Origin of the sequence: Vibrio sp. A1-1, from assembly GCF_021728175.1 — a bacterium.
Classification (GTDB): Bacteria; Pseudomonadota; Gammaproteobacteria; order Enterobacterales; family Vibrionaceae; genus Vibrio; species Vibrio diabolicus.
In genome coordinates, this window is sequence record NZ_JAKKCL010000008.1 from 1 (window position 1) to 115,343 (window position 115,343).

96 protein-coding genes and 2 other annotated features (1 of these 98 running past the window's edge) are annotated in these 115,343 nt (G+C 44.9%); of the genes, 40 read left to right on the forward strand and 56 right to left on the reverse strand.

What is annotated here, in order from left to right:
* Window positions 1–565 precede the first annotated feature (565 nt).
* From clpB to rluD, 3 genes are all read right to left on the reverse strand, one after another.
* A complete protein-coding gene (gene clpB / locus L3V30_RS12785; RefSeq protein WP_005397478.1) occupies window positions 566–3,139 on the reverse strand; it encodes an ATP-dependent chaperone ClpB in 2,574 nt (857 codons plus the stop codon).
* Between the two features lie 144 nt (window positions 3,140–3,283).
* Window positions 3,284–4,012, reverse strand: coding sequence for a peptidoglycan editing factor PgeF (pgeF, locus tag L3V30_RS12790; protein ID WP_053808618.1), 729 nt, complete (start codon window positions 4,010–4,012; stop codon window positions 3,284–3,286).
* 1 nt (window position 4,013) lies between these two features.
* Window positions 4,014–4,991: a 23S rRNA pseudouridine(1911/1915/1917) synthase RluD gene (gene rluD / locus L3V30_RS12795; protein WP_005385913.1), complete on the reverse strand. Its 978-nt coding sequence runs from the start codon at window positions 4,989–4,991 to the stop codon at window positions 4,014–4,016.
* 136 nt (window positions 4,992–5,127) lie between these two features.
* Here rluD and L3V30_RS12800 point away from each other — a divergent pair, with 136 nt between their 5' ends.
* From L3V30_RS12800 to yjjX, 5 genes are all read left to right on the forward strand, one after another.
* Complete coding sequence (locus tag L3V30_RS12800) at window positions 5,128–5,856, forward strand: outer membrane protein assembly factor BamD (RefSeq protein ID WP_006743118.1); 729 nt, start codon at window positions 5,128–5,130, stop codon at window positions 5,854–5,856.
* A gap of 144 nt (window positions 5,857–6,000) precedes the next feature.
* The gene (locus L3V30_RS12805; RefSeq protein WP_346014789.1) at window positions 6,001–7,482 is read left to right on the forward strand and encodes a lytic transglycosylase F; all 1,482 of its coding nucleotides are present in this window, start codon (window positions 6,001–6,003) and stop codon (window positions 7,480–7,482) included.
* Between the two features lie 325 nt (window positions 7,483–7,807).
* Window positions 7,808–8,134, forward strand: coding sequence for a ribosome-associated translation inhibitor RaiA (raiA, locus tag L3V30_RS12810; protein WP_005397484.1), 327 nt, complete (start codon window positions 7,808–7,810; stop codon window positions 8,132–8,134).
* Between the two features lie 108 nt (window positions 8,135–8,242).
* Window positions 8,243–8,364, forward strand: a sequence feature (Phe leader region).
* A gap of 12 nt (window positions 8,365–8,376) precedes the next feature.
* Entirely contained in the window at window positions 8,377–9,555 is a 1,179-nt protein-coding gene (gene pheA, locus L3V30_RS12815; protein WP_176319048.1) for a prephenate dehydratase, read from the forward strand.
* A 24-nt stretch (window positions 9,556–9,579) separates the two neighbouring features.
* Window positions 9,580–10,113, forward strand: a complete 534-nt coding sequence (gene yjjX, locus L3V30_RS12820) for an inosine/xanthosine triphosphatase (protein ID WP_053808615.1) — start codon at window positions 9,580–9,582, stop codon at window positions 10,111–10,113.
* 110 nt (window positions 10,114–10,223) lie between these two features.
* Here yjjX and trpR read toward each other — a convergent pair whose 3' ends face one another.
* Window positions 10,224–10,532, reverse strand: coding sequence for a trp operon repressor (gene trpR / locus L3V30_RS12825; protein WP_012842123.1), 309 nt, complete (start codon window positions 10,530–10,532; stop codon window positions 10,224–10,226).
* Window positions 10,533–10,545: 13 nt separating this feature from the next.
* Window positions 10,546–12,483: a murein transglycosylase gene (sltY, locus tag L3V30_RS12830; protein WP_237309055.1), complete on the reverse strand. Its 1,938-nt coding sequence runs from the start codon at window positions 12,481–12,483 to the stop codon at window positions 10,546–10,548.
* A 373-nt stretch (window positions 12,484–12,856) separates the two neighbouring features.
* Here sltY and ettA point away from each other — a divergent pair, with 373 nt between their 5' ends.
* From ettA to L3V30_RS12845, 3 genes are all read left to right on the forward strand, one after another.
* Window positions 12,857–14,524 (forward strand): energy-dependent translational throttle protein EttA, encoded by a 1,668-nt coding sequence (gene ettA, locus L3V30_RS12835; protein ID WP_005381894.1) that lies wholly within the window; start codon window positions 12,857–12,859, stop codon window positions 14,522–14,524.
* A gap of 231 nt (window positions 14,525–14,755) precedes the next feature.
* A complete protein-coding gene (locus L3V30_RS12840; protein WP_237309056.1) occupies window positions 14,756–15,124 on the forward strand; it encodes a PilZ domain-containing protein in 369 nt (122 codons plus the stop codon).
* 28 nt (window positions 15,125–15,152) lie between these two features.
* Window positions 15,153–16,154, forward strand: a complete 1,002-nt coding sequence (locus L3V30_RS12845; RefSeq protein ID WP_005397491.1) for a M23 family metallopeptidase — start codon at window positions 15,153–15,155, stop codon at window positions 16,152–16,154.
* A gap of 77 nt (window positions 16,155–16,231) precedes the next feature.
* Here the strand turns inward: L3V30_RS12845 and tyrA are convergent, their stop codons facing one another.
* The 3 genes from tyrA to nagZ form a co-directional block, all read right to left on the reverse strand.
* On the reverse strand, window positions 16,232–17,359 hold the full coding sequence (gene tyrA, locus L3V30_RS12850; protein WP_006743113.1) for a bifunctional chorismate mutase/prephenate dehydrogenase: 1,128 nt from the start codon (window positions 17,357–17,359) through the stop codon (window positions 16,232–16,234).
* Window positions 17,360–17,380: 21 nt separating this feature from the next.
* The gene (locus tag L3V30_RS12855) at window positions 17,381–18,457 is read right to left on the reverse strand and encodes a 3-deoxy-7-phosphoheptulonate synthase (protein WP_005397501.1); all 1,077 of its coding nucleotides are present in this window, start codon (window positions 18,455–18,457) and stop codon (window positions 17,381–17,383) included.
* A 207-nt stretch (window positions 18,458–18,664) separates the two neighbouring features.
* Window positions 18,665–19,648 (reverse strand): beta-N-acetylhexosaminidase, encoded by a 984-nt coding sequence (gene nagZ, locus L3V30_RS12860; protein ID WP_237309057.1) that lies wholly within the window; start codon window positions 19,646–19,648, stop codon window positions 18,665–18,667.
* Window positions 19,649–19,747: 99 nt separating this feature from the next.
* On the opposite strand from nagZ, the gene L3V30_RS12865 reads away from it, so the two are divergent.
* Together L3V30_RS12865 and murQ are read left to right on the forward strand one after the other, a co-directional pair.
* Complete coding sequence (locus L3V30_RS12865; RefSeq protein ID WP_226421588.1) at window positions 19,748–20,860, forward strand: anhydro-N-acetylmuramic acid kinase; 1,113 nt, start codon at window positions 19,748–19,750, stop codon at window positions 20,858–20,860.
* A 20-nt stretch (window positions 20,861–20,880) separates the two neighbouring features.
* The gene (gene murQ / locus L3V30_RS12870; protein WP_237309058.1) at window positions 20,881–21,810 is read left to right on the forward strand and encodes an N-acetylmuramic acid 6-phosphate etherase; all 930 of its coding nucleotides are present in this window, start codon (window positions 20,881–20,883) and stop codon (window positions 21,808–21,810) included.
* A 51-nt stretch (window positions 21,811–21,861) separates the two neighbouring features.
* On the opposite strand, the gene L3V30_RS12875 is transcribed toward murQ, so the two are convergent.
* A complete protein-coding gene (locus tag L3V30_RS12875; RefSeq protein ID WP_012842127.1) occupies window positions 21,862–22,134 on the reverse strand; it encodes a hypothetical protein in 273 nt (90 codons plus the stop codon).
* 113 nt (window positions 22,135–22,247) lie between these two features.
* Window positions 22,248–22,589 (reverse strand): DUF2799 domain-containing protein, encoded by a 342-nt coding sequence (locus L3V30_RS12880; protein WP_012842128.1) that lies wholly within the window; start codon window positions 22,587–22,589, stop codon window positions 22,248–22,250.
* 280 nt (window positions 22,590–22,869) lie between these two features.
* Here L3V30_RS12880 and L3V30_RS12885 point away from each other — a divergent pair, with 280 nt between their 5' ends.
* From L3V30_RS12885 to L3V30_RS12900, 4 genes are all read left to right on the forward strand, one after another.
* A complete protein-coding gene (locus tag L3V30_RS12885; RefSeq protein WP_005381914.1) occupies window positions 22,870–24,354 on the forward strand; it encodes a carbon starvation protein A in 1,485 nt (494 codons plus the stop codon).
* Between the two features lie 193 nt (window positions 24,355–24,547).
* The gene (locus L3V30_RS12890; protein ID WP_046873944.1) at window positions 24,548–26,218 is read left to right on the forward strand and encodes a sensor histidine kinase; all 1,671 of its coding nucleotides are present in this window, start codon (window positions 24,548–24,550) and stop codon (window positions 26,216–26,218) included.
* Window positions 26,219–26,249: 31 nt separating this feature from the next.
* Window positions 26,250–26,978 (forward strand): two-component system response regulator BtsR, encoded by a 729-nt coding sequence (gene btsR, locus L3V30_RS12895; RefSeq protein ID WP_006743107.1) that lies wholly within the window; start codon window positions 26,250–26,252, stop codon window positions 26,976–26,978.
* A gap of 71 nt (window positions 26,979–27,049) precedes the next feature.
* On the forward strand, window positions 27,050–27,523 hold the full coding sequence (locus L3V30_RS12900) for a low molecular weight phosphatase family protein (RefSeq protein ID WP_124009012.1): 474 nt from the start codon (window positions 27,050–27,052) through the stop codon (window positions 27,521–27,523).
* Window positions 27,524–27,569: 46 nt separating this feature from the next.
* On the opposite strand, the gene ispH is transcribed toward L3V30_RS12900, so the two are convergent.
* From ispH to murJ, 6 genes are all read right to left on the reverse strand, one after another.
* Window positions 27,570–28,535 carry a 4-hydroxy-3-methylbut-2-enyl diphosphate reductase gene (ispH, locus tag L3V30_RS12905; RefSeq protein ID WP_047009110.1) on the reverse strand — a complete coding sequence of 322 codons (966 nt, stop codon included), beginning with the start codon at window positions 28,533–28,535 and terminating at the stop codon, window positions 27,570–27,572.
* Between the two features lie 23 nt (window positions 28,536–28,558).
* A complete protein-coding gene (gene fkpB, locus L3V30_RS12910) occupies window positions 28,559–28,990 on the reverse strand; it encodes an FKBP-type peptidyl-prolyl cis-trans isomerase (RefSeq protein ID WP_012842130.1) in 432 nt (143 codons plus the stop codon).
* A 156-nt stretch (window positions 28,991–29,146) separates the two neighbouring features.
* Complete coding sequence (gene lspA, locus L3V30_RS12915; RefSeq protein WP_237309059.1) at window positions 29,147–29,656, reverse strand: signal peptidase II; 510 nt, start codon at window positions 29,654–29,656, stop codon at window positions 29,147–29,149.
* Window positions 29,657–29,729: 73 nt separating this feature from the next.
* The gene (gene ileS / locus L3V30_RS12920; RefSeq protein ID WP_237309060.1) at window positions 29,730–32,558 is read right to left on the reverse strand and encodes an isoleucine--tRNA ligase; all 2,829 of its coding nucleotides are present in this window, start codon (window positions 32,556–32,558) and stop codon (window positions 29,730–29,732) included.
* A gap of 64 nt (window positions 32,559–32,622) precedes the next feature.
* Window positions 32,623–33,558 carry a bifunctional riboflavin kinase/FAD synthetase gene (ribF, locus tag L3V30_RS12925; protein ID WP_046873948.1) on the reverse strand — a complete coding sequence of 312 codons (936 nt, stop codon included), beginning with the start codon at window positions 33,556–33,558 and terminating at the stop codon, window positions 32,623–32,625.
* 70 nt (window positions 33,559–33,628) lie between these two features.
* A complete protein-coding gene (murJ, locus tag L3V30_RS12930) occupies window positions 33,629–35,191 on the reverse strand; it encodes a murein biosynthesis integral membrane protein MurJ (protein WP_046873949.1) in 1,563 nt (520 codons plus the stop codon).
* 305 nt (window positions 35,192–35,496) lie between these two features.
* Between murJ and rpsT the strand changes: the two genes are divergently transcribed.
* Window positions 35,497–35,757, forward strand: coding sequence for a 30S ribosomal protein S20 (gene rpsT, locus L3V30_RS12935; protein WP_005381938.1), 261 nt, complete (start codon window positions 35,497–35,499; stop codon window positions 35,755–35,757).
* A gap of 306 nt (window positions 35,758–36,063) precedes the next feature.
* Here the strand turns inward: rpsT and L3V30_RS12940 are convergent, their stop codons facing one another.
* A complete protein-coding gene (locus L3V30_RS12940; protein WP_005397309.1) occupies window positions 36,064–36,366 on the reverse strand; it encodes a metalloregulator ArsR/SmtB family transcription factor in 303 nt (100 codons plus the stop codon).
* Between the two features lie 289 nt (window positions 36,367–36,655).
* The gene (nhaR, locus tag L3V30_RS12945; protein ID WP_005381942.1) at window positions 36,656–37,546 is read right to left on the reverse strand and encodes a transcriptional activator NhaR; all 891 of its coding nucleotides are present in this window, start codon (window positions 37,544–37,546) and stop codon (window positions 36,656–36,658) included.
* A gap of 386 nt (window positions 37,547–37,932) precedes the next feature.
* Here nhaR and L3V30_RS12950 point away from each other — a divergent pair, with 386 nt between their 5' ends.
* Together L3V30_RS12950 and L3V30_RS12955 are read left to right on the forward strand one after the other, a co-directional pair.
* Window positions 37,933–39,078, forward strand: a complete 1,146-nt coding sequence (locus tag L3V30_RS12950) for a Na/Pi symporter (RefSeq protein ID WP_046874175.1) — start codon at window positions 37,933–37,935, stop codon at window positions 39,076–39,078.
* 148 nt (window positions 39,079–39,226) lie between these two features.
* On the forward strand, window positions 39,227–40,369 hold the full coding sequence (locus L3V30_RS12955) for a flavohemoglobin expression-modulating QEGLA motif protein (RefSeq protein WP_237309061.1): 1,143 nt from the start codon (window positions 39,227–39,229) through the stop codon (window positions 40,367–40,369).
* A gap of 71 nt (window positions 40,370–40,440) precedes the next feature.
* Here L3V30_RS12955 and L3V30_RS12960 read toward each other — a convergent pair whose 3' ends face one another.
* The 5 genes from L3V30_RS12960 to rppH all read right to left on the reverse strand — a co-directional run bounded on the left by L3V30_RS12960 (window position 40,441) and on the right by rppH (window position 45,779).
* Window positions 40,441–41,292, reverse strand: coding sequence for a thymidylate synthase (locus L3V30_RS12960; RefSeq protein WP_237309062.1), 852 nt, complete (start codon window positions 41,290–41,292; stop codon window positions 40,441–40,443).
* 9 nt (window positions 41,293–41,301) lie between these two features.
* Window positions 41,302–42,123: a prolipoprotein diacylglyceryl transferase gene (gene lgt / locus L3V30_RS12965; protein ID WP_005381948.1), complete on the reverse strand. Its 822-nt coding sequence runs from the start codon at window positions 42,121–42,123 to the stop codon at window positions 41,302–41,304.
* Window positions 42,124–42,210: 87 nt separating this feature from the next.
* The gene (locus tag L3V30_RS12970) at window positions 42,211–43,002 is read right to left on the reverse strand and encodes a sulfite exporter TauE/SafE family protein (protein WP_006743341.1); all 792 of its coding nucleotides are present in this window, start codon (window positions 43,000–43,002) and stop codon (window positions 42,211–42,213) included.
* A 6-nt stretch (window positions 43,003–43,008) separates the two neighbouring features.
* Window positions 43,009–45,255 (reverse strand): phosphoenolpyruvate--protein phosphotransferase, encoded by a 2,247-nt coding sequence (gene ptsP / locus L3V30_RS12975; protein ID WP_237309063.1) that lies wholly within the window; start codon window positions 45,253–45,255, stop codon window positions 43,009–43,011.
* Between the two features lie 2 nt (window positions 45,256–45,257).
* Window positions 45,258–45,779, reverse strand: coding sequence for an RNA pyrophosphohydrolase (gene rppH / locus L3V30_RS12980; protein WP_005381953.1), 522 nt, complete (start codon window positions 45,777–45,779; stop codon window positions 45,258–45,260).
* Window positions 45,780–46,398: 619 nt separating this feature from the next.
* Here rppH and mutH point away from each other — a divergent pair.
* On the forward strand, window positions 46,399–47,079 hold the full coding sequence (gene mutH / locus L3V30_RS12985; protein WP_237309064.1) for a DNA mismatch repair endonuclease MutH: 681 nt from the start codon (window positions 46,399–46,401) through the stop codon (window positions 47,077–47,079).
* Between the two features lie 15 nt (window positions 47,080–47,094).
* Here the strand turns inward: mutH and L3V30_RS12990 are convergent, their stop codons facing one another.
* Complete coding sequence (locus L3V30_RS12990) at window positions 47,095–47,406, reverse strand: DUF6482 family protein (RefSeq protein WP_005397320.1); 312 nt, start codon at window positions 47,404–47,406, stop codon at window positions 47,095–47,097.
* 154 nt (window positions 47,407–47,560) lie between these two features.
* Between L3V30_RS12990 and L3V30_RS12995 the strand changes: the two genes are divergently transcribed.
* Window positions 47,561–48,595, forward strand: a complete 1,035-nt coding sequence (locus L3V30_RS12995; RefSeq protein ID WP_237309065.1) for an NADP(H)-dependent aldo-keto reductase — start codon at window positions 47,561–47,563, stop codon at window positions 48,593–48,595.
* Between the two features lie 134 nt (window positions 48,596–48,729).
* On the opposite strand, the gene L3V30_RS13000 is transcribed toward L3V30_RS12995, so the two are convergent.
* From L3V30_RS13000 to xerD, 7 genes are all read right to left on the reverse strand, one after another.
* The gene (locus L3V30_RS13000) at window positions 48,730–48,981 is read right to left on the reverse strand and encodes a hypothetical protein (RefSeq protein WP_005397324.1); all 252 of its coding nucleotides are present in this window, start codon (window positions 48,979–48,981) and stop codon (window positions 48,730–48,732) included.
* 529 nt (window positions 48,982–49,510) lie between these two features.
* Window positions 49,511–50,845, reverse strand: a complete 1,335-nt coding sequence (gene vpsR, locus L3V30_RS13005; RefSeq protein WP_104974479.1) for a cyclic-di-GMP-binding transcriptional regulator VpsR — start codon at window positions 50,843–50,845, stop codon at window positions 49,511–49,513.
* A 244-nt stretch (window positions 50,846–51,089) separates the two neighbouring features.
* A complete protein-coding gene (gene lysS, locus L3V30_RS13010; RefSeq protein ID WP_005397328.1) occupies window positions 51,090–52,607 on the reverse strand; it encodes a lysine--tRNA ligase in 1,518 nt (505 codons plus the stop codon).
* 34 nt (window positions 52,608–52,641) lie between these two features.
* Window positions 52,642–53,740, reverse strand: a protein-coding gene (prfB, locus tag L3V30_RS13015) for a peptide chain release factor 2 (RefSeq protein ID WP_100068604.1) whose coding sequence is annotated in 2 segments (ribosomal slippage) — window positions 52,642–53,664 and window positions 53,666–53,740 — 1,098 coding nt in all. Because the reading frame shifts where the segments join, the coding sequence is not laid out codon by codon here.
* A 173-nt stretch (window positions 53,741–53,913) separates the two neighbouring features.
* Window positions 53,914–55,653, reverse strand: a complete 1,740-nt coding sequence (gene recJ, locus L3V30_RS13020; RefSeq protein ID WP_006742673.1) for a single-stranded-DNA-specific exonuclease RecJ — start codon at window positions 55,651–55,653, stop codon at window positions 53,914–53,916.
* Between the two features lie 44 nt (window positions 55,654–55,697).
* The gene (dsbC, locus tag L3V30_RS13025) at window positions 55,698–56,486 is read right to left on the reverse strand and encodes a bifunctional protein-disulfide isomerase/oxidoreductase DsbC (protein WP_012842135.1); all 789 of its coding nucleotides are present in this window, start codon (window positions 56,484–56,486) and stop codon (window positions 55,698–55,700) included.
* 59 nt (window positions 56,487–56,545) lie between these two features.
* A complete protein-coding gene (xerD, locus tag L3V30_RS13030; RefSeq protein ID WP_005397336.1) occupies window positions 56,546–57,463 on the reverse strand; it encodes a site-specific tyrosine recombinase XerD in 918 nt (305 codons plus the stop codon).
* Between the two features lie 158 nt (window positions 57,464–57,621).
* On the opposite strand from xerD, the gene fldB reads away from it, so the two are divergent.
* Window positions 57,622–58,140, forward strand: coding sequence for a flavodoxin FldB (fldB, locus tag L3V30_RS13035; protein WP_005397338.1), 519 nt, complete (start codon window positions 57,622–57,624; stop codon window positions 58,138–58,140).
* Between the two features lie 85 nt (window positions 58,141–58,225).
* Here the strand turns inward: fldB and brnQ are convergent, their stop codons facing one another.
* A complete protein-coding gene (gene brnQ, locus L3V30_RS13040) occupies window positions 58,226–59,536 on the reverse strand; it encodes a branched-chain amino acid transport system II carrier protein (protein ID WP_006742676.1) in 1,311 nt (436 codons plus the stop codon).
* Between the two features lie 330 nt (window positions 59,537–59,866).
* Here brnQ and L3V30_RS13045 point away from each other — a divergent pair, with 330 nt between their 5' ends.
* The gene (locus L3V30_RS13045; protein ID WP_237309066.1) at window positions 59,867–60,586 is read left to right on the forward strand and encodes a tRNA1(Val) (adenine(37)-N6)-methyltransferase; all 720 of its coding nucleotides are present in this window, start codon (window positions 59,867–59,869) and stop codon (window positions 60,584–60,586) included.
* A gap of 107 nt (window positions 60,587–60,693) precedes the next feature.
* Complete coding sequence (gene srmB / locus L3V30_RS13050; RefSeq protein WP_005396291.1) at window positions 60,694–61,917, forward strand: ATP-dependent RNA helicase SrmB; 1,224 nt, start codon at window positions 60,694–60,696, stop codon at window positions 61,915–61,917.
* Window positions 61,918–62,026: 109 nt separating this feature from the next.
* Here the strand turns inward: srmB and yaaA are convergent, their stop codons facing one another.
* Both yaaA and L3V30_RS13060 read right to left on the reverse strand, forming a co-directional pair.
* The gene (gene yaaA / locus L3V30_RS13055; protein WP_047009102.1) at window positions 62,027–62,803 is read right to left on the reverse strand and encodes a peroxide stress protein YaaA; all 777 of its coding nucleotides are present in this window, start codon (window positions 62,801–62,803) and stop codon (window positions 62,027–62,029) included.
* Window positions 62,804–62,914: 111 nt separating this feature from the next.
* Window positions 62,915–64,348 carry a sodium:alanine symporter family protein gene (locus L3V30_RS13060; RefSeq protein ID WP_005396293.1) on the reverse strand — a complete coding sequence of 478 codons (1,434 nt, stop codon included), beginning with the start codon at window positions 64,346–64,348 and terminating at the stop codon, window positions 62,915–62,917.
* 721 nt (window positions 64,349–65,069) lie between these two features.
* On the opposite strand from L3V30_RS13060, the gene L3V30_RS13065 reads away from it, so the two are divergent.
* The gene (locus L3V30_RS13065; RefSeq protein WP_005396294.1) at window positions 65,070–65,255 is read left to right on the forward strand and encodes a DUF3545 family protein; all 186 of its coding nucleotides are present in this window, start codon (window positions 65,070–65,072) and stop codon (window positions 65,253–65,255) included.
* Between the two features lie 234 nt (window positions 65,256–65,489).
* Here L3V30_RS13065 and L3V30_RS13070 read toward each other — a convergent pair whose 3' ends face one another.
* The 3 genes from L3V30_RS13070 to nfo form a co-directional block, all read right to left on the reverse strand.
* A complete protein-coding gene (locus tag L3V30_RS13070) occupies window positions 65,490–66,041 on the reverse strand; it encodes a hemerythrin domain-containing protein (protein WP_005396296.1) in 552 nt (183 codons plus the stop codon).
* 112 nt (window positions 66,042–66,153) lie between these two features.
* Window positions 66,154–66,834, reverse strand: coding sequence for a uracil-DNA glycosylase (gene ung, locus L3V30_RS13075; RefSeq protein ID WP_005396298.1), 681 nt, complete (start codon window positions 66,832–66,834; stop codon window positions 66,154–66,156).
* 283 nt (window positions 66,835–67,117) lie between these two features.
* Window positions 67,118–68,005: a deoxyribonuclease IV gene (nfo, locus tag L3V30_RS13080; RefSeq protein ID WP_046873969.1), complete on the reverse strand. Its 888-nt coding sequence runs from the start codon at window positions 68,003–68,005 to the stop codon at window positions 67,118–67,120.
* A gap of 326 nt (window positions 68,006–68,331) precedes the next feature.
* Between nfo and grcA the strand changes: the two genes are divergently transcribed.
* Window positions 68,332–68,709, forward strand: a complete 378-nt coding sequence (gene grcA / locus L3V30_RS13085; RefSeq protein WP_005381814.1) for an autonomous glycyl radical cofactor GrcA — start codon at window positions 68,332–68,334, stop codon at window positions 68,707–68,709.
* 92 nt (window positions 68,710–68,801) lie between these two features.
* Here the strand turns inward: grcA and L3V30_RS13090 are convergent, their stop codons facing one another.
* From L3V30_RS13090 to thrL, 5 genes are all read right to left on the reverse strand, one after another.
* A complete protein-coding gene (locus L3V30_RS13090; protein WP_046873970.1) occupies window positions 68,802–69,461 on the reverse strand; it encodes an NAD(P)H-dependent oxidoreductase in 660 nt (219 codons plus the stop codon).
* A 115-nt stretch (window positions 69,462–69,576) separates the two neighbouring features.
* Window positions 69,577–70,857: a threonine synthase gene (gene thrC, locus L3V30_RS13095; RefSeq protein ID WP_006742682.1), complete on the reverse strand. Its 1,281-nt coding sequence runs from the start codon at window positions 70,855–70,857 to the stop codon at window positions 69,577–69,579.
* Window positions 70,854–71,810, reverse strand: a complete 957-nt coding sequence (thrB, locus tag L3V30_RS13100) for a homoserine kinase (protein ID WP_237309110.1) — start codon at window positions 71,808–71,810, stop codon at window positions 70,854–70,856. The genes thrC and thrB overlap by 4 nt, the downstream gene beginning before the upstream one ends.
* A 20-nt stretch (window positions 71,811–71,830) precedes the next feature.
* A complete protein-coding gene (thrA, locus tag L3V30_RS13105; protein WP_006742684.1) occupies window positions 71,831–74,290 on the reverse strand; it encodes a bifunctional aspartate kinase/homoserine dehydrogenase I in 2,460 nt (819 codons plus the stop codon).
* Window positions 74,291–74,343: 53 nt separating this feature from the next.
* Window positions 74,344–74,463 (reverse strand) — a sequence feature (Thr leader region).
* Window positions 74,399–74,476, reverse strand: coding sequence for a thr operon leader peptide (gene thrL / locus L3V30_RS13110; protein ID WP_074192076.1), 78 nt, complete (start codon window positions 74,474–74,476; stop codon window positions 74,399–74,401). (Overlaps the previous feature by 65 nt.)
* Before the next feature lie 425 nt (window positions 74,477–74,901).
* On the opposite strand from thrL, the gene L3V30_RS13115 reads away from it, so the two are divergent.
* Complete coding sequence (locus L3V30_RS13115; protein ID WP_065645163.1) at window positions 74,902–75,372, forward strand: ribonuclease regulator; 471 nt, start codon at window positions 74,902–74,904, stop codon at window positions 75,370–75,372.
* On the opposite strand, the gene L3V30_RS13120 is transcribed toward L3V30_RS13115, so the two are convergent.
* Entirely contained in the window at window positions 75,369–75,851 is a 483-nt protein-coding gene (locus L3V30_RS13120; protein WP_005396309.1) for a putative 4-hydroxy-4-methyl-2-oxoglutarate aldolase, read from the reverse strand. The two genes, L3V30_RS13115 and L3V30_RS13120, sit on opposite strands and share 4 nt — an antisense overlap.
* Before the next feature lie 55 nt (window positions 75,852–75,906).
* A complete protein-coding gene (locus L3V30_RS13125) occupies window positions 75,907–76,314 on the reverse strand; it encodes a DUF3293 domain-containing protein (protein WP_031780532.1) in 408 nt (135 codons plus the stop codon).
* A 361-nt stretch (window positions 76,315–76,675) separates the two neighbouring features.
* Here L3V30_RS13125 and arcA point away from each other — a divergent pair, with 361 nt between their 5' ends.
* The gene (gene arcA / locus L3V30_RS13130; RefSeq protein WP_005381824.1) at window positions 76,676–77,392 is read left to right on the forward strand and encodes a two-component system response regulator ArcA; all 717 of its coding nucleotides are present in this window, start codon (window positions 76,676–76,678) and stop codon (window positions 77,390–77,392) included.
* Window positions 77,393–77,475: 83 nt separating this feature from the next.
* Here the strand turns inward: arcA and L3V30_RS13135 are convergent, their stop codons facing one another.
* The 4 genes from L3V30_RS13135 to L3V30_RS13150 all read right to left on the reverse strand — a co-directional run bounded on the left by L3V30_RS13135 (window position 77,476) and on the right by L3V30_RS13150 (window position 83,266).
* Window positions 77,476–77,925 carry a hypothetical protein gene (locus L3V30_RS13135; protein WP_104971276.1) on the reverse strand — a complete coding sequence of 150 codons (450 nt, stop codon included), beginning with the start codon at window positions 77,923–77,925 and terminating at the stop codon, window positions 77,476–77,478.
* A gap of 1 nt (window position 77,926) precedes the next feature.
* Window positions 77,927–80,281: an aerobic respiration two-component sensor histidine kinase ArcB gene (gene arcB / locus L3V30_RS13140; protein WP_046873978.1), complete on the reverse strand. Its 2,355-nt coding sequence runs from the start codon at window positions 80,279–80,281 to the stop codon at window positions 77,927–77,929.
* A 241-nt stretch (window positions 80,282–80,522) separates the two neighbouring features.
* Window positions 80,523–82,271: a sensor domain-containing diguanylate cyclase gene (locus tag L3V30_RS13145; protein ID WP_048626644.1), complete on the reverse strand. Its 1,749-nt coding sequence runs from the start codon at window positions 82,269–82,271 to the stop codon at window positions 80,523–80,525.
* A 35-nt stretch (window positions 82,272–82,306) separates the two neighbouring features.
* Entirely contained in the window at window positions 82,307–83,266 is a 960-nt protein-coding gene (locus L3V30_RS13150; protein WP_046873980.1) for a TIGR01212 family radical SAM protein, read from the reverse strand.
* Between the two features lie 552 nt (window positions 83,267–83,818).
* Here L3V30_RS13150 and gltB (L3V30_RS13155) point away from each other — a divergent pair.
* The 10 genes from gltB (L3V30_RS13155) (at window position 83,819) to L3V30_RS13200 (ending at window position 100,918) form a co-directional block, all read left to right on the forward strand.
* A complete protein-coding gene (gltB, locus tag L3V30_RS13155; RefSeq protein ID WP_237309067.1) occupies window positions 83,819–88,369 on the forward strand; it encodes a glutamate synthase large subunit in 4,551 nt (1,516 codons plus the stop codon).
* The gene (locus L3V30_RS13160) at window positions 88,369–89,838 is read left to right on the forward strand and encodes a glutamate synthase subunit beta (protein ID WP_085343971.1); all 1,470 of its coding nucleotides are present in this window, start codon (window positions 88,369–88,371) and stop codon (window positions 89,836–89,838) included. The genes gltB (L3V30_RS13155) and L3V30_RS13160 overlap by 1 nt, the downstream gene beginning before the upstream one ends.
* Before the next feature lie 450 nt (window positions 89,839–90,288).
* On the forward strand, window positions 90,289–94,752 hold the full coding sequence (gltB, locus tag L3V30_RS13165) for a glutamate synthase large subunit (RefSeq protein WP_237309068.1): 4,464 nt from the start codon (window positions 90,289–90,291) through the stop codon (window positions 94,750–94,752).
* 20 nt (window positions 94,753–94,772) lie between these two features.
* The gene (locus L3V30_RS13170) at window positions 94,773–96,185 is read left to right on the forward strand and encodes an FAD-dependent oxidoreductase (RefSeq protein WP_237309069.1); all 1,413 of its coding nucleotides are present in this window, start codon (window positions 94,773–94,775) and stop codon (window positions 96,183–96,185) included.
* Between the two features lie 91 nt (window positions 96,186–96,276).
* On the forward strand, window positions 96,277–96,705 hold the full coding sequence (locus L3V30_RS13175) for a DUF1499 domain-containing protein (protein ID WP_237309070.1): 429 nt from the start codon (window positions 96,277–96,279) through the stop codon (window positions 96,703–96,705).
* Between the two features lie 63 nt (window positions 96,706–96,768).
* Window positions 96,769–97,464, forward strand: coding sequence for a 5'-methylthioadenosine/S-adenosylhomocysteine nucleosidase (mtnN, locus tag L3V30_RS13180; RefSeq protein WP_005396324.1), 696 nt, complete (start codon window positions 96,769–96,771; stop codon window positions 97,462–97,464).
* 11 nt (window positions 97,465–97,475) lie between these two features.
* The gene (locus L3V30_RS13185) at window positions 97,476–98,429 is read left to right on the forward strand and encodes a cobalamin biosynthesis family protein (protein WP_193447648.1); all 954 of its coding nucleotides are present in this window, start codon (window positions 97,476–97,478) and stop codon (window positions 98,427–98,429) included.
* Window positions 98,429–99,253 carry a vitamin B12 ABC transporter substrate-binding protein BtuF gene (gene btuF / locus L3V30_RS13190; protein WP_012842144.1) on the forward strand — a complete coding sequence of 275 codons (825 nt, stop codon included), beginning with the start codon at window positions 98,429–98,431 and terminating at the stop codon, window positions 99,251–99,253. The genes L3V30_RS13185 and btuF overlap by 1 nt, the downstream gene beginning before the upstream one ends.
* Window positions 99,254–99,322: 69 nt before the next feature.
* Window positions 99,323–99,943, forward strand: coding sequence for a TRIC cation channel family protein (locus tag L3V30_RS13195; RefSeq protein WP_054867265.1), 621 nt, complete (start codon window positions 99,323–99,325; stop codon window positions 99,941–99,943).
* Between the two features lie 129 nt (window positions 99,944–100,072).
* The gene (locus L3V30_RS13200; RefSeq protein WP_237309071.1) at window positions 100,073–100,918 is read left to right on the forward strand and encodes a LysR family transcriptional regulator; all 846 of its coding nucleotides are present in this window, start codon (window positions 100,073–100,075) and stop codon (window positions 100,916–100,918) included.
* On the opposite strand, the gene L3V30_RS13205 is transcribed toward L3V30_RS13200, so the two are convergent.
* Window positions 100,869–101,648, reverse strand: a complete 780-nt coding sequence (locus L3V30_RS13205; RefSeq protein ID WP_005396424.1) for a TSUP family transporter — start codon at window positions 101,646–101,648, stop codon at window positions 100,869–100,871. The two genes, L3V30_RS13200 and L3V30_RS13205, sit on opposite strands and share 50 nt — an antisense overlap.
* A 237-nt stretch (window positions 101,649–101,885) precedes the next feature.
* Here L3V30_RS13205 and L3V30_RS13210 point away from each other — a divergent pair, with 237 nt between their 5' ends.
* Window positions 101,886–102,677: a hypothetical protein gene (locus tag L3V30_RS13210; RefSeq protein ID WP_237309072.1), complete on the forward strand. Its 792-nt coding sequence runs from the start codon at window positions 101,886–101,888 to the stop codon at window positions 102,675–102,677.
* The gene (locus tag L3V30_RS13215) at window positions 102,674–103,096 is read left to right on the forward strand and encodes a hypothetical protein (protein WP_074192040.1); all 423 of its coding nucleotides are present in this window, start codon (window positions 102,674–102,676) and stop codon (window positions 103,094–103,096) included. Before L3V30_RS13210 ends, L3V30_RS13215 begins: the two co-directional genes overlap by 4 nt.
* A gap of 529 nt (window positions 103,097–103,625) precedes the next feature.
* On the opposite strand, the gene carB is transcribed toward L3V30_RS13215, so the two are convergent.
* Complete coding sequence (gene carB / locus L3V30_RS13220; protein ID WP_047009081.1) at window positions 103,626–106,859, reverse strand: carbamoyl-phosphate synthase large subunit; 3,234 nt, start codon at window positions 106,857–106,859, stop codon at window positions 103,626–103,628.
* A gap of 16 nt (window positions 106,860–106,875) precedes the next feature.
* Window positions 106,876–108,015 carry a glutamine-hydrolyzing carbamoyl-phosphate synthase small subunit gene (gene carA, locus L3V30_RS13225; RefSeq protein WP_046873990.1) on the reverse strand — a complete coding sequence of 380 codons (1,140 nt, stop codon included), beginning with the start codon at window positions 108,013–108,015 and terminating at the stop codon, window positions 106,876–106,878.
* A 245-nt stretch (window positions 108,016–108,260) separates the two neighbouring features.
* Between carA and L3V30_RS13230 the strand changes: the two genes are divergently transcribed.
* Entirely contained in the window at window positions 108,261–108,488 is a 228-nt protein-coding gene (locus L3V30_RS13230; protein WP_167394135.1) for a hypothetical protein, read from the forward strand.
* 8 nt (window positions 108,489–108,496) lie between these two features.
* On the opposite strand, the gene dapB is transcribed toward L3V30_RS13230, so the two are convergent.
* The 3 genes from dapB to secA form a co-directional block, all read right to left on the reverse strand.
* On the reverse strand, window positions 108,497–109,306 hold the full coding sequence (gene dapB, locus L3V30_RS13235; RefSeq protein ID WP_006742699.1) for a 4-hydroxy-tetrahydrodipicolinate reductase: 810 nt from the start codon (window positions 109,304–109,306) through the stop codon (window positions 108,497–108,499).
* A gap of 110 nt (window positions 109,307–109,416) precedes the next feature.
* On the reverse strand, window positions 109,417–109,815 hold the full coding sequence (gene mutT / locus L3V30_RS13240; RefSeq protein WP_005396433.1) for an 8-oxo-dGTP diphosphatase MutT: 399 nt from the start codon (window positions 109,813–109,815) through the stop codon (window positions 109,417–109,419).
* Between the two features lie 166 nt (window positions 109,816–109,981).
* Window positions 109,982–112,711: a preprotein translocase subunit SecA gene (secA, locus tag L3V30_RS13245; RefSeq protein ID WP_237309073.1), complete on the reverse strand. Its 2,730-nt coding sequence runs from the start codon at window positions 112,709–112,711 to the stop codon at window positions 109,982–109,984.
* Between the two features lie 408 nt (window positions 112,712–113,119).
* On the opposite strand from secA, the gene L3V30_RS13250 reads away from it, so the two are divergent.
* Window positions 113,120–113,578, forward strand: coding sequence for a DciA family protein (locus L3V30_RS13250; protein ID WP_012842148.1), 459 nt, complete (start codon window positions 113,120–113,122; stop codon window positions 113,576–113,578).
* Between the two features lie 114 nt (window positions 113,579–113,692).
* On the opposite strand, the gene lpxC is transcribed toward L3V30_RS13250, so the two are convergent.
* Window positions 113,693–114,610, reverse strand: coding sequence for a UDP-3-O-acyl-N-acetylglucosamine deacetylase (lpxC, locus tag L3V30_RS13255; protein WP_237309074.1), 918 nt, complete (start codon window positions 114,608–114,610; stop codon window positions 113,693–113,695).
* Window positions 114,611–114,711: 101 nt separating this feature from the next.
* A protein-coding gene (gene ftsZ / locus L3V30_RS13260; RefSeq protein WP_012842149.1) for a cell division protein FtsZ crosses the window boundary here: on the reverse strand, window positions 114,712–115,343 show its 3' portion. It continues 607 nt past the right edge of the window; the window shows 632 of its 1,239 coding nt (coding positions 608–1,239); its start codon lies beyond the right edge, outside the window; its stop codon occupies window positions 114,712–114,714.

Genomic DNA, 115,343 nt, shown 5'->3' on the forward strand with positions numbered 1-115,343 from the left:
GCATGTGTTAGGCCTGCCGCCAGCGTTCAATCTGAGCCATGATCAAACTCTTCAATTTAAGATTTTGTTCGGCTCAATGAATACTGAACATTACATAAAGTAATGTTTGAATTGACTGTGCTGAATCCGAAGATTCAATGGTCACTTCGTTTCATTGAAACCTAATTTGATACCGAGGTATCGAATTGGATTATCATCAACGAGTGCCCACACAGATTGATAGGTCTATATTTTTAAAGAGCACACTTTGAACTTCTCTTCAAAGCGGACGGCCATTTTAGCTAGATAACTTATCGTGTCAAACACTTTTTTAAGTTATTTATCTGCGAGTTAATTCTTAACTCACTGACCTTGTTGTCTAGGCTTCGCTTAACTTGCTTTCCCTTGACAACGGAGGCGCATTATAGGGCGTTCATTAAGGAACACAAGTGCATTTTTAAAAAAAACTCACCTTTTTAGTTCATTCGTATAGAAAATAGGCAAAGGGTTCTAAAACATTATAGAAAAGGGGCCAAATGGCCCCTTGAATGTGATTTTTATCTCATTTCTTATTGTATCTGTGCAATTACTGATGGGCACGAATTTGGTCATTAGTAACGATTAGCTGCACTTTCTTGTCTGGAACAATTTCACCAGAAAGAATCGATTTGGCTAATGGGTTCTCGACATTCTGTTGAATTGCGCGTTTTAAAGGACGCGCACCGTATACAGGGTCGAAACCAACTTGAGCGATCAAATCAAGTGCTTTGTCAGAAACCTCTAGTTGATATCCTTTTTCTTCTAGTCGTTTCGCCAAACGTTCCAATTGAATAGAAGCGATGGACTTGATGTGTTCTTGACCAAGTGGATGGAACACCACGATTTCGTCAACACGGTTCAAGAACTCAGGACGGAAGTGTTTGCTAACCACATCCATTACCTCACTCTTAATACCTTGATAGTCTAACGTTGCGAAATTCTCTTGGATACGAGATGAACCCAAGTTCGATGTCATGATCACCACCGTATTACGGAAGTCAACAGTACGACCTTGACCATCCGTTAAACGCCCATCATCGAGAACTTGCAGCAGAATGTTAAATACATCCGGATGCGCTTTCTCTACTTCATCTAACAAAATTACCGAATACGGCTTGCGACGAACCGCTTCCGTTAAGTAACCACCCTCTTCATATCCGACATAGCCTGGAGGCGCACCAACCAATCTTGCCACTGAGTGTTTCTCCATGAACTCAGACATGTCGATACGGACCATCGCATCTTCGCTGTCGAACATAAAGCTCGCAAGTGTCTTACAAAGCTCTGTTTTACCTACACCAGTTGGACCTAAGAATAAGAAGGAGCCAATTGGTCGGTTTGGATCAGAAAGCCCAGCTCGACTACGACGAATGGCATTCGATACAACAGAGACCGCTTCGCTTTGCCCTACCACACGATTATGCAGTACGTCTTCCATACGAAGTAGTTTCTCTTTTTCCGCTTCTAGCATCTTGGATACTGGGATGCCAGTTTGCTTAGAAAGTACTTCTGCAATCTCGTTGTCGGTTACTTTATTACGCAATAGTGTCATTTCCTGCATTTCCGCTTGGGTTGCAAGATCTAACTGCTTCTCAAGTTCAGGAATACGACCATATTGAAGTTCCGACATGCGGTTTAAATCACCAGCTCGGCGAGCAAACTCCATATCCATACGAGCTTGTTCAAGCTCAGACTTAATATGTTGAGTGCCAGAAAGTGCGGCTTTTTCTGTATTCCAAACCTCTTCTAGTTCAGCGTACTCACGTTCTTTTTCATTGAGTTCTTCATTAAGCGCTTTCAAACGCTTTTCACTCGCTTCGTCGTGCTCGTTACTAAGCGCCTGTTGCTCAATCTTAAGTTGGATGATTTTACGTTCAAGCTTATCTAATGACTCTGGCTTAGAGTCAATTTGTAAACGAATGCTTGAAGCCGCTTCGTCGATTAAGTCGATCGCTTTATCTGGCAGTTGACGGTCAGAAACATAACGATGTGACAAACTCGCCGCTGCAACAATCGCTGGGTCAGTAATTTCAACGTGATGATGAAGCTCATAACGCTCCTTCAAGCCACGTAAAATCGCCACGGTATCCTCAACGGTCGGCTCATCCACCAGCACTTTTTGGAAACGACGTTCTAACGCCGCATCTTTTTCGATGTACTGACGATATTCATCCAGTGTAGTTGCGCCAACACAGTGCAGTTCACCACGGGCTAATGCAGGTTTGAGCATGTTCCCCGCATCCATTGAGCCTTCACCTTTACCCGCACCAACCATAGTGTGGAGCTCGTCGATAAACAGAATGACATTACCTTCTTCTTTAGCGAGTTCATTCAATACCGACTTCAAGCGCTCTTCAAATTCACCACGGTACTTAGCACCAGCAACCAGTGCGCCCATATCTAATGACAGCACGCGGCGACCACGCAAACCTTCTGGCACTTCATTGTTGACAATGCGCTGAGCTAAGCCTTCAACAATTGCGGTCTTACCTACGCCAGGTTCACCGATGATCACAGGGTTGTTTTTAGTACGGCGCTGCAATACTTGGATGGTACGGCGAATTTCATCATCACGGCCAATAACCGGATCCAGTTTGCCCTGTTCTGCTCGCTCGGTCAGGTCAATGGTGAACTTTTCCAATGCTTGGCGAAGCTCTTCTGCATTCGGATCATTAACCTTTTGACCACCTCTGATCTTTTCGATTGCTTGGCTAACTTTTTGCTCTGTTAAACCGATCTCTTTGAGTAATTGCCCCAATGGTCCGCGATCTTCTAAAGCAGCAAGCAGGAAGATTTCAGACGAGATATAGGAGTCTTGACGCTTTTGCGCCACTTTGTCACACAGGTTAAACAACGTGCCCATCGAACTAGAGAGCTGTACATCTCCACCGATGCCACTGACTTTTGGTAATCGATCTAGCATTTCACTCAATTTAGAGCGTAAATGCGTTACGTCCACATCCAGCATAGTAAGCAATGGACGAATTGGACTGCCATTTTGGTCAAGCAAAGCCACCATTAGGTGAACTGGCTCGATATATTGATGATCGCGCCCTAACGCTAGTGATTGAGCATCAGAGATAGCGATTTGAAACTTACTTGTGAATCGATCAAGACGCATATCTACCTTCCTAACCTCAACTAAAGGAAATTCTTTTGACAGTTAGAAAGATGGATACTCAGAGGAGGAATTTCAAGGGAGTGAATGAATAAAGATAGCTTTGCAAAAATAGCACTATGCATCTTGGCACTTTAGTGCTTATAACTAATCTTCAATCCAAATAAAGGTGGCTTGCCGACCAGTTTTACCATCACGGCGATACGAATAAAAAGAGGCTTTATCTTGGTAAGTACAAAGTCCAGAGTCAAACACTTGTGTCACACCAGCTCGATTTAGACGTTGCGTTGCCAGCTTTGACATATCAGCCAACCATTTACCTTTAGCCTCTCGTGGCATAAAAGCTTGATGTGCCAGAGAATCGACATCAACAAAAGCTTGCAGAACATCTTCACCGACTTCAAAAGCTTCAGGCCCAATAGCAGGCCCAAGCCACGCTATCACTTCACCTGAAAACAACGCTAATGCATTTTCGACAATACCATTTGCTAAGCCGCGCCAACCTGCATGAACGGCAGCGACCTGCGTGCCTTGTGTATTAGTCAATAATACAGGTAGACAATCGGCGGTCATCGCTGAACAAACAACATGGCTTGAAGAAGTAAATACACCGTCCGCATCAAGCACTTGTGTTGTTGGTTCATTTGCTTGAGCCACAACGGTCGAATGCGTTTGGTTTAACCAGATTGGCGCATTTGGCATGTTCGCCTGCTGCGCCAACCAAGCTCGGTTCTTCTCTACTAAAGACAAATCATCCCCAACGTGAGTACCTAAATTTAGCCCTTGATAAGGGCCTGTCGAAAAACCGCCTATGCGTGTTGAGGCAAAAGCTTTGACATTTTTAGGCGCACGCCAATTCGGAATGATTGTCTTCATCTTAGAACTCTTCCGGTAAACCGTGCTCTTCCGTATCTTGACGAAGCGCTTCAGTCATCGCCACCATGTCATCAGGCACAGGGGCATGGAATTCAAGTACTTCTCCCGTAATTGGATGTTCAAAGCGTAGCATTACGGCGTGCAATGCTTGGCGATCGAAGCCACGGATCATTGCCGTTAGCTCTTCAGAAGCACCTGTCGGGATGCGAGCACGTCCACCATATGCAATATCACCGAGCAGCGGATGCTGAAGGTAAGACATGTGCACACGGATCTGGTGCGTACGACCCGTTTCAAGACGCAGACGGATACGTGTGTGTTCGCGGAAACGTTCAGCGACACGGTAGTGCGTTACCGCTGGTTTACCCATTGGTGCTACCGCCATAAGCGTGCGCTTGGTAGAATGACGACCAATAGGTTGGTCCACTTTACCGCCCGCTGTCATACGACCAATAGCGATCGCTTCGTACTCTCGAGTAATATTACGTTTTTGCAGTGCGCGAACCAGACGAGTTTGTGCAGGAACGGTTTTCGCCACCACCATCAGACCCGTTGTGTCTTTATCCAGACGGTGCACAATGCCAGCACGAGGCACTTCTGCGATATCAGGGTAATGATGCAACAACGCATTAAGGACCGTACCATCTGGCGTACCGGCACCTGGGTGAACCACAAAGTCACGAGGCTTATTGATAACGATAATATCGTCATCTTCAAAAACGATATCTAGCGGGATATCTTGCGCTTCCCAGCGTTCTTCATCTTCTAACTCGGCTTGCAATGTAATTTCCTCGCCACCCATTACTTTGGTACGAGGTTTGGTGACAACTTCACCATTAACTTGAACTTTCCCATCAAGCAGCCACTCTTTCAGGCGCGAGCGAGAGAAGTCCGCGAATAATTCGGCGATAGCTTGGTCTAAACGTTGACCTAACTGGCTATCTTTTACGGTATTTGTTAATACAATCTGCTGAGCCATATCGAACTTTTTTAAAAACTGTGAGACTAATGCTCACGACTGTGAAAAAATAGACTATTACGTCATTGTATCTGTTACTGGAAAGAAAGTAACGGCAGCTTAAGAAATATTTAGATTCAAGGAACAGACTCCTGATATGAAACGTCAGACTTTAACAGGCCTTTTAGCGGTATCCCTTCTGTTTGGATGTGCAAGCAAAGAAGAAATCGTTCCTGATGTGCCGCCTTCGGAACTGTATGCAGACGCACAGATTTCTCTTCAAAGTGGTAATTGGCTTTCTGCAATTGAGAAACTGGAAGCATTAGACTCACGTTACCCATTCGGTGCCTACTCAGAACAGGTGCAGCTTGACCTAATCTATGCGTACTACAAAAACGACGACCTTGCTTTGGGCTTGGCAACCATTTCTCGCTTTATGCGTTTAAACCCGACCCATGAAAAAATGGACTGGGTACTGTACATGCGCGGCCTAAGCCATATGGCGCAAGATCGTAACTTTATGCATGATCTGTTCAGCGTAGATCGAAGCGATCGCGATCCTGAGCCAGTAAAAAAAGCGTTTGATGACTTCAAAAAGCTGCTTCAACGCTACCCGAACAGTCCATACGCAGAAGATTCACAAAAACGCATGGTTGCGCTGAAAAACCGCCTAGCGAACTATGACTTAGCGACGGCTGACTTCTACCTCCGCCGTGAAGCCTGGGTAGCTGCAATTAATCGCAGTCAAGAGCTACAAAAAGCATTCCCAGACACAGAAGCGGCACGTAAGTCACTGACTATCCAGCTAGAGGCCTACAAGCAACTCGGTTTGGAAGACGCCGTAGCAAGAACTGAAAAGCTTATCGAGCTCAACCCTGTGAAGTAACTGAGCCGCTTCAAACTAAACCGCCACCGTTTTTACCGTGGCGGTTTTTTATTACCCGCAATAGCGTGTTCTGCCCTTGCTTGATGATCTACGGGGCTCTACATATGCTTAAAGTTCCCCTCCCCTTTATAAAAGGATGTGAACGTGACGATACCTAAGCTATGCGCAGTTATGCTGCTCTTATTGTCTGCTTCCGTTTGCGCACTGCAAATATCACCACTCAAGCAACCTCCTTACACTGGGGATCTCGATGTTATTAAAGAGAAGAATGTTTTACGTGTCCTCGTTTCTGCTGATCTAGGCTTCTATTACATTGAAGGCGGTACACCAAAAGGAATAGGTGCAGAACTCCTGGCGCATTTCGAAAAAGACCTTCGTAAGCTCAAACCGAAACTTAACGTACAAATTATTCCTCTAGCCCGTGACCAACTTCTGCCAGCCTTAGAAAATGGCTCCGGTGATCTAGTCGTAGCCAATCTGACCATGACCAGCACACGTAAACAGAAAGTCGATTTTAGTTCACCCATTCTTACTGGTATTGACGAGTGGATAGTCACGAACAAAAACACACCAGCCATGACTAACATTGAGCAACTGAGCGGCAAAGAGGTTTGGGTACGTGCCAGTTCTAGCTACTTTGAGAGTATTCAAGCACTAAATAAGAAGCTAAATAAAAAAGGCTTGCCACCCGTTGTCGTACATTTTATTGAAGAAACACTGCAAGACTACGAACTGGTTGGGATGCTCAATAACGGCTACGTCAAAGCCATTGTTCTCGATAGTCATAAAGCCAAACTTTGGCTGAAAGTGATGGATGATATTCGAGCTCACACAGAAATCCCTATTCGTGAAAATGGTAAAATCGCTTGGGCAATGCGGGAAAACAGCCCAAGTTTGAAAGCCGTCGTGAACAAGTTTATTCAGAAATCTCGTTCTGGGACACTGCTCGGTAACGTCATTTACGGAAAATACATCGATAACACAGGTTGGCTAAACAAAGCCCTTAACCCCAACAAAATTGCTCAACTAGAAAAACTTGCTACGTTGTTTTCACGCTATGGTGAGAAGTACGATATCGACTATCTACTGATCGCAGCCGTCGCTTATAAAGAGTCCGGCTTTAATAACGACCTCGTTGGAAGTCGAGGTGCAGTCGGCATAATGCAAGTTCTACCCAGCACGGCTCGAGACCCTAATATCAATATCAAAAACGTTCGGCAGCTAGAAAACAATATTCATGCTGGCGTGAAGTATTTAGCATTTTTGCGTAAACAGTACTTCAGTGATCCTGCTATTACGGCGGAAAATAAACTCTACTTTACCTTAGCGGCTTACAATGCTGGCCCCGGGAATGTAGAACGAATTCGTAAACGTGCAGCCCAGCAAGGCTACGATCCTAATATTTGGTTCAATAACGTGGAAGTCGTTATGCGGAAAAGTTTAAGCTCAACGGTTGGGTACGTCACAAGCATTAATCGCTATTACGTTATATACAAACAGCTAGAAAGTTTGGACCAGGTCAAAAGTCTAGAGCGGGTATCACTGGCTCCAAAGGATCCCTTCTTCATGATACCGCTACGAAAAGTCAGTCAAACGCCAGACACAAAAAAGCCGCTTGTACAATAAGCGGCTTTGTAAATAAATTCGTCTGAGAGACTCAGTGACTGTCATCACACTTTACGTATAGTTAAATTTTAACCACCTCTAATATTAGGCCGTAAAACTTCCCTAAAAACGAAGACGTTTTCAGCTGAGTACTCTATCCAATCTACGGATTTACTAACCGATAACAAGCAATTTCACGATAAATCTCAGCAGATCTTGAGTGAGATCACATTCATTTTTCATCATAAAGAACCCGAACAAAATAATGATCTGAGTCACATTTTTTTATGCTTAAAGCGGTAATCTGAACTCAACCCATGAGGGATGCAACAGAGGAAAAACACTTATGACAATGAATATCACTGGCAAAAACATCGAAATCACCTCTGCAATCCGAGCTCATATTGAGAGCAAGTTTAAAAAACTGGAGAAATGGCAAGTAGACCTAATTGGTTGCCAAGCAACTTTCAGTGAGGAACCAAACAAACAGAAGAAATTCGAAGCGGTTATTAAAGTTCCTAAAGGCCAGCTCATTGCCTCAGCAACTCACGAAGATCTTTACGCAGCTATCAACGAAGTGGAGCAAAAACTAGAACGACAATTGAACAAGCTGACCCACAAACCTGAAGCTCGACGTGCAAATAAGCCTGAGCTAGTGGAAGAAGAAGAGTAAACTGACCTGATTGAGGAAATAGCGCCGAAAGGCGCTATTTTTTTGCTTGACGCTCTCCCCTGCCTTGCTTATTGTGTTTAAACACTCATAAATTAAGCACTATTTATGCATTTAACCTCACTGTTTATTTTTGACTTCTTTTTCCTCCCATAGTCGGAGAGGCGAACTCGTTTGTGAAAGAAAAGTCAAAAACAAACAGAAAGCCTCCCAAATCGGGAGGCTTTTTTATAAGGAAAGAATTGATGACTGACCAACCTATTTCCCTCGAAGAAATTCGTTTGCGCTTGAATGAGCTGGATGACCAACTTCTCAACTTATTGTCTGAGCGCCGTAAACTCAGCATTGAAGTAGCCAAAAGTAAAGTACAAACCTCAAAACCCGTTCGTGATGCCGTTCGAGAACAACAACTATTAGTTAAGCTGATTTCTAATGGCCGAGATAAATACGAACTCGACGCGCAGTACATCACTAAACTATTCCATACCATCATTGAAGACTCAGTGCTTCTTCAGCAAAGTTACCTGCAAAACCTCGTTAACCCGCAACAAAGTCGTAAGCCACTTGCTCGCGTCGCTTTCTTAGGAGCCAAAGGCTCTTACTCGCACTTGGCAAGCCGCGAATACTTCAGCCGTAAAAATACAGAACTTATCGAGCTCAACTGCGAACACTTCAAAGAAGTGACTCAAACAGTAGAATCAGGCCATGCTGATTATGGTGTTCTGCCTATCGAAAACACCAGTTCAGGCTCTATTAATGAAGTGTACGACCTACTACAACACACGACGCTGTACATCGTTGGAGAGCTAACTCAACCAATCGAGCACTGCTTGGTTGCGAAAAAAGACATTCGTCTGGAAAACATTAAAACGCTGTATTCACATCCTCAGCCACACCAACAGTGCAGTGAGTTTTTAAGCCGTATGAAAGGTGTAAAACTGGAGTCTTGCGCCAGCACGGCAGATGCAATGCAGAAAGTTCAAGAGATGGATCGTGATGATGTTGCTGCAATTGGTAATGCATCAAGCGGTAAGCTATACGGCTTGCAAGCAATTCAAGGCAACATCGCAAACCAAACTGAGAACCATACTCGTTTTATCGTGGTTGCTCGCAAACCAGTTGAGGTTTCAACTCAGATTCCAGCAAAAACCACCTTGATCATGTCGACCTCCCAAGAGGCTGGCTCATTGGTTGAAACACTATTAGTGCTGCAACGTTACGGCATCAATATGACCAAGCTAGAATCACGTCCAATTATGGGGAACCCATGGGAAGAGATGTTCTACGTAGACTTGGAATCTCATCTTGCTTCGACAGAAATGCAACAGGCACTAGAAGAGCTAACAAAAATCACTAAACACTTGAAAGTATTAGGGTGTTACCCTAGTGAGAACGTAAAGCCTACCCAAGTAAAATTGAGTTAATAGACACCAGTGAGTAAAAAGATCATGGCAACCCAAAAAGTCGTAATCGCATCGCTAAACCCAGCTAAAATTAATGCCGTTCAAAGTGCATTTAACAGTGCATTTCCGCACCAAGAGTTCAACTTCGTTGGCGTCAGTGTACCGAGTGAGGTCGCAGATCAACCTATGACTGATGAAGAAACTCATCGCGGTGCACTAAACCGCGTTAAAAACGCAAAAGTAGAGATGCCAAACGCGGATTACTATGTCGGACTTGAAGCGGGAATTGAAACAAACGTGACGTTTGCGTGGATGGTGATTGAGTCGAATACTCACCGTGGTGAATCTCGCTCTGCGAGCTTAATGCTGCCGCCTAAAGTATTGGACAAACTCAAGCATGCGAATGAGCTGGGAGATGTCATGGATGAGGTGTTTGGTACCGAGAACATCAAGCAGAAAGGTGGTGCCATCAGCCTGCTCACCCAAAACCAGCTGACTCGAAGTTCGGTTTACCATCAAGCCTTGATTCTGGCTCTGATTCCATTCACAAACCCTGAGCATTTCCCTTCAAATTTATAACGCTCCCCCCATTCGCTAGGTACGAAAAAGGGCGGAAATATCCGCCCTTTTTAACACGTTATCTTAACCACTAGTGATACCAATACCTAAAGGCGAATTGGAATCACTGGCTACTTAGATACCGCAACTTGCTCTAACAAAACCTTGAGTTTGTCTTTCTCTTCATCAGATTTAGACTTTAACTCGTTAGAGCCACGAGTAATAGTGGCAATACCCACGCCAAGCATCTGGCTGATCTGGCGTTGAGATAATTCTCCTTTAAGAAGCTCGTTAATAATATTAACGCGTGATATTAATGATTCTCTCTCATCACGTGACATCAGCATGGTTAACAGCATGTCATCTTGCTCACTGTCCATGCTAGTTCGAATTAGCTCAATAATCTGTTGCCAGTCTTTGTACTCGGGTTCGTGCGACATCAAGTTACCTCACTCAATACTTGGTATTGATCTCATGTTGATTCAAGAACGCGCCATCGATACCCAAAAGATCACGGTAATATGTTTCAAACATCAGGATGTTTTGTACATAACCGCGTGTCTCTCTAAATGGAATTGCCTCAATAAAGGCATAAGCATCCACTTTTCCTTGGGTACGCTCTCGCCACGTTTTTACTCTGTTAGGACCTGCATTATAAGCAGCAAGAGCAAAAATACGATTATTATCGTAATCCTCTAATAAGCCTTGCAAATAATGGCTACCAATTTCGATATTTTTGCCCACATTGTAGAGATCCTGCGTACCTTGATAACTCAACTTATATTTACGTGCCGTGTACTTCGCTGTAGCGGGCATGATCTGCATAAGACCACGAGCACCAACTGGAGAACGGGCTTCGACATCCAACGCACTTTCCTGTCGAGCCAGGGACATCATCGTCACGGGATCTATGTTGTGTTTTTTTGCATAAAAGTTAAACCACCAGCGATGCGCAATCGGGAACCTCAGTTCGATATTATCCCACATCTGCGCTTGGATACTCGCGGTCACCGTTAGGTTATGCCAACGCTTAGAAGACGCATAAGCCGCCAACATCGCCTTTTCATCTTTCCCTACGCGGCGCAATAAATGTGCCCATTCACTTTTCGCTGCTGCGATTTTATCCGTCGCGATCAACTCTTCAATACGAACTAACGAGTCTTGGTAGGGTTGAACCACTCGCTTATCAAACTTAACCGTATGCGTAGGGTATTTGATTGATTGTCCAATCGCATTGGCGGCTGCCACACTATAGAAGTTTCGCTGCCCGACCAAAGTCGCTAAACGCTGTTTCCCTGCGATGTCATCACCTAACGCAATTTCACTTCGTCCAAGCCAGTATTGCCAGCGAAGCGACGCTTGCTCTTCTTTATTGAGAACGGCAATCCACTCTTGTACGCCCTTCCAATCCGCGTTCTGAATCGCTAAGCGAATGCGAGTTTCAATGAGCGGTAAGTACTGGCTGGTTTTCGTTTTATCATCGCGCCACTTAGCTAGTGACTCAGACTCAGTACGGGTCAATCGAAATGCGATATAGTCAGCCAGGGCTTGCGCCTTTTCTGGAGAAAACTTCTGCCCTTTAATGACGGCATCATACGCACTCTGCGCTTGACTGGTATTCATGCGAGCTAGCTTTTCCAGCGCATATTCGCTTTGCGCTCGATTAAAATCATTAGCCGGTTTTTTCTTCGCGAACTCCGCAACGCTTGAAGGGTTGTCAAACAACGCCTTCATTTCTTTCGCTTGTTGCCTTGCCTGCGAGGATTTAGGCAGTTTAAGTAAGTAACTCATCAAACTGCCATTACGAGCATCAAACGCCAGTAGCATACGCTGGAGAATTAATTCATCAGTACGTTCACCTGCCTTGTCCCATGCTGCGAATAATGGATCGCACTCATCGGCAATACTTCTGCCACGCAACCACATATGCTCAGCCCCTTTAAACGCGGCGACTGTCTTACCTTGCTCTAACTGAGCCAGGTAGAAAATACATTGGTAACGCTCGCCACTTGGAATGACTTTTTGAAACTCAGTAATGGTTTTCCAATCTTTTTGCTTATAAAGATGGTTGAGGTATGGAGCGCGCACACGACGAGAAAAAGGAAACGACTCGTGCTCCGAAATAAATTCGTTCACCTGCTGTGGCGATTTTTCCGGTAACTGTCTAATAAACGTTCGGTAGTCCACATAAGGCGTCAGTGGATAGTCAGAAATTTTAGGACGGATCGAAAGGTATCCGTCGATGTCATTTTTATCTAATAAATCTTGAGCTTGCTCATAAACTTCACGCTGCTTTTCCAAGCTCAGCGCAGCATTAGCACTCAAACTCATCGCACACAGCGCGGCGGCGCAGCATACGTTTTTAGCCAATTCAGATACGTTGAATCTCATTTGTGTCATTTTCCCCAGACATATACTGCCCCAAAGCCTCGTTTTGTTAGCGTTCATGTGATGTTAAGGCAATTTTCACACATGCATCTATTTACACAGAATGCAGATGTCCATGTAAAGCAACTTAGTGTATTAAAAATTGTACTCGTGAAACTTTTAAGACGATGGAGACAAGGAGTTCCTAACTTGTGCAGAAAGCACTTCGTCATTTATAACGAATAACAAAAGTGTATACCCTAACCGTGTAAGTTTCCGGTCAGCTCAAAATAAGAAATCCATTCGAAAGGGAAATTCTTGCAATGCGGTAACAAAAACAAAGCACTTGGTATAAAATGATGGGTTTGAATGACAGTTAATTTAGGAACGATCGGCAATGGCTGAATACGTATATACCATGTCGCGGGTGAGCAAGATTGTGCCACCTAAGCGTCAAATTCTTAAAGACATCTCTCTGAGCTTCTTCCCTGGTGCGAAAATCGGTGTTTTAGGTCTGAACGGTGCAGGTAAATCCACACTGCTACGTATCATGGCAGGTATCGACACGGATATCGACGGTGAAGCACGTCCACAACCTGGTCTAAACGTAGGCTACCTACCCCAGGAGCCAGTATTAGATGAATCAAAAACCGTTCGTGAAGTTGTTGAAGAAGCAGTTGCTGACGTTGCTGACGCACTGAAACGTTTGGATGCGGTCTATGCGGCTTACGCAGAACCAGATGCAGACTTCGACGCACTTGCAAAAGAGCAAGGCGAACTTGAAGCTCTGATCCAAGCGAAAGATGGTCACAACCTAGAAAACGCACTTGAGCGAGCAGCAAACGCACTTCGTTTACCTGAATGGGACCAAAAAATTGCGCACCTATCAGGTGGTGAACGACGCCGTGTCGCTATTTGTCGCCTGCTACTTTCTAAACCAGACATGCTGCTGCTTGATGAGCCTACCAACCACCTAGATGCAGAATCTGTCGCTTGGCTAGAGCGCTTCTTAGTGGATTACACAGGTACTGTAGTCGCTATCACCCACGACCGTTACTTCCTAGATAACGCCGCGGGTTGGATCTTAGAGCTTGACCGTGGTGAAGGTATCCCATGGGAAGGTAACTACACTTCATGGTTGGAGCAAAAAGACGCTCGTCTACAACAAGAAGCATCTCAAGAAAGTGCTCGTCAAAAAACCATCGAGAAAGAACTTGAGTGGGTACGTAAAAACCCTAAAGGTCGTCAAGCGAAATCAAAAGCACGTATGGCACGCTTTGAAGAACTGCAAAGCTCTGATCACCAAAAACGTAACGAAACCAATGAACTGTTTATCCCGCCAGGTGAGCGCCTAGGTGATAAAGTTATTGAAGTGAAGAACCTAACGAAGTCATTTGACGGCCGTGTTCTAATTGATGACCTATCATTCAGCATCCCTAAAGGTGCGATTGTTGGTATCATCGGTGCGAACGGCGCAGGTAAATCGACCCTATTCAAGATGTTAAGTGGTACTGAGCAACCAGATTCAGGCACAATTGAAATGGGCGACACTGTGAAACTTGCATCGGTCGATCAGTTCCGTGACAGCATGGACGATTCTAAAACCGTATTCCAAGAGATTTCTGAAGGCGCTGATATCATTAAGATCAACAACTTCGAAATCCCAGCTCGCGCATACTGTTCACGCTTTAACTTTAAAGGCAGCGACCAACAAAAAATCATTGGTGAGCTATCAGGTGGTGAGCGTAACCGTGTCCACCTTGCGAAACTGCTTAAAGCGGGCGGTAACGTGTTACTACTCGACGAACCGACCAACGACCTTGACGTGGAAACACTGCGTGCCCTAGAAGAAGCACTACTAGAGTTCCCAGGTTGTGCAATGGTTATCTCGCACGACCGTTGGTTCCTTGACCGTATCGCGACCCACATCATTGACTACCGTGACGAAGGCCAAGTTAACTTCTACGAAGGTAACTACACCGAGTACATGGACTGGTTGAAGAAAACGTTGGGCCCTGAAGCCGCAGAACCACACCGCATCAAATACAAGCGTATTGCGAAGTAATCGCAACCCGCAAAGTTTGATTGTAATTTGTACAAAGGCCGCTATCATAGCGGCCTTTGTTTTCTTTGTTATAAAAAAGAGCTCATTAGCCCGTCTCGTTCGTTAAGAACATGACATTGCACTTACGTCACTCTGTAGCGACCTCGACACTTTTCAAACAGCAATCGAACATTTTTTGTTCGCATTGATATACTATTCAATTCTGTTTGAAGACATGACGAGAAAATGCACATGGCAGAGAGACGACGCTTTTCACGCATTCTCCATCAAGCGCCAGCGAAGGTAGAACAACGTGACTTGGCAATTGAAGCTAGGATTCAAGATCTTTCCTTACATGGTTTACTCATGAAAGTGGAAGAGACTGAGGCTTTGGATCCAACCCTTCCAGCCCATGTTACTTTTTCATTTGATCAATCTGAACAAGTGATTACGTTAAAAGCGCAAATTGTGGATGTTTCTAAGTGTGAGATTAGGTTAAAGATCATCAAGATAGACATCGAGAGCATTAGCCAACTAAAACGATTTATAGAATTGAATGTAGGCAATAACGACCTTCTGAACCGAGAGTTAGAACATCTCTCTGATTTAGGAGAAAAATAAATGAACGCCTATTTAAGTAACAATAACTATGTCTAAAAAAATCATCATGCAGATCCCGACGAAAGACGGCGATCAGCAGTTCTATTTGGGCCGCAGTTCGGTCCTAGCAGTATTTGCTTCGGTATTGGCATTACCCGCCGTCGTTGGTGGCGCGTGGTATCTCAATCAACAGCAGATACACAATAAAGACGAACTAACACAAACCATCGCCAAACTAGAAAGTGAAAAGGCCGAAATCACCGCTCTTTATGAAGAGCAGCTTGATACCAACCACTCGCTTTCTCAGTCATTGACCGATAAAAACAATCAAATTCAGCTATTAGGAAAACGGGTATTCGACGTCGAATCGGTTCTAGGTCTCGCTGACGAAGAGCTGATGATCGATGAAAACAACATGGCGTTAGAAGAGCGAATTGATGCAGCAGCTATCGATTCCGCGGTTCGAGCAACCATGTTTCGTTTGATTCCAAATGATAGCCCAGTGACATACCAACGTATTTCTTCTTCCTACGGCAGTCGCATTAATCCTATTTCAGGTAAACGACACGTTCATACTGGTATCGATCTTACCTGTAAACGAGGAGAAGAAATCCTCGCACCTGCAGACGGAGTGGTGGAAACCGTTCGCCCGAGTAATCGTGGCTATGGCAACTATGTCACTATTCGTCATTCATTTGGCTTTATGAGCTCCTTTGCTCACTTACAACGCTTTAAAGTGAAAAGCGGCCAATTTGTCAGTAAAGGCGATGTGATTGCTCAATGTGGTAGTTCAGGTAATTCCACTGGCCCGCACCTGCATTATGAGGTGCGCTTTCTCGGGCGAGCACTCAACCCTCAATACTTGATGGAGTGGACACCTGAAAACTTCAATTATGTATTTGAAAAAGAGAAAAAAGTGAAATGGGGCCCTTTAGTTCAATTGATTGATAATGTCGTGCGTCTGCAAGTCAATTTAACCAACTCCCCCTATCGCGACACCAGTATCAATACAGTATCAAGTGAAGATACCAGCAATACCGCGACTAACTGATTTATCTCTCGACACAAAAAAGAGCAGCGTAAGCTGCTCTTTTCGTTTCGGGCTCCACACGGATAGATAACCCGCGATTAACCGCGATGAATATTATCATTCGCCTGTTTGAGTAAGTTTTGGCTCTCATTCATAAATTGTTGTGAATAATCACCAAACCACTCACTCACCTGCTCAAAGCTTTCGACAAATTTGGCTTTATCTTTGCTATCCAAAATCGCAAGTGCTTCGCCGAAGCGTTGGTGGAATCGCTTAATCATGTCGATGTTTTCTTGCGATGAGAGAATAATGTCACCGTAGAGGTTTGGATCCTGACCAAACAGACGCCCTACCATCGCCAACTCCAGGCGGTAGATTGGTGAGCTCAACTTTAACAGTTGCTCAATGTTCGGGTTCTCTTTGCTTAGATGCATGCCGTAAGCAAATGAGGTGAAGTGACGCAGCGCTTGGATTAACGTCATGCCATGATCGTGCTCTTGCGCATCAATCTGACACAAACTCGCGCCCCAAATACCAAACTGTTGCAGCAACCATTGGTATTGATCATTTCCACGGCCATCACAGTACACAATAACCTGCTTGGCAAGGCTCGGCACATCTGGACCAAACATTGGGTGTAAACCAACCACCGGTCCTTGGTGCACATTCAACATTGCTTGCAGTGGCTTAGATTTGATAGAAGTCAGGTCACACAGAATGCAGTCTTGTGGCAGATTACCTAGCTTTTCAATCACACCTTCTGTTAGGTGAATTGGCACAGTAACCACCACCAGGCCCGCATCTTTTAGGATGTCATCCGCACGATCCCAATCTTTGCTACCAAGCACTTTGACTTGATAACCAGATAGCTTGAACATACGTCCAAACAGGCCGCCTAACTGGCCATTACCACCAATAATGACCACTGAGCGTAATTCAGGGTTCAAACACTTAAAACCGGAGTCTTTTTCACTGGCATAAGACTCACGCATGGTACGACGCAGAATATCTTCAATAAGCTGTGGAGGAATTCCCATTTTCTCAGCTTCTGCTCGGCGAGAAGCCAGCATCGCCGCTTCACGATCAGGGGCATAAATAGGCAAACCATGTTCGCTTTTTACTTCCCCAACTTTCTCTACCAGCGCTAAACGCTGAGCCAATAGCTCCAACATTTGCTTGTCGACTGCATCAATCTGATCGCGTAACGCGTTAAGTTCAACTGCCATTGATGTTCCTTAAATCCTGTATTAATTAGCCTTTAGACGATTTTCTAAGAAAGGCACTAGCTCTTCATGTGCATGACGTAATAGTGCCTCAGTTGAATCCCAATTGATACATGCGTCAGTGATAGATACACCGTATTTCATCTCTTCAAGAGCTAAGTCAGAAGATTGATTTCCTTCATTGATATGGCTTTCAATCATAAGACCGATAATAGATTTATTGCCTTCACGGATTTGATGAATCACATCCTCCGCGACTAATGGCTGGCGACGGTAATCTTTACGTGAGTTGGCGTGACTGCAATCCACCATTAGTGATGCATCAAGACCAGACTTAGCCATTTCTTGCTCACACTCGGTAACTGATACTGAGTCGTAGTTAGTTTGCTTGCCACCACGTAAGATCACATGCCCATTAGCATTACCCTGAGTGGTCAATAGCGCTACTTGTCCCTCACGGTTGATCCCCATAAAACGGTGGCTAGAAGACGCAGCTTGCATCGCATTGATTGCGGTTGCCAAACTACCATCCGTGCCATTTTTAAAACCAATTGGCATAGACAGGCCACTTGCCATTTCACGGTGAGTTTGTGACTCCGTAGTACGTGCGCCGATCGCAGCCCAACTAAAAGTATCCGCCAAGTATTGTGGGCTAATTGGGTCCAGAGCTTCAGTCGCGAGCGGGATTTCCATCTCGGCCAATTCCACTAGCAGTTCGCGTCCAACATGCAGACCATGTTCAATATCGAAGCTGCCATCGAGGTGCGGATCGTTAATCAGCCCTTTCCAGCCGACCGTGGTGCGTGGTTTTTCAAAGTAAACACGCATAACAATATACAGTTGGTCACTTAGTTGTTCAGAGAGCGCTTTAAGACGTTTTGCGTAATCCTTCGCCGCTTCCACGTCGTGGATAGAACATGGACCACATACAACCAGCAGGCGATGATCCTTTTTATGAATAATATTAGCGATAGTTTGGCGAGACTCTTGAATAAAGCGGCGCGCTTTTTCACTCAAAGGAAGCTTGGTTTTTAGCTCCTCTGGGGTAATAAGAACCTGCTCTTCGCTAATATTAATATTGCTCAACTCACTTTTCTGCATAACTCTAACCTGTACATTTATTTTTACACCCAACCAAATCCTTGGTGAGACAACTAAGCTTTAACGACAAGATAACAGGCTAAAAAAGAAAAACAAGCGTACACAATAAAAAACATTTGGTGTAAATAATTGTTTACAGACAAATAAAAAGCCAAAGTATAATTAACTTTGGCTTCTAATCGGTGTTTTGAATCGTTTACAAGAGGTTTAGCTGGTCAAGCGTTTCATCGCTTCACTCGCCGCTTTCCACTCTTGAGATAACTTGAGATCGCTTAGAAAAAACGACTGTTTTTTCAGTAACGCATCCGCCAGTGGCACTGTTGATACTGGCAAGTTATCCAACACCTCAATGTGTGCTTCACGCTTATTACACATCAATAGCATATCGCAACCGGCTTTCAAGGCTTGAGCCCCACGCTCGGCAGGACCACCCATGATGGCAGCGCCTTCCATCGTCAGATCATCGGAGAAAACCAAGCCTTTAAAACCGAGTTGCTGTCGCAAAACTTGTTTCAACCAGTATTCTGAACCACTCGCAGGCTGAGAGTCGTAGTTCGGAAAAATCACGTGAGCAGGCATCATGGCATCTAAAATACCGGCATCAATTTGCGCTTTAAAGATAGCCATGTCTTGTTCAAAAATGTCGCTGCGCTCGTCGTATGGCGTTTCTAAGTGTGAGTCAGCAATCACACCACCGTGACCCGGGAAGTGTTTGCCTGTTGTTGCCATTCCAACGCTCTTCATGCCCTGCATGTAAGCGGTGCTAAATCGAAGAATGGTATCGGCATCTTCGCCAAATGCTCGGTTACCGATCGCTTTACATTGATGACCTTTATCGAGCACGGGTGCAAAGCTTAAATCAATGTCGTGTGCTATCAACTCCGCTGCCATTAGCCAACCGCCCATACGTGCTAACTCTTCACCATTTTGATGTTTGGCGTATTCTTCGGCTGCAGGGATCAACGAGAAACCTTCACGGAAGCGTTGTACTCGCCCCCCTTCTTGATCCACACCGATCAAAATCGGGCGCTTGGCTGCCCTGCGGATTGATTGAGTAAGTGCTTGAAGCTGTTCACTATCATGATAGTTGCGAGCAAATAGAATTAAGCCACCAACCGTAGGATGTTCCAGAATTTCTTTGTCTTCAGCGGTCAGTTCATAACCCGCGACGTCAACCCATAACGGTCCCATGTTTTCTCCTCAAAATCGGCTGAATATCTCGTATTCGATGAGGTTATTCGCTTCAGATTTGCTTTACAATAAGTGAATGAAGAATTGACGAGATCGGCTATGAAATTTAACGAACTGTACATTGGTGTGATGTCTGGAACGAGTATGGACGGCGTTGATACCGCTCTGGTTGAAATAAGTGATGAGCACGTTCGTCTGGTTGCACACGACGATTACCCAATGCCCACGGCACTGAAAGAAATGCTGTTATCTGTTTGTACCGGTCAAGCCACAAATTTAAAAGCCATAGGTGAATTGGATCACCAACTTGGCCACCTCTTCGCTGACGCCGTTTTACAACTGCTCAATAAGTCTGGCTACGTCGCGGAACAAATTCGTGCGATTGGTAATCACGGTCAAACGGTATTCCACCAACCTACTGGAGAGTTACCCTTTACCACTCAGTTGGGTGATGCCAACATCATCGCAGTGAAAACAGGGATTGATACGGTTGCAGATTTTCGACGTAAAGATATGGCGCTAGGTGGTCAAGGTGCACCGCTGGTTCCCGCTTTTCATAAAAGTATCTTTGCCATGCAAGATTCCACCACCGTCGTGCTGAACATCGGTGGCATTGCCAACATATCTGTACTGCATCCCGAGCAACCAGTCATTGGCTATGACACAGGCCCGGGCAACATGTTGATGGACGCGTGGTGTGCGCTGCACACTGGGCAAAGCTTCGACAAAGATGCACAATTTGCACTGAAAGGAACGGTAAACGCTACTTTGTTGACTCAATTACTTAAAGAAGCTTATCTCGCCATGCCAGCACCTAAAAGTACCGGGCGAGAACTGTTCAATATTGACTGGCTGCATCAGCAACTGGCTCATTACAATTTACCAACCGAAGACGTACAGCGTACACTCTGCGAATACTCTGCGATTACCATTGCCAACGAAGTCGACAAGTTTTCTCATGGCATCACGCCTCAACTATTGGTCTGTGGCGGTGGAGCAAGAAACCCACTTTTAATGCAGCGATTGACTAAGTTATTGCCACAATGGCACGTTGCGACAACGGCAGAAAAAGGCGTTGATGGTGACTACATGGAAGCCATGGCATTTGCTTGGCTTGCGCAGCGCTATATTCATAGCCTCCCTAGCAATTTACCGGAAGTCACAGGGGGAAGTCGTCTCGCTTCACTTGGCGTACTCTACTCAAAAAATTAATCACGAAGGCTTAAATTACTATGACAAATGACGCGCTTATTGCGGCTCTTTCTCACCTTGTCTCTGAAGGTCGAAATCCTGAAACAATGGATATCGATCTTCTTCCTTCATTCGATATTGTGCAGCGTTTAAACCAACAAGATAAACTCGTCCCAATTGCGGTCGAGAAAGTGCTACCAGAGATCGCTCAAGCCGTTGATAAGATCACGGAAGCATTTAAGGTCGGAGGTCGGTTGTTTTACATCGGTGCAGGCACCAGTGGTCGGCTCGGCGTCTTGGACGCTTCAGAATGCCCACCAACTTTTGGCACGGATCCAGAGATGGTCGTTGGTATTATTGCGGGTGGAAAAGAGGCAATGTTCCGCGCGAAAGAAGGGGCAGAGGACGATCCTGCACTAGGCGAGCAAGATCTTAAAGAGAATGCGCTAACACAACACGATGTCGTCGTTGGTATTGCGGCAAGTGGACGGACACCGTATGTGATCGGTGGCTTAGAGTATGCGAACGAACTTGGTGCCACCACTGTAGCACTATCTTGTAACCCTGACTCTCCGATTGCAGATATTGCCGATATTGCGATCAGCCCCGTTGTTGGACCTGAAGCGTTAACGGGATCCACTCGCTTAAAATCAGGGACGGCGCAAAAGCTCGTCCTGAACATGCTCACTACTGCAAGCATGATTCGCCTAGGCAAAAGTTATCAGAACTTAATGGTAGATGTGAAAGCGACGAATGCAAAGCTAGTTGCAAGAGCGGCTCGTATTGTTATGCAAGCAACAGATTGTACTAACCAAGAGGCTAAAACTGCGCTCAAAGAAACGGACTACGACGCCAAGTTAGCGATTTTGATGATTTTAACCGGGCTGGATAAAGAAAGCGCGACTGAGCAACTGAAAGCCAAACAAGGATATTTAAGAAAAGTCGTGATCGATCAAGCGAATCAATCTTAATCAATAAAGCGCCTCACTTATTTAAAAGTCAGGCGCCTTTTATGGCTTAATTTAGTAGTTCAATCGTTCAATGTGAGTAATACCGACTTTACCTTCAAGGTCGCTGAACATATGAACCATTGCTGGGTATGGTTGTGCTCCAGGGTAGACAACTTCTGCATTACAGAAAAACGCATAGTTTTGTCCGGCTACGACTTGAGTAGCCACAACCAAAGGGGAGTATTTGACGCCGACAAACCCCTCGATACCTTTAGCAAATACTTCTTTATCCTCTGCTTTGAGTTCATTAAATGGACTCCAGCCACCAGCCATTTGCGTTGACATAATGTGATTCCTTTTTTCTGTGCTCACTATCAAGCAATATGAACATAGTTTAACAATAGAAATTTTGCCACATTTATGTTATGCAGACAGTATCACAGCGGCTTTATTGACTATTAATTTGAGTACTCATTCCAGCCACGCTGCCATTCCATACGGAATTTTTGTGCTTGCTCAGTACCTTCACAAACTCCTTCATAATACTGACCAGATAACCCCATTTGATACGCAAAAGCAGGGTTACAGTATTCACGTAGACCCTCTAAATAACCTTGGTCGTAGTCACTTTGCTTAACGCTACCCAACTCACGCAGCTCGCTCATCGTGCGTGATGTGTGTCCGGCTACACCATCTTGATATCCGATCTGATGCCAATCTCCTGACTTGGCAAGATCTTCCGTCGTTGCAGCGCATCCTGCAAGTAAAGCCAGCGCCAAACCTAACGTTGCCTTTTTCATGGTTCTTCCTTAAGCAATTGTTTTCAAAAATAAGCTTACCACTAATTATTGGCGTTTGCCGCTTAGCTTGCAGATTAAACCACTGACGCCTCAAATCAGCCGCTCACTACTGCAATCAACCATTCGCCATTTTTAAAAACCGCTCAAGCAGTATATCGACCACTCAGTGCTCTATTCGACCACTCATCTACTAACCGAATGCATTTAACACAAGTGACGCATAACATGCATCCTGAGATTAAAAAATTACCCTACCCAACTAAGACCAAGGACAATTGCTATGATGTGGTTTCTAACCTGTGTCGCAGCCCTAATCGGCGGATACTTCATCTACGGCGCTTTCGTCGAGAAGATTTTCGGCATCAATGAAAAACGCCAAACGCCTGCTCACACCAAATCGGACGGTGTTGACTTCGTTCCAATGTCAACAAAGAAAGTTTATCTAGTTCAGCTACTTAACATCGCTGGTGTTGGTCCAATTTTCGGCCCAATCATGGGTGCACTATACGGTCCAGCGGCAATGCTTTGGATTGTTGTCGGTTGTATTTTTGCTGGCGCAGTACACGATTACTTCTCAGGCATGCTTTCAGTGCGTAACGGCGGCGCATCTGTACCTACTATCACAGGTCGCTACCTAGGTAATGGCGCAAAACACTTTATGAATATTTTTGCCATTGTCCTACTGCTTCTTGTTGGCGTAGTGTTCGTTTCTGCACCTGCAGGCATGATTACTAACCTCATCAATGATCAAACAAGCTTGAGCGTAAGCATGACTACAATGGTTATCGCTATCTTCGCTTACTACATCATTGCGACGATTGTTCCTGTCGATAAAATCATTGGCCGCTTCTACCCACTGTTTGGCGCTCTACTTATCTTTATGTCTGTTGGCCTAATGACAGCCGTTGCGTTTTCTAGCGAACACACAGTAATGGGTGACTTCCAAGTTTCGGACATGTTCTCTAACCTCAACCCAAATGACATGCCGTTATGGCCTGCATTGTTCATCACTATTGCATGTGGCGCTATCTCTGGCTTCCACGCGACTCAGTCTCCACTGATGGCGCGTTGTATGGAAAACGAGAAAAACGGTCGTTTCGTTTTCTACGGAGCAATGATTGGTGAAGGTGTTATCGCGCTAATCTGGTGTGCTATCGCTCTGTCTTTCTTCGGCTCTCTAGACGCACTATCAGAAGCTGTGAAAAACGGTGGTCCTGGTAACGTGGTATACAGCGCATCATTTGGTCTGCTTGGTGTGTTCGGTGGTATCCTTGCGTTCCTAGGTGTGGTTATCCTACCAATTACGTCTGGCGATACAGCATTCCGTTCAAGCCGTCTGATCCTTGCTGAATACTTCAACATGGAACAAAAGACGCTACGTAACCGCCTACTGATGGCACTTCCACTGTTCGTTATCGGCGGTATCTTAACTCAAGTAGACTTCGGCATTATCTGGCGCTACTTCGGTTTTGCTAACCAAACAACAGCAGTAATGATGCTTTGGACTGCGTCCGCTTACCTACTACGTCACAACAAGCTGCACTGGATTACCACTATCCCTGCTATCTTCATGACCACGGTATGTGTCACGTTCATCTTAAACAACAGCTCGCTAGGTTTTGGTCTGCCAATGCAACTATCAACTATCGTCGGTATTGTGTTTGCCCTAGCTGTGACAGGTTACGTTATCAAAACCTCTAAGGGTAAAGGAGAAACTGAACTGGCTGACGAAGAGAAACCACAAGCCGTATCAGAAACAGCGTAATACTCGTCACATCTGAGTGACTAAGATAGGAGCCTGCCAATTGCAGGCTCTTTTTGTTTTATACCCAAGTCACTTTAAGATTCAGAAAGCACAGCGCAGCATCATTTACTTAGCTGTTCTTATCTCTCTGAGCCAAGCATCTTAAGGTTACTTAGGTATACAATAACAACATTGATTCTAGGTTAGGTTCACTATGGAACTGGTCATCTCCCTTTTACAACAGATGTGTGTGTACTTAGTTTTGGCTTACATGCTAAGTAAAACGCCAATCATCTTACCTTTGCTGAGTATTTCTTCGCGCTTAAGCCACCGCCTAATTTGTTACGTACTTTTCTCTGGCTTTTGTATTCTCGGCACCTATTTCGGTCTGCATATCAACGACGCTATTGCCAATACTCGAGCGATCGGCGCGGTCATGGGCGGGCTGTTTGGTGGCCCAGTGGTGGGTTTCGCCGTCGGATTTACTGGTGGCATCCATCGATACTCTCTTGGTGGCTTTACTGACCTCGCCTGCGCAATTTCAACCACCGCCGAGGGTGTAATTGGTGGCTTGCTCCACGTTTACCTTATCAAGCGAAATAAAGGCGCATTGCTGTTTAATCCAAGCGTCGTATTCAGCGTCACGTTTGTTGCTGAAGTGGTGCAAATGATTTTGCTGCTCGCCGTCGCTAAACCCTTTGATCAAGCCTATGAGCTGGTGTCTGCCATTGCAGCACCGATGATCATCGCGAACTCATTTGGTGCGGCATTGTTCATGAGTATCCTGCAAGACAGAAAAGCGATCTTTGAAAAGTTTTCTGCGACGTTTTCGCGTCGAGCACTCACCATTGCTGATCGCTCAGTGGGAATTCTAAGCAACGGCTTCAACACCGAAAACGCAGAGAAAATCGCACGTATTATTTACGAAGAAACCAAAGTGGGCGCTGTCGCGATTACCGACCAAGAAAAAATCTTGGCGTTTGTGGGCATTGGCGATGATCACCATAAACCGAACACGCCGATTTCATCGCAAAGCACATTGGATTCCATGGAGAAAAACGACATCATTTATCTTGATGGCGCAGAACGTCCATACCAATGTTCCATCGCAAAAGACTGCAAACTTGGCTCCGCGCTGATCATCCCACTACGTGCGGGAAAAGAGGTCATTGGTACCATAAAGCTGTATGAACCGAAGCGTAAATTGTTCTCCACGGCCAACATGTCAATGGCGGAAGGGATAGCTCAGCTTCTCTCTAGCCAAATCCTGTATGGCGATTACCAACAACAACAAGCCTTACTCGCTCAAGCAGAAATCAAACTGCTTCACGCTCAGGTGAATCCACACTTTTTGTTTAATGCACTCAATACTATTAGTGCGATTACTCGTCGTGATCCTGACAAAGCGCGCGAGCTAATCCAAAATTTATCGCACTTCTTCCGCAGCAATTTAAAGCAGAACATTAATACCGTGACGCTAAAGGAAGAGCTTGCACATGTGAACTCGTACTTGAGCATCGAAAAAGCTCGTTTTACGGACCGCTTAGAGGTTGAAATCGATATTCAACCTGAATTGCTGGACATCAAATTGCCAAGCTTTACACTCCAGCCTTTGGTTGAGAATGCCATTAAGCACGGCATTTCAAACATGCTTGAAGGTGGTAAAGTTCATATATACAGCGAAGCCCACCCACAAGGTCATTTGATTACTGTCGAAGACAATGCAGGCAGTTTTGAACCGCCAAAAGAAAACCACTCCGGGCTAGGTTTGGAAATTGTCGACAAACGTCTCACTAATCAATTTGGGCGTGATGCATCGCTAAAAATTACGTGCGAGCCACATCAATTTACTAAAATGAGCTTTATCATTCCCCCAAAATCATAAAAGCACGCTGAAGCAATAAAGGTAATGTTGGATGTTAACCGCACTCGTCATTGATGATGAACAGTTTGCTCGTGAAGAGCTGACAGAGTTATTGGATGAAACAGGCCAAGTTGAAGTCGTGGGCAATGCCTCAAACGCGATCCTTGGCCTAAAAAAAATCAATGAGCTCAAACCTGATGTGGTGTTTCTCGATATCCAAATGCCTCAAGTCACTGGGATTGAACTACTTGGAATGCTTGATCCAGAAACCATGCCTTATGTGGTTTTTGTCACGGCTTACGACCAGTATGCAATTCAAGCATTTGAAGACAACGCCTTTGATTACTTGCTCAAACCTGTCGACCCATGCCGTTTAACCAAAACGGTCAAACGGCTAAATAAAGTCATTAGTCAATCAGCCCTAACTCAACAGCTGTCTGCTATTACGCCCGATACTTTAGATCAGATTCCGTGCATCGGGCACAACCGTATCGTTATCATGGCCACCGACACGGTAGAATGTGCATACAGTGACATCAGCGGCGTGCATGTACGCTCCACCAGCCAAGCCGCGAGCACTCAACTGACATTAAAAACGCTAGAAGAGAAAACCCCACTGGTACGCTGTCATCGCCAATACTTAGTCAGCATTAAGGCCATCAGCGAAATCAAATTACTCGAAAACGGATTAGCAGAAATCATCACCAAAACTGGCTTTGAGATACCAGTAAGCCGCCGCTACCTTAAAGTGCTCAAAGAGATGCTGGGCATTAGCCACTAACACAAAAAGTTCACACATCACCGCTGAGTTTCCGCTAGCGTATAAATAAGACGCTCCGAAAAGACGAGGCGATGATGTATAAAGTTTTGTTCATATGTAAGCACAATGCTGGACGAAGTGTGCTCGCTGAGTCGATCGCAACCCATATCCTGCCAGCAGATTTTAGTGTCGCCAGCGGTGGCTCTCATCCCACAGGCAAAGTTCACCCGGTGGTGCAAAAATATTTAGATGACCACCAACTTCCCATTCCACATATCCACACCCACTCATGGGAAGAGCGAACTCAGTTTCTTCCTGACATCGTTATTATTCTCTGTGACTCTTTACATCAAGAGGCAGCTCCTCAGTGGCTTGCGGGTGGCGTTCGAGTAAACTGGCAAGTCGATGCCTTTCCGACTGAAGGTTCTGATGAAGAGGTGTACGCACATTGCGAAAGGGTTGCTCAGTCGCTTGAGCGAAGAATCACGAAGATGTCCGATATGATTATCGATGGTTTAGGAAAAGACCAAATTCGTGATTACCTAAATGAACTGAGAGAGATGTAAAAAAGGCGACCCACTGGTCGCCTTTTGAATATTCGATAAATGGAGATTAATCCACTTGCTTGATTTGCAGTTCTTTAGGTACTTCAAAGAACATATTCTCTTCGCGACCAAGTACTTCATCGACCGCTTCGGCACCGACGAGTTCTTTGATTCGCTCTAGAATCTGATTGACGAGCTCTTCCGGAGCAGATGCTCCCGCAGTCACGCCGACCTTTGTTTTGCCTTCGAACCACTCAGGTTTGATATCTTCCGGACAGTCGGTTAAGTAGCCAGGTGTCCCTAGCTTTTCAGCTAGCTCTTTAAGACGTGTAGAGTTTGATGAGTTTTTAGAACCCACCACAACCATCACATCTACGTCACCCGCTAATTCACGTACGGCATCTTGGCGGTTTTGTGTCGCGTAACAGATATCGTCTTTACGTGGTCCTTGGATATCTGGGAAGACGCGGCGTAGCTCTTCGATAACATCGGCAGTTTCATCTACAGAAAGTGTCGTTTGGCTTACGTAATGAAGATCAGATGGATCTTTCACAATCGACTTCAGTTTCTCAACATCGGCCGGGGTTTCAACCAAGTACATACCACCGGTTTCACTCGCGTACTGCCCCATTGTGCCTTCCACTTCAGGGTGACCTGCGTGACCAATCAGAACCACTTCCATATTGCGGCGGCTTGCTCGCGCTACTTCCATATGCACTTTGGTTACCAACGGGCACGTCGCGTCAAATACCGTCAAATCTCGCTGCTTGGCTTCCTGACGAACCGCCTGCGATACACCATGAGCAGAAAAAATCACAATGTTGTTGTCTGGCACTTCATGCAGCTCTTCAACGAAGACAGCGCCACGTTGTTTTAGCCCTTCAACCACAAAACGGTTATGCACCACCTCATGACGAACATAAATCGGTGGCTGATACATCTCTAGCGCACGCTCTACGATGCTAATCGCACGGTCTACACCAGCACAAAAGCCGCGTGGGTTAGCTAATAGGATTTTCATTTCATTGCTCATGGAAATTATCTTTATTGGGTTCGCTATTCTACTGACAAAATTTCAACTTCGAAAGTCACGTCTTGTCCCGCTAGAGGATGGTTGAAGTCCACAGTGACTGAATCGCCAGCAATCTCTGTAATAATGCCCGGGATTTCCATACCATCAGGACCACTGAACGCCATGATTGTACCCACTTCTACTTCTGCATCACCTACAAACTTAGTGCGATCCATATGGTGTACATGGTCTGGGTTTGGCATGCCAAACGCGTCTTCTGCTTTTAGCTCAATCGCTTTTTGTGCGCCTGTTTCGAGGCCTATCAAGCACTGCTCAAAGTTTTCACTCAAGCTGCCATCACCCATAACAAATTTCGCTGGTTTACCCATGTTATGAGTACTATCCGCAACCGATCCGTCTTTCATTTTAATCGTAAAGTGAAGGGTTACTACAGATTCATTGGTTATTGTTGTCACGTTACTGCTTCCTTGTTCTTGGGTTATTACGCTGTCAGCTTGGTCTTTTTGTACATTGATATGCTGATTGGCGCTCCAACATAATAAAAAGCGTCGCTCGAATCAACGGGCGACGCTTAGGGTTATTCAACTTTTCGCAATATACACTGCCACTACTTAGGCTTTCTCCTTGTCTTTCTTTCGAAAGCCGTCAAGAATAATCATCGCGGCACCAATACAGATCGCCATGTCTGCAAGGTTGAACGCTGGCCAGTGATAATTACCCCAGAAAAAGTCCAAATAATCCACGACAAACCCATGTATTACTCGGTCGAATACGTTGCCTACTGCGCCACCAATAATCATGGCATAAGCAATCTTATTCCATTTCTCTTTCGCTGGTAGTTTGCTCATCCAGTAAGTCAAAAGACCTGTAACGATAAAAGCAATACCTGTAAATAACCAACGTTGCCAGCCCGCTTGATCACTCAAAAAGCTAAAAGCAGCACCATAGTTATGCACGTACAAAAGATTAAAGAATGGCAAAATTTCTATGCGGTTTGCCCAGCCATATCCCATGTTGTTCATTACAACATACTTAATGCCAATATCAGCTAAAAAGATAACCACCGCTAACCATAACCAGCGAATACCAGATTGCTTTAAAGACAGTGCTTTTTCACTCATTACTTTACCTACAAACAGCCCCAGTAAATACTGGGGCTGTTAATTTTAAAAAAAGTTCAGTCGTTCTAGGTAATTACGCGAATTTACGTACTTCACCTTCGCCTTCTACGTTAGACACACAACGACCACAGATTTTCTCGTGACCTTCAATTGTGCCTACGTCTGGCGTGTGGTGCCAACAACGATCACACTTCTCGCCTTCAGCTGCTGCTACTTCAACAAACAAGCCTTCGATATCCGTGGCTTGTGCTGCATCAGTCTTCTCACCTAGAGGCTTAACTTTCGCCGCAGAGGTCAGTAGAACAAAGCGCAGTTCATCTTCAAGTTTGTTGATCTTCGCCGCTAAAGCGTCATCAGCAAATAGAGTCACTTCAGCTTGTAGCGCACCACCGATGGTTTTCTCTTTACGCGCATCTTCTAGAAGTTTGTTTACTGCACCACGAACCGCTTGGATCTCAGTCCAAAATTCGTTGTTCAGCTCTTCACCTTCAGCAAGACCGAATAGGCCGTCGAACCACTCACCAGTGAATACGAACTTGTCGCGCTCGCCTGGCATTTCGTTCCAGATTTCATCTGCAGTGAACGACATGATTGGCGCCATCCAACGAACTAGCGCTTCTACGATGTAGTAAAGTGCTGTCTGACAGCTACGTTGAGCGTTACCGCCACGTTTTGCTGTGTACTGACGGTCTTTGATTACGTCTAGGTAGAAAGAACCCATTTCGATTGAACAGAATTGCATTAGACGCTGAGTTACACCGTGTGTGTTGTACTCTTCGTATGCTTTAACAATCTCTTCTTGTGCTGCTAGCGCACGACCAACTGCCCAGCGATCTAGCGCAACCATCTCTTCAACAGGAACGATGTCTGTTTCTGGGTTGAAGCCGCTCAGGTTAGCTAGGAAGAAGCGAGACGTGTTACGGATACGACGGTAAGCATCTGCACTGCGTTTTAGGATTTCATCCGAAACCGCAACTTCACCAGTGTAATCGGTAGAAGCAACCCATAGACGAAGAATGTCAGCACCTAGCTTGTTAGTTACGTCTTTTGGCGCAACCACGTTACCGATAGATTTAGACATCTTACGACCCTGACCATCAACCACGAAACCGTGTGTCAGTACTTGTTTGTAAGGCGCTTCGTCTTTCATCGCGATAGATGAAATTAGAGAAGACTGGAACCAACCACGGTGTTGGTCAGAACCTTCTAGGTATAGGTCTGCACTGTTGCCGTTGTACTCTTCACGAGCATCAACAACGGAGAAGTGAGTGACACCTGAATCGAACCATACGTCTAGCGTATCTAGTACTTTTTCGTATTGGTCAGCGTCAGCACCTAGTAGTTCAGCTGCGTCGACATCCCACCATGCTTGGATGCCTTTCTCTTCAACCAGCTTAGCGACTTTTTCAATCAGCTCTAGTGTGTTTGGATGAAGTTCTGCTGTTTCTTTATGAACAAACAGAGCGATTGGCACACCCCAAGTACGTTGACGAGAGATACACCACTCAGGGCGACCTTCGATCATACCTTCGATACGGCTTTGCCCCCACTCTGGCATCCACTGAACACCTTTGATGGCTTCTAGTGCTTTTGTACGTAAACCCGCTTGGTCCATAGAAACGAACCATTGAGGCGTAGCACGGAAGATGATTGGAGTCTTATGACGCCAACAGTGTGGGTAGCTGTGCTCGTAAGCGTGGTGGTGTAGTAGTGCACCTTTTTCTTTCAGTACTTCTACTACCGCATCGTTCGCTTTAAATACGTGCTGACCAGCAAATAGCTCTGTATCTGGTAGGTAAACACCGTTTGAACCAACTGGGTTTGCTACTTCTAGGTTGTACTTGTTACCAACCGCGAAGTCTTCTTGACCGTGACCAGGTGCAGTGTGAACAACGCCAGTACCTGAATCAGTCGTAACGTGATCACCCAGGATCGCCGGTACAGTGAAATCGTAGAATGGGTGTTGGAATTGAGAAAGCTCAAGCTCCGCACCTTTAGCAAAACCAAGGTTGTGGAAGTGCTCGATACCAGCACGGTCCATCACGTCTTTCGCTAGTTCAGCTGCAACGATGATACGTTCAGGTTGCTCGCCTTCAACTTGGATAAGTACATACTCAAGGTCATCACGTAGACACACAGCACGGTTCGCAGGAAGCGTCCAAGGAGTTGTCGTCCAGATGACAATAGAGATATCGCCTTTACCTTCATGACCTTCAGTCAGCTCAAACTTAGACAACAGTGCCGCTTCGTCAGCCGCTTTAAAACGAACGTCGATAGATGGCGATACTTTATCTTTGTATTCTACTTCCGCTTCAGCAAGAGCAGAACCACAGTCTGTACACCAGTGAACAGGTTTGAAACCTTTTAGCAGGTGACCATTGCTTGCGATCTTACCAAGAGCACGAATAATGTTCGCTTCAGTTGCGAAATCCATAGTGCGGTATGGCTTGTCCCACTCACCCATGATACCAAGGCGTTTGAAGCTCTCTTTCTGACCTTCAACCTGACCTGCTGCGTATTCACGACATTTCTCGCGGAATTCTGCTGCCGTCACTTTTTGGCCTGGCTTGCCTACTTTTTTCTCTACCATTAATTCAATAGGTAGACCGTGGCAATCCCAGCCAGGAATGTAAGGTGCGTCAAAACCTGAAAGTGTTTTGGATTTAATAATAATGTCTTTAAGAATCTTGTTTAGTGCGTGACCAATATGAATGTCACCATTTGCGTAAGGAGGGCCATCGTGCAATACGAATGACTTTTTGCCTTTCTTAGCTTTACGGATTTCACCGTAAAGATCTTCTTTGTACCAACGCTTAAGCATTTCTGGCTCACGATTGGCCAGATTGCCGCGCATTGGAAACCCTGTTTCAGGTAAGTTCAGGGTATCTTTATACTCACTCATCGATTCTTAATTCCGTTATATTGGGCGAAAATTAGACATTATGTTGAACGGTGGAATAAACCGCTCAACGCTTAAGCTGACGCAGCCACACCCTTGCTGCTTCAGCATCCAATTCGATTTGTTGTTTAAGTGCTTCAAACGACTCAAACTTTTGCTCATCTCGAAGTTTATGCAAAAGTTCCACTTCTAGTTGCTTGCCATATAAATTGGCATGAAAGTCGAATAAGTGTACTTCTAACTGCTGGCGAACGCCATTGACAGTCGGTCTTTGACCAATATTAGCGACACCACCAATTGGCTTATTTCCTAAGCCAAGCGCTTGAACAACATAGACTCCGGAGACCGGAGAAACACAGCGTTTCAAAGGAATATTCGCAGTAGGAAAACCTATCGTTCTTCCCAGCTTTCTTCCGTGAGAAACACGACCGCTGATGCTGTAGTTTCTTCCCAGCATCTGTTGCGCGGAATGCAAATCGTCACGCGCCAGCGCTTGACGGATAGCCGTACTGCTGACACGTAATTGTTGTAAACAAAAGCTCTGGGTACTCACGACATCAAAACCGTACTTTTCCCCTGCTTCCTGCAGCATTGCAAAGTTGCCAGTTCGGCCTTTGCCAAAGCAGAAATCATCACCAACGACAAGAAACTTAACACCCAAACGCTCGACCAACAAGTCACGGATAAATTCTTCCGCGGTTAAACTTGCAAAATGACGATTGAAATTGACGCAGAGCAAGCGATCAATATCGAGCTTACTCAATTGCACGAACTTATCGCGTAATCGCGTCAACCGTGCAGGTGCCTTATCTTTGGCAAACAGCTCCATCGGCTGAGGTTCAAAGGTCATCACAACAGAAGGCAATGATAGCCTGTCCGCTTGCTCAGACACTTGCTGCAATACTTGTTGATGGCCTTTATGGACACCATCGAAATTGCCAATAGTCAGCACGCAACCATGATGTCGCGGGGTGATATTGTGAATGCCTCTAATCAGTTCCATTGGATACTGCTTTCTGCCTCTGTTTTTACTTTACACTGTGTGAAACTGACGGATTATATACTAATCACCCTTAGTCTGTCCCAGCTTTTAGGTCTTTTAAGCGTGCACCAGTTAAAAATAGAACCACTAGGTAAACCACGGCTCCTAGACCGATCAACATTCCTAGTACACCGCTGCGGTGAGCAAAGCTCCAATCTAGCCACACTGACATGTCTTCCAATTGCCATAAGATCGCAGCCACCATCGCCGCACCTGCAATAACCAAACGTATAATAAAGAAGACGGTTCGTTTGGTGATTTGGTATACCCCTGCGATATGTAGACCACGATACAGCAATGCCATATTTACGAACGCCGAAAGTGCCGTCGCGATAGCCAAACCAACGTAGCCATAAAAGTACGCAAAAATTGCGTTAAACACCATGTTTGTCACCATCGCAATGATGCCGTACTTTACTGGCGTTTTAGTATCTTGACGCGAGTAATAACCTGGCGCGAGCACCTTAATCAGCATGAAGTTCAACAAACCTGAAGCGTAGGCAAAAAGCGACAATGATGCTTGATGTACGTCTTGAGGAGAAAATTCACCTCGCATAAACAGAACCATCAGCATAGGTTTTGCCAGTACCATCAGACCAAGCATTGCAGGAAGGCCAAGCAAGATCACCATGCGCACCCCCCAATCCATGGTTTGCGCGAAGCCTTCACTTTGTGCGTCAACGTGTTTACGTGAAAGCGCGGGTAAAATCACAGTCGCAATCGCAATACCAAACAGACCTAAAGGAAATTCCAATAAGCGGTCTGAGTAATATAGCCAGCTGATCGAACCGGTTTGCAAAAAACTGGCGATGAACGTATCAAACAACAGGTTAATCTGACTGACCGATACGCCAAATAAAGCGGGGATCATCAAAGTACGGATTTTCACTACACCCGGATCGCGCCAGCCCCATTTTGGCTTAACCATGACGCCTGCTTTAATAAGGAAGGGAATTTGGAATAAGAACTGGACCAAACCACCTAAGAAAACACCAATAGAAAGCCCTATTTCTGGCATTTCCATTTGCGGCGAGATAAACCACGCCGCCAAAATAATCATCACATTGAGGAAAACAGGGGTAAAGGAGGAGACCGCAAATTTACCTAATGTATTGAGGATAGCGCCCGATAGAGCGACAAAGGTAATGAACCATAAATAGGGAAAGGTGATTTTGAGCATCACGCTAGCAAGCTCAAACTTTGCTGCAGCCGGGCCACCATGCATCCAGTCAAGGAACCAACCAAAACCAAACACTGCAGTGACCACGCCGGAGCCTAGGACACCTAAAATGGTAACAATCGAGACTATCACCCCTAACGTACCCGCCGCTCTAGCAATCAGTTCCCGAGTTTTATCCATGTCGCCTTGAGCATGGCTTTCCGTTAAAACAGGTACAAACGCTTGGGAAAAAGCCCCTTCAGCAAACAAACGTCGTAAAAAATTAGGAATTTTATTGGCGAAGAAAAAGACGTCTGCGCTTGCTCCTGCCCCCATTAAATTTGCCACTACAACATCACGAACTAGGCCAAGAACGCGGGAAATAAATGTCATAGCACTGACGATCATGCCAGACTTGAGTAGTCGTTTACTCACTGTAACCTCGGAATATCACCATAAGACAGCTAACCCTATACTGTTTCTCTGACAGGTGCTGTAAATAGACGTCAAAAATCTATCCGCGGGTTGTAAGGAATAAGTGTGCCTTTCGCGGATAATTATTAGCATTGGTATAAAAATGCTGTTAGAATCCCCGCCATCTTAACCGCGATAACCTCTCTTACCAAAATTTGTTTTGGCTTAGATCGGTTTTTGCACAAATCATTTGACATTTAAGCGCAAATGAGGGATATTCCTCGCCCTTAAATTGTCACAGAACTAAGTTTTTGGGAGTTAGACCCTTGGCAAATAGTAAATCTGCTAAGAAGCGCGCTATCCAAGCTGAGAAACGTCGTCAGCACAATGCTAGCCGTCGCTCAATGATGCGTACTTACATGAAGAAAACTGTTGCTGCTATCGAAGCAGGCGACAAAGAAGCTGCAACTGCTGCATTCGCTGTAGTTACACCTATCCTAGACCGCATGGCAACTAAAGGCCTTATTCACAAGAATAAAGCAGCTCGCCATAAGTCTCGTTTCGCTGCACAAATCAAAGCTCTTTAATAGAGTCCTGATTTTACAGTGAAGAAAAAACCGACCTTGTGTCGGTTTTTTTATATCTACAAAATTTTCTTAATAAAAAAGCTGGCAATGCCAGCTTTTCTTTTTTCTGCACGCCTATTCAAAGGCATCAGCTTATTTACCTTATAAAGCTCAAACTGGAAAGCACCAATAAAACACTTGAGAACAAAGCAAATTGGTCGATGCGCAGCAACTCTACCATCAAAAGTTTAACGCCACTCTCAAATATTCCAACGAGTTAGACTCACAGCCTAAAATGAACGATATATTAGGTATATGTAATTAACGCTAAGCGCTTTCAGCACAATAAAGACTATGCAGTGTTTTTATTAACGCTTTCACTTCATCACTCTTTAATGTGTAGTACACGGTTTGTGCTTCTTTCCTTGTCGTGACTAGCTCATCACGGCGAAGCCAAGCAAGATGCTGAGATAATGCCGACTGGCTTAGCTCTAACTTTGCACACAGCTCTCCCACGGACAGCTCTTGGTTATGCAGCATACAAAGGATTTGTAGGCGTCTCTCGTTTGCCATCGCTTTGAGCAACACGACGGCTTTTGCGGAGTTCTGCTCCATTTCTTGTAGATTCATGTGTTGGACCTCTAGCTACAACTTACTTATTCCAACCCTGGCCAGCTTGTTGTGTTGCACTGATTTATATATCTAAGAAAATCAAGATACACTTCCAGAGTCTTCATTATTAGAACCTCTAATTTAGTTGTTAGTGATACACCAATATTATCCACCAAAGTGGAGAATTGATGCGCCATCAATAATTAATAGTTTTGCTCACTAAAACAAGTATCTTGAGTTACTTAGGTATTATTTAGAATTATATTTTTATTGATAGTAATCTATTTATTTGCGCAACGATACGGGTTTACTCAAACATTTGACTGAAATCAGCATCACAAACATTTTTTACCGCTGGGTGTTGGATCATTCGTTCCGCAAAAATCACGTAGTACTCTTCTTTTAACCCATCGACATGACCAATTAGCTGTAGATTTCGGTCGTCCTCAATCTCCGACATGTATACGGTCGGCGCTAAGAAAATCACATCATCGTGATACCGTGCGAAAGCCTTCATCAACGCGACATCATCAAACTCTCCCAACACATTAGGCTGAAGACCTTGACGATCAAACCACTGAATAACCTTACGCCCCATTGCTGTTCGGCTTGCAGGAATCAAAAGCTTTTTCTGTTCCAGAATCTCAGGGAAACGCACATTTTCAATTTCAGAAGAGGCGAAAAAGCTCATGCTGCTCTCACCTAGCTTTTTGCTATAAAGGCCAGGGCTTTGAGTTGAGTCAACGGGACAATCCGAGAGGATCATATCCAGCTTGTGCTGAGACAGTCGTTCAAGTAGCAATTCGTGGGTTGACTCATAACAGCGTAAATGAATACTGTTATCTTCCGGGACAGTCGTCATTAGTACTTTACTGACCAAGCGCTTAGATAACGCATCGGCTACGCCAACTTCAAACAGAATGTTCGAGTGCTGACTGTAATTGACGATATCTAACATCTCATAACTCAAACCAAACATTCGGTCGGCGTACTTAAAAACAAGTTGCCCTAACTCAGTTGGCTCAACTGTACGACCATTTCGTTTGGTTAACTTTCCTTTCATGCGTTCTTCAAGCGCTTTAATCTGCCCTGTCACGGTTTGCGGTGTTAGGAAAAGCGCATCGGCCGCTTTAGTTACAGAGCCCTGTTTGCACACCATCCAGAAATAATATAGATGGTTGTAGTTTAGATGTGACATGATCAAGTCCCGAAAAGAAAGTGATGCTTTTTATACCAAATGTGACAGAGACAAACAATAAACTCGACAAAACCATACAATACATTACAAAAACATAAGTTTTACCGAATATATAAAATTAATACTGTCATAAAAGTTGAACTGAGGCGCATTTTCTTTCTAAAGAAAACGCAATAACCACACAAAACGAAAGCCAAATTTATTCATTAAATTCAAACATTTAAAAACCTTCATTTTTCCCTACTCACACCACTATCAAAAAGAACAATAAAAATTACTCACAGCAAGAAATCTGTAATATTACTGAAATATTTGTTCTCTAACATCGCCCGCAGTTTCAACTACAGACCGAAAAATGAACTGAAAGGTCAACGGAGAAAATTATGATGAACCAAGCTACTTCAACAGTGGCGCCAATTTCGAGCACTGCTCGTTGGTTACGCTGGGCTAACTTGGCATTCATGTTGTATCTGCTTCTTCTAGCAGTATCTATGGTTGGTAGTGGCTTCAAATGGGCAACTGGCGATCAAGCTAAGGTGCTATTTGAGTTTGCCGCTCACCCTGTTGCAGGTCTAATGATCGGCTTGGTGGCAACAGCCTTAATTCAGTCCTCAAGTACTGTAACGTCTATTATTGTAGGTTTGGTTGCAGGTGGCTTACCAGTAGAAACCGCGATTCCAATGGTGATGGGTGCCAATATTGGTACCACAGTGACCAATACGCTTGTTTCTCTTGGTCACGTACGTTGTAAAGAAGAGTTCAAACGTGCATTTGCAAGCGCAACTATTCACGACTTCTTCAACTTACTTGCTGTTGCTATTTTCCTTCCGTTGGAAATGATGTTCGGCATTTTAGAGAAAGTTTCTCATTGGCTTGTTTCTCCACTACTTGCTACTGGCGATATGAGCATTAAAGGCTTCAACTTCATTAAGCCAATAACAAAACCAGTTGTGAGTGCAATTAAAGAGCCACTTTCAACATTCGGTGATACTGTTGGTGGCATCATGCTTATCGTTTTGGGTATTGCGACAATCTTCGTTGCAATTACGGTAATGGGTAAGCTAATGAAGAGCCTAATGGTTGGCCGTGCACGTGAAATTTTGAAAAACGCGATTGGTCGTGGCCCTATTCACGGTATTGTATCGGGTTCAATCGTGACTGTGTTGGTACAATCTTCATCAACAACAACTAGCTTGATGGTTCCACTTGTGGGTACAGGCGTTCTTAAAGTTCGTGATATTTACCCATTCACGCTAGGTGCAAACATTGGTACTTGTATTACGGCGCTACTAGCAGCAACAGCCGTATCGGGTGAGTTTGCGGTATTCGCACTTCAAATCGCTCTGGTACACCTAGTATTTAATATCATGGCAACACTGTTTATCTTTGGTATTCCGTTCCTACGTGAAATTCCAGTGAAAGGCGCTGAGATGATTTCTGAAATGGCTATCAAGAACAAAGCTGTTGTCGGTGGCTACTTAATGTCTGTATTCGTTATTTTACCAGGCGCGATCTTAGCCCTAACGACATAACAATAACTTACATACCATCGCTTATTGTTTAGGCTCCACATTGTGGGGCCTTTTTTGCGTTAATGACGCTGTTCAAATTCGTTGTCTGGTGATAATTTGAGCCATACCAGCATACTTATGCTGGGCTACCTCATTTGGAGTCGACAACATGACGCAGCTTAATGGCACTATTTCTGATCAGCTACTCGCAATAGACGAAAACCTAACTCAACTGGTTGCTGATATTGATATCCTCAGTAGCGTGAATCCTCTCAATTATGCTCAGGAAAGAGAGCGCTTTATTAAGAACAAATACTCTCAAGAGCCTAACTTCCAATACTCAACTACCAATCTAGATACTCACAGCGCAAAGCGACGTCTGTATGAACTGCCTTTAGAAAATATTCAAGACACCCAATTACAAAAGCTGTACGCGGATGTGATTCAGTCTTACGCAGATAAATTGGATCAAGTGAATACTATCGGTACACAAGAGTTTCTTTATAACTCCTTGCGCTATTACGGAGAGCCGAGCGCCAAAGATATTGCCAACGCCCATTTCATTTTACACCTTCCCACGGAAGAAGAGAGCAAACCGCAGCATGATAGCCGCGCGATAGCACACTTCATGCAAAACTTTGCTCAACGTAATGGATATGAGTGTGAAATACAGGTGTTGGATGGGATGTTAGCAAACGCACTCGTTTCGGGATCTCGAGTCAAAATTAACCACGCAGCATACATCACGACCGATGAGTTAGAGGCTCTCGCACATCATGAAATGGGTGTACACCTTCTTACTACGCTTAATGGTCGTCAACAACCGCTAAAGGTCCTGAGCTTAGGGTGCCCAGCCAATACCAACACCCAAGAAGGGCTGGCTATATTGTGTGAATATCTGTCAGGACATTTCAGTATCAAACGCCTAAGAACATTAGCCTTACGAGTCCTGGCGGTAGAGTCGATGATCAAGGAACGCGATTTCCGCCATACGTTCATGCTATTAAAAGAACAGTATAAAACGTCTGACCTTCAAGCATTTACAACGACTGCTCGTGTGTATCGAGGAGGCGGTTTGACGAAGGATTACTTGTACCTCAGAGGGTTCCGAGAGGTGCTCAATGCCTACGATAAACTGGGCAATGACTTTTCATTGTTGCTATGTGGGAAAACAGAACTGAAGTATTTTGAGCTTATTCACTCATTAGTGAGCAAACAAATATTCACCCAACCCAAGTTTATTAGCCCGGCACTGTCTGCACCGAAGCAGACCAACCCTATTCACCGCTATATTGTCAGTGCACTCAAGTAATATCTTCAAAGTACGAAAAAGCAAAAAAGCTCCATTCGGAGCTTTTTTCATATCTTGAAGAACAACACTGGTTACACTGAGAATGGGTAACGAATAGGGTCGTGATGCTCGTATCCTTCAACCCAAAAGTCATCCAGTGTGACCCATGTTTCCAGATCTTCTAGAGATTTAATCTCTGGATTGATGTGGAACGTCGGCGCTTTTAATGGTTCACGCTTCAACTGAACATCACGCATCAGTTCAAGCTGATCTTCATAAATGTGCGCATTCACAACCTTATGAAATGCCTGACCAGGTTTCTTGCCCGTGATTTGCGCCATGATCGCCAAGAACACGTAAACTTGAACCATATTGAAGTTTAAGCCAAGCGGTACATCACACGAACGCTGAGTACTGTTCAGGTAAAGCGTATCATCCAGCAATGAAAAATGGTGGCTATACATGCAAGGACGCAAGCACCCCATGTGGAATTCACCCGGGTTGTAGAAGTTCAAGATTTCACCGCGATCATCAACACCACGCGTTAAGTCATCCACTATCTTGCGTAATTGGTCAACATGCCCGCCATCAGGCTTCGCCCATGCGCGCCCCTGGACACCGTAGACACGGCCCATGTCGTCTTCACCTTTACGGTATGGATTATTTAACCAAGCATCATTTAGGTTGGCATTGGCATCCCAGGTTTTCGTGCCCAGCTTACGAAAATCTTCCGCATTATCGTAACCACGAATGTACCCTAGTAGCTCTGCAACGGCCGCTTTCCAAAAACTTTTACGTGTGGTTACCAACGGAAATTGATTGTTCGCAACATCGTAGGTTAAATCCGCGTTGATTACGGTCAGACAGCGCTTGCCTGTACGCTCATTTTCAACCCAAACACCTTGGTCAACGATGCGTTGACACAAATCTAAATACTGTTTCACACCAATACCTTACTTCGTCTTTTGTGGTAACTCGTCTTTGTAATGACCACGTTTGTATGCCCAAACCATCATTAGGACACCGATAACCACCATTGGCAGGGATAAAATCTGTCCCATGGAAATAAAGCCACCGAATAAACCCAAATGAGCGTCTGGTTCGCGCACGTACTCAACTAGGAAGCGGAATGTACCATATCCAGCTAAAAATAGCCCTGAAACAGAACCTAGAGGACGAGGTTTCTTGATGAACCAATTCAAGATGAAGAAAAGTACGATACCTTCAAGCGCCATTTCATAAAGCTGCGATGGATGACGTGGCAGTGGACCGCCATTTGGGAAAACGATCGCCCAAGGCACATCCGTTACTCGGCCCCACAATTCGCTGTTCATGAAGTTACCTAAACGCCCCATACCCAAACCAAATGGCACAAGCGGCGCGATAAAGTCGGCAACGCCGAAGAACGTTCGCCCGTTTTTGTGTGCATACCAGAACATCGCGGTAATCACACCCAGTAAGCCCCCGTGGAAAGACATACCACCGGTCCACACTTTAAACAAATACAAAGGGTCAGCCAGGAAAAGCTCAAAATTGTAGAAAAGCACGTAGCCAACACGGCCACCAATCACCACGCCAAGGAAGCCTGCGAACAACAAATCAGAAACCTGTTCTCGTGTCCAACCACTTCCCGGCTTATCCGCACGTCGGTTCGCCAACCATAGGGCGAACATAAAGCCCACAAGGTACATCAAACCGTACCAACGAACCGAAACAGGACCAATAGAGATTAAAACCGGATCAATATTGGGAAATTCAATATATCCCTGAGACATAAATCATTCTCTTCTTATCACAACAAAATAAATATACCCAAGTAACCTCTAGATGCTTGGTTCAGCGAGAATGACTTGGGTACAAACTTAGAGCAGCATGGTCGCTGCTACAAACATTAAGAACACCGCGAATATCTTTTTTAATACCGCAGTTGGAAGGTTAGTTGCCAGCTTCGCACCCACTTTTGTTGTGAGCATCGAGGCCATGGCAATAGCTAATAATGCTGGAAGATAAACATAGCCAATACTGTATGAAGGTAAGCCTTCCACTTTATAGCCATGTAAGATGAAACCGATCATACCAGAAATAGCAATCACGCAACCACAAACGGAAGATGAACCCACCGCTTTACGCATTTCTATCCCGTGTTTATTTAAAAATGGGACCGATAGTGAACCACCACCAATACCAGCAAGGCTTGATACGACGCCAATCCCCGTGCCATACGCAACGGTCACCGGGCTGCTCGGCATAGGTTTACTGCTCGTAACTTTAATGGAACGGAACATTTGTACTGACAGGCAAAGAACAATGACACCAAATACTTTCGGCAAGTAGTGCGTAGGGATCCACTCAGCAATATTGGCACCGACAAAACCACCTATAACCACACCTGGCATCAACCATTTTACGACGAACATATCGACATTGCCGAGCTTAAGGTGATTCATCGCCGATGAGCCTGACGTGACAATAATACTCGCTAACGAAGTGGCTAGGGCCATGTGCATACTCATTTCTGGAGAGATTCCAGCAAGAGGAAGCAAATACAACAAGGCAGGAACAACAATCAAACCACCACCGATACCGAGTAACCCCGCCATCACACCCACAAAAGCGCCTAGCGCCAACAATAACAAAAATAAAGAGACGGTCACGATTTCCTACTTTTTACCTGCACGGATAAAGCCCGCAAAGCCCTGTTGAATGAAGAAGTCATGCATCATTTGATGGATGTCCTCCCCGTAGGATTTTGTCATTGCTTGCTCCGCTAATTTTTCTAATTCTTCTTGTTGACTATGACGAATCAAATATTTCACCTTAGCCACGTTGGAGGTGTTCATACTCAAACTGGTATACCCTAACCCAAGTAAGAGAAGAGCGCCAAATGGATCACCCGCTAGCTCACCACAAATACACACGGGCACCTGATATTTATCACACACCTCATGGATTTGCTTAAGCGCTAACAGTACCGCAGGATGCATAGATTCATAGACATCCGCTACGCGCGAATTGTTCCTATCTACCGCTAATAAATACTGAGTTAAATCGTTTGTCCCGACAGAAACAAAATCAACACGGTGAGCAATCGTTGGCAATAAATACACCATTGATGGCACTTCGATCATGACCCCAACTTGTGGGAACTGAATTCTATCATCAAGCAACACGGCTTCGCTGTGGGCTTGATTAATCAAGCTAATGGCATCGTCTAGCTCTTTTACCCCAGACACCATTGGCAACAAAATACTTAAATTACCGCTTTCTGCACTCGCCCTTAACATTGCACGCAGCTGGATCAAGAAAATATCTGGGTGATCTAATGTAAAACGAATGCCACGCCAGCCTAGAAACGGATTATCTTCTTCGATCGGCAAATATGGCAAAGGTTTGTCACCACCAATATCCAAAGTGCGCATCACCACTCGTTGATTCGGATAACTGTTGAGTATCGCTTGGTATTGATGATACTGCTCATCTTCTGACGGAAAGTGATGCTGAAGTAAAAATGCAATCTCAGTTCGGTACAACCCAACTCCATCAACACCTGTATTGATGGCAATATTACTGTCTGCACTGAGCCCCGCATTGAGCATAATTTCGATGTGGTGATTGTCTTGCGTAACCGCTGGGAGTGCTAGGTCCTTGTTTACCATGGCAAACAATTCTGACTCTTCACTCACTAAGCTGCGATACTCTCGCAATAATTGACGGTTTGGCTCTAGGAAGATCTCGCCCGTATAACCATCCACTATCCCGAGTTTGCCATTGACCACATCCGGGTTAATGTTGGCGCCCATGACAGCGGGAACTCCAAGTGCGCGAGACAAAATAGCCGCATGAGAGTTCGCGCCACCTTCTAGTGACACGACGGCTAACAAAAACTCTTTAGGTACAGACGCGAGCAAGGTGGCTGTGAGTTCACTCGCCACCAAAATAATGGGACGATCAATTGCAGAATTTTCTTGCTCACTGTTATGTAGAAAATAGAGCAGCCTTTGCCCTAACTCTCGGATGTCTTGCGCTCTCTCGCGCATGTAGACATCCGACATTCTGGCAAATCGATTCGAGTATGATTCTACCACTTGGCGTAACGCCCAATCTGCCCTGTCTCCTTTTTCAATCTGTTTCTTCAAATCACCACGAAGCATCGGGTCATTGAGTAAGTGCGTAAACAGATCGAAGATCGCCAGCGCATCTTTGTTGATTTCACTGTCCAGCTTTTTCCGCATACGGCGAAAATCATTTAACGCTCGCTCTATGGCCACCAGCAATGTCTCGTGCTCACGTTCCTTATCTAACGTGGACGATGGGAAAACATCCGATAAACTCGGTTGGGTATTGTCGAACCAAAACTCTCCAATCGCGACACCAGTAGATGCAGGCAAACCTTTTAATACCGTGGGTTTAGATGCCAACTGCCAATGCCCAAGATTCTGCGCATGCGCAATAAGCACTGCTAGCTGAGCGGACAACGTGACAAGAAACGACTCTTCCATTTCACTGAACAAGCGCGGTGTTTTTTGCTGGATCACCAACACACCTAAAACTTGTTTTCGATGAATGATTGGAGTGGCTAAAAAGGAGTGGTAAATCTGTTCGCCGAGTTGAGGGAAAAATTTAAACTCGGGATGTTTTGAGGCTTCGGCAAGGTTGAGTGGCTCTGCGCTTCGTTTAACCAACCCAACCAAGCCTTCATTGAAGTTGATATGAATACTATCACCTTCAAAAATAAGGCCTTGAGTTGCCATTAACTCAAGGCGCTGCATTTCTTCATTAGCAAGATAGATAGTACAGCACTCAGTGCGAAGGGCAGCACAAGTCTCTTTCACCAATATATCGAGCGCCAGATGCACATCATCGACCCTGGAGACTTTCTCAACTATTTCCCTTAGCTGACTGAGCATGATTATCCTCTACGTTGCTTTTTTCTTTTCCCTTTCGCTTTTCTCTCTCGAAAAGGCATGGCTAAGGATGCAAACTCTTTCATCGCTCGTCGATAAACATCTCGCTTGAAAGAAACAACTTGCCTAACTGGATACCAGTAACTCACCCAGCGCCAACCATCAAATTCAGGGGATTTTCCGCGTTGCATATTAATACGAGATTCATCGCATTCTAATCTCAGCAGAAACCATTTCTGTTTTTGGCCGATACAAACAGGCTTGGAGTCCCAACGCACCAATCGTTTTGGTAGCTTATATCTTAACCAATGACGACTTGTTGCAATGATCTTAACGTCTTTTTTCGTTAAACCGACTTCTTCATATAACTCCCTGAACATGGCTTGTTCAGGAGTTTCACCTTCGTCAATTCCACCTTGTGGGAATTGCCATGAGTGTTGCCCGTATCGTTTAGCCCAGAAGACCTGACCATGGTTATTACATATCACAATACCAACATTAAGTCGGTAACCATCGCCATCTATCACTGGCTAACCTCTATGAATAAATTTTTTATTACCGTGATTTTTCCACATATCCCCATTACTAGCAAACTTACTGATGTGATATGAGCAAGATTTATTACCTTTTCACCATATTTGGATATCTTTTAATCAAATCATACCTTATCAACACAAGAGTGAGACATTGCCCACATTTATTCACCTTTTCTGTGAATAACTTTGTGAAGAATTCAATTCAAATGAGTAATTCAGTTCAATCCCATCAAAAGAAAAACAAATAAAGAAACAAGAAAATAAACATAAAACATTGATATAAAAATATTTATTTTCAAAAATAACGATAAATCGATCTTCAGTTTTTTGATGATCTTTTCACCAAACTCAGATCGGTCAAAGATCCACCAACAGGCTATTTATCCACACTCACCTGCTATTCGTTTAGATGATTACAACAAAATCAACCCCAAAAATGCATTTTAACCCCTGTTTATTCATACAGACCCCGTCAGGATCTTATCAATACCTTCTCCACCTGTGGATAAGTTATGAATTGATCGTTCCTACACCGCCTCGGTGAAATCTTAAACAGTAGATTTGGCCGGAGTTTGATAAACTATATTTTTTGTAATACCACCTTGTGACTATGAAACCAGAACCACAAACAGAAGCTGAGCTATTGGAACGAGCGCATGATGTGGCAGGACTCAGTTTTGCTGAGTTGGCCGCCGAGGCGAATATGATTGTTCCTGAAAACTTAAAACGTGATAAAGGTTGGGTGGGTCAATTACTCGAATGGCACTTGGGCGCCCCAGCTGGCAGTAAACCTCAACAAGATTTCGCAAAACTAGGGATCGAGTTGAAAAGTATTCCGATCAGTCACTCTGGCAAACCATTGGAAACAACCTTTGTTTCGGTGGCTCCCCTCACAGGTGTTCATGGTCTTACATGGGAAACAAGTCATGTTCGAAACAAGCTATCTCGTGTGCTTTGGGTACCAGTGGAAGGGGAACGAGAAATTCCACTTGCAGAAAGACGTGTTGGTAGCCCACTGATTTGGTCACCAGACGACGACGAAGAGCGTATTTTACGAAACGACTGGGAAGAGCTAATGGAGATGATCGTCTTGGGGAAATTTGATCAAATTTCCGCCAGACACGGAGAAGCGCTGCATCTTCGCCCTAAAGCCGCGAATGCAAAAGCCCTCACCGAAGCATATAGCTCAAATGGCAAGCCGATAAAAACTCTGCCCCGAGGTTTTTACCTCAGAACACAGTTTACTGAGCAGATCTTACTCAAGCACTACATCAGCACGCCATCTGAGTAATGTTGTTTCCGCCATTTAGTGCGTCACGAGCGATAACTCGATATCACAGTACGAGGCTGCCTCTTCAGTGCCACATTCGTCATACGCATTGTGCAGCCTTAAGTACGCTTTATCTACCCCTAACCTCAGCAGCTCTTCTTTCACCAAATCTAGCGAACCGAAATGTATCGGATCTTCACCGTCTTTAATCGGCTCAAGTTGATGCTTGTACTCCACTGCTAGCAAATAGTCAGAGACATCAGAACACCCAATCACAAATACTTTGGGAGTTTTATAAGTATCTTTATGGGGACCGTGTAACCACATGTCCAATTGATGCTTCTGCATAACGTACCTCCTTTACACGATCATTTAAGTGTAGTTAGGCTATGTATAGCTTTCGAGTTTGGTCTTCCTTTATACGTAAATCATTTGCGATAGCGGTTAAAAATCCCCTATATTGGAATCACTTATTTAGTCGGTAACTCTTCAAGGACGTGATATGCAATACACAAAACTACCGCACTCATCACTTGAGATCAGTAAAATCTGCCTCGGAACCATGACGTTTGGCGAGCAAAATACAGAAAAGGACGCCTTTGAACAGCTCGACTTTGCCCTTGATCATGGGGTGAATTTCATTGATACCGCAGAGATGTACCCTGTACCTCCCAAAGCGGAAACGCAAGGACTCACCGAGCAATACATCGGTAATTGGTTAGCAAAGAGCGGCAAACGTGAAAAAGTTGTGCTGGCAACAAAAGTGGCTGGCCCTCGTGGTGTCCCTCACATCCGAGACAACATGAGCCTTAATCGTCGCCACATCCATACAGCAATTGATGACAGCCTTAACCGCCTGCAAACGGATTATGTCGATTTATACCAATTACATTGGCCTCAACGCCAAACTAACTGCTTTGGTCAACTCAACTACCCTTACCCAGACAAACAAGAAGAAGTCACATTAATTGAAACCTTGGAAGCGCTGACTGAGCTAGTGAATGCAGGCAAAGTACGCTACATCGGTGTATCAAACGAAACGCCATGGGGTGTGATGTCATTACTGCGTTTAGCTGAAAAGCATGATTTGCCACGCATTGTCTCGATTCAAAACCCATATAACTTGTTGAACCGCAGCTTCGAAGTTGGCTTGTCTGAAATCAGCCACTATGAAGGTGTCCAGCTACTGGCCTACTCTCCACTGGCATTTGGCTGCCTAAGTGGCAAATACTTGAATGGTGAGAGACCAGAGGGTGCTCGATGCTCGAAGTGGGAGCGTTTTGCGCGCTACTTTACTCCTCAGGGGATAAAAGCGACCGAAGCTTACGTCAATTTAGCCCAAGAGCATGGTTTGGATCCTGCACAAATGGCACTCGCATTTGTCAATCAGCGCCCATTTGTAGCATCTAATATTATCGGCGCGACCAACCTCAACCAATTAAAAACCAACATCGACAGTATCGATCTAAAACTAAGCGATGAGCTCCTTACTGAGATTCAAGCAATTGGTACAACCTACTCGAATCCATGCCCTTAACAGTAAAGCTCCCCTCAAACGAAAACAGCTGACCTTCAAGGTCAGCTGTTTATCAAATGAAGTATGACTTCATATCGCACGTTAAGCGTGTTGAATGACTCGATAGCAACTCAGTCAGTCCAACACGCTAACGATTACGTCATTATTCGCGACGTTAAAACTCGACGAAGGTGACGAACTCGACGTTCAACTTTTACTGCATCCGGAACATTGGCGCGTGTGGAACGACCATCGCTATCTAAACCAATATCCCTCAATAGATGAACATTCGTCCATGGAACATCATGAGCAGTGCGGCGTATGGTTCGCTGCCATTGCTTTTCTTCGCGTTTAAGGTCTGCTTTCAATAGCAAAGTTGCCAGTTGTAAGTAAATAGAGTGACGCATAATATTTTCTCCGATTATCGATGTATTCGACTGGGAAAAATAGTGCGTAAAATGAACAGAGGTGTTCTGTTTATACTAAGCCGCTACTTTTCCGCAGCCTAGTAATAAATAAGATAGGTTACGGATTAATTTTTATCTTGTGAGCCAGTGGTACTGGTATCATCCGACTTAAGAGTCATCGGAGCGATAGGCATACGATCAGCGCAAGCAGTGGTGTTAACAACGTAATGTTTCATCTTGCGCCTCCTAGCTAAAAATTAATCCGTTTATGAAAGGTATAACTCATTGAGTTACGGTTAAATTGTAAGCTTTGATGAATATATATCAAACATTTTTTGTCTTTTTGATTAAAAACAAATCAATACACCGCAATTCAGTTTCATATACTTTTCTATATAACATATTCACCTAGGGAATATATGAAATTACGGATTTTATAAATCAAACTGAATACAAAACAAAAAGAGCGGCTTTGTAGCCGCTCCTTCACTGATATTCATTCACCAATTTAACTTCAGAAAGAACAAATTTACATGGCTTGATCAGAAATCAAATTATGTTTGTTCAGTAGTCGATACATCGTCGCGCGTGAAACACCAAGCTCCTTCGCCGCATTCGAAACTTGACCAGAATGAGATTCCAAAACAACCAGTAACGCGTCACGCTCACTCTTCTCACGAATCGATTTCAAACTACGCTTTGAGTCATTACGCTGAGGCAAATCTAGGTGATGCTCTTCAATCATTACGCTGTCAGACATCAGAACCGCTCGTTTCACTTGGTTCATCAACTCACGTACGTTACCTGGCCAGAAATAACGTGTCAGTGCCTTGAGTGCATCCTCAGAAAAGCTTTTTGCTTGCGAGTTATACTCTTTAGAAAACTCTTGTAAGTAATAGCGCGCTAACAAAGAAATATCGCTCGCGCGCTCTTTTAAGCTCGGGACATTAATGCGTAATACGTTAATGTAGTGATAAAGCTCTTCATTAAAATCTCCGTCAATCAAAGCTTTTTCAACATCTGACGAGTTAGCCGCAAGGATGCGTACGTTAACCGCTTTTACGCCATCTTTGGTATCAATGGTGCCTTCTTGCAAGAATCTCAGCAGATTCATTTGCTGCTCTTTTGAAATGGTAAGAATGTCATTAAACAACACCGTACCGCCATCTGCTTGTTCAAGCAGGCATGCTTCCATATCTTCATCGGCGTTAATACCAAATACTTCAGCTTGGAAACGTTGCTCATTGAGTGCGCGACAGTTAATTGCCATAAACGGTTTATGAGAACGTGAAGAGACTTTGTGGATAGCGCGAGCAACCGCTTCTTTACCTGTACCACTTTCCCCAGAAATCAGAATACTGACGTCCGTCGGACCGATTCGCTTTACTTGATCGCGTAAACGCTTCATCGGGATAGATTCACCTATCAGCCCCATGTCTAAGCTGCTACCAAAACTAGGCCAAACTTTTTTCTCCAACTTGAGCATACCAAGCTGGTGACCAATCGTGCTTAAAAGCTGGGCATCCGGGATTGGCGCAGTGAAAAAGTCGATACAAAAGTTAACAATGAACTGGCATATGGTGTCAGTGCCAAGCTGAGATTCACGAATAAACGCTAACCAACGCACGTGTTTGTGAGAACTGACTAAGTTCGCCAAACCGTTCAAGCTGAATTCGTCATGGCTGAGATCGACAATACCGATACATGGACCAATATCCTCTAACAACGTATTAGCTTTGCGTAAGTCACCCACTTGGTGACACTTCCAGCCCACTTGCTCAAGTACTGATAACCAAGGCTCATAAGTACCGCCAACTACCACAAGCGATCCCGGGATGGAATCCATCTTAAACTGCCCAGCCATTCTCTAACCCTTTTTCATTGTTAATAGAAATTTTGCGCCACAAACCTATCTTTGCGAGCGGGTAACATTATCGAGACTCCGCGCCCCCACGTCTGTCTCAGTATTAAGACTATGCAATAGATTGAGATTTGGCGAATGTTTATTTGCATATCCTATTAAAAAGCAAATGCAACAACTTGAACTTATTTAACTAAAAGGCATAAAAAAACCACCCGAAGGTGGTTTTTTTGATCATCCTGCCAAATTACGCTTGTGGGCGCATTGCTGGGAATAGGATCACGTCACGGATAGTGTGCGTGTTAGTCAGTAGCATAACCAGACGGTCGATACCGATACCTTGGCCTGCCGTTGGTGGTAGGCCGTGCTCTAGTGCAGTGATGTAATCTGCATCGTAGAACATAGCTTCGTCGTCACCAGACTCTTTAGCTTCAACCTGTGCTTTAAAGCGCGCGTCTTGATCTTCTGCATCGTTAAGCTCTGAGAAGCCATTCGCCACTTCACGGCCGCCGATGAAGAATTCAAAGCGGTCTGTAAAGAACGGGTTGTCATCGCTACGGCGAGCCAATGGAGAGATGTCCGCTGGGTAGCCAGTGATGAACGTTGGCTGCATTAGCTTAGGTTCTGCTGTTTCACCGAAGATTTCTTCTAGAAGCTGACCACATGTCCAGAAGTCTTCTACTTCAACATGTACTGATTTCGCGATAGAAACCATCAGTTCACGGTTTTGTAGATCTTCTTCGGTTAGCGCTTGGATTTGCGCGTGATCTGGGTTGTACTGCTTGATTGCTTCAAACATGCTCATACGAGTGTAAGTGCCACCAAATTCAACCGTTTCATCACCGTAAGGCATTGATGTTGAACCTAGAACTTCTTGCGCTACCGAGCTTAGTAGTTCTTCAGTAAAGTCCATCAGATCTTTGTAATCCGCGTACGCCATGTAGAATTCCATCATAGTGAATTCTGGGTTATGACGTGGAGAAAGACCTTCGTTACGGAAGTTACGGTTAATTTCGAATACGCGATCGAAGCCACCAACCACTAGACGCTTCAGGTATAGCTCAGGTGCAATACGTAGGTACATTGGCATGTCTAGCGCGTTGTGATGCGTGATGAATGGGCGTGCACTTGCACCACCAGGGATCACGTGCATCATCGGCGTTTCTACTTCCATGAACTGTTTTGAGATCATGAAGTTACGAATTGCAGACATTACTTTAGAACGTACAATAAATGCTTTACGTGAATCTTCGTTCACAATCAGATCAACGTAACGCTGACGGTAACGCATTTCTTGGTCAGTAAGACCGTGGAACTTCTCAGGAAGTGGACGAAGTGCTTTAGTTAGCAACTCGTATTCTTCCATGTTCACGTATAGGTCACCCTTACCAGATTTGTGCAGCGCACCTTTAACACCGATGATGTCACCGATATCAAGACCTTGGTATTTCTCTTTTAGCTCTTTTTGTACGTCTTTAGCAGCGTAAGCTTGGATACGGCCAGATGTTTCTTGAATTACTAGGAATGGACCACGCTTAGCCATAATACGGCCAGCAATTGCAACCACGTGGTTAAGCTCTTCTAGCTCTTCCTTCGTCTTTTCACCGAACTCTTTTTGAAGGTCGCCCGCTAGTGCGTCACGACGGAAGTCGTTTGGGTGGCCGTTTGCTTTGCAGCTCTTTCGGATTTCATCCAGTTTAGCGCGGCGTTCAGCAATCAGCTTATTTTCTTCTAGTACAGTTTCGTTTTGAACAGCATCAGTCATTTTCGATGTATCCTGTTTTTGTCGGTGAAAAGCTTTATAGGCCTGACTTCAGGCTAGCTTCAATAAATTTGTCCAGATCGCCATCAAGAACCGCTTGAGTATTACGGTTTTCAATGCCCGTACGGAGGTCCTTAATACGTGAGTCATCCAATACGTAAGAACGGATCTGGCTACCCCAGCCAATGTCAGACTTAGCGTCTTCATTAGCTTGTTTTTCCGCGTTTTGCTTTTGCAATTCAAGCTCAAATAGCTTCGCTCGAAGCTGTTTCATTGCCTGATCTTTGTTCTTATGTTGAGAACGGTCATTCTGACACTGAACCACGGTGTTCGTTGGTACGTGCGTAATACGTACCGCAGATTCTGTGGTGTTGACGTGCTGACCACCTGCGCCTGACGCACGGTAAACGTCGATGCGTAGGTCAGAAGGATTAATGTCGATATCGATGTTTTCATCAATCTCTGGATAGATGAACGCAGACGCAAATGACGTATGGCGACGGCCGCCTGAATCGAACGGAGATTTACGAACAAGACGATGAACGCCCGTTTCAGTGCGCAACCAACCGTAGGCATACTCACCAGAGATACGAACTGTTGCCGACTTAAGACCCGCGACTTCACCTTCAGAGACTTCAATCACTTCAGCTTTGAAGCCCTTCGCCTCTGCCCAGCGTAGGTACATACGCAGCAGCATGTTGGTCCAGTCTTGTGCTTCCGTACCACCAGAGCCAGCTTGCAAATCGATGTAGCAATCTGAACTATCATGGTCGCCCGAGAACATACGACGGAATTCAAGCTTTTCTAGCTTCTCTTCCAACTCAGCAAGTTCTGGTTCGATTTCGTCAAATGTTTCTTGATCTTCTTCTTCTACAGCCAGCTCAAGAAGACCTTCTACGTCTTCTACACCTTGCTCTAGTTGATCAATAGTTTCAACAACCGCTTCTAGCGATGCACGCTCTTTACCCAGTGCTTGTGCACGTTCAGGTTCGTTCCATACATCAGGTTGTTCAAGCTCTGCGTTGACTTCTTCTAGACGCTCTTTCTTCGCGTCATAGTCAAAGATACCCCCTCAGGACATTTGTGCGCTGAGACACGTCCTGCAGACGGTTTTTAATTGGATTGATTTCAAACATGTTTACTCAACATTTTAGAATAGAATTTAACCGAGAAATTCTACTGAAAAATGTGACCGAGATACAGGAAAATTTCGGATGAGAAATCAGATTGCGGTTAGAGAGAGCACGGTCATAAAATTTTACACCCTCTTAGGGGCAACCGTACTCTATAAGAGAGGTTAATCTAGATATTACTTAGCTTCGATATGATCGATCATCAATTGCAGTGATTGATTACCACGAAATTCATTCACATCCAATTTGTAAGCTAAACGTACCGTTTTAACTGATGCATCCGGCCAGCGACGCAAATCGACATTAAATGCAATACCATCGATCATCACATTGGTAGGATGACCTTTGTAAAGCGGCTCTAACATCAATTTAAGATGCTTCTCACCCACCAGCTTTTGATGCAACACTTTAAACTCACCATCAAAGATTGGTTCAGGGAAGGCTTGTCCAAAAGGGCCACCAGACCGCAGCTGTTCAGCGACATGCATAGAGAATTCTTCAGGCTTAAGTTCACCATCTGACATGATCACGCCTTTTAGCGCCGCTTCATCGAGTTCCTTTTTTACCACTTCATCAAATAAACGGCTGAAACGTTCGAAATCCTGCTCTTTAATTGTTAAGCCTGCCGCCATCGCGTGACCACCAAATTTGATGATCAAACCTGGGTTTTGCGTGTCGATGAAATCCAACGCATCGCGCATGTGTAACCCTGGAATTGAACGACACGAACCCTTAATTGTCCCTTCTCCGCCATCAGCAAATGCGATGACTGGACGGTGAAACTTCTCTTTGATGCGCGAGGCCAAAATACCAATCACACCTTGGTGCCAATCACGTTGGAACAAGGCTAATCCGTAAGGAAGCTCACTGCCTTCACCAAACTGAAGACGCTCGCAGAAAGCCATCGCTTCTTGCTTCATGCCTTCTTCAATCTCTTTACGAGTTTGGTTCAAACCATCCAGTTCACTTGCCATACGACGAGCGGCGTGAATGTTGTTACACATCAACAGTTCAACACCAAATGACATGTCATCAAGGCGACCAGCAGCATTGATACGAGGACCTAAAGCAAAACCAAAATCGGACGCCACCAAACGACGCGCATCACGCTTCGCGACCTCAATCAATGCTTGAATGCCAGGGCGCGCTTTGCCCGCACGAATACGCTGCAGGCCTTGGTGCACAAGAATGCGGTTGTTTTCATCCAGTGGGACAACGTCAGCTACAGTGCCGAGTGCAACAAGGTCAATCAGTTCCATCAACTTAGGCTCTTGCATGCCCTGCTCAGCAAACCAATTGTGTTTTCGCATATGAACGCATAGTGCCATCATGAGATAAAACGCGACCCCGACACCAGCGAGCGCTTTAGACGGAAAATGACAGCTCTCAAGGTTTGGGTTCACCATTGCATCCACATCAGGCAACACTTGTCCCGGTAAATGGTGGTCGGTAACGAGCACGGTAATGCCGTTTTCTTTTGCGTAACGCACGCCTTCGATTGATGACACACCGTTATCTACCGTCATGATCATCTCAGCGCCAAGCTCTAATGCCTGGTCAACAACTTCTGGGCTTAACCCATAACCGTCTTCAAAACGATTCGGTACTAGGTAGTCCACATTGTGACTACCAAGCATACGCAGAGCGAGCACCGACAATGCAGAGCTCGTCGCGCCATCAGCGTCAAAATCACCGACAACGATGATGCGTTTTTGTTCTTTTATTGCCTGAAACAAAAGCTCGACGGCTTGCTCAATCCCCCCGAGTTTTTGGTAAGAATGCAAACCACGAGCTGACGTTTCTAGTTGCGCAGGATCCGTAATCCCACGGTTGATGTAGATACGTTTGAGAATCGGAGGAATGGAATCAGGAAGAAGGGAAAGATCAGGTTCAGGACGTCGTTGAATTTCTATCATGCTTGAAAAGAGCCGGCGACTTTGCCGGCTCTGCTCCTAAAGGATTATTGTTGCTTTAAACGTTTCAATAGCTCTGCAGGTGGTAGGTAACCGCCAACCATTTCGCCATTCGGTAAGAAGATCGCTGGCGTACCAGAAATTCCCAATTGGCGACCTAGATTGTAATGTGATTGGATGGTTTCTTTACACTGTTTTAAGTCTTTCGCAGGGTTATCAAACGTACGATTCACTTTCGCGTTGTGCATTGCCGACTTTGGATCTTCAGCACACCAAATCGTCGCCATTTGCTCTGCCACTGGGCCAGTAGCACCTTGGCGAGGGTAAGCCATGTAACGCACTGTAATGCCTAGATCGTTATAGCCTTGCATTTGGCTGTGCAGACGCACACAGTAACCACAAGTGATATCAGTAAATACCGTCACTGCATATTTTTCATCGTCGGCTTTGTATTCAATCATGCTATCGGAGAACTGCGCGATTTTCTCCGCATTAAGCGGCGCTTGGCGCTCTGCAATGACATCTTTGTAACTACCATCGTCATTGATGGCATAAAGCGTACCGGCGATAAAATGGCTACCATCATTTGAAGCAAACAAGATCCCGCCATTAGTTTGGATTTCCAATAAACCAGCAACTTCTGATGGCTGAATATCAACGATAGATAAACCAAGCTTTGAGAACTTAGTTTTTAATGCTGCTTCATCAAAACTGCTTTGCGCAGCTGGTGCCACTTGCTGTGCAGGAGTGTCCGTTTTAGCCTGACTTTCTTCTGCACCACACGCGGTAACAAAAAATGGTAAAGTCAGCAGAGTTAGTCGGCGTAATACGCTCATGAAATTCACCTTAATATAAAATCGTTTTTCCAAGAAGACATGGATGAATCTAACCATTGTTATGCTCTTGGGTGGTGTTGACTGTGGATCTGCTTCAATCGTTCAGTCGCCACGTGAGTATAAATTTGCGTGGTCGATAAGTCACTATGTCCTAATAGCATCTGTACGACCCTGAGATCTGCGCCATAGTTCAATAAATGCGTGGCAAAGGCATGACGCAGTACGTGCGGCGACAACTGTTCAGTGTCAATCCCTGCTATCAAAGCATAGTACTTAATACGGTGCCAAAACGTCTGACGAGTCATTTGCCTTGCGCGTTTGCTAGGAAAAACAATATCAGATGATGTATCACCAAGTAACGCAGGACGCCCTTGTTGAATAAACGTCTCGATCCAATCTACCGCGTTCTCCCCCATTGGCACTAAGCGCTCTTTACCGCCTTTACCTGTGACACGTACAACTCCTTGACGCAAACTAATGTTTTCCATAGTTAAACTGACCAATTCCGTCACACGCAAACCAGTCGCATACAGTAGTTCCAGCATCGCTTTATCCCGCAATTCCACAGGATCATTCGGGTCTGGCGCTTCGAGCAAGGCGTCCACTTGCTCTTCACTAATATCTTTGGGCAAGCGTTGTGGCAGTTTAGGACTGACCAAGAGCGCACTCGGATCATCAGCACGTACTTTCTCACGATGCAGATATTGGAATAAACGGCGAATTGCCGACAACATACGCGCACGGGACGTCTGCTTGTAATCCAAGTCTACAAGGTAGCTTTGGTATTCTTGCAAGCCAGACAAACTAATGAAATCAAGACGGTAGCGATGTTTCTCCATCCACGTGAGCAGCTTCATCAAATCATTTCGATAGGAAGCCAGCGTGTTCTCTGATAGCCCACGCTCCATCCACATCGCATCTAAGAATTGTTCAACAAGCGAAAAATCTTGTTGATTGACAGGCTGTTGTGCCGTCATGAACGCTTCCTTATCTGTTTATATTTACAGTACTTAGATTAAGGCACCTACCGATCCAATACCATAAAAAAATCATCCCGCTTAGGATATTCGCTGCAATCTTCCTCAATTTATGGTTAGAATCTTCCACAACAGCAATACAAATAACGATGAATATAATGAAAATCGGACTCTTTTACGGCTCAACGACCTGCTACACCGAAATGGCAGCAGAGAAAATTCGTACCATTATTGGTGAAGACCTTGTCGACATTCACAATGTGAAAGAGACACCGTTATCACTAATGGCAGACTACGACTTATTACTCCTTGGCATCTCAACTTGGGACTTTGGTGAAATTCAAGAAGATTGGAATGCGATTTGGCAAGACATCGCAACAACACCATTAAAAGGTAAAGTTGTCGCGCTGTTTGGTCTGGGTGACCAAGAAGGCTACGGTGAGTGGTATTTGGACGCGATGGGCTTACTTCACGATGAATTACAAGCGACCGGCGCAACCTTTATCGGTTACTGGCCAAATGAAGGCTACGAATTTGAAGCATCGAAAGCACTGATTGAAGATGGCAGCAAGTTTGTTGGACTAGCGTTAGATGAAGACTCGCAGTACGAACTGAGTGATGAGCGCATCGAAAAATGGTGTGAACAAGTTCTTGTAGAGTTCCACGACACACTTTAATAGTGTGAACGCTTCAAAGATAAAAAATAAAAAGCCCGATGAAGTAATTCATCGGGCTTTTTAATATCTTGATAGTGCGAAGTTATTACGCTGTTTCTTGTGCTAGCTCTGGACGAGGTTTCGCGATGAAGAACATGCACACGATAGCCGCAAATGTTGGAAGCACCCAACCCATGCCCACTTCGAATAGTGGCAACATGTTAAACGCAGAAACATCAACACCCGATACTTTTGCCGCATCAACCAACGCAAACAGCAGAGATACAAGCAGTACCGCGCGGTAAGCAAAACGTGGATTTGGCAGTTTGCTGCGTACAAATGTTAGTGCAACCAACGCGATCGCCACAGGGTACAGCGCAAACAATACCGGCACTGACAGAGAAATCAGTTGTGCAAGGCCGACATTCGCAACCAACGCACAAACAGAACCGTTAATCAATACCCATTGCTTATATGACAGTGGCGTTTTCGAGCTGAAGAAGTCTGAACACGCAGAAATCAAGCCAATAGCCGTTGTCAAACACGCTAGTAATACAATGACAGACAGAACGATTTGACCGTATGGACCAAACAGCGCTTGAACGTATTGGCTAAGTACCAGACCACCGTTATCTGCACCAGCAGCAACAGTTGCACTCGTCGCGCCCAAGTAGAATAGTGAGATGTAAACAAACGCAAGACCGGCAGCTGCAATACAACCTGCATAGATCAGATACTTAGTGGTTGCAGAACGCTCAGTAATGCCTTTACCTCGCAGTGCATCAACCATCAGCATGCCAAACATCAATGACGCGAACGTATCCATTGTGTTGTAGCCTTCTAGGAAGCCTTTGGTCAGTGGTTGCGTTAAGTACTCACCGTGCGCGCCCAGCATGTCACCTTGAGGATCAATAAATACCGCGACAGCAAGAATGATCAAACCCACGAACAATGCCGGCGTCAGTACTTTACCGATAAGATCAATCAAACGGCCTTGGAACCATGAGAACATCATCGCCGCAATAAAGAAGATCACTGAAAATGCAGTGAGATGCGTTTGTGACGCTTCAAGGAAGAAAGGTTTCACCGCCATCTCGTAAGCCACTAGGCCAGTACGAGGCGCAGCAAACGCAGGACCGATGATGATGAAGATCAACGCAGCCATAATAACCGCTGCTTTTTTCGGAAGGTCTTGCGTTAAGTGATCCCAAGAACCACCAGCAACAGCAATAGCAACGATAGTAATAAGAGGTAGACCTACCGCTGTTAGCAAGAAACCAAACATCGCTGGCATTAAGTTTTCACCAGCTAGCTGACCCGCTAGAGGTGGAAAGATGATATTGCCCGCACCCAAAAAGAACGCAAATAGCATAAAGCCTACTGCGATAATATCTGTTAGTTTTAACGTCTGCTTCACAGATAACCCTTGTCTTTTAATTAATGAATGTTGTGTATGCTTAGACCACTTTTTGTATACCTAAAGTCAATAAGTACACGTGGTTCAATCTATAAAATTTTCGCCGCATAATGACGAAAGACTCATCATTTGGCAACCTTTAAGAAAAAAACACCATATTAATTTAGTTTTCAAACTTAAAAGCAGTGGATATAACCAGTTCTAAACAACAGACCAGTTCTTTATCTCGATCAATTAACAATACAATTTAATAACCAACAAAACAACAATCTATACAATTAAGAAACAATAGAGAAATTCACTTAATTATTGAGCAAACATAAAACAATCATGAAGAGCAAAAAACTGAAAACTAAAGGCTTCAATTTTAAGCAATTTTGTATTGAGGGCGGCGAGAGTGGTATGCCCGTCAGCACTGATGGGGTAATGCTTGGTGCTTGGATTCAAAGCCCGAACAACGCTCAAATTCTCGATATTGGCACTGGCACCGGGTTGCTTGCCCTGATGTGTGCCCAACGCTTTACAGAAGCTCAAATAACCGCGGTCGATATTGAATTAACAGCTATTGAAGCTGCGCAAAAAAATGTAGTTCAGTCGCCTTGGTCAGATCGTGTGAGTGTGCATCATTCCGACATACTAGACTTTACGCCGACGCATCCATTCCAACGCATCATTTGTAATCCGCCCTACTTCAACAGCGGCGAGCAATCGAAACACAGTCAACGTGCAACCGCGAGGCACACTGATACGCTACGCCACAACGCGTTGCTACAACGTTGCTATCAGTTGCTTGATGAACAAGGGAAAGCTAATTTTGTGTTACCAATCACCGAAGGCGAACGGTTTATTGAACTAGCATTACACCAAGGTTGGCATCTATCGCGAGTCTGTCGTGTACAGCCATCAGAAAAGAAACTGGTACATCGACTGTTATTTGAACTGGCGAAGCAGCCTTGCGATACTCAAGAATCACATTTAATAATTCATTCGCATGACGGCTACAGTGACGATTTCGTCCAATTAACCCGCGAGTTTTATCTTAAGATGTGAAATAACATGTGATCCTTATCACCAATCACTTTATAATGTGCGACCTTTTTGTATTCTATGCTGTTGTGGCGAACCATTAACCAAGCTTTGCTTGTGGAGAACTCATTGTGATCAGAACCTTTGCTGAACTTGATCTAGACCAAAACCTACTTGAAGCCATTGAAGAGATGGGTTACGAACGCCCAACAAAAATTCAGGCAGAAGCGATTCCACAAGCGTTGGATGGTCGTGACATTCTAGCGTCAGCGCCAACAGGTACTGGTAAAACGGCAGCCTTCGTTCTGCCAGCATTGCAATACTTGCAAGACTTCCCTCGTCGCAAGCCTGGACCTGCGCGTATTTTGATCCTAACGCCGACGCGCGAATTGGCGATGCAAATCGCTGATCAAGCACGAGCTTTGGCAAAAAACACTAAACTGAACATTTTCACCATCACAGGTGGTGTTCAATACCAAGAGCACGCCGATATCCTTGCGACAACACAAGACATTGTGGTTGCAACGCCTGGCCGTTTAAAAGAATACATTGATGCAGAGCGTTTTGATTGCCGTGCGATTGAATGGTTAATTCTGGATGAAGCAGACCGTATGCTAGACATGGGTTTTGCTCCTACTGTCGATCGTCTATCTAACGAGTGCCGCTGGCGTAAACAAACCCTTCTGTTCTCAGCAACTTTAGAGGGTAAAGGCGTAGAAGGCTTTACCGCTGATCTGTTGAATGACCCAGCAGAGATCGATGCAAAATCGCCACTGCGTGAGCGTAAGAAGATTGCTCAGTGGTACCACCGTGCTGATGATGCTGAACACAAGCTTGAATTACTAAAACACATTATTACTCAGCAAGCAGAACGCACCATTGTCTTCTTGAAGACACGTGAGCGTTTGGCAGAGCTACGAGCGCAGCTTGAGAGCGCACAGATTCCATGTTCTTGGATTCAAGGTGAAATGCCTCAAGATCGTCGTAACAATGCGATTTCTCGCTTCCGCGATGGTACTGTAAACGTGCTGCTCGCGACGGACGTTGCTGCGCGTGGTATCGACCTTCCGGATGTGTCACACGTTATTAACTACGACATGCCACGTACGGCTGATGTCTACCTTCACCGTATTGGCCGTACGGCTCGTGCGGGTAAGAAAGGTAATGCTATCTCAATCGTAGAAGCACACGACCAACCAATGATGGATCGCGTTGCACGTTACGTGAAAGAAGACATCAAAGAGCGTTTCGTGAAAGAGATGCGTCCGAAACACAAAAAACCTGTGTTTAAGAAGAAAAAGAAAAAAGAAGACAAGAAGAAACCCGCGAAAAAGAAAACCGCTAAGAAGAAGTAATCTTATTGGGGCGAAATAGCCCAAGCTAAAACATAACAAAGGGTTGGCACTGCCAACCCTTTTTCGTTTGTACTGATAGAGATTAACGTAGACTGCGTCTCAATCAGTTTTAGTTTTGCTCTTCGCGTTTAAATACTAACTCTGTTGGTGTCGATTCATCTTCAACAAAGTAGTAACCCGCCGTATCAAACTTAGTCAGATCTGCCACGCTCTCAATACGGTTTTCGATGATGTAACGCGCCATCATGCCGCGCGCTTTCTTCGCGTAGAAGCTGATGACCTTGTATTGGCCATTCTTACAATCTTTGAATACTGGCGTGATCACTTGCGCATCTAAGTGCTTTGGCTTAACCGCTTTAAAGTATTCATTTGATGCAAGGTTGATAAGCACATTATCACCTTGAGCAGAAATCGCTTCGTTCAGCTTGTCCGTAATAACATTGCCCCAAAACTGGTACAAGTTCGTACCTTTGTCGTTTGCAAGCTTGGTACCCATTTCAAGACGGTATGGCTGCATCAAATCAAGTGGTTTTAGTAAACCATAAAGACCCGATAGCATACGCAGATGATCTTGAGCATATTCGAAGTCCGCCTCAGATAAGGTTTCGGCGTCTAGTCCTGTGTAAACATCACCTTTAAACGCTAGGATCGCTTGTCGTGAGTTTTCTGTGGTAAACGTTTCACTCCACTCTTGAAATCGCCCGACATTCAAATCGGCAATCTTGTCGCTCACTTTCATTAAAGAGGCAACATCAGCAGGAGTCAGTTTGCGGCAAACATCGATAAGCTCTTTTGAGTATTCGACCAACTCAGGTTGAGTAAATTTTTCTGTCGCTAACGGAGACTCGTAATCAAGAGTCTTCGCTGGAGAAACTACGATAAGCATGACTTTCCCTTCTCTAATTCTGTTTTTTAATAGGGTACAAAAAAAGCCATGCATTGTCTGCATGGCTTTTTACATCGTACTAATAGCTTTCAACTATGAGTGATAGCTCACTTAGTCTTTTTTATCGTTGTACCAAATGCCCTCTTCAAGCTGAGATTTCAGCTCAGGGAAGTCATTCGCATCAAACGTTGGTACTTTACCTTCACCAAGTTGGCGGTTGTAATCTTTTGCTAGCTTAATCACGATGCCAGATAGCAAGATGATTGCCACCAAGTTGACTATCGCCATCAGCCCCATCGAAACATCAGCAAGTGACCATACGACTGGGAGCGAAGCAAGTGCACCAAACATCACCATACCAAGAACAACAACGCGGAAAATGCTTAGGCCCGCCTTATGGTTGTGCTCTAGGAAGATTAGGTTCGTTTCAGCGTACGAGTAGTTCGCGATGATTGATGTAAATGCAAAGAAGAAGATTGCCACGGCAACAAAGATGCCACCCCAATCACCAACTTGCGAGCTCAATGCACGCTGAGTTAGCTCGATACCCGTCACTTCTGTTGCTTGACCGACATACTCACCTGACATCAGGATGATAGCCACTGTCGCTGAACAGATAACGATCGTATCCATGAACACGCCTAGCATCTGAACATAACCTTGAGATGCAGGGTGTGGTGGGTAAGGCGTTGCTGAAGCCGCCGCGTTTGGCGCAGAACCCATACCCGCTTCGTTCGAGAATAGACCGCGTTTAATACCGTTAATCATTGCCTGTGCAATCGCGTAGCCAAGACCACCAGCCGCCGCTTCTTGCAGACCAAATGCACTCTTAAAGATAAGCATTAATACATCAGGTAGCTTCTCTAGATTAGAGAACATGATGAACAGTGCTAGAGCCAAGTAAAGCAGCGCCATTATCGGAACGATCATCTCTGCGACTTTTGCGATACGCTTGATACCACCGAAAATTACAATCGCAGACAGTACTACAACCGCGATACCAACGTACAGGTCACTCCAACCAAATGCGGTGCTCATTGCATTTGCAATTGAGTTAGCTTGTACGGCGTTGAATACCAAACCAAAAGCGATGATTAGGAAAACTGAGAACAATACGCCCATCCAACGCATGCCCAGGCCTTTTTCCATGTAGTAGGCAGGACCACCACGGTAGTTGCCATCATCATCTTTGGTTTTGTATAGCTGCGCCAGAGTACTCTCTGCAAACGACGTTGCCATACCAAGCATTGCGATCAGCCACATCCAGAAGATCGCGCCAGGACCACCTGCAGTCAATGCAACTGCAACGCCCGCCATGTTACCTGTACCAACACGTGCAGCAAGACTAGTACAAAGCGCTTGGAAAGAAGAAATACCAGCTTTGTCTGCTTTACGACTGTTCTTAAGAACAGAGAACATGTGGCCGAAATGGCGGAACTGAATGAACCCTAATCGAACGGTGAAGTAAATACCAACACCAACAAGAAGATAAACCAGAATCGACCCCCAAAGGAGATCGTTCATCAAATTGATTAAGTCTGTCATGTGTACCTCAAAGTGAGTTGCGCCGGTCTATGCGTCCAAGCCATCCACCAAATTGCCTGCTAAGTGTCAAAGTGTGCTTAGCTTTTTAAGTAATGTTTATGGGCAATCTAGAATCGTAAACGTCGCTTCATGCATCCATTTTACGTACCAGCGTATTTTTTGACGGGCGGATAATGCAACCTAGGAGCGCAAAAATCAATATGCAATCATGATAATAACATTGTTATTTTTCACTATAAAGTCACCAAAAAATAACATAAATGGAAGACTTAACACCCATAAGCCGCAACATTTCAATTACCAAATGCCAACATAAATAATTATCGCCCACCAAACAGAACGGAGACCCATATAATTAAGACCAAGCTAGTATTCACAAGGTGTTACATAAATTTGCTCTAGTGCCTTACCATCTAATTGAACACTATTTCATCAAACTGGTTTTATGCAACTTTGACCTTTGCACTGTCCCCCCACTCGCCAAATCGAATTAACATTGAAAATCTCTCTATTTAATCGTTTTCTTGAGATCGTTTGTGCATTTTTTAGCCATCACATTGCAATGAAAAGTGTGATTTTGAGAATATTTTTGCACGAAAATGTCATGCTACCGACACAAATGCGAAATATATCATGGTTATTCTCACGGCTATTGTGGTACTTAAAAAACTCCACAAGGACTGGTTACAACAGTTTAGCTTAAGAAAGGTAAAGGTGGCTTATGGAAGGCTTTCAACTAGATGACATTTTTAATCTGGATACTACCTCAACAACCAAATCTCGTGCCAAACCAGTAAAGCGAAAGTGGCGTGAAATAGAAGAGATGAACGACAGGCGTAATTTGCTTAAAGAGCTACGCGAACTTGATGCCTGTACCGACTACAACTTGGAAGACATTAAACTCTAATTCAAACAAAAGGCACCTTAAGGGTGCCTTTTGTTTTTGTTTACAGTAACGGTAAACGACTTGAGTTTAAGCGCCAGGATTTGAGTATGAGTACCGTTATTACTCAATAGGAATTTTCCCGTCTTTGGGTCGAGAAGCGCAAACGATAAATTTACGTCCAATTCTCAATAAATAAGAAATGCAGCTAACAAACCCGAGTGATACTTTCGCTCGCTCAGGTTTTATCGCACACACTTAAACATACTCAGCATCACTTTGACGCACACGTTCAGCTAACTGTTTATAACGATCGGCAATGGTGTCACCAAAAACTGGGTCATCTTCACTGACGCTCCATAAGCTTTCAACATGCTGCCAATCTTCGGTAGTGAATAACTCCTCAATGAGAGGCAGGATTTTTCGCTCCTCTAACTCCAAGTGGCGTCTTTGTGATTCAATGAAATCCTCTAGGTGGGCCACAAACATGTCTTGAGGCACAACAGCATCCTGCAGGATCATCTCTATCAAGGAAGCAAACTCTTTGGTTTTACTTGCTAGCTCTTGGTGTTCTTTCTCTAAGTTTTCCATGGTCTGTTGCTTACCATAGTGCTCCAGAAAGTGGTGATAGAGAATATCTTCTTTCGGATGGTGAACTTTTTCTGAATGATTAGAGAGGTAATCAACTATCTCGCTTACTAATGCATAGTTGATCGCACGTTCTTCTTTTATCTCATTAAGTTTATGGCGCAGTATCGCCAACAGACGAACCATATAGCCGTGTTCGCGTCGAATTCTTTCGATCATCATAGCGTCTCTCCTTAACACCTACTTTTAATAAGTGTACATGAGAAATTTGCCATCAGCCTCGAGCGTGCTCAAAAAAACAGCGATAATGGTAGCATTATCGCTGTCTCTTCTTTTATACAGTTAATGGCAAATGCCAGTTGATTGGTGCTTTTCCTTGCGAGGCAAGTAACTGGTTTGCTTGAGAGAAATGCTTACAACCAAAAAAACCTCGGTGTGCTGAGAGTGGTGATGGATGTGGTGCGGCTAACACATGATGTTTATTGCGATCAATAAAGCGCCCTTTCTTCTGAGCGTGAGAGCCCCACAATAAAAACACCACGCCTTCCTGATGCTGGTTTATCGCTTCAATCACTCGGTCAGTGAACGTTTCCCACCCCGTTTTTGAATGTGAATGCGCTTTACCTTGCTCAACCGTCAATACTGTATTGAGCAACAATACACCTTGCTCTGCCCAGCTTTGTAAGAATCCATGCTGAGGGATTTGGAACCCTTCAATATCTTGAGCCAGCTCTTTATACATATTAACGAGTGATGGTGGTGTTTTGATTCCAGGAAGAACAGAAAAGCACAAACCATGTGCCTGATTTGGGCCATGGTATGGGTCCTGCCCCAGAATCACTACTTTAACATCGTTAAACTCGGTAAATCGAAACGCGTTAAAGACATCTTTCGCTGGCGGAAAAATCGCTTTGCCTGCGGCGCGTTCTGCTTCTACAAAATTCAAAGTATCTACAAAGTAGCTCTGTTTTTTCTCTTCGCCGATCACATCGTGCCAAGTGGGTGACTGATTCATGGAAAGTTCCTGTCCTAAATTTTGCTTCTATTCTAACGAGCGAAACCCAAACAAACAAAAACTTACCACGAACTTGAGAACAGTAAAAAAAGACTAATGCTTCTGTGGCGTTCGAAAATGCCCCTGTCCGGTAATGTGACGATTAGGCATCGGCAAACGAAGCACGCGGCGGCTATATGCGTAAGAAGCAAAAGAGAGTGGTCGAGACATAGTGGCATCCTTCTTTCTTAATTCCAATTGACTTAAGTGGCTAAGAAAGAAAGGTGCCAACTCTGTGATCACATCATTGGTTATCTATCGCCGCTAGATGAAACTGACGCAGTGCGTTGATTTCTTGCTGCCAGATGTCCGGATCAATTGTTTCTAAAATCAGAGGGATACCATCAAATCGAGGGTCTTTAGCGATGTACTCAAAGCAATCCCACCCGATCTCTCCTTTGCCTAATGAGTGGTGGCGATCCACTTTGCTGGCAAACTCAACTTTTGAATCATTTAGATGCATTGCTCTTAAATAGTGCATCCCAACAATACGGTCGAATTCAGCAAAGGTATGCTCACAATCCTCTTTAGTACGCAGATCGTAACCGGCGGTAAACGTGTGGCAAGTATCGAGACATACACCAACACGTTCTTTGTCTTCCACTTGATCGATGATTTCAGCAAGATGCTCAAACTTCCAACCTAGGTTTGTACCCTGACCTGCCGTATTCTCGATTACCGCGATCACATTCGGCACCGCTTTGTGCGCAAGATTGATCGACTCAGCGATCGTCGCTAAGCACTCCTGTTCCGAGACTTTCTTTAAGTGGCTCCCAGGGTGAAAGTTCAGCAACGTTAAACCCAATTGATTACAACGCTCCATCTCATCGATGAATGCAGCGCGTGACTTATCCAACTTATCCGCTTCTGGTGCACCTAAGTTAATTAGATAAGAGTCATGGGGAAGAATATGTTCTGCGCCGAAACCCAGCATTTTACAGTTCGCTTTAAACGCACTGATGGTTTTTGCTTCTAAAGGCTTCGCCACCCACTGGCGTTGGTTTTTTGTAAATAGTGCGAACGCATTCGCGCCAATTTCGCGAGCTCTCAACGGCGCTTGATCGACCCCACCAGCAGCAGAGACATGTGCACCAATGAGTTTATTCCCAAGCTTGTTTTTCATGTTTGTCATTTAATCACTTTAGACTTTCAGTATTGCTACCTAAATACAGATAGTTGCGTTAATCAGTTTAAACTTTAAGCTCATTTTGTAGTAAATTTACAACAAAATGAGTTATTAAATATTTTTTATATTATCAAATAAATTGTAATTAGTTTGTTTTTAAAGGTTTTATTGATTTAACTCAACAAAATCACCTTAATAAAAATAATGTTTTTGGTTGTTTTTTGACTTAAATCAATATTAAAATAGTGGATATTAGCTATATAATACTCAGCTCAACGAAAATTCGAAAATTAACACCAATAATCACCACGTAAGTGGTCTAGGAGATAGTGATGATCCAAGGTATCCAAATTACAAAAGCGGCAAACGACGACCTACTAAACTCTATCTGGCTATTAGATAGCGAAAAAAATGAAGCTCGTTGTGTTGCTGCAACTGCTGGCTACGAAGCAGACCAAGTTATCGCAATCAGCGATCTAGGTGAATACGAAAGCCGTGAAGTAGCAATCGAAACAGCTCCTCGCATCGAAGGCGGTCAACACCTAAACGTGAACGTGCTTAAACGCGAAACACTAGAAGATGCAGTTGCACACCCAGAGAAATACCCACAGCTAACAATCCGTGTTTCTGGTTACGCAGTACGTTTCAACTCGCTAACTCCAGAGCAACAACGTGATGTCATCGCTCGTACTTTTACTGAGACGCTATAATCTCAATAAAATCGACTTACTCACATTTAAAAAGCTTGGTCTCAATGGCCAAGCTTTTTTTGTTTTTCCATGCATCTAACCGTTCTGTTCCTTTACGGAGCATTTCTCTGTGACGGATCCTTCTTAAACACTTCAGCCAGTGAGGTTGGGTCAAGCCTTTCTCTTTGTTGTGAAGCGCCTTCTGCCCACCAAATGAGTTGATGAATTGTGCGATTCATATAGCTGTCCCACTGCGTCTGCTGCAATTCATCCGCAACGACACCCTGTTCGTCAAACACTTCTTGCGCTTTCGGAATGTGAATCATCGCCGAGACAGGTAAACATCCAAGTTCAGATAAGAAGGTACGCATCGACACTGCAGCTCGAACACCACCCCATTGTCCAGCAGAATAGGTCACGATAGCACTTGGCTTATAAGAAAACAGCGAACTACCAAAATGGTTAAGCATATTAGCCAAGGCAGGACTCATCGAATGGTTATATTCCGGACTGACCATCACGTACCCATCGGCACTTTTAATTTTGTCTGCCAGTTCTCTCAAGTGGGCTGGCACTTTAGCGCGATGGTAAGCAAACTCAGGCTTAAACACGTCGTCAAAGTCGTAGTTCAATGGGTCAATGATTTCGACGGTATGTTGCGAATACTGATTCTTAAACAACGTTTCACAAGCTCTACTCACTCGCATGCCCAAGCGGGCTGGTCGTGGCGGTGTGCTGTCCCTTACTGAGCCTAGAAAAATCAAAAAATGCATGCTTCTATTTCCATCTTTAAGTTCATTTCTCAATCATAAAGAGAGTCGAGACTTACCGACAATAAAAAAGGCGAATGATTGCTCATTCACCTTTCGTCGTTCATCATTTTAATAATTACTGTACGCGGCGCAGTACTTGTTTCAATGCATCAAAGTCTGCGTCTAGCTCTTCCGATAGCAGTTCCATTGCCGCGTGCTTCGCTAGCGGTGCAGGAAGCTCGATGTCAGATTGCAAAATGTCATCCACCACTTCTTTGAACTTCGCTGGGTGCGCAGTACATAGGAACAGACCGGTTTCACCATCTTGCAGTTGCTCTTCAAGAACGCGGTAAGCAATCGCACCGTGCGGTTCACATAGGTAGCCCAATGAGTACAGGTCTTTCACAGATTGTGCGCTTTGCTCATCTGAAACCGCGCCTTTACCTAGAGTCTCTAGGCCCCACTCTTTCACTCGGCAGAGCTCTTCGATACGCGGCCAGTTGTTCGGTTGACTCACGTCCATCGCGTTCGATGTCGTTGCAACCGTTGGTTTTGGCTCCCACTTACCTGTTTCTAGGTAGCGCGGAACCGTGTCATTAGCGTTAGTTGCAGCGATAAAGCGTTTGATCGGCAGACCCAGCGCTTTTGCCAGTAGACCAGCAGTTAGGTTACCAAAGTTACCACTTGGTACAGACACGACTAGGTTTTCACGCTCTTGTTTACTCATTTGCGCAGCTGCTTCAAAGTAGTAACAGATTTGCGCCATCAAACGGCTGATGTTGATTGAGTTTGCAGAATTCAGACCGATCTCTTCACGCAGTGCGGAATCATCGAAAGCTTGCTTAACCAGAGCCTGGCACGCATCGAAGTCGCCATCGATCGCGACAGTGTGAATGTTCTTGCCTAGCGTACAGAATAGCTTCTCTTGCAGTGGGCTGATCTTGCCTTTCGGGTAAAGAATCACAACGTTGATGTCTTCCATACCATAGAAAGCGTGCGCAACGGCTGCGCCAGTATCGCCAGAAGTCGCAGTCAGAATGGTGATCTTGCCACCGTCCGATACCGCCGCAAGAGATTGCGCCATAAAGCGACCGCCAAAATCTTTAAATGCCAGCGTTGGACCATGGAAAAGCTCTAACGCGTAAACACCGTCTTTGACTTGATTGATTGGCGCCGGGAATTGGAACGCTGCGTCCACAAGCGCGTTGACTTGCTCTTCCGCCAGCTCATCACCGATAAACGCTGATAAAATCTTAGTGCTACGAGAAACAAAGTCTTCTGCCAGTAGCGCATCAACGTCTTCAAACTTTGGTAATTCCGATGGGAAAAATAGACCTTGGTTACGGCCTAACCCTTGGCGAACGGCTTGGCCAAAGGAAACTTGTTCATCATTTTCTTTTATATTGTAAAGCTTCATAGCTCACTTCCTGTTACTTTCGAACCCTGCTTATCTAGACGACAAACGTGGACGAATCCTTCTTCGTTTTGTACGTAGTTCTGTTCTAACCAGCGAGCAACTCGCTCAGCGACATCTTTCTCTTTGCAAATACTGAACAGTGTTGGACCACTGCCAGAAATACCGGTTGCTAACGCACCTGCTGATGCAGCGTATTGACGTGCATTCGCAAAGCCCGGAAGCAGTTTCTCACGATACGGTTCTGCGATCACGTCTTTGATCATTTTTGCAGCTAGCTCTGGCTGACCAGAATGACACGCATGAATAAAGCCCGCAAGGTGACGACCATGAGCGATGATATCTTGTCGGCGGTATTGAGATGGTAGGATCTCACGCGCTTCTGCTGTTGATACTTTGATTCCCGGATACGCCATGACCCAGTACCAATCATCAAAACAAGGCACTTCTTGACTGATGATACCAAGCTCTTCCAGCATCAACTGCACACCACCAAGGTAACACGGCGCGACGTTATCGTAGTGAATACCACCAGAGATCTTGCCTTCCATTTCTCCCATCAGCGCTAACAGCTCAGTCTCATTCAGCGGTTGACCATGGAATCGGTTTAAGGCATCCAGCGCCGCCACGATAGAACATGCACTTGAGCCTAGACCTGAGCCTATTGGCATGTTCTTTTCTAGCTTCATTTCAAGTGGTTTTAGCTCAACACCTTTTTTGTCTAGTTCGCGAGCAAACACCACCCAACAATCGTAAACGATGTTTTCTTTTGGCTCTGTAGGCAACTTAGAGACAAAATTACCCGCAGTTTTCAGACTGAACGGCTCAGTCCCTGCCTTAACTTGCACTCTGTCACCTAGCAAGGTTCCATCCACTGGGGACACCGCCGCCCCCAATACATCAAAACCAACACTTACATTACCAATTGATGCTGGGGCATAAACCACTACATCCATATCACTTGAACTCATTCTTGTTATACCCCTAGTTTCCAACCTAAAGTACGCATCACGTCAGAGAATACACCCGCAGCTGTTACCTCAGTACCTGCGCCATAGCCACGCAACACAAGTGGGATTGGCTGGTAGTAACGGCTGTAAAATGCCAGTGCGTTTTCACCGTCTTTGATTTTATACATCGGATCGTTTTCATCCACCGCAGCGATGCTTACTGTGCACTTGCCCTCGTTAATTTCACCAACGTAACGCAGTACTTTGCCTTCTTCTGCTGCTTTAGCCGATAACTCTTTGAAGTAAGCGTCCGCTTCTGGGAGACGCGCCATAAACTCATCAACACTGCCTGAATCATCAAAGCCTGGCGGTAACGCTTGGTCAACAACAACGTCTTCAAGCTCTAGTGACATGCCCGCTTCACGAGCCAGGATCAACAGCTTACGCGCGACATCCATACCAGACAGGTCATCACGAGGATCTGGTTCAGTAAAGCCATTTTCTTTTGCGATATTCGTCGCTTCACTTAAGCTCATTCCTTCATCTAACTTACCGAAAATATAAGAAAGAGAACCGGAAAGAATACCGCTGAAGCGCTCCAGTTCATCGCCTGCAGAAATTAGGTTTTGCAAGTTTTCAATAACTGGTAGGCCTGCACCTACGGTTGTTTCATACATCAATTTACGACGGGAGCTACGAGCCACATCGCGAAGCTGATGGTAGTACGCCATGCTTGCTGTGTTTGCTTTTTTGTTTGGTGTTACAACATGAAAACCTGCCGCTAGGAAGTCGGCGTATTGTTTAGCAATGTCTTCACTGGAAGTACAATCAACCAATACAGGGTTGATAATATGATTGCGTTGTACCAAAGAAATCAGACGCGCTAGGCTGAATTCTTCTGTGGCTGCTGACATACGATCACGCCAGTGCTCGAGCGGTAAGCCTTCGCTATCAAGCAAAAGACCTTTGCTGTTTGCTAAGCCACAAACTCGAATCACAATGCCTTTCTCAGCCAGTTTGACTTGTTGGCGCTCGATCTGATCCACAAGCTCGCCACCCACACCACCAACACCAACAACGAACACATCGAGGAAGTGTTTCGAGTTGAATAGGTTTTCGTGACACGCTTTGATCGCTTCAGAAATTTTGTCTTCTGGAATAACGGCAGAAATCGCACGTTCTGATGAGCCTTGTGCTATCGCTACGATATTCACGTTCACTTCAGCTAGAGAAGAGAAGAAGCGAGAAGCCACACCACGCGATGTGCGCATACCGTCACCAACAAGCGTAATGATTGAAACATTATCAATAAACTCGACCGGTTCTAGTAAGCCATCTTTCAGTTCTAGCTCGAACGCATCTGCCAGCACTTGCTGCGCTTTCGCTTTATCTTCAGCCTCAATACAGAAGCTGATGCTGTATTCAGAAGAAGACTGAGTGATCAGAACAATAGATACACCAGCAGACGACATCGCACCGAATACACGGCTCGCCATGCCTACCATGCCTTTCATACCAGGGCCTGATACGTTAACCATGGTTAGGTCGTTAAGTGTTGTAATACCTTTGATCGCAAGATTATCTTCACCAGTATCTTGGCCGATAAGAGTACCTGCACCTTGAGGGTTAAAGCTGTTTTTGATCAGACATGGAATGTGGAATTGAGCAATAGGGGCGATGGTTTTCGGGTGCAGAACGGAAGCACCAAAATAAGAAAGCTCCATCGCTTCTTGGTAGCTTAGTGATTTAAGTAGGCGAGCATCTTCGACTAAACGTGGGTCACAGTTGTATACACCATCAACGTCGGTCCAGATTTCACAACAGTCTGCGCGTAAGCAAGCTGCAAGAACCGCTGCCGAGTAGTCAGAGCCATTACGACCAAGCGTGACAAGCTCTCCTTTTTCGTTGCCAGCTGTAAAGCCCGGCATAATGTTCACGTGGCCCTGAGGAAGGGGTTTTTGACGGAAGTTTTGCGTTGAAATATCCACATCAACCATAGCTTCAAGATGATCACCTTGGGCATACAGATACTCGACAGGATCGATCAAGCTCGCTTGTTGTCCCTTCGCCTCCAAGACAGCTTTCATCAACTGAATGGAAACACGCTCACCTTTACTGATAATGCGCGCATTTACGTTGTTTGGGCACATACCTAATAGATTGATGCCGTGAACAAATTGACGTAATTGAGATAACGAGGTTTTCACTTGGTTATCGAAAGCTGAACCATCAATATTGGGGAGTACTGCTTGGATTTGAGTGAAGAGCGTTTTAAACGATTCATCCAACTCTTTGATTTGCAGCTCTGCTTCACCATTGCGCAACGCGCCTTCAATGACCGCAACCAACTTATTTGTTGTTTTACCTGGGGCTGAAAGAACAACCGCCACTTCTTCTTGTTGAGCGTTATTGGCAATGATGTCTGCCGCTCTTAAAAAGCGATCTGCATCAGCTAGTGATGAACCGCCAAACTTCAATACTCGCATCCCTTCCTCCGGTATATCTTCTCAAACTTGTCTAAATTCTGGATAAAAAAGCATAAAAAAAGGCCTGTATCTTGTTGGATACAGGCCTTTTTTGTGAATTTCTTTCGCTCAGCAGCCTGCCCCAACATGTGTCGTGTCGGTAATAATAATGGTCGTGGTCATTACTACTAGGCTGTTAGATGGCATAAATAAATATTCAACGTTAATTGTGTTTGCTTAACTCTACGTTTACCGAGTTTCCGATTCATAGTCAACAAAAAATTGTTTGTTTTTCAGTCTTACAGCGATTTCTGCTAAGCAATCTTATTGATACTTAAAGCTAATTGGATGTTATTGCTCGTTAGGAAATCTGTCGCTAATTTTTGTAGGGAGCTCATCCCATCGTCATCAGTCTCACTTTTTACTCCATAACTAGTCTGATCTTCGTCATAAAGCGTAAGATCAAATTATGAAAGGGAGTTGTTGACACTTAACAACAACTTAACTGTGACCTATGTTCACAGGATCGAATTATTTAGAAAATAGGTGAGCTAGCTTTCATATTCTATGCTTTAATAGTGAGAAGCTTTGGGCACATACTAATAAAAAAGTTGACACAAGGAGTGGTGAGCATGAAAAGAGGGCTTTTTCTGTTGCTGTTTTTTGTGCCTGGCGTTTGTCTAGCAAACGAGCTTCCGCCTCTTCCAGGCAAAACATCCCCTTCTCCTCATAAACTATTTATTTCCAGCGACAGCTATCAATCTGACAGTTTCGATGTTTGGAATATCGACACGGGTTATGCGTACGAACTCTTTGACTCAGTAGACGTTTACGTCGGTGCACGAGTCAACAACTCTCCAACCCAAAACCAAAGCGGTTTTTTGAGTGGGATCAGCTATCACTTCAATGATCGTGTCACACTAAAAAGTACGGTTCGCTCTTACAAGAATGAGACTGCGGAAGGTATTCGCCAAGAAGACAGCAGCCTCGCAGCTGAAGTTTCAAGTCGCGTAAAAATCACCGATAAACTGGATCTTCACGCGACTCTTGATTACCAAGATTGGCAACAAGGTATTGAGGTAGGTTTAGGCTTTCGTTTTTAGAAATCTAATTTTTGCTTTGAAATCAACACACCATTCCAATCAGCGTACACATAATGCTTCGGCTGCACGATTTGGTTTTGCATCGTTAAGGTCACATTGACCTCTCCCATACCTCGCTTCTCTGTCTTAAACGGATTGGTACCAAGTGCTTGCACACCAATGTCCATCTGAGATATTTGTGCTACGTCGCGTATTGCACCATAGACAATAATGCCTTCCCACCCATTTTCTATTCCGAGTATTGCTAATTGATCGCCAAGCAATGCTTTCTGACACGAACCATGTCCGTCAACAATCAATACTTTCCCCGTCCCATCTTCGCCCAGTACTTCACGTACTTTTGAGTTGTCGTGATAGCAACGCACTGTGACAATTTCTCCGTAAAAAGCGGTGCGTTGACCAAAGTTCTGCAGTGGCAAAGTAAGCAGGGTAACTTGGTCTTCAAATTGGTCACAAATATCGGGTGTAATGTCTCTCATATTTCCTCCGTGAATTTTCTCACCCAAGCAGTGCTTCGGTGAGTAGTATCCTTTCCTATACGAGTCGAGGCTTAAGGGAGCCTAACTTATGCAACACTTTCGGCTGTGAGCACGCAATAAGGTAAAGTTGATCATCAATGACGTAGTAAATCGCGTTTTGTTGAAAGTCATTCGCCAATGCGACCGCCGCCTCTGGTGATAACTCGACGGCAAAGCTTTCCTCATACCATGTAAAAGAGCTGTCACCTACTGTGATAGGCGCGTAATTAACGTGCTGTAGTAGCGTTTCTAATGCTTGATTGCTTATGCAGTTCTCTTCTTTGGACCGCAAATTACTGTATGGGTTCCAAGCGGTTATCACAGCGTAGTTTGAAACGCACCACTCGGCCTCGAATCTGAAAAAAGATTCTGAATAAGCATTCCATAACGATGCGTCTATGTTCGTATTACTTTTTTCTATCATAAGTCTTAAACGATTAATAACAGTTACATTTCATCAATTGATATAAATCAACAAACTGAATGGAATTAACATTTGAGCATTGTTAGCATGCTGTTAACAATATAAAATCCGCTCCATATCTTAGGGTGTTTACGTTTCAGGCCCCACAGAAAGCAGGAAATGAAAGGTAAACAAGCCCTTTAGAATAAACGTCGCCATTGGATACTGGTGAGTTGGCAAAATTCCATGGAGGGCGGATAACTGAAAGAAGTGTTTTTTTGATCAACTTGATTTATTATCAAAATCACATTACCTGTATGTTATATTTTTGCCTAGAATTTATTCTATTAGCACAATTTTGTCACAAATTTAGGTACCGCCAATGCAAACCCCGCAGATTCTTATCGTTGAAGATGAGCAAGTAACTCGTAACACTCTTAAGAGTATTTTTGAAGCAGAGGGATACGCTGTTTTTGAAGCCAGTGACGGTGAAGAGATGCACCAAGTGTTGTCTGACAACTCAGTCAACTTGGTTATTATGGACATTAATCTTCCAGGCAAGAATGGCCTTCTGTTAGCGCGTGAACTACGCGAACAAGCGAACATTGCTTTAATGTTCCTGACAGGCCGTGACAATGAAGTGGACAAGATCCTAGGTCTTGAGATTGGTGCAGATGACTACATCACTAAACCATTCAACCCACGTGAACTGACTATTCGTGCTCGCAACCTACTTAGCCGCTCAATGAGCTCTAACGCGGTGCAAGAAGAGAAACGCTCAGTAGAAAAGTATGAATTCAATGGTTGGGTACTGGACATCAACAGCCGCTCTCTAGTAAGCCCTGCTGGTGATAGCTACAAGCTCCCTCGCTCTGAGTTCCGAGCTCTACTGCACTTCTGTGAGAACCCAGGTAAGATTCAAACTCGTGCAGATCTTCTTAAGAAGATGACTGGCCGTGAACTTAAGCCGCATGACCGTACTGTAGACGTAACGATTCGTCGTATTCGTAAACACTTTGAGTCTGTTTCAGGTACTCCTGAAATCATCGCGACTATCCACGGCGAAGGTTACCGCTTCTGTGGCGATCTAGAAGACTAATTGAATCGCTAATACGCAAAGGGCTTGCTCATTGAGCAAGCCCTTTTATTTTGGGGTTAGCAATTAGCGGACAATCACTGAATCTAATAAACCTTGTTAATCTTCACGTACTTTTCCACCAACCAGCGCTGTTTACCTGCGTCGTCTAAAAGTACCGCGATATCAACCGATTTTTCTGTGTCCGCGTCTACCTGAGACGTGAAGGCAACTTCCCATTGGCTCTCACTATGAGTTCGAGTTTCTAAAGAGTCTTCATCCACCCACCACTCTTTTTCCCCTTGCTTGATGATAAGCGCTTCGGCAGTCAGGTTGGCTGGGAGTAACTGGTCTCCTTCAAGGTAAAGTGATCCTTGAATGCTTTGTTCTTGCACTTCCCCAACGGTCGGCATCAGGTTCACCCATACGTTACTTTTGAGCTCGACATTCACCTGGTTAATCGTAATCTGACTGTTTTGTTGCCAGTTCACACTTGGAACGGAACTGCAGCCTGCCATCAATGCTATAACCAACGCCAACGGTGCGATTTTTTTCATGTTATTTCCTTTGTTCCAACCAACTTTTGAGGACTTGAATATCGTTTTGGTATTCATTTTTGATCTCTTCAACCCAGTCTGAAATGTTTTCCCACCATGCTGGCATATCGGGAGATTGCGCTTTCTGCGCCACACTTTGGATACGTTTGAGGCCAATCGAACCTGCAGCGCCTTTAATTTTATGCGCTTCAGAAACAATCCCATCTTGATCTTTCGCCGTCATGTTTGAGTCTAAGACATCAATATAGTCTGGCATCATGTCCTCAAACATTTTTATGCTGTCGTAGACCGGCTTGGCACCAACAATGTCGACGTAAGACTCTAACATATCCATATCGAGCAAGTGTGTCTCAATCACAGGAGAAGGAGTCGGCTCTTCCACTGTTTCTGGAACGCTCTCAGGTTGCTCTTGCTGCTCTACCTGATGCGCGAAGAATTTATCAATTACAGACTGAATGGCGTTCACAGCAAGCGGTTTACTGATGGCATCATCCATGCCGTTATCTAAGTATTCACGACGATCTTTCATCACATTAGCTGTTAGGGCGACCAATGGAGGCAGATTGTTATAATGCTCGCGATAATAATTTGCGACATCAAACCCCGTCATATCAGGCAGCTGAATATCCAACAACGCCAAGTCATATTTTTCTGGCACAAAGTTCACGAGCGCTTCTTGTCCCGTCATCGCCACGGTAACGGAGTGCCCTAAGCTCTCAAGCAACGATTTGGCAACAGTGACGTTAAGCTCAATGTCTTCGACCATAAAGATGTTGAGATGCACATTATCGCGTTTTGCATCAATGACAGGTTCTTCGAGTTCCACAATAGGAACGTGAATCGATACGGTAAAAGTACTACCAAAACCCTCTTCACTGGCGACAGTGATGTCACCATCCATCATATTGATCAGTTGCTTAGATACCGCCAAACCAATGCCTGTACCGACCGCATGTAGGTTGTCTTTGCCCGACTTCACTTGGTAATACATGGCAAAGATTTTATCGAGCTCGTCTTCTGGTATGCCAATACCTGTGTCTTCCACTTCCATAATAATGGTGGCAAAATCGTCTTCTACATCCGCGCTCACCGTCATCACAACGCCACCTTCTTTGGTAAACTTCATTGCGTTGCTAACCAAGTTCCAAATTACCTGACGTAAACGGGTCGCATCCACTTCAATTGCTTTTGGTAAATCACTCAAACGTTCTAAGTCAAAACGCAGCCCTTTTTGCTCCGCCATCAAAGCTGAGATGCTTTCAATCTCAGCGACGAAGTCTTCGAAGTTAAGTGGCGCAGGTAATAGTTCTAGCTTGCGGCGATCAAACTTATCCATATCGATAATATCGTTGAAGATGTTACCTAGCGTAATCGCACTCACATTGATTGTCTGCATGTGTTTGCGCTGCTCTTCTGTCAACGGACTATCGAGAAGCATGCGACTTAAACCCACAATGCCATTTAGTGGCGTTCGCAGTTCATGACTGATAGTTGAGATGAAAGTAGTCTTATCACGGCTTGCTTTCTCTAACGACTCTTCATGACGTTTACGTTCAGTGATATCACGGCCAAAACCTACCAATCCAAGGTGACGACCATCTTTGCTGTAAAACGGCACTTTACGCAGTTCAAAGTAGTGCTTGCGTCCATCAGGATACTCTAGCCACTGCTCGTAAGTGATGGCTTGATTATCAGCGAAGACCTTTTGGTCAGTATCAACGATGTGCTCAGCGATTTCTTTGCTATACACATCCCAAGGGCTTAATCCGACTAACTGGTGCTCTTTCTTGCCCGTTAGCTCTTCCATTGCCCGGTTACAACCGGAGAACACACCATCGGCATTGCGGTAGTAAATTAAGTCTGGCGAGGCATCAATAAATGAACGCAGTAGTGCAGTGCGTTCCGCCAGCTCTAACTGAGTACGCTCTCGTTGGAACACCTCGTTTTCGAGATCTTGCATCGCCTCTTCTCGAGCTTCTTCTGCTTTAATACGCTCTTCAATTTCTTGGTTGAGCTTTTCGATGTTTTGTTGCAGTTGATAATTCAGTTCTTGGTCTCGCGAGCGCATGTCTTTCAGTTTGGACACCAACTTGGTTAAACGCTGGCGAGACTCTTCTAGCTGATCAACAACAACAGAAAGAAAATAAACCGCCCAAGGTGTAATCAAGAGACCAAAAAACACCGAACGGACAATGTCGATATCGTCGACTCGCCCCTTGAGAGCTAAAGTAATCCCCACCTGCACCACAACGGCTAATGCCACCAGCGCAAGGGCCAGCAAAATCGAGAAACGAACAATCCCCAGTTTGACTAGCAAGTCGACATAATACTGGGCGAGATTTTTCATGGGTTTCATTAACTACTCCATGGTGCTGGCTAAATGTTGCCCTTCAATGATAAAAAGCGAGCAGACATATTCGGCCTAACGCAATTTAGGTCTGTGTGATTAGTGAAAAATACGTAGTGCGAACTGCGCTTGCTAAACAAGATAAAAAGATAAGTTAACCAACGAACGCACAGGCTTCGGTAAGTTTAACGTGTTTAATACGGCGATTTAAACAATCAGCTATCAACTTAGAGCAAGCGGTCACAAAGCGTTAGCAAGAACTGGGGTGAATACAGGTGCGATTACGTCCATCAGCTTTGGCTTGGTATAGCGCACTGTCAGCCATGGCAATACCCATTTCCGGTTCATCACCATGTTGAGGAATATAAGAGACAAGACCGATACTGACCGTGAGACGTTCCGATGCTTCTGAGCTGTCGTGCTCCATATCGAGTTGTCGAATTTGTTCATGAATACGCTGCGCTACATTGCTCGCGCCTTCCGTTGTGGTATTCGGCAGGATAAAACCGAACTCCTCACCACCATAACGCGCAACACAATCCGAAGAGCGATTGATGACTTTTGTGAATACGGTAGCAACACTGACCAATGCTTCATCACCTTGTTGATGGCCGTAACAGTCGTTGTAATCTTTGAAAAAGTCGATGTCACACAACATGATAGTGAGCGGCAGCTTTTCGCGGGCATGGTGGTACCATAGTACCTGCAGTTGTTCATCGAAGCGGCGTCGGTTCGATACCTGAGTTAAGCTGTCCATAAAGCTCAACTTTTCTAACTCTAAATTGGCTCTCTCCAACTTTTGTTCGGCAAGGTAACGTTCAGAAATATCACGCGCCATGATCAGCACACCATTCGTTCCTGAAGCTTTATCTTTAAAGGGCGATTTCACCACATCAAACCACGTACTTTTGCCATCACTGCTAACGACTTTATCTATGTATCGGACAGGCTCTGACTGACGCAATGCATCTAAATCACTAGCAGCTAAGCGAGCGTACATCTCTTCAGGAATGACATCTTGAAGGCGCTTACCGATCAAATCAGACACGTCTGAAATACCTAATGCATTAACGAACGGTTTATTACACGCTTGATAGACCATATTCTCATTGAAGATACCGATAGAGTCAGGGCTAGCGTCAAGAATAGTTTGTAAGATGGTATCCCTTTGCGCCAACGCAACTTCTGTATCTTTACGGCGCTCCATTTCATCTCTCAGGTTTTGCTGCATTTTGTGCCACTCGGTCACATCATGACTAATGGATAATGTACCGATCAGCTCACCACTCGGTGACACAAGGGAATTTTGATTCACTTCCAATAAGCAACTGCGACCTTGTGGATCCGTCGTCCACTTGCGCTCACTCTTTCTGCTAGCCTCACCCATGGAAGCCTTTGATGCGCAGGCTTCTTCCCTTCGCCCTTCCCAAAATTGATCAAATGCTCGGTTCGTCGTTAATAAATTCCCTTGGCGATCTTGGGTACAGATTAACTCAGAGAGTGAGTCTAGTGCCGAACGGGCAATCGTTAATTGCGCAAGCTCTTGTTGCTGCTCTTGATGAGTGGATTGATATGGCTGCGCGTAGATGATCCAAACACGGTGATTGCGCAGCAAACTCTTTCTTCCTGACAACTCCACCTTGATAGATTCGCTTTCAGATAAGCGCCAATCAAATACCTGCTGGCTAAAATGACGACTAGAGACACTGTCTAGAAACGACTCAAGCTCACGAATATCGAATAAAGCGGGATACAAATATCCCGTGCCTAGAGAGCGAATACCTAATAATTGCATCGCAGCTTGGTTAGATAACAAGATCTGAGCATGGCCAGTATCCAGCACTATGACTGGATAGGGTGAATCCGTTACGAGTTGCTTAAGTGATGTTTGAAAGTGCAAATAGATCAGTGCTAACGCGCACACGCTAGCAATTAATAACAAGACGACATAGCCATAACCGCCTTGACCATCCCAAAGCCAATTGAGTAACTGATCCATCGTTTAAACCTTTAAAAAAAACTGGTTAAAATATATCAGTTATTTATTGAGCGATCTGCTATTAATTCCGGTTTAGTATAGATAAAAGCGTTTCCCGTTAGGCTTCCTTGAGCACCATGTTCACTGAGGGATCGACCAATTTCAGTCATCGCCAGCCAGCGGTTTTCACACCACAGTGGTGATAATAAGGTAGGTCTACGAGCTGCTGATGAAACCCGATGGTAAATCACGTCCGGTGGCGTCATACGAATAATCTCACTGGCAATTGCGACATACTCTTCTAGCTCTGGCGCCTCTAATCGTCCTGCACGCCACGCTTTCGCCATGGTGCTGCCTTCCACGATATGAAGACCATGTAACTTGATGCCATCAGTGCCCACAGCCAACACTTTTTTCAGCGTCTCAATGTTATCGTCGCGGCTTTCTTTCGGTAATCCCACAATTAAATGAGTACAGACTTTAATACCTAGCGCACGCGCACGCTTGGTGATTTCGGCATAACATTCGAAATCATGACCGCGATTGATGCGCTTAAGGGTGTCGTTATTAGCGGTTTGAAGCCCTAACTCTAGCCAAATTTCATAACCTTGCTTTACATAGTCAGACAGTAAATCTAATACGGCATCAGGCACGCAATCTGGACGAGTCCCGACACACAATCCCACAATATCAGCCGCTTTTAGTGCTTCTTCATACATATTTTTCAGCACTTGCACTTCCGCATAAGTACTGGTGTAAGCCTGAAAATAAGCGAGATACTTCTTCGCTCGATGAATTTCGCCCGCACGATCTTTCAACTGATCGTGAATACTCTTTATCTGTACTTCTTCATCCGCAAACGAAGCCACATTACAAAAAGTACATCCTCCCCGACCAATCGTGCCATCTCGGTTAGGGCAACTAAATCCACCGTGCAACGTTAGTTTATGGACTTTTTCACCGTATCGACGCTGAAGATCTTGGCCGATTGTATTGACCAACTCATGTAACTGCATAAATTCTCACCAACAATGAACCGTAATCAATCTCACTACGATCTGTGTAAATAAATTACATCCCTGCAAGAAAAAACACACAATACTAGTCAATTCAAACAAACATCATACGGCTCAAAATCAATAAACCTGCATAAATACAGATAAAAAACGTTCATGTTGCGTAAATGTTAAACTAAAAATGCATAATTAAACGAAAAAATTGGGTCACAACGTCGACTTTTTCATTGCATTCTGAAGTGACAAAATTGTAGGATACTTACACAACCCCGTTATTTTTGTGACTTTTATTACAAAGTACACTGCGGGATTTGTCGGTGTTATCCCACTCCTACCTATATAAATCACTAAATAGTGGCAATAAATAAAGGGATACCACCAAGGATTGTTTTTCTCGCAAAACTTTTCCTGCGAGATACGGAAAGGAATCAAGATCGGTCAACCTAGATCGGTGGCGATAATAAATATAAAGGACAAGACGTAATCAATGGTCTAGGTGGCATTTGCCTGCCTAGTGCTTTTGCGTCGACATTGAACTGGAAGGATGTATCTATGGTAGATAGAGAGCAAAATCCACAGGGTCTATATACTCCTGAATTGGAGCATGACGCGTGTGGTATCGGTTTTGTTGCTCACCTTAAAAACCGTAAATCTCATGAAGTAGTGACTCAAGCATTGGATATGCTAGCTCGCATGGAGCACCGTGGTGGTCAAGGTTGTGATCCATGCAGCGGTGATGGTGCGGGTATCTTGCTACAAAAACCTCATGAATTCCTATTAGAAGAGGCCGTTAAGCTCGGCATTAAACTGCCTTCATTTGAAAAGTATGGTGTGGGTGTCGTACTTTTCCCGAGAGACGAATACAAACGCGAGCAATGCCGTGACATTCTAGAACGCAACGCTCAGCGTCTAGACCTTGAAGTTATTGGCTACCGCGTTTTGCCAACCGATAACTCGATGATCGGTGCCGACCCGCTAAGCACAGAACCTCAGTTTGAGCATGTGTTTATCTCTGGTGGTCCAGGTATCACACCTGAAGAGCTAGAGCGCAAACTGTACGTACTTCGTAACTACACTGTACGTGTTTGCCTAGAAAGCGTTTCGAACATTGGTGATGACTTCTACATTAACTCAATGTCTTACAAGACATTGGTGTACAAAGGTCAGTTAACGACCGAGCAAGTCCCTCAGTACTTCCTTGATCTGCAAAACCCGACCATGGTGACTGCACTGGCACTGGTACACTCTCGCTTCTCTACCAACACCTTCCCGAAATGGCGTCTTGCACAGCCTTTCCGTTACATTGCCCACAACGGCGAAATCAACACCGTTCGCGGTAACTTGAACTGGATGAAAGCCCGTGAAGCAATTCTAGAATCAGACCTGTTCACTCAGGCTGAAATCGACATGCTTCTTCCAATCTGTCAGGAAGGCAGCTCGGATTCATCTAACTTTGACATGGCACTTGAGCTCCTAGTTCTTTCTGGTCGCAGCCTGCCACACGCATTGATGATGATGATCCCGGAAGCATGGCAAGAAAACAAAAACATGGATCCTAAGCGTCGCGCGTTCTATCAGTACCACGCGAACATCATGGAACCATGGGATGGCCCGGCATCGGTTTGTTTTACTGACGGTGTTCAAGTTGGTGCGACACTCGACCGTAACGGTCTGCGTCCTTCTCGCTACACAGTGACCAAAGATAACTTCCTAGTAATGGCATCAGAATCTGGTGTTGTGGATATTGAGCCAGAGAACGTTGAGTTCCGCGGTCGTCTACAACCAGGTCGCATCTTCGTTGCAGACTTAGAGCAAGGTCGCATCATCTCTGATGAAGAAGTGAAAGACACCATCGCAACAGCGCAGCCTTACGAAAAGTGGGTAGAAGAAAACCTACTGAGCTTGAAGAAGCTGCCAGATGCGAGCAACCAATTCAGCCAACCTAAGCCAGAACATCTTCTACACCGCCAACAAGCGTTTGGCGTAAGTACTGAAGAAGTGAACGAAATCATCGTTCCAATGGCAAATGAAGGTAAAGAACCGCTATCTGCAATGGGTGCAGACTGGCCTCTTGCGGTTCTATCTCATCAGTCTCAACATCTTTCAAACTACTTCAAGCAACTGTTCGCACAGGTAACTAACCCACCGATCGATCCGATCCGTGAGCGTATGGTTATGTCGCTGAACACTTACTTGGGTAAAGACCAAAACCTTCTGACTGAAACACCACTTCACTGTCAGAAAGTAGAATTGGAATCGCCTGTTCTGGCGAACTCTGAGCTTGAGAAACTGCGTGCTATTGACAACGAGCATCTTCAGGCGAAGACACTAGATATCGTATTCCAAGCCAGTGAAGACCAAGGCAAGCTTGAGCGCGCACTAAAACGTATCTGCCAATACGCAGAAGACGCGGTTATTGATGGTTACTCAATCATCCTACTAACTGACCGCGCAGTGAACTCAAACCACGCCGCTATCCCAGCCATGCTGGCAGTTGGTGCAGTGCATCACCACTTGATCCGCAAAGGTCTACGTGCGAAGTGTGACATTGTGGTTGAAACCGGTGACGCGCGTGAAACGCACCACTTTGCAACGCTAATTGGTTACGGTGCCAACGCCGTTAACCCATACCTAGTGATTGAAACCATCATTGAGCTTCAGCGTACGAAGAAGCTGGACCCAGAAGCGAACCCTCGCGATCTGTTCAACAACTACCGTAAAGCGATCAATGGCGGTCTTCTGAAGATCTTCTCGAAGATGGGTATCTCAACCCTGCAGTCGTACCACGGTGCGCAAATCTTCGAAGCCTTAGGTATTCATAAGTCAGTGGTAGACAAGTACTTCACAGGTACAGTTTCTCGTATCCAAGGTCTCACCCTTGACGATATTGCTAAAGAAGTGCTCGTTCGTCACCGCATCGGTTACCCACAACGCGAAATCCCAATTCAAATGCTGGATGTGGGTGGTGTTTACCAATGGAAACAGCGTGGTGAGAAGCACCTATTCAACCCAGAAACCATCTCGCTACTGCAAGAGTCTACGCGCAACAAGAACTACGATCAGTTCAAGCAGTACGCGACAGCAGTCGATAAACAAGGTGACAACGCGGTAACTCTGCGTAGCCAGCTAGAATTCATTAAGAACCCAGCTGGTTCTATCTCTATCGACGAAGTCGAGCCAATTGAAAGCATCGTGAAACGCTTCGCGACAGGTGCAATGTCATTCGGTTCTATTTCTTACGAAGCACACTCCACATTGGCTGTTGCGATGAACCGCCTTGGCGCAAAATCGAACTCTGGTGAAGGTGGTGAAGACCCAATGCGTTTCGAGCGCAAAGAGAACGGCGATTGGGAACGCTCTGCAATCAAACAGGTAGCTTCGGGTCGTTTCGGCGTAACCTCTTACTACCTAACCAACGCTGATGAGCTACAAATCAAGATGGCTCAAGGTGCGAAACCAGGTGAAGGTGGTCAGCTACCAGGCGATAAAGTAGATGACTGGATCGGTGCTACACGTCACTCAACTCCGGGCGTCGGTCTTATCTCGCCACCACCACACCACGATATCTACTCAATCGAAGATTTGGCTCAGCTTATCTACGATTTGAAGAACGCGAACCGCGCGGGTCGTGTAAACGTGAAGCTGGTATCGGAAGCTGGCGTAGGTACGATCGCTTCTGGTGTTGCTAAAGCGAAAGCGGACGTTGTACTTATCGCAGGTTTCGACGGCGGAACTGGTGCATCACCAATGTCTTCAATCCGTCATACCGGTCTTCCTTGGGAACTTGGCTTGGCAGAAACGCACCAAACGCTACTGAAGAACGGTCTACGTAATCGTATCGTGGTTCAAGCGGATGGCCAGATGAAGACACCTCGTGACCTTGCAGTCGCAACACTACTTGGTGCAGAAGAATGGGGCGTGGCAACCGCAGCATTAGTGGTTGAAGGTTGTATCATGATGCGTAAGTGTCATAAGAACACCTGTCCTGTTGGTATCGCGACTCAGAACAAGACGCTTCGCGAGCGCTTTGATGGGCGCGTAGAAGACGTCGTAACCTTCTTCCAATACATGGCACAGGGTCTTCGTGAAATTATGGCTGAACTTGGCTTCCGCACTATCGATGAGATGGTCGGTCAAGGTCAGAAGCTGAAGATTCGCCAAGACGTTTCTCACTGGAAATACAAGAACCTAGATCTGTCTCCTGTTCTACACGTTGAACAGCCACGTGAGTCAGACGGTATCCATAACCAAACGCAGCAGAACCACAACCTAGAAGAAGTGCTAGACCGCAAACTGATTCAAGCGGCGATTCCTGCACTCGAGAAAGGCGAAGCGGTAAATGCCGAGTTCCCTATCGTCAACACGGACCGCTCTGCAGGTACCATGTTGTCGAACGAAATCTCGAAAGTGTACAAAGATGCGGGTCTACCTCAACCAATGAACGTGAAGTTCAAAGGCTCTGCGGGTCAGTCATTCGGTGCATTCCTAGCTAAGGGCGTGAAGTTCGAAGTGGAAGGCGACGCGAACGACTACTGGGGTAAAGGCTTATCTGGCGGTACGTTAGTACTTTACCCAGATGCGAAATCAAGCATTGTCGCAGAAGACAACATCGTGGTTGGTAACGTGTGTTTCTACGGTGCAACTTCGGGTGAGTCTTTCATTCGCGGTATGGCTGGTGAACGTTTCTGTGTTCGTAACTCAGGCGCGAAAGTAGTAGTAGAAGGCGTCGGTGACCACGGTTGTGAATACATGACGGGCGGTGCAGCAATTATCCTTGGTTCAACAGGTCGTAACTTTGCCGCAGGTATGAGTGGTGGTGTGGCTTACGTATGGGATAAATCAGGCGACTTTGAGTCAAAACTGAACCCAGAGTTAGTAGACCTAGATCCAATCGAGAAAGAAGACAGAGATCTATTACTCGACATGCTAACTAAGCATGTTCAATTCACAGGAAGTGAAGTCGCTCAGTCTTTCCTAGACAACTTTGAAGCAAGCCTAGCCTCTATGGTTAAGGTGATGCCGCGTGACTACAAAGCGGTGCTTCAAAAGCGTAAAGCTGAAGCGCAGTCTCAAGGAAACGAAACTCAAGCGGAGGCAGTATAATGGGTAAGCCTACTGGATTTTTAGAGCACGGTCGTGAACTACCACAGAAGATCGACCCAGCTGAACGCATCAAGAACAACAAAGAGTTCGTTCTGAACGAGGAGTTTGGTGACAAGATCAATACTCAAGCGTCTCGTTGTATGGATTGTGGTGTGCCGTTTTGTCATAACGGCTGCCCTATCGGTAACATCATCCCAGAGTTTAACGATGCGGTTTATCGTGATAGCTGGGAAGAAGCATGGAACATTCTAAGCTCAACCAATAACTTCCCAGAGTTCACTGGTCGTGTTTGCCCTGCTCCATGTGAAAGTGCTTGTGTACTTGGCATCAACCAAGACCCAATCACTATCTGTAATATCGAGAAAACCATCGTAGAAACGGCGTATCGTGAAGGGTACGCCAAGCCAAAAACGCCACGTTCTCGCACTGGTAAAACGGTGGCGATCATTGGATCTGGACCTGCTGGTCTTGCGGCTGCTGAGCAGCTAAACAGCGCAGGCCATACCGTGACAGTATTCGAGCGAGACGAGAAGGTTGGTGGTCTGCTGCGTTTCGGTATTCCAGATTTTAAACTGAGCATGGAAGTCATTGATCGTAAGATCAATCTAATGGCAGAAGCTGGCGTTGAGTTTAAAGTAAACCAACACGTCGGTGTTGATGTAAATGCTCAGCAACTGCGTCAAGAGTTCGATGTGGTTCTACTGACGGGTGGTTCAACGGTTCCACGTGATTTGCCAGTTCCGGGTCGTGAGCTCAAAGGCGTTCACTTCGCAATGGAATTCCTAGGTCAAAACAACCGACGTGCAAATAACATGGACCTGAAAACGGAAGAGATTCACGCAAAAGGTAAACATGTGGTTGTCATTGGTGGTGGTGATACCGGTTCAGACTGTGTAGGTACGTCAAACCGTCACGGCGCAGCAAGCGTAACTCAAGTGGAAATCATGCCGATTCCACCAGAGAAGCGCCCAGCCAATATGCCTTGGCCTCAATACCCAATGATCCTACGTACTTCGACCTCTCATGAAGAAGGTGTCGATCGTCACTGGAACATCCTGACCAAAGAGTTCATCGGAAATGACAAAGGTGAAGTCACTGGCCTTCGTCTTGCTGATATCGTTTGGCAAGATGCAAAACCAGGCGAGCGCCCAAGTTTCAAAGAAGTAGAAGGCAGCGAGCGAGTGATCCCATGTGATATGGCATTCCTAGCAATGGGCTTCTTACACCCAGAACCTACAGGCGTGCTTGCTCAACTGGATATCGCGCTAGATGATCGCGGTAACGTAGCAACTCAAGGTTTTGCTACTAACCAAGAAGGCGTATTTGCTGCTGGTGATATGCGAACAGGCCAATCTTTGGTGGTTCGTTGTATCAACGAAGGTCGCGAATGTGCTCGTGCTATCGATGACTACCTAATGGATGGCACAAACCTAGAAGCAAAAGCAGATTCACTGATGCTTTCTGCTTAACGGAAGTATTCACGCTTCCCTCTTTCAATGCCATAAATAGCCATCAGCGATATCGATGGCTATTAGCAAAGAAAGAAAACAATTCCTTCCAATCTTTCTATTTTGACCAGCATTTTATGCTGGTCTTTTTTATTTCCCACAGAATCAAATATTACTTTTTTGTAACAATCAATTTTCTATCCATTTGAAATCATTAAACTATTTTAGCTTATTAAATGGTAAATCGCATATTCACGTGATTATCCACTAATAACTTGACCTTTTTTACAATAAGCTATAGCTTGTGAAGTTGATGAAAATAAAACACTCAAAAAATGTTAAATATTTCACAGCTTTTATTGAATAAATATACATAAAACCATAAAGATGACGCATATTCAGTCATCACTATCAACGTAAGCAGTGTTGATATATCTGTCGGGATGACGGATAAGCAAAGGGAGAATTGCAATGGCTCTTTATGATCCAAGTCTTGAGAAAGACAACTGTGGATTTGGCTTGATCGCGCATATGGAAGGCGAACAAAGCCACAAGCTGGTTCGTACAGCAATTTCTGCACTTGACCGAATGACCCACCGTGGTGGTATTGCCGCCGATGGTAAAACCGGTGATGGTTGTGGTCTTCTATTACAAAAGCCCGATTCCTATTTACGTCTTATTGCCGAAGAAAATGGTTTCAACCTTGGCAAGCAATACGCCGTAGGGATGATTTTCTTCAACCAAGATCCGGTCAAAGCTCAACTCGCTAAAGACATCGTCAACAGAGAACTTGCGCAAGAGACGCTAACAGTGGCCGGTTGGCGTGAAGTTCCAACCAATTCAGAAGTGCTCGGTCCAATTGCGGCTAACTCGCTTCCAAATATTCAGCAAGTCTTTATCTCTGCACCGGCTGGTTGGCGAGAGCGTGACATTGAACGCCGTCTCTACATCGCACGCCGTCGCATCGAGAAACAAATCACCGAAGATCCGGATTTCTACATCTGTAGCTTGTCGACTCAAGTTTTGGTGTACAAAGGCCTGTGCATGCCTGCGGATTTGCCTCGCTTCTACCTTGATCTTGCTGATCTACGCATGGAATCCGCTATCTGTCTGTTCCACCAGCGTTTTTCTACCAATACTCAACCGCGTTGGCCATTGGCTCAGCCGTTCCGCTATCTTGCTCATAACGGTGAGATCAACACCATTGAAGGTAACCGCCAATGGGCGCGCGCGCGCGCTTACAAGTTCTCGTCACCACTGCTGCCCGATCTTCAAACTGCAGCACCATTTGTGAACGAGACAGGTTCAGACTCCTCTAGCTTAGATAATATGCTGGATCTCTTCTTAGCTGGCGGCATGGATATCTTCCGTGCCATGCGCATGCTTGTGCCGCCTGCATGGCAAAACCACCCAGATATGGATCCGGATCTGCGGGCGTTTTACGATTTCAACTCCAAGCACATGGAACCATGGGATGGCCCAGCAGGTATCGTACTGTCCGATGGTCGTTATGCTGCTTGTAATCTAGACCGAAATGGTCTGCGTCCTGCACGTTATGTAATTACCAAAGACAAGTTGATCACTCTGGCATCTGAGGTAGGGATTTGGAATTACGCCCCAGATGAAGTTGCCGAAAAAGGGCGTGTAGGGCCGGGTGAATTGCTCGTCATCGACACTCGTAAAGGTAAGCTTTGGCAGTCTAGCGAGATCGATAATGATCTGAAATCTCGTCACCCTTATCGCGAATGGATGGAAAACAACGTTCGCAAACTCACACCATTTTCTCAGCTACCTGAGGATCAAGTAGGCGAGCGCAGCTTTGATGAAGACTTACTTAAGACTTATCAAAAGCAATTCGCCATGAGCAATGAAGAAGTCGACCAAGTTCTGCGTGTACTCGGAGAAATGGGCCAAGAAGCCGTTGGTTCTATGGGTGACGATACTCCAATGGCAGTGCTCTCCTCAAAAGAGCGCTTGGTAACTGACTACTTCCGCCAGAAGTTCGCCCAGGTAACCAATCCACCGATCGATCCACTGCGTGAAAAACACGTGATGTCACTGGCGACCAGTATCGGTAAGGAAATGAATGTCTTCTGTGAAACCGATGGCCACGCGCATCGCGTAACATTTGATTCGCCTGTACTGCTTTATTCAGACATGCAGCAACTGCTCGAGCTTGGTGACGATCACTACCGTAATACCATTCTAGATATCAACTACGATCCACAAGAGAAAGATCTTAAACAAGCCATTAATGATCTCTGTGAGCAAGCAGAGCAAGTCGTACGTGAAGGCACGGTTTTAGTGGTACTTTCAGATCGCGCTTTGGTCAAAGGCAAGTTACCAATTCCAGCGGCAATGGCAGTCGGCGCCGTTCAAACTCGTTTGATTGATGCGAACTTACGTTGCGATGCCAACATTGTAGTCGAAACCGCAACTGCACGTGATCCACACCAATTTGCTGTCTTACTTGGCTTTGGTGCGACTGCAGTTTACCCATACCTTGCTTATGAAGCGTTAGGTAAACTGATTGATGATAAGGCACTAGAGAAAGACTATCGCGATGTGATGCAAAACTACCAATACGGCATCAACAAGGGCCTGTATAAAATCATGTCAAAAATGGGGATCTCAACCATCGCCTCCTACCGCTGCTCACAACTGTTTGAAGCAGTTGGCTTGAGCCAAGATTTGGTCGATCTGTGTTTTAAAGGCGTCACAACTCGAATTGAAGGCGCGAATTTTGACGACTTCCAGCAAGATCTTACAAACTTATCTCGTAAAGCATGGGCGAAACGCAAATCGATTGATCATGGCGGCTTGTTAAAGTATGTCCATGGAGGTGAGTATCATGCTTACAACCCGGATGTTGTCGGCACGCTGCAACAGGCCGTTAAATCTGGCGAAAGTAACGACTATCAGAGCTTTGCTAAGCAGGTAAACCAACGCCCTGTTGCCATGCTGCGTGACTTAATGTCGCTGAAAAAATCAGACTCACCGCTGCCACTTGAGCAAATAGAACCGAAAACCGAACTGTTCAAACGCTTCGACTCTGCGGCCATGTCCATTGGCGCACTTAGCCCTGAAGCGCACGAAGCACTTGCAACAGCGATGAACCGCCTTGGTGGTTACTCTAACTCGGGTGAAGGCGGTGAAGATCCACGTCGCTTCGGTACAGAGCGTAACTCGCGTATCAAGCAGATTGCTTCAGGTCGATTTGGTGTTACACCTCACTACCTCACCAATGCTGACGTACTGCAGATCAAGGTCGCACAGGGTGCGAAACCGGGCGAAGGTGGTCAGTTACCGGGACACAAAGTCACCGCAGAAATTGCAAAACTGCGTTATTCGGTACAGGGGGTGACTCTGATCTCCCCTCCTCCGCACCACGATATCTATTCGATTGAAGATTTGGCCCAGTTGATCTTCGACCTTAAACAAGTCAACCCAAATGCGCTGGTTTCGGTGAAACTCGTCTCCGAGCCAGGTGTCGGCACCATCGCAACGGGCGTAGCCAAGGCTTACGCTGATCTTATTACCATTTCGGGTTACGACGGTGGTACCGCAGCAAGCCCACTAACCTCAGTGAAATACGCAGGTAGCCCTTGGGAATTGGGACTGGCAGAGACACAACAAGCACTGGTTGCTAATGGTCTGCGTCATAAGATTCGTCTACAGGTAGATGGTGGTCTAAAAACGGGTCTAGATGTGGTGAAAGCGGCGATTCTCGGTGCAGAAAGCTTCGGTTTTGGTACTGCGCCAATGGTGGCTATGGGTTGTAAGTTCCTGCGAATTTGTCACCTCAATAACTGTGCAACAGGGGTTGCGACTCAAGACGAAACGCTGCGTAAAGAGTTCTTCAAAGGCTTACCTGAAATGGTGATGAACTACTTCACCGGACTGGCAGAAGAAGTGCGCGAGCTGCTTTCTGAGCTAGGCGTTGAAAAACTGACGGACTTGATTGGTCGTACCGATTTACTTGAAGCAGTAGAGGGCTTTACCGCGAAGCAAACCAAATTGGATCTATCCAACATTCTAGAAGCTCCCGTCTCTCCTGAAGGTCATCCACTGTTTTGGACGGAACCAAATAAACCGTTTGATAAAGCTGAGCTCAATCAAAAGATCATTGATGATGCCATGCATGCGGTAGAAAACAGCCAATCGGCAAGTTTCTTCTACAATGTCATCAACACTGATCGTTCTGTGGGTGCACGCTTATCTGGCGAAATAGCGAAGCGCTATGGCAACCAAGGATTGGCGGCTTCCCCTATCAAAATCTATCTTGACGGCACTGCAGGTCAGTCGTTTGGTGTTTGGAACGCAGGTGGTGTAGAGCTGTACCTCACAGGTGATGCGAATGACTACGTAGGGAAAGGCATGGCAGGCGGCAAGATCGCCATAAAACCTCACTTAGGTACAGCGTTCAAGTGTCATGAGGCCACCATTATTGGTAACACGTGTTTGTACGGCGCAACGGGCGGTAAACTGTTCGCAGCCGGTAAAGCGGGTGAACGTTTTGGGGTACGTAACTCAGGTACGATTGCCGTCATTGAAGGAGCTGGCGATAACGCTTGTGAGTACATGACTGGCGGTATTGTTGCCATTCTAGGTGCAACAGGCGTGAACTTTGGTGCAGGTATGACCGGAGGCTTTGCCTATGTTCTGGATGAAAACCAGAGCTTTGAAGGTCGAGTCAATACAGAATCTGTCGAAGCCATTTCATTGTCCGATCTATACATCCACCAAGAGCATTTGCGCGGCCTGATTGCGGAACACCTTGAAGAAACAGGGTCGAGCCACGCAGAAAATATTTTGGCGAACTTTGATGAATGGATTCCAAAGTTCTATTTGGTGAAACCACAAGCGGCAGATCTTCGCACGCTACTTGGTCACCAGAGCCGCAGTGCTGCAGAGCTGCGTGTTCAAGCACAGTAATCATGGAGGATGTTTGAATCATGAGCCAGAACGTTTATCAATTTATCGATGTACAGCGTGTAGATCCTGCGAAAAAGCCTATCAAAGTTCGTAAGATCGAGTTCGTTGAAATCTATGAACCGTTTACTAAGCAGCAGGCGACTGCACAAGCGGATCGCTGCTTAGATTGTGGCAACCCATATTGTGAATGGAAATGCCCAGTCCACAACTACATCCCTCAATGGTTAAAACTTGCCAATGAAGGTCGTATTCTTGAAGCGGTTGAACTATCGCATCAAACCAATAGCCTACCGGAAGTATGTGGGCGCGTTTGTCCTCAAGACCGCCTATGTGAAGGTTCATGCACGCTTAATGATGACTTTGGTGCCGTCACCATCGGTAACATAGAAAAGTACATTACCGACAAAGCGTTTGAAATGGGCTGGAAGCCAGATATGTCCAAGGTGGAGTGGACCGATAAAAAGGTCGCAATCATTGGAGCTGGCCCAGCAGGCTTGGCAGCCGCTGATATCCTAGTGCGCAATGGCGTTAAGCCAGTCGTGTTTGACCGCTACCCAGAAATCGGCGGACTACTGACTTTCGGTATCCCTTCGTTCAAGCTTGAAAAAGGGGTAATGGAAAATCGTCGCCGTGTGTTCACTGAAATGGGCGTCGAGTTCCGCATGAACATGGAAGTAGGCAAAGATGTCCAAATGCAAGAGCTGCTTGATGAATACGATGCTGTTTTCTTGGGCGTTGGCACCTATAAATACATGCGTGCAGGTCTAGATAATGAAGATGCGCCGGGTGTGTATGACGCGCTGCCATTTTTAGTTTCGAACACCTACAAAGTCATGGATCTTGAGAGTAACCAACCCTTTATCGATATGGCAGGAAAGAAAGTCGTCGTACTGGGTGGTGGTGATACAGCAATGGACTGCGTTCGTACCTCAATTCGCCAAGGTGCCTCCAACGTAGTTTGTGCTTATCGTCGTGACGAAGCCAACATGCCAGGTTCACGTCGAGAAGTGAAAAACGCTAAAGAGGAAGGCGTGAAGTTTATGTTTAACCTGCAACCACTCGGTGTGGAGGTCGACGCCTCAGGTAACGTATCGGGCGTTAAAGTGGTAAAAACTGCTTTAGGTGAGCCCGATGATGCAGGTCGTCGCAGACCAGAACCAGTGGAAGGCAGTGAACATGTATTGCCTGCGGATGCCGTGATCATGGCATTTGGTTTCCAGCCACACAAAATGGACTGGTTGGAACCGTATGGTGTCGATTTAGACCAATGGGGACGTATCAAGGCACCTGTTGAGCAAGCGTTCATGTACCAAACCAACAATGCGAAAATCTTCGCTGGCGGTGATGCGGTCCGTGGCTCAGACCTCGTCGTAACCGCCATTGATGAAGGGCGAAAAGCGGCAGAAGGCATTCTTGATTACCTAGAAGTCTAATCACAGCTAACATCACAAAAAGGATCCTATTATTGGATCCTTTTTCTTTTGTATCCATATAATTAGAAGCAAAATTATAAGAGTAAATACAATGAAAAAAGCCGCTCTCCTTTCCATCACTTTACTCAGCCTTACAGCCTGCAGCCAAGGAGTCACCAGTATGCCAGATCGTTCTCAATCACCTTGTGGTGACAAACCAAATTGCGTTTCAACTCAGGACTCAAGAGACAAGTTTCAATTAGCACCTTTTTTGCTCACTGAGTCCGCAACGTTAGATGCCATTGAGCAAGCCGCGCTTCAAATTCCTGGCGCTAAAACCGCGGTAAAAGAGGGTGATTACCTTCGGATAGAATGCACATCTAAAATCATGCGCTTCGTGGATGACCTCGAATTAAAAGTAGCAGGAGACAAACTGATTGTTCGCTCAGAGTCACGTGTGGGCTATTCTGACTTTGGCGTAAACAGAAAGCGCGCCGAACAATTACGAGAAAAGCTCACTCAAGCTAAGCTCATCAAATAGAAAACTGCTCACGGGGAGTGCTATACTCTCGGCCAACTAAAATATTTACCGAAAGAGAGTGTTATGAAAGTTGGTATCATCGGTGCGATGGAACAAGAAGTGACCATCCTAAAAGAAGCAATCACAAACTGCAAAACCGTAAATAAAGCAGGTTGTACGTTTTTCTCTGGTCAAATTAATGATGTAGAAGTAGTCGTACTACAATCAGGTATCGGTAAAGTTGCAGCAGCAGTAGGCACTACCATTCTTCTTGATGAATACCAGCCAGATGTTGTGATTAACACAGGCTCTGCTGGTGGCTTCGATTCAAGCCTAAATCTAGGTGATGTTGTTATCTCAACAGAAGTTCGTCATCACGATGCAGACGTGACCGCTTTTGGTTATGAAATTGGCCAAATGGCTGGCCAGCCTGCTGCATTCAAAGCGGATGAAAAGCTAATGGATTTAGCAGAAAAGGCACTAGCGCAAATGGAAAACACTCATGCAGTTCGCGGCCTGATCTGTACTGGTGATGCATTTGTTTGCACCGCTGAACGCCAAGAGTTTATTCGTAAGCACTTCCCATCCGTTATCGCGGTAGAAATGGAAGCATCTGCTATCGCTCAAACTTGTCACCAATTCAACACGCCGTTTGTTGTTGTGCGCGCAATCTCTGATGTCGCTGATAAAGAGTCACCAATGAGCTTTGATGAGTTCCTACCGCTAGCAGCAAAAAGCTCTTCTGAAATGGTATTCAAAATGCTGGAACTCATTAAGTAAACGACTCATTCATGGAAGAAGTTTTTCAGTCATTTTATGCCAACGGTGCGCTCCTTATTATGTGGGGCGCACTGCTCTTTCACCTTATTTTACCAATCCCCCGTTCATCGCATCCCATCACTTTATGGCGAAAGTTAGCTGAGAACCTCGCCAACAAAGTAAACAATAATCATAGTTACTCACAGAGCCTGACCTCCGGCAGTCTTGCATTGGGCTTGATGCTATTGCCTTGCTTGATCTTGCTGATTGCCGTGGAGCCATTCGTTTGGCAAGTGCCTTTATACGAACTAGTGCTATTGATCATTGCTTTGGACTGGCGCAACAGCGAAGCCTTAACGAAACAACTCGTCACAAGTATGTCGAGAGAAGACAAAGCTCAGTGCCGACAATTACTAAGACCATACCTTAATCGCGATACTGACAGCCTCTCGATCATCGGCATAGGTAAAGCAAGCTCAGAAGCTGTGATTATGGGATACAGCCGCAACGTAATCGGTGTGTTATTTTGGTACGCACTAGCAGGTGGTATTGGTGCGTTAATGTATCGACTAGCCACAGAGTTAGCTCGAGTTTGGTCCCCTAGCCGACGCCAATATTTGCCCTTTGGTAAACCTGCCGTTCAGCTGGTTGCCGCTCTGGATATTATTCCACTTCGTCTCTTTGCCATACTTTTAGCTGTAGGAAAGAACGTAAGCAATGTGCTTTCTGGTGTACAGCAACAAGCGAAGTCTTGGCCACTACCCGGGCCCGCCTGGGTGTTGTGTACCATCGGACACAAACTACAACTCTCTTTATGCGGCCCTGCTATCTATCAAGGTATACGTGCGGAACGCGCAAAAATCGGTGGACGAATCGCCCCATCGGCTATTCACCTTTCACAAATACATACGCTGCTCGTTTGGCGAGTCTTCGTTTGGATAGCTATCCAAAGTCTGCTTTTAGGAATGATTTATCAAGGATTATGATGAATAAACTATGCTTCGCATTAACGCTGTTTGTTTCGACAGCGACCTTCGCTCAAACACCAGCGCAACGCATTGTAAGTTTAGCTCCGCATGCCACTGAAATTGCCTTTGCGGCAGGGCTAGGAGACAAGCTTGTTGCTGTCAGCGAAATGAGTGATTATCCAGAGCAGGCAAAGCAGCTGGAAAGAGTCTCTAATTACCAAGGAATTAAATTAGAGCGCATTATTGCTCTTCAACCGGATTTAGTCATTGCTTGGCCGGCAGGAAACCCGGCAAAAGAGCTGGAGAAAATTAAACAGTTCGGCATTCCTATCTATTATTCCACTACAGGCTCACTGGAAGATATCGCCAATAATATCGAGCAGCTAAGCCAATACAGCGAAACCCCGCAAATAGGACAAAAGGCCGCTGAAGATTTTAGAACGCAACTGAATACACTAAAAGAGAAGTACAACACGCACGAGAAAGTTCGTTACTTTTATCAGTTGAGTGAAAAGCCTATCATCACTGTTGCCGGGAAGAACTGGCCAAGTGAAGTCTTTACTTTTTGCGGTGGTGAAAACATTTTCGCAGCATCCAGCGCGCCTTATCCTCAGGTCAGCATCGAGCAGGTCATCACTCGCCAACCAGAGGTTATTTTTACTTCTCGTCACGCAATGAGTAATGATGGTATGTGGGCAGAGTGGAGCAATGAGCTTCCCGCACTTAGAAATAAACACATCTGGTCTCTAAACTCAGATTGGATTAACCGCCCAACCCCACGCACACTAAATGCGATCACAGAAGTGTGTGAGCACTTTAAAAGCGTTCGTCAAAAACGCTAACGATTTCGTGGCAAATACCGTACAATTTCCGCCCATTTTTTCTCACACTATATAAAGGTACTAAGTAACATGGACTCCATGCTGCTTTATATGATCGATTTGTTCGGTACCGCTGTTTTCGCTATCTCTGGCGTGTTACTGGCGGGCCGTTTAAAAATGGATCCATTCGGCGTTATCGTTCTCGGCAGTGTGACTGCTATTGGTGGCGGAACAATCCGAGACATGGCGCTAGGTGCCACTCCTGTATTTTGGATAACAGATACTACGTACTTATGGGTGATATTTGTTACGTGTCTACTAACCATGCTCGTTGTACGCAGACCAAAACGGCTGTCATGGTGGGTATTACCCGTCTGTGATGCGATCGGCCTTGCAGTATTTGTAGGAATAGGTGTAGAGAAAGCCCTCGCTTACAACGCGTCTGGGATGGTCGCCGTGATCATGGGAGTCATTACTGGTTGTGGTGGTGGTATTATACGTGATGTGCTGGCTCGCGAAGTTCCTATGGTATTAAGAAGCGAAGTCTACGCTACGGCATGTATTATTGGCGGCATCTTCCATACGATGGCGGTAAACATGGGTTATGACCACTCAACGGCTTTACTCGCTGGTGTAATCTCAACGCTCATTATACGTCTCGGTGCTATTCGTTGGCATCTATCCCTGCCAACTTTCGCAATTAATCGTTAAACACAAATTACATGATTCGGTCATGGAGTCGACTGAGTGTCGGCTCCTCTCATTTATACTCATTTGATTCGCCAATTCTTGTACAATTCGCTAAATTATTTCAACCATTCCTAACTTTCATTAATTATTATGTTGCTTGAAGGTATTGAGACGTTACTTGTCCTCAGTAAAGAAAAAACCATGAGCCGCACGGGCAGCCAACTCTATATTAGTCAATCTGCGGTGAGTAAGCGCATTTCGAATCTAGAGAAGAAGTTAGGAAAAAAATTGATTGAGCCAAGTGGTCGGCACATAAAGCTGACCTCCGATGGCCTTGCGCTCATCAACACGATCGAGCCAACGTTCAATGAGTTAAGAGGTCAGATCTATGATCAGCAAGAAATAGAAGATACTTCTTTGATCAAGATAGACTGCTCTGAAACCTTAGTCGCTGGATACCTTAGTGTGATCATGGCAGAACGCTTTGCCCATGACCAATACATACGAATATCGACCAATCATACACCACGCATTATTGAGAACGTCAAATCAGGTAAAGCGACACTGGGATTCTGTGCTGGTTATTTACCGCCTCATCATGGATTAATGAGCCTTCACCTCGCTGATGAACCTTTTTCAATCGTCAGTAGATACCCACTTTCGCAACTACCCAAAGCCATTTTGACCAATGACTTAACCAATCCTGCCAACACTTACCAACAAGCTATTTTGTCAAAATACGGAATTGAGCCTTTGATGGAAATGGATTCATACACTGCGGCAGCACAACTGGCTTTGGGCGGAATGGCTCCCGCTTTAATTCCTAAATCTATCCTGAAGACACTTAATATCACATCCAAGTTCTGCTATGACTTTGAAGAACTAAGACAGTTAATTCGACCAATACATATCTGCTTGCGCCACAGCACATATCGCAGCGAACGAGTTAAAGCACTGACAAAATCCATTGCTGATGTTGTTGCCAAAGAAGTTTAGTTGCCATGAGCATCGACATCACAATAACTAGAGGACGAATCCATTTTTGCCCTTTACTTACCACGACCTTCGCCCCTAACTGAGCACCAAGAAAACCGCCAACAGCCATGGTTAAGCCAAGCTTCCACACTGGTAACCCAGCTAAGATAAAAAAGAGTAGTGCCGCAATGTTTGACGTGAAATTGAGGATTTTGGTTCTAGCAGTGGCTTCGACCAAAGAAAAGTGACCTAGTGCAACAAAACAAACAGTAAAAATAGATCCAGTCCCAGGGCCAAAAAAGCCATCATAGAAACCGATCCCGCCACCAATGCATAGCGCAAACATCGCTTCAGATAGCTTTGGTTCTCCATCGATTTTTCGTGTACTTGGCGCGAGTAAAAAATAGAGGGAAATGGCTATCAAAAGAACAGGGATCAAACTGGTGAGTACGCTAGCATCAATAAACTGCACAGCCTCGGCACCGATCGCTGCACCAATAAAAGTACAGAGTATCGCGAAACGCATTTCCTTTAAGCTGACAATACCGTTACGCACGAAATACCAGCTAGCAGAGAAACTGCCAAACGAACTTTGTAACTTGTTGGTTGCTAGAGCTTGAGTCGGACTCAACCCCGCTGCCAAAAGCGCAGGGAGCGTAATGAGCCCTCCCCCACCAGCCATCGCATCAATAAAGCCTGCGGCAGTCGCAACAAAAAATAGAGCCAACAAAATCTCAACCGTGATTTCCACTACACATCCTTTTTATTTAAAGAGGCATCAAAGAGGAAAAACGGTAGCACTTATTCACAAAACCACCAATGGAAAGTCAAGACACCAATCTATTCCTAATTTTCATCTTTGTGAAATTTTCATTTTAGTTTCACAAAAAAAAGATACATGCCTCAAGGATACGAATGAAATAGTATTTTCATTGTGTCAGCCGTGTAGGCAAGGTCATAATAAAATTATGGTTTCAAGGAGAAAACGATGTACCCTGCAATACAACAAGACTCAAGTAGCAATACCAAAGAAGTACATATAGTATCAGTAAGCGTATTTGATGACTTAATTAACAAAAACATCAAAAGGAAAGGTGTTACTGAAAAATGGAAAGTTATCAAAAATAAACTAGAAAATACTGCAAACTATTACACAACAGCCGATGATCTTATATTTTTAACAAAACTAGCGAATAATCTAATCGGAGCAACAAACCCTGTCCATATAAATTACTATTCTGGCCAACCACATTTTGTCTTTACGGGGACACCGGCCCTGAGAATAAAGTTAAGTGCTTTGGGTTCTCATGCACCGACTCCAACAATTACTAACTTTGCTGTAGGTCCAAAAAGTGCTATCCAGTCTATTAAAAGTGGAACAATTATTACAATCGTACTAGTAAGCTCTTTTAGAGCAATGGAACACTTCTTTTCGGAAAAGAATAAATCAACATTACTGAGTTTGTTTGGCACAATAACTAGTGACATCCTAAAGTTAGGAATTTCATCCGCAATTGCTGCAATTGCTGTAAAAGGAATTTCTGGAGCTACTACTATTTTCGCTCTAACTTCTGGCCCATTATTTTTAGCTATAGGTATAAGCTTGGTTATTGGGAGCATATTAAATCATATAGATAAAAAGCATAATATAACAAAAAAATTCAAATTAACATTAGAGAAAAAACTAGATGAATCAATAAAAAATGAAATAAATCAAGAAGAAGCAAGAATAAAAAATTTAATTGGTTCTACATATATAAAAAATGGAATGTTTTTATGAAAAAAGAAGACAACCTAGATCTAACATCAACATTTTTAACATCACTGTTATTCCTTTCTCTAGGATTGTTATGCATTTATTTTTTTTACAACGATACCATAAATAACATAAAAGACATATATAACGAAGAACGTATTATAGAAATTTCTCAGGGATCATTTTATGGGTTATTTGGAAGCTGGGTATTTATATCTATATTTATTCTTTTAATTACTGTGTTTTTAAAAAAAAGAAAATTATCATATAAGAAAGAAGGCATGTTCATTAAAGTTATAATCTCTTTTTCAATTATAACAATTATAGCACCAAGTGCATTTGTGTTTCTCACTAAAAAACACTTAACAAATCAGGGTTACTCTGTTTCAATTGATAAAGAAGACTCCTGGCTACAAGATAAGGTTTATATTTTCAAAAAATAAACTTCAATTTATGTTACATAAAAGAAATTAAAATTTGAGAAAAAATTCAATTAGCATAGCGAACATCTCAATAAGTGTATGTTTATACTTGGCATTGACTATTGGTCTGACTATTAGCTTAAGCATTTGGAATGACTGGTTTTCTTTTACTCAACACATTGATCTAGATACGTACCTTCTTACATTGGGAGCTATTACGGTTGTTGTTGTATGCATTCCAAACATCCTGACAATAAGCAAAGGATTAAGTATTGCTGCAAAAATAAACTTAATCACTATCTCTTTTATCATTCTTACCTGCAGTATCAACTTTGTTGTAGCAAGTGGTAGTACTATTTCTTCATCTTTAGGAACATTGCTTGCCATAATTAGCTTGATGCTCTTCAAAAGCGAAGCATACCAATCGTTCCTAGCACATTTTAATACTCTTCATTTTAGAAAAACCTCGATATAAAAAAGCCCGCTCAAATGAGCGGGCAATGAGGTTGTCATGTAAGCCCTGACTAACGAGCTTACTGATTTTTATCTGTTACGCGTCTAGACTCGCTTTCACTTTAGCGTGTAACTCTTGAACCGAAGTTACTGATGCTTTTGCGTCTGCAGTGTGAGACATACATGTAGCGAACGCTGCGTTCAGTGTCGTTGTGTAGTTCACTTTTTCTGCCAGTGCACCGCGGCGTAGAACTTTCGAATCTTCAATCGCTTGACGACCAGCTGCCGTGTTTACGATGTAGGTGTATTCGTTGTTCTTGATGCGGTCAAGAATGTGTGGACGACCTTCGTGTACTTTGTTTACCAAGCGTGGGTTGATACCCGCTTCGCCCAGAATCACAGCAGTACCGTGTGTCGCATCCAACTGGTAACCCAGTTTCACTAGCTTAGAAGCTAGGTCAACAACACGCTCTTTATCGCCTTCACGTACAGACAGTAGCGCACGACCACCTTCAGGGTAAACTGCACCACAACCTAGCTCTGCTTTCGCGTAAGCTTCTGCGAACGTTGCACCAACACCCATTACTTCACCTGTTGAGCGCATTTCTGGGCCCAATAGAGGGTCAACACCAGGGAATTTGTTGAACGGCAGAACCACTTCTTTCACTGAGTAGTAAGGAGGGATAATCTCTTTAGTAAATCCTTGTGACTCTAGAGATTGACCCGCCATTACACGTGCAGCGATTTTCGCTAGAGGTGCACCTGTCGCTTTCGATACGAATGGTACCGTACGAGCAGCACGAGGGTTCACTTCGATTAGGTAAACGTCGTTGTCTTTCACAGCAAACTGCGTGTTCATCAAACCGCGTACACCGAGTTCGAACGCCAACTTCTCAACTTGCTCACGCATCTTGTCTTGAATTTCCTGACTTAGCGTGTATGCAGGCAGTGAACATGCAGAGTCACCAGAGTGAACACCCGCTTGTTCGATGTGTTCCATGATACCGCCGATAACGACGCGTTCACCGTCACAGATAGCATCAATATCAACTTCGGTTGCATCATCCAAGAAACGGTCTAGTAGAACTGGAGACTCGTTCGATACGCTTACTGCTTCGTTGAAGTAGCGACGCAGGTCTTGCTCGTCGTATACGATTTCCATCGCACGACCACCGAGTACATAAGATGGACGAACAACTAATGGGAAGCCAATTTCTTTCGATTTTTCAACCGCCTGTTCCATCGTTGTTACTGTCGCGTTTTCTGGCTGAAGTAGACCTAGACGGTCAACAGCTGCCTGGAAGCGTTCACGGTCTTCCGCACGGTCGATAGCATCTGGGCTAGTACCAATGATTGGAACACCAGCCGCTTCTAGAGCACGAGCCAGTTTAAGTGGCGTTTGACCACCGTACTGAACAATCACACCTTTTGGTTTTTCAACGCGAGCGATAGACAGTACATCTTCCAGAGTTACTGGTTCGAAGTACAGGCGATCAGACGTATCGTAGTCAGTAGATACCGTTTCTGGGTTACAGTTAACCATAATGGTTTCGTAACCGTCTTCACGCAGCGCAAGTGATGCGTGTACACAACAGTAATCGAATTCAATACCTTGGCCGATACGGTTTGGACCGCCACCAAGAACCATGATCTTGTCTTTGTCTGTTGGGTTTGCTTCACACTCTTCATCGTAAGATGAGTACATGTAAGCCGTGTCAGAAGAAAACTCAGCGGCACACGTATCCACACGTTTGTAAACCGGGTGAATATCAAACTGCTCACGAGCACGGCGAATTTCACTTTCAGCGACACCAAGCAGTTTAGACAAGCGCGCATCAGAGAAGCCTTTACGTTTCATCTGGCGAAGCACTTCTTTGGTCAAACCTGCGTAGCCGCCCGCCTTGACTTGCTCTTCGAGTTTTACGATTTCTTCGATTTGAACCAGGAACCAACGGTCAATTTGAGTCAAGTTGAACACGCCGTCAACTGACATGCCAGCTCGGAATGCATCGGCGATGTACCAGATACGCTCAGCACCTGCTTCTTTAAGTTCGTGACGAATCTTAGTCAGTGCATCTGGTGCTTCTAAATCGACCATCTCGTCAAAACCAGTTGCGCCAACTTCTAGGCCACGAAGTGCTTTGTGAAGAGATTCTTGTTGGTTACGACCAATTGCCATTACCTCACCAACCGATTTCATCTGAGTAGTCAGACGGTCGTTTGCGCCAGCAAATTTCTCGAAGTTAAAGCGAGGAATCTTAGTTACGACGTAGTCGATAGTTGGCTCGAATGATGCTGGTGTTGCACCGCCCGTGATGTCGTTTTGTAGTTCGTCTAGAGTAAAGCCAACAGCAAGCTTCGCGGCAATCTTAGCGATTGGGAAACCTGTTGCTTTTGACGCTAACGCAGAAGAGCGAGATACACGTGGGTTCATCTCGATGATAACCATACGGCCATCTTTCGGGTTGATACCAAACTGTACGTTTGAACCACCTGTTTCAACACCAATTTCACGTAGAACGGCTAGCGATGCATTACGCATTAGCTGGTATTCTTTGTCAGTCAGTGTCTGTGCTGGTGCTACTGTGATGGAGTCACCCGTGTGGATGCCCATTGGATCAAAGTTTTCGATTGAACATACGATGATACAGTTGTCCGCTTTGTCACGAACTACTTCCATTTCGTACTCTTTCCAGCCGATTAGTGACTCATCGATAAGAAGTTCGTTGGTCGGAGATAAGTCCAGACCGCGACGACAGATTTCTTCGAACTCTTCTTTGTTGTACGCAATACCACCACCAGTGCCACCCATGGTGAACGATGGACGGATGATACAAGGGAAGCCAACCATATCTAAAACTTTGTAAGCTTCTTCCATGCTCTTCGCTGTATCTGCGCGAGGACACTCAAGGCCGATAGACTTCATCGCTTTATCAAAACGAGAACGGTCTTCCGCTTTGTCGATTGCATCTGCAGTTGCGCCGATCATCTCTACGCCGAATTCTTCTAGTACGCCGTGTTTCTCTAAGTCTAACGCACAGTTAAGTGCAGTCTGGCCACCCATGGTTGGCAAAACTGCATCTGGACGCTCTTTTTCAATGATCTTGCGTACCACTTCCCATTGGATTGGCTCGATGTAAGTCGCATCAGCCATCTCTGGGTCAGTCATGATCGTTGCTGGGTTCGAGTTAACCAGAATAACTCGGTAGCCTTCTTCACGAAGTGCTTTACAGGCTTGTGCGCCAGAGTAGTCAAACTCACATGCCTGACCGATAACAATCGGACCAGCACCAAGAATTAGAATACTTTGAATGTCAGTACGTTTTGGCATTATCTACTACTCCGAATTAAGCGCTGTGTTTTTTGATTAGTTCGATAAAGTGGTCAAATAGCGGTGCCGCGTCATGTGGACCTGGGCTAGCTTCTGGGTGACCTTGGAAGCTAAATGCTGGCTTGTCTGTGCGGTGAATACCTTGCAAAGAGCCATCAAATAACGATACGTGAGTAGCACGTAAGTTTTCCGGTAACGTTGCTTCATCTGCCGCAAAGCCGTGGTTTTGCGAAGTGATCATAACAACGTTACGCTCTAAATCTTTTACTGGGTGGTTTGCACCATGGTGACCAAACTTCATTTTCACGGTTTGTGCACCTGACGCTAACGCAAGGATTTGGTGACCTAAACAGATACCGAAGATAGGTAAGCCTTTTTCTAGGAACACTTTTGTCGCTTCAATCGCGTAAGTACATGGTTCTGGATCACCAGGGCCATTTGATAGGAAAACACCGTCCGGGTTCATCGCAAGCACTTCTTCCGCTGACGTTTCAGCAGGAACAACCGTTAAGCGGCAACCGCGGTCAACCAACATTCGTAGGATGTTGCGTTTTGCGCCGAAGTCGTAAGCAACGACGTGGTATGGCAGCTCGCTGTCATCTTTCGCCTCTGGAAGTCCACCTTCAAGCGTCCACGAACCTTGTTTCCATTGATACGCTTCTTTCGTTGTAACTTCTTTCGCAAGGTCCATTCCTTTTAAGCCTGGGAATTCTTTTGCTTTCGCTAGAGCCAAAGCTTCATCTAGGTTATTACCCGCAACAATACAACCGTTTTGAGCACCTTTTTCACGCAAGATACGAGTGAGCTTTCGCGTATCAATATCAGCGATGCCAACGATATTTTGAGACTTAAGGTAATCAGAGAGGGATTGTTCATTACGGAAGTTAGAAGCGATAAGAGGAAGATCGCGAATCACAAGGCCTTGTGCATGAATGGAAGAGGACTCTTCATCTTCGGAAGTGGTTCCGGTATTGCCAATGTGAGGATAAGTAAGGGTGACGATTTGCTGAGAATAGGAAGGATCAGTGAGGATTTCTTGATACCCCGTCATCGAGGTATTAAAAACGACTTCACCAACGGAAATACCATCTGCCCCGATGGACACTCCGTGGAACACTGTCCCATCTTCTAGGACTAACAGTGCTAATTTACCCAAGACAACCTCCAGAATAAAAATGCAAAAAAAATAAATCAAACTGCAAACATGCCTTCCTTTACCTATAAAATCTACATAAATAGGTATTTCAGACAAATTGGCGGTATTCTAAAGTTGGACTGGAAACCTGTCAACCTACAATCAAAAATAAATTATCAATTTCTAGCGAGTAAGGTCATTTCGAATCAGTAAGGCTCAAAAAGACAACTTTTGAATGCTATTACATAGGGAGGGATAGAGGTTTAATGAATTTTACAAATTTGAACTTTTTAGGGATCACAAAAAATTATGAGTTTTTAACGCAAACGTTCACTAAGACAAAAACAGGAACACTTTTAACGGTTACACCCAAAAACAAAACCAAAACAGATAAAAACACAACAAAAGTAAGTGCTAAAATCTTCTCTATCAGAATCATTTTATTTACAAATAATTCTATAGATATAAAAAAGCCGGCTAGCGCCGGCGAATAATTATGTATTTAGAGTTCATTCAATCCCAAAACATCTGTCATGGTATAAAAGCCCGCAGGTTTAGCACTCAACCAAACGGCAGCCTTTACGGCCCCATTAGCAAACGTCATGCGATCAGTCGCTTTGTGCGTTATTTCCACTCGTTCCCCGATATCAGCAAACATAGCTGTATGCTCACCGACGATATCGCCAGCGCGAATCGTAGCAAAGCCGATCTCATCTTTTGTTCTTTCACCAGTAATGCCTTCTCGGGCATAGACAGCTACATCATTCAGCTTATTACCCATCGCACCAGCAATAGCTTCTCCCATTCCGATAGCGGTACCAGAGGGGGCATCAACTTTATGGCGATGGTGTGCTTCAACAATCTCGATATCACAGTAATCCCCCATCACTTTGGCCGCTTTCTCAAGAAGCTTAAAGACAAGGTTTACGCCTACAGAATAATTTGGCGCCATCACAACAGGCACTTGCTTGGCTGCTTCATCGATAAGATCACGCTCTGCATCGCTGAAGCCAGTCGTCCCAATCACAATGCTCTTACCGTATTTCTTACACAACTCGAGATTCGCTAATGTGCTTACTGGAGCGGTGAAATCGATGATTACATCAAAATTATCGACGTCTTTAGCAAGATCATCCGTTAAGAGCACATCGAATTTACCTTCACCACAAAGCTCACCGATATCGACGCCGACAAGTGAAGACTCAGGTCGTTCTGATCCCGCGCTCACTGTCGCTTCAGGATTAAGGTGTGAAGCTTTGACCAAATTGCGGCCCATTCGGCCAGCTGCTCCTGCGATTGCAATACGAACCATTGCGCTTTCTCTCCTTCTCTGGATAACGAGGTTTGCTCTCGTTCTCTCGTTTCGCTTAATCTGTTTAAACTAACAACATACCGTGGTTACCACAAGCAAGTTCATCGAGCTTAAGCAAACTCTTTTACAACACGCTCCAAGATAGGTACGTTCGCTTCAGGAAAGGTGTAGTCGCCCAATTCGCTGATTTCAACCCAGCATCCTTCTTGACCTTCTCGACCGTAAGGCTCATTACTGAATTGAGATACTGTAATAAAATCAAACTTGAGTGATTTGTCTGGATAGTCGTATTCCAAATGTTCAAAAGGGGCTTGCTCAATAACTTCAATTCCTACTTCTTCTTCGAGTTCTCTTGTAATAGCAAGCTCAATGCTTTCTCCCGGCTCGACTTTGCCACCCGGAAACTCCCAAAACCCGCCTTTGTGCTTATCATCAGGACGCTTTGTAATAAAGATCTTTGATTTGTCTTGGTTAAAAATAATTGCCGCGACTATGTGAATTCTTTTCATGGGGATTCCTAACTCTCAAGACCGTTGTACTTTACTATTGTGACAACGAGCTTCTACATCTCAAAAACTTTCTGACCTATCAAACTTATGGAATTTGATAGCCAAAGAATTTATTTAAAAAAAGAGTCGCCTAAGCGACTCTTTGATAAATAATCCGACTAACAGATTAGTCGATTTTGCCGTGGCACTGTTTGTACTTCTTGCCACTGCCACAAGGGCAAGGTTCATTACGACCTACTTTACGTTCATCACGTACCATTGGTTGATTTGAACCTTCTTCAGATTCTTCGCCTTCAGAAAGCGGATTTTGTGCTGCAGCGTGTTGCGCTTGCGCACGACGAGCGGCTTCTTCAGCTTGCGCACGACGCTGTTCTTCCATACGTTCAACTTCTTCTTGTTGCTGAACGCGAACACGAGATAGAACAGTAATAACGTCTGTTTTCAGCGCTTCTAGTAGATCCTCAAACAGTTCAAACGACTCACGTTTGTATTCTTGTTTTGGGTTCTTCTGTGCGTAACCGCGTAAATGGATACCTTGACGCAAGTGATCCATCGCAGCCAAATGCTCTTTCCAAAGCGTATCCAGAGTCTGAAGCATGACCGATTTTTCGAAGTTGCGAAGCACTTGTGCACCCACCACTTCCTCTTTCTCTTTGTACACTTCAACGGCTAGGTTGATGATCTTTTCACGTAATGCTTCTTCGTAAAGCTTGTCGTCTTCTTCAAGCCATTGCTTCACTGGCGCATCAAGATCGAAGTCCGCTTTCAAGCGCTCTTGTAGACCTTCAACATCCCACATATCTTCTAGTGACTGTGGTGGAATGTACTCATCAATAACCGCTGTTAGCACATCTTCACGGTTTTGCTCGATCATGCCGCTGATGTCTTCAACGTTCATTAACTCGTCACGCAGTTCGTAGACAACCTTACGTTGATCGTTCGCTACATCATCGTATTCAAGCAGCTGCTTACGGATATCAAAGTTCCGACCTTCCACTTTGCGCTGTGCTTTTTCAATTGAGCGAGAAAGCATTTTCGATTCAATAGCTTCACCTTCTTCCATACCACTTTGAATAAGGCTCGCCATACGATCAGAAGTGAAAATACGTAGCAAAGAGTCTTCCATAGATAGGTAGAAGCGCGATGAACCCGCATCACCTTGACGACCAGAACGACCACGTAGCTGGTTATCAATACGGCGAGATTCGTGTCGCTCAGTACCAATGATATGTAGACCACCAGCTTCTAGCACTTGGTCATGCACCACTTTCCACTCTGCTTTAATCGCATCGATTTGCTCTTGAGTTGGGTTCTCTAAAGCTTCAACTTTTGATTGCCAGCTACCGCCAAGCACAATGTCCGTACCACGACCGGCCATGTTGGTCGCGATAGTTACCGCACCAGGCATACCCGCTTCAGCAACAATTTCCGCTTCTTTCTCATGGAATTTCGCGTTCAATACGTTGTGTTTGATCTTAGCCTTCTTCAATGCGTTAGAAAGAAGTTCTGACTTTTCAATCGACACAGTACCAACAAGCGTTGGCTGCCCTTTGGCAACACGCTCTTTAATATCTTCAATGATTGCCGCAAACTTCTCTGCTTCAGTACGGTAAACCACATCTGGCATATCGTTACGAATCATCGGCTTGTTGGTTGGGATAACCACCGTTTCCAAACCATAGATAGACTGGAATTCGAACGCTTCAGTATCCGCTGTACCTGTCATACCTGACAGTTTTTCGTATAAACGGAAGTAGTTCTGGAAGGTAATAGAAGCCAAAGTTTGGTTTTCGTTTTGGATCTTAACGCCTTCTTTCGCTTCTACTGCTTGGTGAAGACCTTCAGACCAACGACGACCTGGCATTGTACGACCAGTGTGTTCATCAACGATGACCACTTCGCCTTCATCAGTAACGATGTAATCAACGTTACGCTCGAATAACACATGAGCACGCAAAGCAGCATTCACGTGATGCAACATGCTGATGTTAGCCGGAGAGTAAAGTGTATCCCCTTCCTCCATCAGACCGTTTTTCACCAACAGTTCTTCAACGTATTCTTGACCTGTTTCTGTTAGGTATACTTGCTTTGATTTTTCATCAACAGTGTAGTGACCATCACCACGGTATTCTTCAGAGTCTTCTTTATCTTGCTTTTTCAGATGCGGGATCAAAAGGTTGATTCGAGTGTATAGCTCAGAGCTATCTTCAGCAGGACCAGAAATGATCAAAGGAGTACGAGCTTCATCAATTAGGATTGAGTCCACCTCATCGACAACAGCAAAGAAGCGATCACGCTGTACACGGTCTTCGCTACGGAAAGCCATATTGTCACGAAGGTAGTCAAAACCAAATTCATTGTTGGTTCCGTATAGAATGTCAGCTTGGTACGCTTCTTTTTTCTCTTGAGGAGGCATGTTTGGCACGTTTACGCCAACGGTCATACCTAAAAATTCAAATAGAGGGCGGTTCGTCTCAGCATCACGTTTAGCTAGATAATCGTTCACTGTTACGATGTGAACGCCTTTACCAGCAAGAGCATTTAAGTAAGCTGGAAGCGTTGCAGTCAGCGTTTTACCTTCACCTGTACGCATCTCCGCAATTTGACCCGCATTTAGAACCATACCACCGATAAGCTGAACGTCGAAGTGACGCATGCCGTAGACACGCTTAGATGCTTCACGAACCGTAGCAAAAGCTTCAGGAAGTAGTTTATCAAGAGTTTCACCTTTCTCTAGGCGCTCACGGAACTCAACCGTCTTTGCTTTTAACTCTTCATCACTTAGAGCTTCGAATGTTGGCTCGTAGTTATTAATTTCTTTTACAATTTTTCTAAGGCGGCGCAGTGTTCGGTCGTTGCGACTGCCAATCACTTTTGTCAGTAGCTTAGTTATCATTTTTCGTGAATCTCTCTTTAATCAGACCGTTCCCGATCTACTCATAATGCCTTCAGTCTCTGCCAGTTTGGAACTAAGAATACTGAGATAAATCATTTATCAAAGATATTGAGTTCAAACATCCATATTTCAAGGCTAAGTTTCGAAACAATGTGGCTTAGTGTAAGGATTTTTCATCGATACAACCATAAATAGACGTATTTGTTTGAAGCACTCTGAAGTTTTTACTTAAAGTGGTGACTGATTAGACGATATTGCATACCACAATATGTGTAATTTATTCAGAGCAGACTTTGCTTTTTACCTTGCTACATTGTAAAACTGAAGCGAAAGACGTTAATGTAAACTATACCTTGATAGAAAGCTGCTCTAGAATAGCTGATATCTCAACAAAATTAGATTTTACCTATGCGTGATCACCGTCCAACCTCGACTGAAGATGTTATTGCTGAATCACAGTTCAAGCAGATTCAAGAACATGCTGGAGAAATCTTACAGCTTAACCAAGCTTTGCAAGAGATCTTACCCACAGGGACGGCCGATCATTGCCGGGTGGCGAATGTTCGTAACGGCCACCTATTGATCGATGTTTCTAGTGCCGCGATCAAAATGAAGATCGATTACGATCGCCTCATGATCCTAAATAAACTTCGTACTCAAGGCTTTGCCAAACTGATGAGCGTTGAAGTGAGGATCAATCCATCATTATACAGAAATCGTTTCGAACAAGACGACAGACCTAAACGTCCACCATTAACAGAATCTGCAGCAAAGTCATTGATGACGATTGCCGACATGGCACCGCCTAAAATTCAAGAGCGTTTAAAGCGATTGGCCGATATGGCAGAAAAGAAAGACCGTAAGTAACCGTTATTTCAATATGCTGAAAAGCTCGAATGCTATTAATAAGCCCAAGATTAAAGCCAAATAGCAAAAAACCAGGCATAAGCCTGGTTTTTTATTAATTTTAATGCCGAGTATTTACGCAAGCACCATATTTGGTTCAGCGAATGCTACTGGTGAGCCGACTTCTTCTTCGAATGTAGTCCACTCCCAGGCTTCTTGATCAGCAAGAACAGCTCGCAGAAGTTGGTTGTTCAAACCGTGCCCTGATTTAAAGGCGCTAAATTCACCGATGATTGGGTGACCACACATGTAAAGGTCACCAATCGCATCCAACACTTTGTGAGTCACAAACTCATTTTCAAAGCGTAGACCTTCTTCGTTAAGAATACGGTAATCATCCAATACGATAGCATTGTCGAAACTACCACCCAAAACTAGGTTTTGAGACTGTAGATATTCGATATCACGCATAAAGCCAAACGTACGTGCACGAGAAATTTCACGAACGAAGCCTTTTGAGGAGAAATCAAACAGCAAGCGCTGTTCGTCTGACTCAATAGCAGGGTGATTAAATTCAATTTCGAAGTCCATGCGGAAGCCGTTAAATGGTACAAACTCTGCCCATTTATCGCCATCTTCAAAACGAACTGGCTTTTTAATACGGATGAAACGTTTTGGCGCATTTTGCGTTTCTATACCTGCTTGTTGTAGCAAGTATACAAATGGGCTAGCACTACCATCCATAATTGGAATTTCAGGTGCGTCTACTTCGACAACAATGTTGTCGATGCCCATACCAGCAAGTGCCGCATTCAAGTGTTCTACAGTTGAAATACGCACACCTTCGTCGTTTACCAAAGCAGTACATAGCATGGTGTCACGAACAGAAGCTGGATCAGCTGGAAAATCTACAGGTGGGTTTACATCTGTACGACGGTAAATGATACCTGTATTTGCAGCAGCCGGGCGCAGAGTAAGCGTGACTTTACGACCAGAGTGGAGGCCCACACCAGTTGTTTTCACTATTTCTTTCAGAGTACGTTGTCTGATCATCTGCTTGCCTCTCAAAAATTTGCTACAAAACACGGCCGTCTGTAACGTCGACCGTGAATGCTACCATAATTTTGAACCATGTCAAATTTATGGATTAAAGATTAATCAGCCTGACGACGCAAAAATGCCGGGATATCTAAATAACCACTTTCCTTCTCTTGCTTCGGAGCCGCAGAGCTTTGGCTCGACGATGCTGGAGAAGAAGAAACTGTATTTGTCGGCTGAGGAGTTACCTGTGGCTTCTCTTGCACTTGATTATTTTGCAAGGTTTGTGCCGGTTTCTCTTCAGCTTGCGTTGCCGCCGCTTGCTGTTGTGGTTGAGCCTGCGGCGTCGGAGCCACTTTCGCTTTACCACCCGCAACTAGCGTAATATCTGGCTTTTTCTCATTGCCAATACCTGTCGCTACAACTGTTACGCGGATTTCATCAGTCATATCTGGATCTAGAGAAGTACCGATAACAACAGTTGCATTGTCAGAAGCAAATGCTTTCACTGTATTACCAACCGTCTCAAACTCGTCAAGACGCATATCCAGACCTGCAGTAATATTGACAAGAACACCACGAGCGCCCGCTAGATCGATGTCTTCCAAAAGTGGGCTAGAAATTGCCATTTCAGCCGCTTCTTCAGCACGATCTTCGCCTTTAGCAATACCGCTGCCCATCATCGCGTGACCCATTTCAGACATTACTGTCCTTACGTCCGCAAAGTCGACGTTGATCATGCCAGGGC

What these genes read in the sequence shown, in the direction of transcription:
- mutT (WP_005396433.1), bottom strand. Translation starts at nt 109,815, where the DNA reads ATGAAAAGAATTCACATAGTCGCGGCAATTATTTTTAACCAAGACAAA.
- fldB (WP_005397338.1), top strand. Translation starts at nt 57,622, where the DNA reads ATGAAAATCGGACTCTTTTACGGCTCAACGACCTGCTACACCGAAATG.
- lysS (WP_005397328.1), bottom strand. Translation starts at nt 52,607, where the DNA reads ATGACTGATGCTGTTCAAAACGAAACTGTACTAGAAGAAAATAAGCTG.
- L3V30_RS12890 (WP_046873944.1), top strand. Translation starts at nt 24,548, where the DNA reads ATGGAACTGGTCATCTCCCTTTTACAACAGATGTGTGTGTACTTAGTT.
- thrA (WP_006742684.1), bottom strand. Translation starts at nt 74,290, where the DNA reads ATGCGAGTATTGAAGTTTGGCGGTTCATCACTAGCTGATGCAGATCGC.
- arcB (WP_046873978.1), bottom strand. Translation starts at nt 80,281, where the DNA reads ATGAAACCCATGAAAAATCTCGCCCAGTATTATGTCGACTTGCTAGTC.
- murQ (WP_237309058.1), top strand. Translation starts at nt 20,881, where the DNA reads ATGACAAATGACGCGCTTATTGCGGCTCTTTCTCACCTTGTCTCTGAA.
- dapB (WP_006742699.1), bottom strand. Translation starts at nt 109,306, where the DNA reads ATGGTTCGTATTGCAATCGCAGGAGCAGCTGGCCGAATGGGCCGCAAT.
- clpB (WP_005397478.1), bottom strand. Translation starts at nt 3,139, where the DNA reads ATGCGTCTTGATCGATTCACAAGTAAGTTTCAAATCGCTATCTCTGAT.
- L3V30_RS13115 (WP_065645163.1), top strand. Translation starts at nt 74,902, where the DNA reads ATGAAAAGAGGGCTTTTTCTGTTGCTGTTTTTTGTGCCTGGCGTTTGT.
- mtnN (WP_005396324.1), top strand. Translation starts at nt 96,769, where the DNA reads ATGAAAGTTGGTATCATCGGTGCGATGGAACAAGAAGTGACCATCCTA.
- L3V30_RS13170 (WP_237309069.1), top strand. Translation starts at nt 94,773, where the DNA reads ATGAGCCAGAACGTTTATCAATTTATCGATGTACAGCGTGTAGATCCT.
- xerD (WP_005397336.1), bottom strand. Translation starts at nt 57,463, where the DNA reads ATGACGGCACAACAGCCTGTCAATCAACAAGATTTTTCGCTTGTTGAA.
- pgeF (WP_053808618.1), bottom strand. Translation starts at nt 4,012, where the DNA reads ATGAAGACAATCATTCCGAATTGGCGTGCGCCTAAAAATGTCAAAGCT.
- ribF (WP_046873948.1), bottom strand. Translation starts at nt 33,558, where the DNA reads ATGGAACTGATTAGAGGCATTCACAATATCACCCCGCGACATCATGGT.
- btuF (WP_012842144.1), top strand. Translation starts at nt 98,429, where the DNA reads ATGAATAAACTATGCTTCGCATTAACGCTGTTTGTTTCGACAGCGACC.
- gltB (WP_237309068.1), top strand. Translation starts at nt 90,289, where the DNA reads ATGGCTCTTTATGATCCAAGTCTTGAGAAAGACAACTGTGGATTTGGC.
- thrC (WP_006742682.1), bottom strand. Translation starts at nt 70,857, where the DNA reads ATGAAGCTTTACAATATAAAAGAAAATGATGAACAAGTTTCCTTTGGC.
- L3V30_RS12955 (WP_237309061.1), top strand. Translation starts at nt 39,227, where the DNA reads ATGACGCAGCTTAATGGCACTATTTCTGATCAGCTACTCGCAATAGAC.
- nhaR (WP_005381942.1), bottom strand. Translation starts at nt 37,546, where the DNA reads ATGTCACATCTAAACTACAACCATCTATATTATTTCTGGATGGTGTGC.
- L3V30_RS13215 (WP_074192040.1), top strand. Translation starts at nt 102,674, where the DNA reads ATGAAAAAAGAAGACAACCTAGATCTAACATCAACATTTTTAACATCA.
- dsbC (WP_012842135.1), bottom strand. Translation starts at nt 56,486, where the DNA reads ATGAGCGTATTACGCCGACTAACTCTGCTGACTTTACCATTTTTTGTT.
- lpxC (WP_237309074.1), bottom strand. Translation starts at nt 114,610, where the DNA reads ATGATCAGACAACGTACTCTGAAAGAAATAGTGAAAACAACTGGTGTG.
- L3V30_RS13250 (WP_012842148.1), top strand. Translation starts at nt 113,120, where the DNA reads ATGCGTGATCACCGTCCAACCTCGACTGAAGATGTTATTGCTGAATCA.
- L3V30_RS13135 (WP_104971276.1), bottom strand. Translation starts at nt 77,925, where the DNA reads ATGAAAAAAATCGCACCGTTGGCGTTGGTTATAGCATTGATGGCAGGC.
- L3V30_RS13175 (WP_237309070.1), top strand. Translation starts at nt 96,277, where the DNA reads ATGAAAAAAGCCGCTCTCCTTTCCATCACTTTACTCAGCCTTACAGCC.
- L3V30_RS13045 (WP_237309066.1), top strand. Translation starts at nt 59,867, where the DNA reads ATGAAGAGCAAAAAACTGAAAACTAAAGGCTTCAATTTTAAGCAATTT.
- L3V30_RS12840 (WP_237309056.1), top strand. Translation starts at nt 14,756, where the DNA reads ATGGCAGAGAGACGACGCTTTTCACGCATTCTCCATCAAGCGCCAGCG.
- recJ (WP_006742673.1), bottom strand. Translation starts at nt 55,653, where the DNA reads ATGATAGAAATTCAACGACGTCCTGAACCTGATCTTTCCCTTCTTCCT.
- L3V30_RS12800 (WP_006743118.1), top strand. Translation starts at nt 5,128, where the DNA reads ATGAAACGTCAGACTTTAACAGGCCTTTTAGCGGTATCCCTTCTGTTT.
- yaaA (WP_047009102.1), bottom strand. Translation starts at nt 62,803, where the DNA reads ATGCTTATCGTAGTTTCTCCAGCGAAGACTCTTGATTACGAGTCTCCG.
- L3V30_RS12940 (WP_005397309.1), bottom strand. Translation starts at nt 36,366, where the DNA reads ATGAATCTACAAGAAATGGAGCAGAACTCCGCAAAAGCCGTCGTGTTG.
- vpsR (WP_104974479.1), bottom strand. Translation starts at nt 50,845, where the DNA reads ATGGCTGGGCAGTTTAAGATGGATTCCATCCCGGGATCGCTTGTGGTA.
- secA (WP_237309073.1), bottom strand. Translation starts at nt 112,711, where the DNA reads ATGATAACTAAGCTACTGACAAAAGTGATTGGCAGTCGCAACGACCGA.
- L3V30_RS13120 (WP_005396309.1), bottom strand. Translation starts at nt 75,851, where the DNA reads ATGAGAGACATTACACCCGATATTTGTGACCAATTTGAAGACCAAGTT.
- L3V30_RS12990 (WP_005397320.1), bottom strand. Translation starts at nt 47,406, where the DNA reads ATGCAGAAGCATCAATTGGACATGTGGTTACACGGTCCCCATAAAGAT.
- arcA (WP_005381824.1), top strand. Translation starts at nt 76,676, where the DNA reads ATGCAAACCCCGCAGATTCTTATCGTTGAAGATGAGCAAGTAACTCGT.
- pheA (WP_176319048.1), top strand. Translation starts at nt 8,377, where the DNA reads ATGACTGACCAACCTATTTCCCTCGAAGAAATTCGTTTGCGCTTGAAT.
- L3V30_RS12885 (WP_005381914.1), top strand. Translation starts at nt 22,870, where the DNA reads ATGATGTGGTTTCTAACCTGTGTCGCAGCCCTAATCGGCGGATACTTC.
- ptsP (WP_237309063.1), bottom strand. Translation starts at nt 45,255, where the DNA reads ATGCTCAGTCAGCTAAGGGAAATAGTTGAGAAAGTCTCCAGGGTCGAT.
- L3V30_RS13160 (WP_085343971.1), top strand. Translation starts at nt 88,369, where the DNA reads ATGGGTAAGCCTACTGGATTTTTAGAGCACGGTCGTGAACTACCACAG.
- carB (WP_047009081.1), bottom strand. Translation starts at nt 106,859, where the DNA reads ATGCCAAAACGTACTGACATTCAAAGTATTCTAATTCTTGGTGCTGGT.
- L3V30_RS12855 (WP_005397501.1), bottom strand. Translation starts at nt 18,457, where the DNA reads ATGCAGAAAAGTGAGTTGAGCAATATTAATATTAGCGAAGAGCAGGTT.
- L3V30_RS13150 (WP_046873980.1), bottom strand. Translation starts at nt 83,266, where the DNA reads ATGCAGTTACATGAGTTGGTCAATACAATCGGCCAAGATCTTCAGCGT.
- L3V30_RS13230 (WP_167394135.1), top strand. Translation starts at nt 108,261, where the DNA reads ATGAATTTTACAAATTTGAACTTTTTAGGGATCACAAAAAATTATGAG.
- nagZ (WP_237309057.1), bottom strand. Translation starts at nt 19,648, where the DNA reads ATGGGACCGTTATGGGTTGACGTCGCGGGTTATGAACTGACCGCTGAA.
- raiA (WP_005397484.1), top strand. Translation starts at nt 7,808, where the DNA reads ATGACAATGAATATCACTGGCAAAAACATCGAAATCACCTCTGCAATC.
- thrL (WP_074192076.1), bottom strand. Translation starts at nt 74,476, where the DNA reads ATGCCATCTAACAGCCTAGTAGTAATGACCACGACCATTATTATTACC.
- L3V30_RS13185 (WP_193447648.1), top strand. Translation starts at nt 97,476, where the DNA reads ATGGAAGAAGTTTTTCAGTCATTTTATGCCAACGGTGCGCTCCTTATT.
- gltB (WP_237309067.1), top strand. Translation starts at nt 83,819, where the DNA reads ATGGTAGATAGAGAGCAAAATCCACAGGGTCTATATACTCCTGAATTG.
- L3V30_RS13145 (WP_048626644.1), bottom strand. Translation starts at nt 82,271, where the DNA reads ATGGATCAGTTACTCAATTGGCTTTGGGATGGTCAAGGCGGTTATGGC.
- mutH (WP_237309064.1), top strand. Translation starts at nt 46,399, where the DNA reads ATGAAACCAGAACCACAAACAGAAGCTGAGCTATTGGAACGAGCGCAT.
- L3V30_RS12865 (WP_226421588.1), top strand. Translation starts at nt 19,748, where the DNA reads ATGAAATTTAACGAACTGTACATTGGTGTGATGTCTGGAACGAGTATG.
- L3V30_RS13060 (WP_005396293.1), bottom strand. Translation starts at nt 64,348, where the DNA reads ATGACAGACTTAATCAATTTGATGAACGATCTCCTTTGGGGGTCGATT.
- sltY (WP_237309055.1), bottom strand. Translation starts at nt 12,483, where the DNA reads ATGAGATTCAACGTATCTGAATTGGCTAAAAACGTATGCTGCGCCGCC.
- L3V30_RS12845 (WP_005397491.1), top strand. Translation starts at nt 15,153, where the DNA reads ATGTCTAAAAAAATCATCATGCAGATCCCGACGAAAGACGGCGATCAG.
- rluD (WP_005385913.1), bottom strand. Translation starts at nt 4,991, where the DNA reads ATGGCTCAGCAGATTGTATTAACAAATACCGTAAAAGATAGCCAGTTA.
- L3V30_RS13090 (WP_046873970.1), bottom strand. Translation starts at nt 69,461, where the DNA reads ATGCATTTTTTGATTTTTCTAGGCTCAGTAAGGGACAGCACACCGCCA.
- L3V30_RS13200 (WP_237309071.1), top strand. Translation starts at nt 100,073, where the DNA reads ATGTTGCTTGAAGGTATTGAGACGTTACTTGTCCTCAGTAAAGAAAAA.
- L3V30_RS12880 (WP_012842128.1), bottom strand. Translation starts at nt 22,589, where the DNA reads ATGAAAAAGGCAACGTTAGGTTTGGCGCTGGCTTTACTTGCAGGATGC.
- L3V30_RS13070 (WP_005396296.1), bottom strand. Translation starts at nt 66,041, where the DNA reads ATGATGATCGAAAGAATTCGACGCGAACACGGCTATATGGTTCGTCTG.
- L3V30_RS13210 (WP_237309072.1), top strand. Translation starts at nt 101,886, where the DNA reads ATGTACCCTGCAATACAACAAGACTCAAGTAGCAATACCAAAGAAGTA.
- tyrA (WP_006743113.1), bottom strand. Translation starts at nt 17,359, where the DNA reads ATGGCAGTTGAACTTAACGCGTTACGCGATCAGATTGATGCAGTCGAC.
- L3V30_RS13065 (WP_005396294.1), top strand. Translation starts at nt 65,070, where the DNA reads ATGGAAGGCTTTCAACTAGATGACATTTTTAATCTGGATACTACCTCA.
- L3V30_RS13195 (WP_054867265.1), top strand. Translation starts at nt 99,323, where the DNA reads ATGGACTCCATGCTGCTTTATATGATCGATTTGTTCGGTACCGCTGTT.
- nfo (WP_046873969.1), bottom strand. Translation starts at nt 68,005, where the DNA reads ATGACAAACATGAAAAACAAGCTTGGGAATAAACTCATTGGTGCACAT.
- btsR (WP_006743107.1), top strand. Translation starts at nt 26,250, where the DNA reads ATGTTAACCGCACTCGTCATTGATGATGAACAGTTTGCTCGTGAAGAG.
- L3V30_RS12950 (WP_046874175.1), top strand. Translation starts at nt 37,933, where the DNA reads ATGAACCAAGCTACTTCAACAGTGGCGCCAATTTCGAGCACTGCTCGT.
- ispH (WP_047009110.1), bottom strand. Translation starts at nt 28,535, where the DNA reads ATGAGCAATGAAATGAAAATCCTATTAGCTAACCCACGCGGCTTTTGT.
- grcA (WP_005381814.1), top strand. Translation starts at nt 68,332, where the DNA reads ATGATCCAAGGTATCCAAATTACAAAAGCGGCAAACGACGACCTACTA.
- yjjX (WP_053808615.1), top strand. Translation starts at nt 9,580, where the DNA reads ATGGCAACCCAAAAAGTCGTAATCGCATCGCTAAACCCAGCTAAAATT.
- ung (WP_005396298.1), bottom strand. Translation starts at nt 66,834, where the DNA reads ATGAATCAGTCACCCACTTGGCACGATGTGATCGGCGAAGAGAAAAAA.
- L3V30_RS13125 (WP_031780532.1), bottom strand. Translation starts at nt 76,314, where the DNA reads ATGATAGAAAAAAGTAATACGAACATAGACGCATCGTTATGGAATGCT.
- lspA (WP_237309059.1), bottom strand. Translation starts at nt 29,656, where the DNA reads ATGAGTGAAAAAGCACTGTCTTTAAAGCAATCTGGTATTCGCTGGTTA.
- L3V30_RS12875 (WP_012842127.1), bottom strand. Translation starts at nt 22,134, where the DNA reads ATGTCAACGCAAATGGCTGGTGGCTGGAGTCCATTTAATGAACTCAAA.
- L3V30_RS12995 (WP_237309065.1), top strand. Translation starts at nt 47,561, where the DNA reads ATGCAATACACAAAACTACCGCACTCATCACTTGAGATCAGTAAAATC.
- L3V30_RS13000 (WP_005397324.1), bottom strand. Translation starts at nt 48,981, where the DNA reads ATGCGTCACTCTATTTACTTACAACTGGCAACTTTGCTATTGAAAGCA.
- L3V30_RS12900 (WP_124009012.1), top strand. Translation starts at nt 27,050, where the DNA reads ATGATGTATAAAGTTTTGTTCATATGTAAGCACAATGCTGGACGAAGT.
- lgt (WP_005381948.1), bottom strand. Translation starts at nt 42,123, where the DNA reads ATGTCTCAGGGATATATTGAATTTCCCAATATTGATCCGGTTTTAATC.
- ettA (WP_005381894.1), top strand. Translation starts at nt 12,857, where the DNA reads ATGGCTGAATACGTATATACCATGTCGCGGGTGAGCAAGATTGTGCCA.
- trpR (WP_012842123.1), bottom strand. Translation starts at nt 10,532, where the DNA reads ATGTCGCACGAACCCGAGTACAAAGACTGGCAACAGATTATTGAGCTA.
- ileS (WP_237309060.1), bottom strand. Translation starts at nt 32,558, where the DNA reads ATGAGTGAGTATAAAGATACCCTGAACTTACCTGAAACAGGGTTTCCA.
- thrB (WP_237309110.1), bottom strand. Translation starts at nt 71,810, where the DNA reads ATGGATGTAGTGGTTTATGCCCCAGCATCAATTGGTAATGTAAGTGTT.